The 115343-nt window shown below is 49.8% G+C and carries 98 protein-coding genes, 1 tRNA gene and 1 pseudogene (1 of these 100 running past the window's edge); 54 read left to right on the top strand and 46 right to left on the bottom strand.

The genetic code is table 11. The features are described 5' to 3' along the window. Positions 1-77 (bottom strand): annotated as a pseudogene (locus AC1S52_RS18490) (IS200/IS605 family transposase); the annotation flags it as partial. Positions 78-336: 259 nt separating this feature from the next. Further along, a complete protein-coding gene (locus AC1S52_RS18495) occupies positions 337-1908 on the bottom strand; it encodes a TM0106 family RecB-like putative nuclease (protein ID WP_482030515.1) in 1572 nt (523 codons plus the stop codon). 306 nt (positions 1909-2214) lie between these two features. Here AC1S52_RS18495 and speA point away from each other — a divergent pair, with 306 nt between their 5' ends. Next, on the top strand, positions 2215-4344 hold the full coding sequence (speA, locus tag AC1S52_RS18500) for a biosynthetic arginine decarboxylase (protein WP_482030516.1): 2130 nt from the start codon (positions 2215-2217) through the stop codon (positions 4342-4344). Between the two features lie 69 nt (positions 4345-4413). Here speA and AC1S52_RS18505 read toward each other — a convergent pair whose 3' ends face one another. From AC1S52_RS18505 to AC1S52_RS18520, 4 genes are all read right to left on the bottom strand, one after another. Beyond that, complete coding sequence (locus AC1S52_RS18505) at positions 4414-5508, bottom strand: metallophosphoesterase family protein (RefSeq protein WP_482030517.1); 1095 nt, start codon at positions 5506-5508, stop codon at positions 4414-4416. Continuing rightward, positions 5420-5647 (bottom strand): hypothetical protein, encoded by a 228-nt coding sequence (locus tag AC1S52_RS18510; protein WP_482030518.1) that lies wholly within the window; start codon positions 5645-5647, stop codon positions 5420-5422. Before AC1S52_RS18510 ends, AC1S52_RS18505 begins: the two co-directional genes overlap by 89 nt. A gap of 62 nt (positions 5648-5709) precedes the next feature. Then, the gene (locus AC1S52_RS18515) at positions 5710-7173 is read right to left on the bottom strand and encodes a phosphoglucomutase/phosphomannomutase family protein (protein ID WP_482030519.1); all 1464 of its coding nucleotides are present in this window, start codon (positions 7171-7173) and stop codon (positions 5710-5712) included. A 141-nt stretch (positions 7174-7314) separates the two neighbouring features. Beyond that, complete coding sequence (locus AC1S52_RS18520) at positions 7315-7461, bottom strand: hypothetical protein (protein ID WP_482030520.1); 147 nt, start codon at positions 7459-7461, stop codon at positions 7315-7317. 427 nt (positions 7462-7888) lie between these two features. Between AC1S52_RS18520 and AC1S52_RS18525 the strand changes: the two genes are divergently transcribed. Then, the gene (locus tag AC1S52_RS18525) at positions 7889-9529 is read left to right on the top strand and encodes a RecQ family ATP-dependent DNA helicase (RefSeq protein ID WP_482030521.1); all 1641 of its coding nucleotides are present in this window, start codon (positions 7889-7891) and stop codon (positions 9527-9529) included. 8 nt (positions 9530-9537) lie between these two features. After that, on the top strand, positions 9538-10455 hold the full coding sequence (locus AC1S52_RS18530) for an SMP-30/gluconolactonase/LRE family protein (protein ID WP_482030522.1): 918 nt from the start codon (positions 9538-9540) through the stop codon (positions 10453-10455). A gap of 70 nt (positions 10456-10525) precedes the next feature. On the opposite strand, the gene cydB is transcribed toward AC1S52_RS18530, so the two are convergent. Together cydB and AC1S52_RS18540 are read right to left on the bottom strand one after the other, a co-directional pair. Beyond that, a complete protein-coding gene (cydB, locus tag AC1S52_RS18535) occupies positions 10526-11539 on the bottom strand; it encodes a cytochrome d ubiquinol oxidase subunit II (protein ID WP_482030523.1) in 1014 nt (337 codons plus the stop codon). 154 nt (positions 11540-11693) lie between these two features. Next, positions 11694-13139, bottom strand: coding sequence for a cytochrome ubiquinol oxidase subunit I (locus AC1S52_RS18540; protein ID WP_482030524.1), 1446 nt, complete (start codon positions 13137-13139; stop codon positions 11694-11696). A gap of 389 nt (positions 13140-13528) precedes the next feature. On the opposite strand from AC1S52_RS18540, the gene AC1S52_RS18545 reads away from it, so the two are divergent. The 5 genes from AC1S52_RS18545 to AC1S52_RS18565 all read left to right on the top strand — a co-directional run bounded on the left by AC1S52_RS18545 (position 13529) and on the right by AC1S52_RS18565 (position 20786). Then, on the top strand, positions 13529-14461 hold the full coding sequence (locus AC1S52_RS18545; RefSeq protein ID WP_482030525.1) for a DUF4432 family protein: 933 nt from the start codon (positions 13529-13531) through the stop codon (positions 14459-14461). A 142-nt stretch (positions 14462-14603) separates the two neighbouring features. Then, positions 14604-17909 carry a tetratricopeptide repeat-containing protein gene (locus AC1S52_RS18550; protein ID WP_482030526.1) on the top strand — a complete coding sequence of 1102 codons (3306 nt, stop codon included), beginning with the start codon at positions 14604-14606 and terminating at the stop codon, positions 17907-17909. 107 nt (positions 17910-18016) lie between these two features. Next, entirely contained in the window at positions 18017-18904 is an 888-nt protein-coding gene (locus AC1S52_RS18555) for a type IV pilin-like G/H family protein (RefSeq protein WP_482030527.1), read from the top strand. Positions 18905-19277: 373 nt separating this feature from the next. Further along, positions 19278-19961, top strand: coding sequence for a DNA starvation/stationary phase protection protein Dps (gene dps / locus AC1S52_RS18560; RefSeq protein ID WP_482030528.1), 684 nt, complete (start codon positions 19278-19280; stop codon positions 19959-19961). Positions 19962-19964: 3 nt separating this feature from the next. Then, on the top strand, positions 19965-20786 hold the full coding sequence (locus AC1S52_RS18565; RefSeq protein ID WP_482030529.1) for a tetratricopeptide repeat protein: 822 nt from the start codon (positions 19965-19967) through the stop codon (positions 20784-20786). 118 nt (positions 20787-20904) lie between these two features. On the opposite strand, the gene AC1S52_RS18570 is transcribed toward AC1S52_RS18565, so the two are convergent. The 4 genes from AC1S52_RS18570 to AC1S52_RS18585 all read right to left on the bottom strand — a co-directional run bounded on the left by AC1S52_RS18570 (position 20905) and on the right by AC1S52_RS18585 (position 24570). After that, positions 20905-21246 carry a DUF2442 domain-containing protein gene (locus AC1S52_RS18570; protein WP_482030530.1) on the bottom strand — a complete coding sequence of 114 codons (342 nt, stop codon included), beginning with the start codon at positions 21244-21246 and terminating at the stop codon, positions 20905-20907. After that, a complete protein-coding gene (locus AC1S52_RS18575; RefSeq protein ID WP_482030531.1) occupies positions 21227-21463 on the bottom strand; it encodes a DUF4160 domain-containing protein in 237 nt (78 codons plus the stop codon). Before AC1S52_RS18575 ends, AC1S52_RS18570 begins: the two co-directional genes overlap by 20 nt. A gap of 689 nt (positions 21464-22152) precedes the next feature. Beyond that, positions 22153-23340 carry a S1C family serine protease gene (locus AC1S52_RS18580; protein ID WP_482030532.1) on the bottom strand — a complete coding sequence of 396 codons (1188 nt, stop codon included), beginning with the start codon at positions 23338-23340 and terminating at the stop codon, positions 22153-22155. A gap of 198 nt (positions 23341-23538) precedes the next feature. Next, complete coding sequence (locus tag AC1S52_RS18585) at positions 23539-24570, bottom strand: S1C family serine protease (RefSeq protein WP_482030533.1); 1032 nt, start codon at positions 24568-24570, stop codon at positions 23539-23541. Between the two features lie 188 nt (positions 24571-24758). Between AC1S52_RS18585 and AC1S52_RS18590 the strand changes: the two genes are divergently transcribed. Then, positions 24759-25253: a methylmalonic aciduria and homocystinuria type D protein gene (locus tag AC1S52_RS18590; RefSeq protein WP_482030534.1), complete on the top strand. Its 495-nt coding sequence runs from the start codon at positions 24759-24761 to the stop codon at positions 25251-25253. Here the strand turns inward: AC1S52_RS18590 and AC1S52_RS18595 are convergent. The 5 genes from AC1S52_RS18595 to AC1S52_RS18615 form a co-directional block, all read right to left on the bottom strand. Next, positions 25242-25655: a hypothetical protein gene (locus AC1S52_RS18595; RefSeq protein WP_482030535.1), complete on the bottom strand. Its 414-nt coding sequence runs from the start codon at positions 25653-25655 to the stop codon at positions 25242-25244. The genes AC1S52_RS18590 and AC1S52_RS18595 overlap by 12 nt on opposite strands. Positions 25656-25686: 31 nt before the next feature. After that, positions 25687-26040 (bottom strand): phenylpyruvate tautomerase MIF-related protein, encoded by a 354-nt coding sequence (locus tag AC1S52_RS18600; protein WP_482030536.1) that lies wholly within the window; start codon positions 26038-26040, stop codon positions 25687-25689. Positions 26041-26076: 36 nt separating this feature from the next. Next, positions 26077-26556, bottom strand: coding sequence for a flavin reductase family protein (locus tag AC1S52_RS18605; RefSeq protein ID WP_482030537.1), 480 nt, complete (start codon positions 26554-26556; stop codon positions 26077-26079). 141 nt (positions 26557-26697) lie between these two features. Next, on the bottom strand, positions 26698-27306 hold the full coding sequence (locus AC1S52_RS18610) for a Uma2 family endonuclease (protein ID WP_482030538.1): 609 nt from the start codon (positions 27304-27306) through the stop codon (positions 26698-26700). Between the two features lie 284 nt (positions 27307-27590). Then, positions 27591-29753, bottom strand: a complete 2163-nt coding sequence (locus AC1S52_RS18615; RefSeq protein WP_482030539.1) for a lytic transglycosylase domain-containing protein — start codon at positions 29751-29753, stop codon at positions 27591-27593. 121 nt (positions 29754-29874) lie between these two features. On the opposite strand from AC1S52_RS18615, the gene AC1S52_RS18620 reads away from it, so the two are divergent. Further along, positions 29875-30306, top strand: coding sequence for a hypothetical protein (locus AC1S52_RS18620; RefSeq protein ID WP_482030540.1), 432 nt, complete (start codon positions 29875-29877; stop codon positions 30304-30306). Between the two features lie 153 nt (positions 30307-30459). Here AC1S52_RS18620 and AC1S52_RS18625 read toward each other — a convergent pair whose 3' ends face one another. Further along, positions 30460-30963, bottom strand: coding sequence for a hypothetical protein (locus tag AC1S52_RS18625; RefSeq protein WP_482030541.1), 504 nt, complete (start codon positions 30961-30963; stop codon positions 30460-30462). A gap of 161 nt (positions 30964-31124) precedes the next feature. Here AC1S52_RS18625 and AC1S52_RS18630 point away from each other — a divergent pair, with 161 nt between their 5' ends. From AC1S52_RS18630 to AC1S52_RS18640, 3 genes are all read left to right on the top strand, one after another. After that, positions 31125-32909: an iron uptake porin gene (locus tag AC1S52_RS18630; RefSeq protein ID WP_482030542.1), complete on the top strand. Its 1785-nt coding sequence runs from the start codon at positions 31125-31127 to the stop codon at positions 32907-32909. Between the two features lie 12 nt (positions 32910-32921). After that, positions 32922-34433, top strand: a complete 1512-nt coding sequence (locus AC1S52_RS18635; protein WP_482030543.1) for an ABC transporter substrate-binding protein/permease — start codon at positions 32922-32924, stop codon at positions 34431-34433. 207 nt (positions 34434-34640) lie between these two features. Next, a complete protein-coding gene (locus AC1S52_RS18640; protein WP_482030544.1) occupies positions 34641-35378 on the top strand; it encodes an amino acid ABC transporter ATP-binding protein in 738 nt (245 codons plus the stop codon). A gap of 24 nt (positions 35379-35402) precedes the next feature. Here the strand turns inward: AC1S52_RS18640 and AC1S52_RS18645 are convergent. Beyond that, positions 35403-35475, bottom strand: a tRNA-Arg gene (locus AC1S52_RS18645). 369 nt (positions 35476-35844) lie between these two features. On the opposite strand from AC1S52_RS18645, the gene AC1S52_RS18650 reads away from it, so the two are divergent. From AC1S52_RS18650 to AC1S52_RS18660, 3 genes are all read left to right on the top strand, one after another. Beyond that, on the top strand, positions 35845-36516 hold the full coding sequence (locus AC1S52_RS18650) for an Npun_F0813 family protein (protein WP_482030545.1): 672 nt from the start codon (positions 35845-35847) through the stop codon (positions 36514-36516). Positions 36517-36690: 174 nt separating this feature from the next. Next, on the top strand, positions 36691-37767 hold the full coding sequence (locus AC1S52_RS18655) for a hypothetical protein (protein WP_482030546.1): 1077 nt from the start codon (positions 36691-36693) through the stop codon (positions 37765-37767). 89 nt (positions 37768-37856) lie between these two features. Continuing rightward, positions 37857-38888 carry a helix-turn-helix domain-containing protein gene (locus tag AC1S52_RS18660; RefSeq protein ID WP_482030547.1) on the top strand — a complete coding sequence of 344 codons (1032 nt, stop codon included), beginning with the start codon at positions 37857-37859 and terminating at the stop codon, positions 38886-38888. Between the two features lie 49 nt (positions 38889-38937). On the opposite strand, the gene AC1S52_RS18665 is transcribed toward AC1S52_RS18660, so the two are convergent. Beyond that, a complete protein-coding gene (locus tag AC1S52_RS18665; protein ID WP_482030548.1) occupies positions 38938-39177 on the bottom strand; it encodes a LapA family protein in 240 nt (79 codons plus the stop codon). Positions 39178-39282: 105 nt separating this feature from the next. Then, positions 39283-39438 (bottom strand): hypothetical protein, encoded by a 156-nt coding sequence (locus AC1S52_RS18670; protein WP_482030549.1) that lies wholly within the window; start codon positions 39436-39438, stop codon positions 39283-39285. A gap of 315 nt (positions 39439-39753) precedes the next feature. Between AC1S52_RS18670 and AC1S52_RS18675 the strand changes: the two genes are divergently transcribed. After that, complete coding sequence (locus AC1S52_RS18675; protein ID WP_482030550.1) at positions 39754-40575, top strand: HEAT repeat domain-containing protein; 822 nt, start codon at positions 39754-39756, stop codon at positions 40573-40575. 214 nt (positions 40576-40789) lie between these two features. On the opposite strand, the gene AC1S52_RS18680 is transcribed toward AC1S52_RS18675, so the two are convergent. The 6 genes from AC1S52_RS18680 to glsA all read right to left on the bottom strand — a co-directional run bounded on the left by AC1S52_RS18680 (position 40790) and on the right by glsA (position 46770). Beyond that, positions 40790-41320, bottom strand: a complete 531-nt coding sequence (locus AC1S52_RS18680) for a DUF3124 domain-containing protein (RefSeq protein WP_482030551.1) — start codon at positions 41318-41320, stop codon at positions 40790-40792. An 88-nt stretch (positions 41321-41408) separates the two neighbouring features. Continuing rightward, on the bottom strand, positions 41409-43112 hold the full coding sequence (locus AC1S52_RS18685; RefSeq protein ID WP_482030552.1) for a mechanosensitive ion channel family protein: 1704 nt from the start codon (positions 43110-43112) through the stop codon (positions 41409-41411). Next, on the bottom strand, positions 43113-44180 hold the full coding sequence (locus AC1S52_RS18690) for an AI-2E family transporter (RefSeq protein ID WP_482030553.1): 1068 nt from the start codon (positions 44178-44180) through the stop codon (positions 43113-43115). Positions 44181-44223: 43 nt separating this feature from the next. Beyond that, positions 44224-44826 carry a DUF3611 family protein gene (locus AC1S52_RS18695; protein WP_482030554.1) on the bottom strand — a complete coding sequence of 201 codons (603 nt, stop codon included), beginning with the start codon at positions 44824-44826 and terminating at the stop codon, positions 44224-44226. Positions 44827-45091: 265 nt separating this feature from the next. Beyond that, positions 45092-45691, bottom strand: coding sequence for an HdeD family acid-resistance protein (locus AC1S52_RS18700; protein ID WP_482030555.1), 600 nt, complete (start codon positions 45689-45691; stop codon positions 45092-45094). Positions 45692-45768: 77 nt separating this feature from the next. Next, positions 45769-46770 carry a glutaminase A gene (glsA, locus tag AC1S52_RS18705; protein ID WP_482030556.1) on the bottom strand — a complete coding sequence of 334 codons (1002 nt, stop codon included), beginning with the start codon at positions 46768-46770 and terminating at the stop codon, positions 45769-45771. 661 nt (positions 46771-47431) lie between these two features. Between glsA and AC1S52_RS18710 the strand changes: the two genes are divergently transcribed. The 6 genes from AC1S52_RS18710 to AC1S52_RS18735 all read left to right on the top strand — a co-directional run bounded on the left by AC1S52_RS18710 (position 47432) and on the right by AC1S52_RS18735 (position 52333). Further along, on the top strand, positions 47432-48241 hold the full coding sequence (locus AC1S52_RS18710) for a glucose 1-dehydrogenase (RefSeq protein ID WP_482030557.1): 810 nt from the start codon (positions 47432-47434) through the stop codon (positions 48239-48241). An 85-nt stretch (positions 48242-48326) separates the two neighbouring features. Beyond that, the gene (locus tag AC1S52_RS18715; protein WP_482030558.1) at positions 48327-48872 is read left to right on the top strand and encodes an HdeD family acid-resistance protein; all 546 of its coding nucleotides are present in this window, start codon (positions 48327-48329) and stop codon (positions 48870-48872) included. Between the two features lie 186 nt (positions 48873-49058). Continuing rightward, entirely contained in the window at positions 49059-49571 is a 513-nt protein-coding gene (locus AC1S52_RS18720) for a hypothetical protein (RefSeq protein ID WP_482030559.1), read from the top strand. Positions 49572-50246: 675 nt separating this feature from the next. Continuing rightward, complete coding sequence (locus tag AC1S52_RS18725) at positions 50247-50630, top strand: META domain-containing protein (RefSeq protein ID WP_482028082.1); 384 nt, start codon at positions 50247-50249, stop codon at positions 50628-50630. Between the two features lie 25 nt (positions 50631-50655). Then, the gene (locus tag AC1S52_RS18730; protein ID WP_482030560.1) at positions 50656-51741 is read left to right on the top strand and encodes a M14 family metallopeptidase; all 1086 of its coding nucleotides are present in this window, start codon (positions 50656-50658) and stop codon (positions 51739-51741) included. A 40-nt stretch (positions 51742-51781) separates the two neighbouring features. Beyond that, positions 51782-52333, top strand: a complete 552-nt coding sequence (locus AC1S52_RS18735; RefSeq protein WP_482030561.1) for a hypothetical protein — start codon at positions 51782-51784, stop codon at positions 52331-52333. 101 nt (positions 52334-52434) lie between these two features. On the opposite strand, the gene AC1S52_RS18740 is transcribed toward AC1S52_RS18735, so the two are convergent. Together AC1S52_RS18740 and AC1S52_RS18745 are read right to left on the bottom strand one after the other, a co-directional pair. Then, positions 52435-53883 carry a DUF2252 domain-containing protein gene (locus AC1S52_RS18740; RefSeq protein ID WP_482030562.1) on the bottom strand — a complete coding sequence of 483 codons (1449 nt, stop codon included), beginning with the start codon at positions 53881-53883 and terminating at the stop codon, positions 52435-52437. Positions 53884-54013: 130 nt separating this feature from the next. Continuing rightward, positions 54014-55846 carry a mechanosensitive ion channel family protein gene (locus tag AC1S52_RS18745; protein ID WP_482030563.1) on the bottom strand — a complete coding sequence of 611 codons (1833 nt, stop codon included), beginning with the start codon at positions 55844-55846 and terminating at the stop codon, positions 54014-54016. Positions 55847-56316: 470 nt separating this feature from the next. Between AC1S52_RS18745 and AC1S52_RS18750 the strand changes: the two genes are divergently transcribed. The 20 genes from AC1S52_RS18750 to AC1S52_RS18845 all read left to right on the top strand — a co-directional run bounded on the left by AC1S52_RS18750 (position 56317) and on the right by AC1S52_RS18845 (position 83194). Continuing rightward, on the top strand, positions 56317-59169 hold the full coding sequence (locus tag AC1S52_RS18750) for a cyclic nucleotide-binding domain-containing protein (RefSeq protein ID WP_482030564.1): 2853 nt from the start codon (positions 56317-56319) through the stop codon (positions 59167-59169). Positions 59170-59539: 370 nt separating this feature from the next. Next, the gene (locus AC1S52_RS18755) at positions 59540-60685 is read left to right on the top strand and encodes a response regulator (RefSeq protein ID WP_482030565.1); all 1146 of its coding nucleotides are present in this window, start codon (positions 59540-59542) and stop codon (positions 60683-60685) included. Positions 60686-60728: 43 nt separating this feature from the next. Continuing rightward, complete coding sequence (locus AC1S52_RS18760; RefSeq protein WP_482030566.1) at positions 60729-64934, top strand: PAS domain S-box protein; 4206 nt, start codon at positions 60729-60731, stop codon at positions 64932-64934. Then, positions 64927-65301, top strand: coding sequence for a response regulator (locus AC1S52_RS18765; RefSeq protein ID WP_482030567.1), 375 nt, complete (start codon positions 64927-64929; stop codon positions 65299-65301). Before AC1S52_RS18760 ends, AC1S52_RS18765 begins: the two co-directional genes overlap by 8 nt. A gap of 101 nt (positions 65302-65402) precedes the next feature. Continuing rightward, positions 65403-65618, top strand: coding sequence for a hypothetical protein (locus AC1S52_RS18770; RefSeq protein ID WP_482030568.1), 216 nt, complete (start codon positions 65403-65405; stop codon positions 65616-65618). Between the two features lie 37 nt (positions 65619-65655). Beyond that, positions 65656-66081, top strand: a complete 426-nt coding sequence (locus AC1S52_RS18775; RefSeq protein ID WP_482030569.1) for a response regulator — start codon at positions 65656-65658, stop codon at positions 66079-66081. A 49-nt stretch (positions 66082-66130) separates the two neighbouring features. After that, complete coding sequence (locus AC1S52_RS18780; protein WP_482030570.1) at positions 66131-66625, top strand: DUF1269 domain-containing protein; 495 nt, start codon at positions 66131-66133, stop codon at positions 66623-66625. Between the two features lie 314 nt (positions 66626-66939). Then, a complete protein-coding gene (locus AC1S52_RS18785) occupies positions 66940-67503 on the top strand; it encodes an HdeD family acid-resistance protein (RefSeq protein WP_482030571.1) in 564 nt (187 codons plus the stop codon). 539 nt (positions 67504-68042) lie between these two features. Beyond that, positions 68043-70778, top strand: a complete 2736-nt coding sequence (locus AC1S52_RS18790) for an MGH1-like glycoside hydrolase domain-containing protein (protein ID WP_482030572.1) — start codon at positions 68043-68045, stop codon at positions 70776-70778. A 128-nt stretch (positions 70779-70906) separates the two neighbouring features. Next, the gene (locus tag AC1S52_RS18795) at positions 70907-72385 is read left to right on the top strand and encodes a Na+/H+ antiporter NhaC family protein (RefSeq protein WP_482030573.1); all 1479 of its coding nucleotides are present in this window, start codon (positions 70907-70909) and stop codon (positions 72383-72385) included. Positions 72386-72564: 179 nt separating this feature from the next. Beyond that, the gene (locus AC1S52_RS18800; protein ID WP_482030574.1) at positions 72565-74043 is read left to right on the top strand and encodes a basic amino acid/polyamine antiporter; all 1479 of its coding nucleotides are present in this window, start codon (positions 72565-72567) and stop codon (positions 74041-74043) included. 36 nt (positions 74044-74079) lie between these two features. Continuing rightward, positions 74080-75909, top strand: a complete 1830-nt coding sequence (locus tag AC1S52_RS18805) for an iron uptake porin (protein ID WP_482030575.1) — start codon at positions 74080-74082, stop codon at positions 75907-75909. Positions 75910-76067: 158 nt separating this feature from the next. Beyond that, positions 76068-77348, top strand: coding sequence for an arginine deiminase (gene arcA / locus AC1S52_RS18810; protein ID WP_482030576.1), 1281 nt, complete (start codon positions 76068-76070; stop codon positions 77346-77348). A gap of 135 nt (positions 77349-77483) precedes the next feature. Next, positions 77484-77915, top strand: a complete 432-nt coding sequence (locus AC1S52_RS18815) for a DUF6325 family protein (RefSeq protein WP_482030577.1) — start codon at positions 77484-77486, stop codon at positions 77913-77915. Between the two features lie 78 nt (positions 77916-77993). After that, a complete protein-coding gene (locus tag AC1S52_RS18820; RefSeq protein WP_482030578.1) occupies positions 77994-78377 on the top strand; it encodes an SHOCT domain-containing protein in 384 nt (127 codons plus the stop codon). A gap of 103 nt (positions 78378-78480) precedes the next feature. Beyond that, on the top strand, positions 78481-79284 hold the full coding sequence (locus AC1S52_RS18825; RefSeq protein ID WP_482030579.1) for a cyanophycinase: 804 nt from the start codon (positions 78481-78483) through the stop codon (positions 79282-79284). A gap of 474 nt (positions 79285-79758) precedes the next feature. Then, positions 79759-80835 (top strand): AOC03_06830 family ribosome hibernation factor, encoded by a 1077-nt coding sequence (locus tag AC1S52_RS18830; protein WP_482030580.1) that lies wholly within the window; start codon positions 79759-79761, stop codon positions 80833-80835. A 450-nt stretch (positions 80836-81285) separates the two neighbouring features. Continuing rightward, a complete protein-coding gene (locus AC1S52_RS18835; protein ID WP_482030581.1) occupies positions 81286-81882 on the top strand; it encodes a hypothetical protein in 597 nt (198 codons plus the stop codon). A gap of 53 nt (positions 81883-81935) precedes the next feature. After that, positions 81936-82583, top strand: coding sequence for a hypothetical protein (locus tag AC1S52_RS18840; protein WP_482030582.1), 648 nt, complete (start codon positions 81936-81938; stop codon positions 82581-82583). 227 nt (positions 82584-82810) lie between these two features. Beyond that, positions 82811-83194, top strand: a complete 384-nt coding sequence (locus AC1S52_RS18845) for a hypothetical protein (protein WP_482030583.1) — start codon at positions 82811-82813, stop codon at positions 83192-83194. 230 nt (positions 83195-83424) lie between these two features. On the opposite strand, the gene AC1S52_RS18850 is transcribed toward AC1S52_RS18845, so the two are convergent. The 8 genes from AC1S52_RS18850 to AC1S52_RS18885 form a co-directional block, all read right to left on the bottom strand. Continuing rightward, positions 83425-84837, bottom strand: coding sequence for a serine/threonine protein kinase (locus tag AC1S52_RS18850; protein ID WP_482030584.1), 1413 nt, complete (start codon positions 84835-84837; stop codon positions 83425-83427). Positions 84838-84919: 82 nt separating this feature from the next. Continuing rightward, a complete protein-coding gene (locus AC1S52_RS18855; RefSeq protein WP_482030585.1) occupies positions 84920-85228 on the bottom strand; it encodes a hypothetical protein in 309 nt (102 codons plus the stop codon). Between the two features lie 33 nt (positions 85229-85261). Then, complete coding sequence (locus tag AC1S52_RS18860; RefSeq protein WP_482030586.1) at positions 85262-86500, bottom strand: flotillin family protein; 1239 nt, start codon at positions 86498-86500, stop codon at positions 85262-85264. Positions 86501-86663: 163 nt separating this feature from the next. After that, on the bottom strand, positions 86664-88043 hold the full coding sequence (locus AC1S52_RS18865; protein WP_482030587.1) for a flotillin family protein: 1380 nt from the start codon (positions 88041-88043) through the stop codon (positions 86664-86666). Between the two features lie 109 nt (positions 88044-88152). After that, positions 88153-88485: a hypothetical protein gene (locus AC1S52_RS18870; protein WP_482030588.1), complete on the bottom strand. Its 333-nt coding sequence runs from the start codon at positions 88483-88485 to the stop codon at positions 88153-88155. Next, positions 88482-89168 (bottom strand): hypothetical protein, encoded by a 687-nt coding sequence (locus AC1S52_RS18875; RefSeq protein WP_482030589.1) that lies wholly within the window; start codon positions 89166-89168, stop codon positions 88482-88484. The genes AC1S52_RS18870 and AC1S52_RS18875 overlap by 4 nt, the downstream gene beginning before the upstream one ends. Positions 89169-89215: 47 nt before the next feature. After that, a complete protein-coding gene (locus AC1S52_RS18880; protein WP_482030590.1) occupies positions 89216-89860 on the bottom strand; it encodes a hypothetical protein in 645 nt (214 codons plus the stop codon). Positions 89861-89882: 22 nt separating this feature from the next. After that, positions 89883-90005: a hypothetical protein gene (locus AC1S52_RS18885; RefSeq protein WP_482030591.1), complete on the bottom strand. Its 123-nt coding sequence runs from the start codon at positions 90003-90005 to the stop codon at positions 89883-89885. A 1143-nt stretch (positions 90006-91148) separates the two neighbouring features. On the opposite strand from AC1S52_RS18885, the gene AC1S52_RS18890 reads away from it, so the two are divergent. Then, on the top strand, positions 91149-93542 hold the full coding sequence (locus AC1S52_RS18890) for an NACHT C-terminal helical domain 2-containing protein (protein ID WP_482030592.1): 2394 nt from the start codon (positions 91149-91151) through the stop codon (positions 93540-93542). Then, entirely contained in the window at positions 93502-94212 is a 711-nt protein-coding gene (locus AC1S52_RS18895; RefSeq protein WP_482030593.1) for a cupin domain-containing protein, read from the top strand. Before AC1S52_RS18890 ends, AC1S52_RS18895 begins: the two co-directional genes overlap by 41 nt. A 71-nt stretch (positions 94213-94283) precedes the next feature. On the opposite strand, the gene AC1S52_RS18900 is transcribed toward AC1S52_RS18895, so the two are convergent. From AC1S52_RS18900 to AC1S52_RS18910, 3 genes are all read right to left on the bottom strand, one after another. Then, positions 94284-94775, bottom strand: coding sequence for a peptidoglycan-binding domain-containing protein (locus tag AC1S52_RS18900; RefSeq protein WP_482030594.1), 492 nt, complete (start codon positions 94773-94775; stop codon positions 94284-94286). Between the two features lie 406 nt (positions 94776-95181). Further along, positions 95182-96120: a hypothetical protein gene (locus AC1S52_RS18905; protein ID WP_482030595.1), complete on the bottom strand. Its 939-nt coding sequence runs from the start codon at positions 96118-96120 to the stop codon at positions 95182-95184. Between the two features lie 346 nt (positions 96121-96466). Further along, entirely contained in the window at positions 96467-99115 is a 2649-nt protein-coding gene (locus tag AC1S52_RS18910) for an O-antigen ligase family protein (RefSeq protein ID WP_482030596.1), read from the bottom strand. 246 nt (positions 99116-99361) lie between these two features. Here AC1S52_RS18910 and ureC point away from each other — a divergent pair, with 246 nt between their 5' ends. The 6 genes from ureC to fni all read left to right on the top strand — a co-directional run bounded on the left by ureC (position 99362) and on the right by fni (position 105766). Then, positions 99362-101092 (top strand): urease subunit alpha, encoded by a 1731-nt coding sequence (gene ureC / locus AC1S52_RS18915; protein WP_482030597.1) that lies wholly within the window; start codon positions 99362-99364, stop codon positions 101090-101092. Positions 101093-101490: 398 nt separating this feature from the next. After that, positions 101491-101646 carry a hypothetical protein gene (locus AC1S52_RS18920; protein WP_482030598.1) on the top strand — a complete coding sequence of 52 codons (156 nt, stop codon included), beginning with the start codon at positions 101491-101493 and terminating at the stop codon, positions 101644-101646. 47 nt (positions 101647-101693) lie between these two features. Next, complete coding sequence (kaiB, locus tag AC1S52_RS18925; protein ID WP_482030599.1) at positions 101694-102113, top strand: circadian clock protein KaiB; 420 nt, start codon at positions 101694-101696, stop codon at positions 102111-102113. A gap of 277 nt (positions 102114-102390) precedes the next feature. Continuing rightward, a complete protein-coding gene (kaiC, locus tag AC1S52_RS18930; RefSeq protein ID WP_482030600.1) occupies positions 102391-103944 on the top strand; it encodes a circadian clock protein KaiC in 1554 nt (517 codons plus the stop codon). Between the two features lie 190 nt (positions 103945-104134). Continuing rightward, positions 104135-104671 (top strand): bifunctional pyr operon transcriptional regulator/uracil phosphoribosyltransferase PyrR, encoded by a 537-nt coding sequence (pyrR, locus tag AC1S52_RS18935; RefSeq protein ID WP_482030601.1) that lies wholly within the window; start codon positions 104135-104137, stop codon positions 104669-104671. A gap of 36 nt (positions 104672-104707) precedes the next feature. After that, a complete protein-coding gene (gene fni / locus AC1S52_RS18940; RefSeq protein ID WP_482030602.1) occupies positions 104708-105766 on the top strand; it encodes a type 2 isopentenyl-diphosphate Delta-isomerase in 1059 nt (352 codons plus the stop codon). Positions 105767-105879: 113 nt separating this feature from the next. Here the strand turns inward: fni and AC1S52_RS18945 are convergent, their stop codons facing one another. The 5 genes from AC1S52_RS18945 to AC1S52_RS18965 all read right to left on the bottom strand — a co-directional run bounded on the left by AC1S52_RS18945 (position 105880) and on the right by AC1S52_RS18965 (position 111641). Continuing rightward, on the bottom strand, positions 105880-106899 hold the full coding sequence (locus AC1S52_RS18945) for an HD domain-containing phosphohydrolase (protein WP_482030603.1): 1020 nt from the start codon (positions 106897-106899) through the stop codon (positions 105880-105882). 172 nt (positions 106900-107071) lie between these two features. Continuing rightward, on the bottom strand, positions 107072-108940 hold the full coding sequence (ftsY, locus tag AC1S52_RS18950; protein ID WP_482030604.1) for a signal recognition particle-docking protein FtsY: 1869 nt from the start codon (positions 108938-108940) through the stop codon (positions 107072-107074). Positions 108941-109137: 197 nt separating this feature from the next. Further along, positions 109138-109770 (bottom strand): transcription antitermination factor NusB, encoded by a 633-nt coding sequence (nusB, locus tag AC1S52_RS18955; RefSeq protein WP_482030605.1) that lies wholly within the window; start codon positions 109768-109770, stop codon positions 109138-109140. A 30-nt stretch (positions 109771-109800) separates the two neighbouring features. After that, positions 109801-110523 (bottom strand): DUF502 domain-containing protein, encoded by a 723-nt coding sequence (locus AC1S52_RS18960; RefSeq protein WP_482030606.1) that lies wholly within the window; start codon positions 110521-110523, stop codon positions 109801-109803. A 359-nt stretch (positions 110524-110882) separates the two neighbouring features. Next, positions 110883-111641: an HpsJ family protein gene (locus AC1S52_RS18965; protein WP_482030607.1), complete on the bottom strand. Its 759-nt coding sequence runs from the start codon at positions 111639-111641 to the stop codon at positions 110883-110885. 121 nt (positions 111642-111762) lie between these two features. Between AC1S52_RS18965 and pgl the strand changes: the two genes are divergently transcribed. From pgl to AC1S52_RS18980, 3 genes are all read left to right on the top strand, one after another. Further along, the gene (gene pgl / locus AC1S52_RS18970; RefSeq protein WP_482030608.1) at positions 111763-112479 is read left to right on the top strand and encodes a 6-phosphogluconolactonase; all 717 of its coding nucleotides are present in this window, start codon (positions 111763-111765) and stop codon (positions 112477-112479) included. A 206-nt stretch (positions 112480-112685) separates the two neighbouring features. Beyond that, entirely contained in the window at positions 112686-113459 is a 774-nt protein-coding gene (locus tag AC1S52_RS18975; protein WP_482030609.1) for an FHA domain-containing protein, read from the top strand. Between the two features lie 142 nt (positions 113460-113601). After that, on the top strand, positions 113602-115002 hold the full coding sequence (locus tag AC1S52_RS18980) for a protein kinase domain-containing protein (RefSeq protein ID WP_482030610.1): 1401 nt from the start codon (positions 113602-113604) through the stop codon (positions 115000-115002). Between the two features lie 155 nt (positions 115003-115157). Here the strand turns inward: AC1S52_RS18980 and ribBA are convergent, their stop codons facing one another. Continuing rightward, positions 115158-115343: the 3' portion of a bifunctional 3,4-dihydroxy-2-butanone-4-phosphate synthase/GTP cyclohydrolase II gene (gene ribBA / locus AC1S52_RS18985; protein ID WP_482030611.1), read on the bottom strand. 1494 nt of this gene lie beyond the right edge of the window; 186 of the gene's 1680 nt are visible here — the last part of the coding sequence; its start codon lies beyond the right edge, outside the window; it ends in the stop codon at positions 115158-115160.

Genomic DNA, 115343 nt, shown 5'->3' on the forward strand with positions numbered 1-115343 from the left:
TAGCGATACTTCGTTACCCAGACGATATGGACTGTTAACCGTGTAACCGTGTGACTTCCCCGTCGTTGTTCTGCCATGATGGTTTCTGTCAAAGCTACCATCTTTGCAAATCTGCCTGAAGCCCTGGAAAATGTGTAGCAGCTAAAGCCTCCCACTAAAGTGGGTAGTTTTGACTAGCGTGCTGGGACAATAAAGTACCCGCTAGACAATCTGCTCCACGATGGATTCCCGCCTGCGCGGGAATGACGTTGGGACTTTATTAATTTGCGAGTCCCTAAGTGTTAGGTAGCCTTTCGCTTCTTCTAGAGAGAAGTAACACCTAAAACCTAAAACCTATCAAGCCAATTCTGCCTGGTATACTTCCTGGAGAAAATTAACCAACCAGTCTTTAATCTGGTAAGTGGCACGGCAGTCATCTTCGTTGTAGTCGAGGATGGCATTGAGATAGGTGCGATCGCCGGTAGTCTGCCATTGCGAGTACCAGTAAATGGACTGGGCACCGTTGGCTGTGGGGTCGCGCCAATCAAAACCAAGCCAGCGGGCAATGGGCTTAAGTGCATAGCTTTCAACGGGCAGAGTGACCAAACGAGTAACCCGCTCGTGTAAATCGACGAAGCGGGTCAATAGCGGTCTGATTCGGTTGGAAGGAGTTTTATAAAGTTCGGCGAGTCGCTCAACCGTCTGCACCTCAAAGGGACAGAAATGGAATATGGGAGCCGTGGGATAAGTCCAAACCAGATCTAAAAATTGCTGCCAGACAAGTGGCTCATCCTCAGGACGCTCAGCAACAAAGGAGTGAAATGTCTCCGTCTTGGCATGACGGTCTACCACCAGAACCCCATGCAGGTAAACCAGATTCAACATGGGTTCCGCTTCAATGTCAAAGTAGAGTTCAACTGGGGCAGTGGGCAAATCGCCTTTTGAGAGGTGCGACTGGGGGGGGCTAACTGAGCGTGGCGATCGCCCATTCGCCGAGGTAAGCAGTTCAGTCCTCTCTTCAACCAACAATGCCCGATTTTGCAAGGTAGAGCGAGCCTGTCGCACCAGCTTATAAGCCGTTTCTCTGCCAAATCCCGGTAAGGGTTCAAGTTGTATCGGATTAGCGTCTGCCAGGGATTTGACCGTGGTTAAATTAAGCGCTTGCAACTGAAGGTAGCGGGTTGGGGTAACGCCAGGAAGCAGGGAAAGGTGTTGCTCCGCTTTGGCAAGGGAATAACAATGGCTGAACCAGTGGCAGAGGCTACATCGGTTACGGGCAATAAAAACTTCTGGCTCCTGAGGCTGGGTTAGGGTCAAAATGCAATCTGCCAGAATTTCCTGCATTTTGGGCAGAATTTCCCACAGATCAACGGCATAATGTCCCCGCTCCCGCAGCAGCAGCCACACGGTTTCTGCCCAGGCTCCCTGCACCTGTGCCAGTACATAGGTATGGTAAGCAGCAATAATTTGATATTCCAACTTTGGGCGCTTACCCAACTTAATTTCAGTCGGAACGTAAAGCCAGTCTCCAAAAATGGATTGACCGGGTTGTTTAACTAACAAGTCAGGATTGCTAACCAGCGTAGTACCATCGCTAGTTTCACTCAGCAAGATACCTTTATAAATGCGGTCTGTCCCCTGCTGCATCAGTTCCAGCGTTGATGCTGCACCTGCCTGCCAGTTGCGGTAAGAATAGGCGGGTTGTCTAAACGTCTGTTCTGCTATCACCGACTGGCGATTTGCATGGCTGTCTTGCAAAATTTTCAGCAGGTAGTCATTCGGAGGGTCACGTTGATCTAAGTCGCCATACGCATCCAAAAACGCCCGCCGACTACAGCGTTGATAATTTAGTAGCAGTTCAGCATCAATGAACATGCGTCTTTGACCAGTTACACCGGGATAGGAAATGGTGCCAAATATAGCGCTCAACCAATTGATCAGGACGATTTAATTAGACCAACCTGCCAACGTTGGCAGGTTGCAATCAACAGTTTTCACAACGCCCTAAAATTGGCGATCGCGACACCCATAAACAGAGCCGAAAGCACCCCTCTGAAGTTTAGTCAATAGCTAAATGCTAACAGCTAACGGTGAACTACTGGTCATCAATTGTGAAAAACTGGGCAGGAAGTAGGAGTCAGGAGCCGATTACCCATCGGTATGCTGTCTTACCAGCAACCTGACAATGGATGCGGTACACTGTCATTTCTGTAGCGATCGCGAGGTCTCAGAAAAATGGTCGGAAAATCAGTTCCTCCCAAGGTTGAGGGTGAAAAAGCCCTGGCAGACTTGCGGGATGAAACAGGTACCAGAAAACGTGCCAATGGTAACTCCTCCAGGTCAACCTCCGACTCGACTTCACAGCACACTCTAGAGGCTGCCACCGGGGCAGCCAAACAGTGGTCGATTGAGGACAGTGAGGAGCTGTATCGGATCACAGGCTGGGGAGAGCCTTACTTTTCGATTAATGCGGCAGGACACGTCACCGTCTCACCCCTGGGCGATCGCGGCGGTTCCCTGGATCTCTATGAACTGGTCAATGCCCTTAAACTACGCAACCTTAATCTGCCCCTACTGATCCGCTTCTCGGACATTTTGGAAGACCGGATCGAGCGTTTGAACGCAGCCTTTGCTAAGGCAATCGCTCGCTACAACTACGATGGCGTTTATCGCGGCGTTTTCCCGGTCAAATGTAATCAGCAACGCCATTTAATCGAAGCCCTGGTGAAATTTGGCAAGCCCTACCAGTTTGGCTTGGAAGCCGGTTCTAAACCAGAGTTAATGATTGCCCTGGCAAGTCTGAACACAGCGGGCGCTTTGCTAATCTGCAATGGCTACAAAGACCGGGAATATATTGAAATGGCAATCCTGGCGCAGCAGCTTGGAAAAATCCCGATTATCGTACTGGAGCAAATCGAAGAAGTTTCCCTGGTGATTGAAGCTGGACGCAAGTTAGGGATTCGCCCGATTGTGGGTGTGCGTGCCAAGTTGAGCAGTAAAGGGATTGGACGGTGGGGCACCTCTGCGGGCGATCGCGCCAAGTTCGGGCTGACTATTCCCGAAATTCTCCAGACGGTTGAGCAACTCCGTGCTGCCGATATGCTGGACTCACTCCAACTCCTGCATTACCACATCGGTTCCCAGATCTCTTCTATTGCGGTGATTAAGGATGCCATTCGAGAATCCAGCCAGGTCTATGTGGAACTGGCAAAACTGGGTGCAAACATGAAATATCTGGATGTGGGTGGCGGCTTAGGGGTGGACTATGACGGCTCCAAAACCAACTTCTACGCCTCCAAAAACTACAACATCCAGAACTACGCCAATGATATTGTCGCAGAGGTCAAGGAAGCCTGTGCCGAGCGGAATTTACCCGTTCCAACCCTAATTAGCGAAAGTGGACGGGCGATCGCCTCCCATCAGTCTGTCCTGGTATTCAATGTCCTGGGCACCAGCGATGCTCCCGCCAGTCCCCCCGAACCGCTCCAGGGAAAGGAACACCTGATCATCCGTAATCTTTACGAAACCTACGAATCCATCAGCGAAGAAAACTACCAGGAGGCATACCACGATGCCGCCCAATTTAAGGAAGAGGCTATCAGCCTGTTCAATTTTGGCTACGTTAGTTTGCCCGAACGCGCCCACGCCGAACGGCTCTACTGGGCTTGCTGTGAAAAGATTCTGGGTATTGTCCGTCAGCAAGAATACGTCCCCGACGATCTGGAAGATCTGGAAAAGATCATGGCATCGATTTATTACGTTAATCTATCGGTGTTTCAGTCTGCACCGGATAGTTGGGCGATCGACCAGCTTTTCCCCATCATGCCCATTCATCGTCTGGACGAAGAACCCACCAAACGTGCCACCTTGGCAGATCTGACCTGCGACAGCGACGGCAAAATTGACCAGTTTATTGATCTGCGGGATGTGAAACACGTCCTGGAACTCCACTCATTGATTCCCCTTACACCTCACCCCTCACCCCACCCTTCGGGAACGCCAGAGGCGAACACACCTCACACCTCACCTTCCACCCCTCAAGAACACCAACCCTATTACCTGGGCATGTTTCTCAACGGTGCCTACCAGGAAATCATGGGCAACCTGCACAACCTATTCGGTGACACCAACGCCGTTCACATTACGCTCACGCCCAAGGGCTACCAGATTGACCACGTCGTTAAAGGCGACACCATGACCGAAGTGCTGGGTTACGTCCAGTACGACTCCGAAGATCTGGTTGAAAGTATTCGTCAGCAAACAGAACAGGCAATGCAGGAAAAGCGAATTTCTCTGCAAGACTCCCAATTGCTTTTGCAAAATTATGAACGCAGCCTGAGCCGCTACACCTACCTGTCTCCATGAGTATGGACATACTTTAACGGGGGAGGGTAAGGGGGCGAAATCATACCTGCATTCAGCAATGCCGATCCATCAAGCATTACACCGTTGACTGCCTAACTTACTAACGCAGGTCGCTTTTTCCTGGGCGGTTAGTTCACTCCACGGGACATCTCGCCGCATCACAATTCCATTGTGCCCGGTCAAGAAACGAGGTAATTGCTGGTATTCAATTTGTTGCAGTGTCTGAATATCGTAGGTGGTGTAGGTGGTTAATTCGGGGGAGTCAAATTTAACGTCTACAACCGTCATAGCTTTGCGGGGAGGTGTGCCATCGACCAGTGGGCGGGGTCCCGATCCCAAAATGCCCATGTGCAGGAGTTGGAGATTCCCCCGATGTCCGGGGTAGTAGGCATGATGATGTCCGCTGATATAGGTATGAACCTTGTATTTTTCCAGCATTGCCCGCACTTGATCGGCATTTTCCATCACCTCAGACGGCTCATTTCGACCGATCGCCACCGCGTACAGAGGCAAATGCCCTATTAAAACCCGCATCTTGGCATTCTGTGCCTTTTCACTGGAGAGTGTTTTTTCTACCCAGGCAAGTTTGTCTTTAGGAATCTGGTGGGAGGAACCATCCCAGACCAGGAAAAAAACATTTTGAAACTCAAACGTGTAATAAAAAGGAAACTCAAACCGATCGACAAATTGAATACCGGAATTGTGTGCCGGGTCTTTCCAGTATGCGGCTGCCGCGTTCCGTTCCCGCTGGAACAGGAATTTTCCGGTTACGCCCAAGGCACCCGACGCATCGTGATTACCAATGGTGAAGCCAAAAGGCAGGTTTGCCTGACGCAGGGGAGCCGCTATGTGATCATCAAATGCCTGCCACATTGCCCGCAGGCGTTCATCGGTTAGGGTTGGATCTTGTCCAGCTACCATGTCTCCACTGCACAACACCATATCTGGTTTCCAGAAGGGAATTAGCTTCATCCCCTTATCCACCTCTGGAGGATAGTCGGTAGACCCATAAACATCGTTCAGGTCGCTGATTACCACAAACCGGACATCGCCACGAGGCGGGTCAAATAGACCATTAGGTCCGGCACTGGCAGCGATCGCTGCCGTCTCTGGGGGCAGGGGCGAGGGTGGTGGTGCCGTTGTCTGAGGCGTGGTTACATCCACTGGTTCTGGGGCGACCGGGGCTTGGGAAGTAGTCCCAGACTGGCAGGCGTGTACCCCCAGAGTCAGGAGAAATCCGATAATGCCCATCACCAGCCATTGGCAGAGCGATCGCCAGAAACGCATAGTTTGACAAGTCCAAGATCAGTTTCCAGGGACAACCTTAACCCATATCGCTGACATGGCGATCGCATTTTGGTGAAATTATGCTTTACTTGCCCAGTCTTTTGCCCAATTCAGGGTTTGATGCACCCGATCCAGGGTAGCCGCTTCAGAATAGAGACGCAGAACGGGTTCTGTTCCGCTGAAGCGGATTAGCAGCCAACTGCCATCTTCCAGCCGAAACTTGTAGCCATCAATCGCGAGACAGTCCACCACCTGGTGTCCGTCAATTTCCTGGGGCGGATTGGTTTTCAACTGGTGAAGCAGGCGATCGCGGGCATCCATGCCCGAAAGCGGCAGATCAATTCGGTCGTACTCAGAGGTATAGCCGGTGCGGGTTTGCAGATTTCGGTAGAGGTCGCTTAAGTCCGTACCCGATTGAACAATGGCTTCCAACAGATACAGCGCTGATAGCAACGCATCCCGTTCTGGAATGTGGTTGCCATAGCCGATGCCGCCAGATTCCTCTCCGCCTAGCAAAACCTGGGCTTCTAACATGCGATCGGCAATGTATTTATAACCGATGGGAGTTTCGAATACGGATAATCCATACAGGGCAGCCACTTTAGGCATCAGGTCTGAGCCACTGATGGTTTTGATAAATTCACCCGTTAAACCCCGGCGGGCAACCAGATGCTCCACCAGGATGGGAATCAGAATTTGAGAACTGAGAAAGTTGCCCTGGCTGTCAACCGCTGCAATGCGATCGCTATCTCCATCAAACACCAGCCCTGCAACAAGTTCAGCGGGATTCTCCTGATGATAAGTCTTAACCTGAGTCAGTAACTCTGTCAGGTATCGAGGCAGAGGTTCAGGGGCACCGCCACCAAATAGTGGATCACGGTTGCTATGTAACTCCCGAATGGGAGCATCCAGCAGCCGCCGCAAGCCTCCAGCCGCGGCACCATGCATCACATCGGCAAAGACCGTTATCTTTCCTTGCTGCAAAGCCTCCCGAATCTGGTCAATGTCTACCTTCGTTCGTAGTTCATGACAGTAACCCTGCCAGGGGTCAAAGGTCTGCAAAGTTCCCGGCGTTGCCTGATGATTCGTGATGCCTTCCTTCAGCATCGTTTCGATTTGCTGAGTCACCACCGGGGGCACCGAGCCGCCGAAGGCACCCTTCACCTTAAGTCCTGAATACTTCCCAGGATTGTGGCTTGCGGTAATGACCAAAGCCCCCAGAGCATGATGCTGTTTGGCTGCCCAGCTAAATGCCGGGGTGGGCGCATAACCTTCTGACAACAGCACATCAAATCCGGCTGCAATGACCGCATCGGCAACCGCACGGGCAAAATCTTCTGAGAGAAAGCGGCGATCGTAGCCCACAATGACTGTGCGACTGGCGGCTGCTTTGCCATAGAAATCAGCAAGCACCTGGGCAGCCAGAGGGGCAACTAGAACTAGGCGTTCAAAGGTGAAATCAGCCGCGATAACTCCTCGCCAGCCGTCCGTACCAAATTTAATGGAATTTGTAGTGACCAAAGTGGAAGAGGGGTGATTCATGGAAGAACAAGCAGAAGTCTACGCCTCTGAGTGTATTCCCTGAAAAGGGCATTCATCCAGAGGCAAGACGCTGCTATATCGTAACTTTAACCTGGTATTGGGGTCACGGCTTCCTGGCACTAATCCACTAAACGGAGGATTTTAGTTATCGTCTTCTGCGGAGGACTCTTCCTGCTTTGTTTCTGCTTCCAATTCGCGCTCAAGGTTTTGGAACGCCTTATATAACCAAATTTTGGATAGTTCTAAAGTACTGATCTGATCGGGTACTTCAACGGGAGTATTATACATGTTCCATGATTTCTAGCTGCTCTATCTTTAGAGTAACGAGCCAGACGCATCTCTTCAAGATCAGATCCGCCTAATGGGAGACAAATTTGGAGAAAATCAAAAAATTAGTTATTTGTCCCAAGGCGTAGTAAATCTTTAACCATGTGCAGTCATCATATCTGAAAAATTTCTTTTGGCAATCAGTTTCCGGTGTGATAAGGATTGGTCTCTAAAAGAAAAAATAGATATTACTTTGAAGCTGCATCTGGAAGCCGCATCGCAGCCTTTAGGGAGAGGTGAACTCCTTCAACCATTACTAATAATGGGGAATAGTTCTAAACTGCTCGCCTTAAAGGTATTTGTTTTTATTCTGGCTGCCAGGCTTTTCGGAGTGGGGGATTGGGTGGATAGGTAAACGACCGTAAATCACTTCGAGGTTTTTCCTGTTATGCCTAAAAAGAAAACCCAGCCACCTCTGCAAAAGATTGCACGAGACTGTTTTGGCTATGAACAGCTTCATCCAGGACAGGAGCAGGCGGTTCTGGAGGTTTTAGCTGGGCGCGATACGCTGGTTGTGATGCCAACTGGCGCAGGAAAATCTGCGATTTATCAACTGGCAGCGTATTTAATTGCAGGTCCAACCGTTGTTGTTTCACCCTTGCTGGCTTTGCAGCGTGATCAGGTGCAGGCGATCGCTCAGCAAGATATCGGTGAGGCTGCCGTGGTTAATTCAACGATTGGTACAGCTCAACGTCAGGAAACCTTTGAAGACCTGAAAGAGGGAGATTTGGAGTTTATTTTCCTGGCTCCAGAGCAATTTAGCAATCCGGAAACCCTGGCACATTTACAAGCTGCCCAACCATCCTTATTTGTAGTGGATGAAGCGCATTGCATTAGCGCCTGGGGTCACGATTTTCGTCCCGACTATTTACAATTGAACCCTGTCATAGAAGCGTTGGGACACCCCAGAATCATTGCTCTGACAGCGACAGCCGCCCCGCCGATTCGGGAAGAAATTATTGAACGGTTAGGGATGGAAAATCCTGCTCTGGTGGTTCAGGGGTTTGACCGTCCTAATCTCTGGTTGGCGGTGGAGCGGTATGACGATAATGCTGAAAAGTTAGACGTGTTGTGCGATCGCGTCCTTCACACTGAAAAACCCGGAATCGTTTACGCCGCAACCCGCAAACGAACGGAAGAAATCGCCCAACGGTTAGAAGATTTGGGAATTCAGGCAAGTTATTATCACGCGGGAATGAAAGCGATCGCACGGGAACAGGTGGAAGCAGCCTTTATGCAAGATGAGATCGATGTCCTGGTCGCTACGACGGCGTTTGGTATGGGAATGGATAAGCCAAACGTTCGGTTTGTGTTTCATGCCGATATCAGTAGTTCGCTTGACGCTTACTATCAGGAAATTGGGCGAGCAGGTCGAGATGGAGACCCTGCCAAAGCTTTACTCTTGTATAATCCAGAGGATCTCAACCTGCGCCGGTTTTTTTCTGGTGGTGGGCAGCTTGACCCGGAACAGATTGAACAGGTGGCGGAATTGATGCAACAGCAAACAGAACCTGTGACACCCAAAGAGTTGCATGAACAGATTGAACTTTCCCAGGCTAAACTCAAAACGGTTTTAAACCGGCTAACGGAGGTGGGAGCCGTCGAAACTCTACCGACCGGAGAAGTGGTTGCTACAAAGTCTGAACTTGAAGCCAGTGAAACAGCAGAGGCGATCATTGAGACTCAGGACCGCTGGAAACAGTGGGAGAGATCGCGGCTGGAAATGATGCGTGGTTACGCCGAAGTGCAAGATTGCCGCCGTCAGTATTTACTCAACTATTTTGGGGAAGCGTTTGAATCTCCCTGCGGAACGTGCGACAACTGCAAAGCCGGAATTACCGCCGATGAAAGTGAGGCGCAACACCCGTTTCCTGTTAGCAGTCGGGTTCGCCACAAAACCTGGGGGGAAGGGTTGGTAATGCGCCATGAGAGTGACAAAGTGGTGGTGCTGTTCGACCAGGTCGGCTATAAAACCTTAAGTGTGGATATTGCCCGTCTATATCGACTACTTCAACGAGTTCAGGAGTAATTTTGTCCATGTCATTACATCAGGTGTCTTCCACTCTGCAAACGCAGGCGACAAACCAGCTTTTGCCAAAACCTGTTTTACCTACGCGATCGCGTCTGGCAGAAGGACCCTGCTGGCACCTGGCAACCCAACTGTTGTACTGGGTCGATATTTACAATCACCGGGTTCATCAATTTGACCCCACCACCGGGCAAACTCGCTATTTTGATGTCGGGGATGTGGTTGGCTGCCTTGCCCCAGCAGGGGAGCATCGATTGCTAATGGCGCAGCGTCACAGTCTGGCATTTCTAGATACCCGTGATGGGAGTGTAACTCCCGTTGTGACCGTGGAAGCAGAAGCCAACCAACCGCAGAATCGGTTTAATGATGGCAAATGTGATTCATCAGGGCGTTTCTGGTTTGGCTCCAGGCATCCTGAAGAGCCAGTCGCCAGTCTTTACCGTTATGACCCGGATGGCTCTTTGCATTGCATGGAAACTGGGCTAACGATTTCCAATGGGCTGGGCTGGAGTCCCGATGACCGCACCTTTTATCTGACTGACACCCCTAAAAGAACCATTTATGCCTATGATTTTGAGCCTGAACCTGGTTCTATCAGCAACCGGCGAGTGTTGATTGATTTAAACGAAGCTTCCCTTTTCCCCGATGGACTGACGATTGACCAGGATGGCTGCATCTGGGCTGCTATCTGGGATGGCTGGTGTGTGATTCAATTTGATCCCAGCGGCAAAGAGATCAAACGCATCCCAATGCCTGTTCAGTGTCCAACCGCCTGCACCTTTGGGGGGATTGATCTGACCACGCTTTATATCACCACAGCCTCGGTTGGGCAGAGTCAGGCAGAAATTGAGAAAAGCTTCCACTCTGGCGATTTGTTTTGTCTAGCCACCGATACGGTTGGATTACCTGCCCATTCTTTTGGTTAGGACTAGTGATTTCTAGATTTTTGGCTTATGGATTTGACACCTGACACCTGATACCTCCTAATCCCTTTCCTTATTCCCCATAACCACCACTGGTGACTTTGCCTCGAAACACAATGTACTGGTAGAGGTTGTAAAACAGCATCACGGGTATTAGAAACCCAATAAAAATAATCATGATCACCAGAGAACTAGGGTCGGCAGCAGCCTCGTAAATCGTGATTTGCATTGGAATGATATAGGGAAACACAATCAGACCCAAACCCAGAAACGTGAGGACAAATAAAAGAATTGTCCACAGAAAGGGACCCCGATCTTCCTTGCGATTCAGGCTTCTAAGCAACTGCACAATCAGAAGAACTCCCAGAATGGGAATAATGGCAAAGATGTAAATCAGGGGCTGCTGAAACAGCCGCGATCGTGCACTCTCGTAAAAGATGGGCGTTGAAATCGTAATAAAAATCGCTCCCAGGAGCGTTGTCCAGGCAGCGATTTTGGCAGTTCTGTAATGGGTTTCCTGCAACTCCCCTTCTGTCTTCCACACCAAATAGGTGGAGCCAATCAAAACGTAAGCCTGAATTAGAGTCAGTGCCACCAACACCGACTGCCAGCTTAACCAGTCCCAGGTTCCACCAATGAAATGACCCGTTTTATCGACTGCAATTCCCTTCAGGACTGCACCCAACGCAAACCCCTGCCCTAGCGCTGCTACAAAGCTACCCGCACCAAAGGCAATATTCCAAAAAAACTTGCGGGTTGCCTGCTCCCGAAACTCAAACGCCACACCCCGAAAAATAAAACCAAAAATCATCACAAAAATTGGGATATACAGGGCATTTAGAATCGTGCCATAGGCTAGGGGAAAGGCTCCAAACAGCCCACCCCCCATCAATACCAGCCAGGTTTCATTGGCATCCCAAATGTTACTCAGACTCGTCATCAAAATACCCCGCCGCTCCTCATCATCCGAAGTCAGGGATAAAATGCCCACCCCCAGATCAAACCCATCCAACATCACGTACAGGAACAGAAAAAGCGCCAGAATTACAAACCAGACCTGGGGAAGAAAGTAGGTAAGAGTTTCCATAGGGAAGGAGTTGGGAGTTGGGAGTTGAGAGTTGAAAGTTGGGGGATAGAGTTATTTGTCGTTTGTCCTTTGTAAAGACCAATAATCACTGACCACTGACCACCGACCACTGACCACTGACCAACAACGAACAACTCTTCTCACCCATCACCTATTACTGCTGCGCTTCAACCGGGCGATCGTCTGGTACAAACTCTCCAGGTTTGGTGTCTACGGCGGGTTGGTCGGGTTCAGTACCGGGAACAGGTAGATCCAAGTTGGGACCTTTGCGGATGATGCGGCTACCAAAATACAGAAAAGCCACCAACAGAACGGAGTAAACCGTTGCAAACGCAAGCAGGGATGTCAACACGTTGCTGGGCGGTAGATTGGAAACTGAATCAACCGTGCGGATCTGCCCATAAAGGGTCCAGGGTTGCCGTCCGACGCAGCGCACGATCCAGCCTGATTCCACAGCGATATAACCCAGGGGAGCTGCAAATATCCAGGCAACCATGAGCCAGCGCTGTTGAGCAATTTTTTCGGGAGACAGTTTGCCCAGCAACCACCAGAGCACACTGAGCAGCATCAAACCTGCAAAGAAAAATCCGATCGCAATCATGGTGCGAAAGGCATAGTAAATCAACCCAACCAGATGGGGTCTATCTTCTGGCTTCCACTCCTTTAAACCCTGCACGGGTTCAGATAGATTTTGCTTAAATTCCAGAATCAGCCCCAGGGCATTGGGGATCGTGATTTCCCAATCATTTTTCTCCGCTTTTTCATTGGGAAGGGCGATTAAGCTCCAGTCAGCGGGCTGTCCGGCAGGGGAAGTTTCCCATTGCGCTTCCATCGCGGCAAGTTTGGTGGGTTGGTAATGGTAGACTTGCTCACCGCTTAGATGACCGATATAAAGTTGTAGTGGGGCAACCGCGATCGCGGCAGCTATCACAATTTTGAGCGATCGGGAAAAGAAAGCTTCATGACGACGTTTAAGAATATACCAGGCACTAATGCCGCCAATTACGAACAGAGACGTTTCCAGGGTGGCAAAAAACATATGCAGAACACTGTTCAACATAAACGGGTTGAACATTGCCTGGAAGTAATCATGAACAACGAATTTGCCATCAACTAATTCACCTCCTGCCGGGGATTGCATCCAGGAATTGGCAGTCAAAATCCAGACGGTAGATAGGTTGGCACCGACCGCAACCAGGATCGTCGAAAGAAAGTGAATCGCGGGACTCACCCGCTCCCATCCAAACAGCATGATGCCCAAAAAAGCCGCTTCTAGCATAAATGCCCAGGATGCTTCAAATCCAATCACACTGCCAAAAAAGTTACCGACAGCTTCAGAAAACGGTGCCCAATTGGTACCAAACTGAAATTCCATCGGAATACCAGTTGCCACCCCAACTCCAAAATTTAAGACATAAAACTTTGACCAGAAACGGGCATGGTGGTAATAATCGGGATTTTTGGTTTTTAGCCATAGCCCTTCCACCATCACCAGATAAATTCCCATACCTGTGGTCAGGACGGGAAACAGCATGTGAAAAATAGCAGTCAGCGCAAACTGCATGCGCGACAGCACCAACGTATCGGACCAAAATTCCATCGCACTCTCCTCGAGTAAATTTGAGAGGCTACCGAGGATCAGGATAATGACCCATTTGATAAAGCGTAATATTTCTTAGAAAGTCTAAAGATCAGGATTTAGTTTAGGTAGAGAAGTTTGTCAGGATGGGTGATGGGGATTTCCAAAAATATGACTTTAGGCGCATTTAGCTTCCCAAGATGAAATGTATCCTTCGTTGACAGCTTCTTTTGGGAGTGGCGTTGCTGAGTTAAACCGTAATACCTCATCGGGAGGGAGTGCCTGTGTGCCTACCCGGTCATTGTAGGGGGCAATCCTAAAGCGACTATTCATTCCTTCCCAGATTCAGTAACGTTTATTTTCGTTCCTCCAGGGCTGATTTTGTTTTTGTTCCTTAACGCAGATTTGTGATGAGATTGGATACTGTTGCACAGACGAAACAGATTATTACGCTGGAAAATGCTGATCTTCAATTAACGATTAGACCTGACTGTGGGGGGCGGATTGACCAATTGCACGATCGCAGAACCGGACATGATTGGCTATGGCATCCGGAGACTTATATCCCTTCTCAGGCGCGATCGCTACCCTTGGGAGCATCCTTTGATGACCATTGGACAGGAGGGTGGGCTGAGATATTCCCCAGTCAGGCTGGTGGCGAATTTCGTGGACGTGATCTGGTCGATCATGGTGAGTTGTGGTCCCAGGCATGGGACGTAGTAGAAGCGTCCCAGTTCTATGTAAAACTGACTTACCAGTGCCATACAGTGCCCATATCGGTCGAAAAAAGTATTCTGCTGAGTGAAAGCCAGCCGGAAGCCAAGATCGGGTATCGGTTTCAAAACCACTCTAAGGAAACGATTCCCTTTTTGTTCAAGCAACAGGCAGCGATCGCAATCGCGGAAGGGGATGAAATTCTGTTGCCCGATTGCTTAATTGAACCAGCTTTGCCTGAGTTCAGCAAAATTATTGGACAGGCAAAGAAAACGAAGTTTCCAAAGGCATTGGCGGCAGATGGTCAAGAAATTGAGGTGCATCAAATTCCGCCGCGATCGTCGAAATTGCAGGAATTCTACTACAGTTCCAATTTGGCATTGGGCATGTGCGGCATTCGCCGTCGCGATTCCCAAACTTCTCTGGTGATGCGCTTTGACACCTCCGATTTCCCCTATGTTTGGGTGTTTCAAAGCTATGGCGGATGGCAGGATCACTACGTTGTGGTCCTCGAACCCTGCACCACCATACCCGCGGACTTAGAAACTGCCTACCAAAATGGCACAACCGCCCAACTTAGACCCCAGGAACGGCAATACCGAACGATGACCATCCGCTTGAGCAATTGAGCAATTAGGATAGCTATTGATTGGTGAGAATGGAAGGCTATGGGGCTTTTCTCTCGCCGCATCACAATACTCATACGGTCATGGAATAAAGCTCTCTAAAAAGGTTAAATTGAACTGTAACCATGTCAACGCTTTAGCCATCATGAGTCAAGGTGCATCGGGAATCGCGTCCAATGCGGCTTTAGTTGCCGCCCAACAGTTACACCATCAACTTCAGGTCAATAGCGGAACTGCCCGGCGGCGTTATAACTGGTGGCAGAGAGGAGCGATCGCCCTCATCATCAGTTCGACGTTTCTGGCGGTTCTGCCCTGTCTGACCCAAAATATAGACAACCGGGTACTGCTGATTCAGGTTTGTCGAGCCGGGTTAATCATGGCAGGACTGGTGTTTGCAGGACTGGTGTTCCAATCCAACCCATTCCAGGAAGATCGGGATTGGCTGGCGCTGGCAGCAGGGGCAGCGGCGACCGAACGGGCAATATACTTCTATCGCACGCTTTTACACCAAACATCCAACCGTAGTTTCTGGCTCAATCAACAGATTGCCACGATTCAGCAACAGGTACAGGAGCGGTTTCGAGGTGGCTGGTTGTTACAGCATGCTCCGGGCTGTGGGGATGAACTTGACTGGGAAGATGAAAATTTGCAAGCGGATGGCTATTTGCAAGAACGCCTGGTGCCTCAGTTAGAACAGGCAAGACAGCAGGCAAAACAACTGGCAACTTATCGCGATCGCCACCAGCTAGGGATTCTGATATGCATTGGATTGATCGTGCTGTTACCTGTTGTGAATTTGGATGGATTGGGCTGGGGAGCGATCGCCCCTATGGTTGGATTAGCATTTCTGCTCTGGGTTAGGGTCAGTTCTCTCAACCGCTGGCTGACTATCCAGAACCAGCTAACCATCGGGTTAACTCTGCTGAAGGATTACTGGCAAAGCCTGTCCCCATCAGAGCAAAGCACTCAGGCATACTTCCGTCTTGTCCTCGCCACAGAAACATTAATTGAGAATCCTTACCGCCAAATTGCAGACCAGGTGCAGGACTCACTGGAAATGTTGCAAGCAGACGATGAGTTGCAAATTCAGTCATGGATGGCTCGACCGTTACCGATCGCCCTTGAACGAGAATTGCCTATAACGATTCCAGCCACGGAGCCAGAGGCGTTAATTGAAGCACCAGAGTTTGTGGTAGCCGATGCTTCATCAGAACTTACCACCAATGGAAAGAAAACCCTAGAGCCGATTGAGCCACCACCCACCACCTCTCATCCTGCCCTGCCAGCGGCTGCACCCCCGCTAAGGCGCGATCGCCCCCATGCCTTTGTGGTCATGCCCTTCGGACGCAAGCAAGGACCCGACGGACGCTGGATTGACTTTAACAACATCTACCAAAACCTGATTAAACCTGCGATTGAAGAGGCAGGCTTTGAGTCCTTTCGAGCGGATGAAGAAGCTGCCAGTGGCGATATTCTGGCAGATATGTTTCAGGAATTGCTGCTGGCGGATCTGGTCGTGGCTGACCTCAGTATTGACAATGCCAATGTGTTCTATGAACTGGGCATCCGCCATGCTCTACGGCGACGAGGCTCCGTCCACATTCAAGCGGGGCGTTCCTACATGCCCTTTGATATTTTTAACGTTCGCACCCTGGTTTACCACTGTGATGACAGCGGCTGTCCAGATATGCAGTTTTTGTATAAGGACAAACAAGCCCTGATCAACATGATCCAGGCGACCTGGACTTCTGAACGTAGCCGCACCCATAGCCCTATTTTCAATCTGTTGACGGGACTGCCCGAACCCGATCGCAAAGTGCTGCGCACCCCTCTTGCAGAAGGCTACTGGCGGGAATACAACACGCTGCAATCCTTGATTGCGATCGCCCAACGGCAAAAGCGAATTGGGGATGTGATTCTGTTAGCGGAAGAGGTCAGCAATCCGCTGATTAAGGAAGATATCATTGCAGAAGCAGGGAAGGCACTCAAGAGTATGGGCAATTCTGCCCTTGCCCTCAAGCAATACCATCAGGGTCTCAAGATCAATCCAGAGAGTATCGCTTTTCGCTGTGAAGAGGCCTATCACCTGAGCCACCTGGGGCAAGTTGATGAGGCGATCGTCAAACTGGAAGATCTGATCCGTGAACAACCGGATTGTGTCGATGCCACCACCTATCTGGCTCGGATTTACAAAGACTTATGGAAACAAAACTGGTGTGCCATTACCGACGAGCAACCGCGAATTCAGGTTGCCTATGAAGCCTCATGTCTCCTGCAAAAGTCGATCGAAAACTATCTTCGCGGGTATTCCCTCGATCAAAACAAATACTATCCCGGCATCAATGCACTCACCTTAATTGCACTGCTAAATCACTTAGCAGAGACGGCTGCATTCCCCAGCGGTGACTCCGACGAAACGGCTTACCGAAACAAGTTGTCGGCATTAAAGGGGTCAGTCTATTTTTGTTTGGAAAGCAATTTGCTAAAGTGCCCTAACGACTTTTGGGCTGCCCTTTCCCTCGGAGATCTGGCGGTGTGTGTGGCAGAAACACCCCAGCAGGTGGCAACAGCCTATCGAAAAGCCCTGGCGATTCTTTGGAACAATAAATTTGCCTTGCAAATAACCCTCGATCAGCTCAAGCTCATGGAGTTGTTAGGGTTTCGTCCAGAGCATGTGCAAGCAGGCATTGCCGTGCTGCAATATGGGCTGAGGCGGTTTGAACAGCGAAACCAGCTATTCGTCCGTGCTGAGCCAGATGAAGTCATCCAACCGACCCAGGTATTTCTGTTTACCGGGCACATGGTAGACCACCCCGATCGCACAAAACCCCGGTTTCCGGCAGTCATGGAGGCAGAAGCTGCCCAGCGAATCGAACACTCCCTGGATCGACTGCAAGCGAATAGCAATTGTATTGCGATTGCACCTGGCATTGCCTGCGGGGGAGACGTGCTTTTCCTCGAAGCCTGCCTCAAACGCAATATGCAGGTGGAGGTTTACCTGCCCTCTGAACCATCGGAGTTTATTCAAGATTCGGTCAGCTTTGCCGGAGACCACTGGGTTGAGCGATTCTACAACATCTACAATCATCCCAATGTGATTGTGCATCTTCAAAGCAGTCGCTTAGGTGCAGTGCCCGACGGCGACAATGTCTACCGACGCAATAACCGCTGGGCGCTATATTCCACTCTGGTGTATGACATTAAAGGTGTGCGGTTGATTGCCCTGTGGAACGGGCAGGGGGGAGACGGTCTGGGCGGTACGGCTGATATGGTGAAGCAAGTGCAACAACTGGGTGGCATTGTTGATCACATTGACACCACCAAGTTTGACTACTGGAAACAGCCCAGTGCTTCAATTGAATCAGATCGCGACCTGGAAAGTTCGGATATCAAAAGTTCTGAGATGATGCATGGGTTTTCAGCCGCGAGGAGAGCGTCTCTAAATGGTTGAAGAGGATAGGATAGTAGCGGTTACAGTGGGTGGTGAATGACACCATTTCCTCTGAGTAGCATAGGACTGTCCAGTAGCCCTTGTGACTTCCTCAATCCTTTTTGATCATGAATTTCTCTCGCCTACTACTAACTAAACTGGGTGCGATCGCCCCCCTCCTGCTGCTATTTGCCTGTAGCAGTACAACCCCTCAATCCTCGCTCCCCACCCCGCCCCCGCCCTTACCCGTTGAAACAGCGACCCCTTCACCCAGACCCATCACTGCCCGCTCCTCTCCCAAATCAACAGCCGCTGTCGGTGCCAAACCATCCGAGGCAGTCAATGCTCAGCCAACCCCATCCATTGATACCCTGCCGAGGGGAATCGACATTGCGACCAGTGCCTCCGCCCTTGCCCGCGATGCCCAAACGCCAGAAGACTGGAAACTGGTAATCACCCAATGGCAACGGGCGATCGCCTCCCTCAAAGCCGTCCCCAAAACCAGCCCCGATTACAAAACCGCTCAGAAACTGCTGCCCACCTATCAAAAACAACTGGCAACCGCTCAACAGCGGGCAAAAAATAATCCCCAACAGACCTCAACCGTTGCCAAAGGACAGCCCCAGGAAGGTGGCATCCCGTTATTTGCTTCCTCAAACGGCTCTGAGGCAGTGGAAGGTGCCATTGCCACCCTCAACCAGCAGCAGTCCACATTTTTTAATCAACAAAAACGATTTGCCGCCAGCCTGACAGAACTGGGAAAACCCGTGACTAATGACACCCCCAGCTACACCCTATCCACCAGTGGGGACGCAACCCGAGCCGTGTCAACAGCGATCGCCCAAAGAGACGGATTGCCCAGCTACACCGGAGCCGTCTACATCCTCAAACAAGATGACAAGAACGTGCCCCTATCGATTGTTTGCGCCAGCCAGCAAAACTCCAAAACTGCCCCCGCTACCCCCACTTTGAGTGGCAACCAATTGACCTGTCCCAGTGGCTCTGCACCCGTGTAGAAGGAGTTAAGAGTTAAGAGTTAAGAGTTGAGAGTTAAGAGTTAGGGGGAAAGAGTCATCGGGAATAGGGAATAGGTGAAGGTTGAGAGCTGTACGGCTCTGTTCCAAAGAGTAGGCTAAAGTTTACCTGCCCCCCAACGCCTCCTCTCTCTACCAGCTAACAACCAACAAAAACACTTAACACCTGACACTCTTACCGTCGTCTCAGTGCCACAAGAACCAGTTCTGGTAGTACCTGGAGTCCACGCTACATTCCCTATAGGGGCATGTTGGCATTAGCCATCTCTAAAAACTTTCTGCTAAAACTAATTTTTGAGATAGATTTGAGGTAGCTTTCCTGCATCAGCTACAGACTCAATGAGGGTACAAACCTATGGGCAGTAACGGTAACAAACAAATCCTTCATCCGACTCGGATTGATATTCCTGAGGATCAGCGTTCCGAAATTGTTGGACTGCTCAATCAAACATTGGCTGCTACGTTAGATCTCAAAACCCAGGTCAAGCAGGCTCACTGGAATGTAAAAGGGCTAGATTTTTATCAATTGCATGAGCTGTTTGATGAAATGGCAGGGGAACTGGAAGAGTACGTTGATATGGTTGCCGAACGGGTCACCGCCCTGGGTGGCACTGCCCTGGGCACTGCCCGGATTGCCGCCCAAACTTCAATTCTGCCCGAATACCCCCTCACCATCCTGGACGGGAAAGACCACATCACTGCCCTGGCAGACCGTTACGCTCCCTATGCCAAACATTTGCGGGACGGCATTGACCAGACCGATGACTTAGGGGACGCAGACACCGCCGATCTTTATACAGAAGTTTCCAGAACCATTGATATGCGGTTGTGGTTCCTGGAAGCTCACTTGCAAGGAAGCGAGGCGGTAACCTCTGACAATGGTCATGGTGGGACTGCTGCAACCGCCCCAAAACCTGCCAGAACAACCGCTGCTAAGGCAACGGCGAAACCGGCAACCACCAAAGCAACCACTGCAAAAACTAAAACCACCAAAGCAACCACAAAGTCAGCCAATAAGAAAGGAAAAGCCAAAAGTTAAGGAATGGGATCTTCAATTTCAGTCGATCGCGATCGCTTCGATTCAGAAGTGCTCCAGAAATCCTATGAGAAGCCAGTTCTTGTAGACTTTTTTGCCACCTGGTGCGGACCCTGCCAGATGCTCAAGCCGATGCTAGAAAAGCTGGTGCAGGAGTACGATTTTGTTCTGGCAAAGGTCGATATTGACCAGAATCCAGATCTGGCACATACCTATGAGGTTGAGGGCGTTCCCGATGTGCGGATTGTGCTGGATGGTCAGGTAAATCCGGGGTTTGTTGGTGTCCTTCCAGAACCCCAACTCCGAGAGCTTTTAGCTCAACTCAACCTGACATCTGTATTAGACGAATCCCTGGAAGCGGTCTATAACGATGCGGCAATGGGCAACGTTGAACAGGCACAGGCTCGCCTGGAAGAGTTGTTAAAGCAGTATCCAGGCGATCGCAAACTCATCCTGGAAGCCGCCAATTTCTATCTGGAAGCGGGTCAACTGGAGACTGCCGAAACCCTGCTGTCATCGATTCCCGATCATGACAAGGCGTACTTTCCCCATGTCAAAACCCTCAGGGCACTGGTTGGGTTCAAACGAATGGTCAATCAGCCTACAGGAGACAGTGAACTGGATCAGCAGTTTCAGCAAGCGGTTCAATCCGTTTTAGGAGAGAACTACGAGGCAGGGTTGCAACAATTTCTGGGCATTGTCAGCCGCGATCGGCGTTACCAGAACGATGGTGCCAGAAAAGCGATGCTGGCAGTCTTCGATCTTTTGGGTGACGACCACCCCTTAACGAAAGACTACCGTAAACGGCTCACCCTGTTGCTTTATTAAATTGGATGGTAAGGTAACGTTCTTGATGGCTTTGTTTTTTGCCGCCAGAGCATCTGTAATAGCGCAAAGGTCGTCTCAAATCAGCGGCGGCAAGCAACCTCGAACTCAGCAGCAGCATTCAACCGTCTGCTAAATTTGAATTGTTAGACAACTCTAGCTGTGAAGAGGTGCTTCGTGTCGTTAGCCAATGTTCAAAAGAATGATGGCTCTCACCGCTTTGCCTACCTGCTAGCAGTCCTTCAACGCCAATATGTTCGTCTAAGTCAATCCACTCAATTGCATAACCATCTCCTAAGAGTTGCCAGTTTTGCCGCTCTTCCTGAGATGCGTGCAGCAATCGGGGATACCAGGATAACGGCACTATTAAACTACGTCCATCGATCAAGTCCAAAATCAACTTTTCATCGGTTACTTTGACCTGCGCTGCAAGGGGTTCTGTTTCAAGCGTCAAAGTAGTCATGCCAAGCCTCCAACAATGTTTGTTCGTGTTTCTCCACAAGCTGAGAAATATCGTTTAATTCGTGGTCTTTAAAGCCTCGATTTTTCGCCAAAGAAACAGGACTCAGCCAAAACTTAGCCAACTGCCGATCTCGCTTAACATGAATATGAGCAGGTTCGCCTCTATCAGAACTGAAAAAGATGAAACTGTAAGGACCAACCTGTAGAACCGTAGGCATTAATGAGGACGTTACTCACCTATCTCCTTCAGTTTAATCTACAGCCACACTATCAGAATGAGTAGGGTGAGCCTCAATGCGCCTTACAAGAGCCGCGATCGCACTATACTATCCGCATCATTTAGTTCGCATTACAAGATATATACAAAATCAGAGAACTTTTTAGCCAGATCTAGCAATGCACTTCGTAATTTTCCAGATGATGGGAGTTGGATCAGCATCCTATTCTTCGCACGAGTGAACGGAATCAGAAACCATGAAGGCAAATATCTAAAATCGTCTGAATCTGCGTTCCGGTTAAGAAAGGCAGATTCAAGTAAGTCGATATTTTCTTTCTCGCCTAAAACAGCGCGGTTGCGGTTAATGCAAAACCAAAACCAATGTTGAAGATCGAGCAGCAATGTTGCCCATCCATCCCACGGCAGCTTTCAAGAGAAACGCAACGTACTTGGTTAAGCTCAGGAATTTTTTAGGCTTCTTCCCTTAAAGGTGTTCAAACGCCATAAAAGCAATGCCTTTGATAGATTCTCCCTTGGAGATAACAAGCAGGCAAGTTGCACTACTGTCCCTCTACAGATCGCTCAGTTGGTCTAGCAGCATGTTTAAGAGGTTTCAGAATAGTTCATACACCTTATAGAAAATCACGCATGAGTCTCAACTGAGTTTTCTGCACCATTAAGCAATCAGGACTAAAAGTTGACTCGAAGATTTTGTACTTTTTCTTCCCGATTGACCGTAATCACAACCGAATTTGGGCGCTGACTCAAGAACTCTTGCAGTTGACCAAACCCTTGAATTTGAATGCCATCTAACGCAATCAGGCGATCGCCCACCCTGATGCCAACCGTCTGAGCCGGTGAGCCACTTTCAACCGACTGAACCTCCAGGGTCATTTTGTCAATTACAAGCCCTAAGCGGGAGCCAGAGGACATGCCAGCAGGAGGACGCATCCCCGATTGAAAGGGTTCAGTCGGAACGGGATAGGCATCGGGCGGCATCATGGGCGACCGCTCCCCTGGCATGGGTTCCATTGGGTAGGACGGCACGGGATAGGAATCCCCATAGGAAGGCTGGAAGGACTCTGGTTGAGGGTTGGTCGGACGCGAACCGTAATAATTTCCGCCCGTTGTCCCCCTCTGGGCAATAAAGTTTCTGGCAGTGGCAACATTGGTGGCAAAGCTGATCCCACTATTTTCACCATTGCGCGATTGCCAGATTGCCTTATTTACGCCGATCATCTCCCCCTGTTGGTTCAGGAGAGGTCCGCCCGAATTTCCAGGTTGCAAAACGAGGGCGGATTGCAAATCTCCATTGCGCCGAACCGTCGTTAGCTTACCTCGGGTTAAAACACCAGGACGGGCAAAGGGACTTCCGATCGCACACACCGACTGCCCCATTTGAATGCTGGAGGGGTCGCCAAAACGAATTGCAGGCAATCGCTCTTGCGTGTTCAATTTCACTAGAGCAAGATCATTCATGGGATCAGTGGCAATAATCTGCCCCTGGTATTGTTTGCCTCCAATCAGCTTGACCCCAATCTGCCCACCTCTGGCAGGTCTAACGACGTGGTGATTGGTGATCACTAACCCATCAGGACTAACAATGCTGCCAGACCCAAAGGCTTGACCAGCATGAATTGTAACTACCGAGGGACCGGCTTCCTTACAATCTTTACCTGTTTGCCCCGTGGGCTGATTTGGTTTATATTGTTTGACCGAACCATCTGGCTGCTGGGCAAATTCATCTTGCCATTCAACTCCAATTCGCTTTAGCCCCTCGGTCAGGAGAGGGATATCAGCATTGGAAGGAATGGCGGATGCAATGCCGCGTGCAACGAGAAAAAAAGAACCTGCTAAAAGCCAGGGCAGAAGTTTCATAGGAATCTAAATCTGGATTTGCCAGCAAGGAATGAGACTCCAGCGTTTAGTTGGCGGCGATCGCCCAAAAAACGCTTGCCAGGTGAATTTCGATCAGTAGAACCCTCAGTTGATAGTACGAAAATACCATTCATCTATCTCTGGTCTATTATGCACCAAAACTGAAGGGTCGCGGAATAAGGTTTACAGCCTGCAAAATTAGAAATTGACCTCAAGAGTCGCCTGTTGCCAATTTCGACTAATGGTAAAGACTGCTGATCTGGGTTTTTGGTTCAAAAATGCCTCCAACTCTTCAAATCGGTTTAAGCAGTCCCCGTTGACTGCAACTAGGCGATCGCCTGGTTTGAAGCCACTGAGGGCACTCACGGAACCGGATTGCACCCGTCGCACAATTAAATGGTTGCGATCTACGATCAGCCCTAACAATTCCCTGGAGCCGCCAGAACTTTGCTTCAGCGTCAGGTTAGACTCGATCACAAAGGGTGGACCCGCTAGGGCAGGGCGATCGCGGCGTAGGGATTGGGTTTCCTGCCCTGGTATGGTTGACTTGGAGCCAGGCACTAATGGTTTGGGTGACAGAGTTGCGATTGCCCCTAGATAATTTTGTTCAATCAACCGTCTGGCAACTTCAACACTGGTTGCTAAACTGTTGCCACTGTTTTGTCCGGCAGGAAACTGCAAAATCGCTTTGTTAATTCCAATCAATTCACCGCGTAAATTGAGCAATGGTCCGCCAGAATTTCCGGGCTTCAAAATTACAGTTGACTGCAAATCCCCATTAGGTTTGACCACCGTTAAAATTCCCTCCGTCAGCACTCCTGGGAACCCAAAGGGACTCCCAATTGCCCACACTTTTTGCCCCGGCTGAGTGCTTTTACGGCTTGCCATAGGTACAGTTGGAAACTTTTTGTGGGCAACCAACTGAATTAAAGCCAGGTCATTAGTGCGATCACTGCCAATCACATTTCCGGTGTAACGGGTACCATCAAATGTCTGAATTAAAAGCCATTCACCTCCTGGATGGTTAATTGCGTTCTGGACAACATGATGGTTTGTAATAACTAGCCCATCCGCACGGATAATACTACCAGAGCCAATTTCTTTCCCGGCGTAAACGGTAACAATGGCTGATTTCACTCCCCCCGTGATTTTTGCAGCAAGCGAAGAAAGAGCTTGTGCTTGCGATCGTTTGAACTCAATAAGTTGAGAAGTCGTAATAGTGGTAATCAATGGATCAAACAACAGAATTGAGCAGCCAATTGTAGAAAGAACCTTAGTTTCAATGCCTTCAACGATATGAAGTACATTCAATTTACAGAAACAATTGCTAACTATCCGGATATTTTTTGACGGCTACTTTTCAACCGGTTGAGAATTCCCATTCCCCATCCCTTGTTACCTGTCTCCAGCCTTGACCCATGCAGTACTCTGTCCATTCACCCAGCCCATTTATCTGCACCCACGCAGACAGACTACTGCCGACCTGGTCGCGTCCAGTTTCCTCTGTTCTAGTTATCCTTCAACCTTCTAGCTGCACGCTTTGTGAAAAATCCCCCAGGGCTGAACAGCAGAAACAACTTCTGCGCCAGAGATTTCTTCAGTTTGGTTACCAGATTGCCCACCAGCTCCAGCAACGAGGATACCTGGTAGACGCATTTGACCCCCGCACTGGTTTTCCCCTCCTTTCCCAGCCCGGTCAATTGAGACTGGATGATGTGGCTGTTGCCCATGCCTGTCTGGGCTATCCGACAACAGATAGCGATGGCTGCTCAGTCATTTTGCATCCCGCCTGGGGAAGCGCAGTTTACCCCTCAATCCTGATGTCATCGGCAAGCATAGAGATACTAGAGTCGGTGGTTCAGGATGTACAAAGTGTTGCGGTCTATGCGGGAGTTCCCTTACTAAGGAGCTGACTCCACGATCGCCAGCTCAACTTCAAGCTCAACTCCAAGCTCAATTTCAAGCGGCTGCTTCCGTTTTTCCGAGTGCCACCAATCCCTCACCGGCTGGGGTAGATTGACAGAATAAAGGGTAATCACAATGGGAGCGGACGAACCCTGTCCGACAATTTCAACACTATAGGAAGGGTGGTTGCGAGTTGCCAGATCAACAATAAACCGCCTGCCAATCCGCCGCCAACTGGGTTCCTTGCCGCGCCATTGCAGGCGGCAACAGGGGTAGGGAAGCTGTTCGCGATCGAACAGACGACAGCAGGGACCCACGACCCGATAGCTAAAGTGGCAACCGGGACTAAAAAAAATCTGCCCATGATTCAAAGGATGGGGCAGCGGCATGATTTTCTCAGTCTGGCTCATAACCCTCGTGGGAAAATCAACATTTGCAACCTTAGCCAAAGGTAGACCCATTCCACCCCCACATTGCCCCCTTCGCATCGGAAAACTCAATATAGATGCGGTTCGCTGGCACGCCTAAAGTCTGACTGATCTGGGCACAAAAATCCTGGCTCATCGCCTTCGTCTGGTTTGAACTCATCGTGCCCACATTTTTAACCTCAATGTAGCAAACCGGATCAACCGTCCCCCCAAAGGTCATGGCAACACCCGGTTCCAGGGCAGTCATGACATAGGACTCCGGTTTGCCAACATGTTTAGACAAGCTAGCTGACAGACTTTTTAACAACCCATCCACCTGAGACTTGTCCAACCCATCCACAGAAGTTTGCACTTTAATCAAAGGCATGGCTGCATTCTCACCCTACTGGTTTGTCATTGATTCTCATCCCCCATACTGCCAACCTGTACTCTCCAGTAGCAGGGGATCGCCGTCACGGTGAACTCCAGCGGCAATCACTTCACCCACAAAAACTGTGTGATCGCCTTTTTCAACGGCACCAACCACCTGGCACTCCACATATCCAAGGGTGTCGGAGATAATCGGACAGCCGGTTTCTCCCAGATAAAACTCCACATCCTCAAACTTGTTGCCCACTCGCCGTTGGGGTTTAAAGAATTTTTGTGCCAGTTCCTTCTGCTCGGCTGCCAAAATGCTGAGGGCAAAAACTCCACTGGCTTTAATCATGGCGTGAGACTTGGAATCTTGCTTGACACAATTCACAACCAGGGGAGGGGTAAAAGATGCCTGCATGACCCAGCTTGCCGTAAAGCCGTTCACCTCGTCTCCATCCTTGACCCCACAAACATAAAGACCGTGAGGGATCTTCCGCAGAATGGTTTTCTTTGCCTGTTCGTCTAACAAGGGTAGCTGCCTCTCAGAACTACACTGCTCAGTGTATCGGTTAAGATGAGCCGCCGCAAACAACTTTTAATTCTCCCAGATAACCCTTCCAGGGGGCAGGTGAATTTTTCGCGGAAAATGACAGGGTATATTTAGGACGACCTAGAAAGAAAGTGTTTGAAACAAATCGGCTACGGGAAGGGTAAATCCGGGAATAACGTCTTCGCCATCCAAGGAATCAACCGATTTGAGCAGCCGATCGGGTTCCTGAGCAGAGCGGTAGACCAATACGTAGTGCTGAGTTGGGCTAAGGATCCAAACTAACCGGGCACCATTGTCAAAATACTCCGTAATCTTGTCATCAATTTCTTCAACCGTGTTGCCGGGAGATAGCACTTCAACAGCAAGATCAGGCGCACCGTCTAAAAAACCAGTGGGGAGTTCAGTCATGCCTAGCAATCGTTCTCTAGCAAAAAAAGCAATATTGGGAGAGCGTTTATTACCACTCTTCATCTTGAAAGCGGTACTGGAATCAAACATGGCTCCCAATTTGTGAATGCGGATATAACCACCAAGCAAAATCATCAATGTGCTGCACACATTACCGTGTAATGCGCCTGAATTTCCCATATCGATTAATTCTCCATTCACGACCTCATAATGATGTCCGTCATCTGGAAGTGCCATGAATGTTGCGTCAGTCCAAACCTTTTTCTCAGGAGGGGGATTGGCTGCTGAATTTTCAGTGGTTGATTGAGTCAGGATAGACATGCATCATCTCCTTAGTTTAAGGTTTGACCAACGCTTCCAGTGTCTCCTCAAAGGCAGCTTGACCGGGTTTAAAACTGTCATAAAAGCAAATCACGCCATCGAACCCAGGGGCATCCATAGGCTTACCCGCGCATACAAAACAAGTCCCTGCGATCGCGGCTGCGGGTTGCGGGAACCGTCGGTGGGCTGGATCATCCGGTCGCTCTGAGGATCAACAGTCTGAGCTAAATTATAGCCACTGCCTTAAATGCCACCAAATTGAGGACTCAGGAAAAGGGGGAACTTCATCCTTCACTTTTTCCAGTCGGATGAGCCTGTGAAATCTTAGCAATTTTCTGAGAGATCTCTGGGTTATAGAGTCGCAGATAGTTCCAGTAGTTCTCAAACACCAATTTCACGTATCCTCTGGTTTCACTGTAGGGAATTGCCTCCACAAACTCATCTGGGTCGCCTATTCCCCTTTTCGCTACCCAGCCAGCCACCGCACCGGGTCCAGCATTGTAGCTGGCAACCGCCAACATGGAATTGCCTGCATACTCCCGATGGGTGTAATCCAGGTACCAGGTGCCCAGCTTGATGTTGTCCTCAGGTTCGTTGAGCTTATATTCCTTCAGGTTAATTTGTTTAGCAATCCATGCGCCTGTGTCAGGCATCACCTGCATCAACCCCTTTGCTCCCGCTGACGACTCAATTCCCGGCATAAAGCGCGACTCCTGCCGAATTAAAGCCGTCACTAACAGGGGATTGATTTGCCGTTCCTGAGACCAGGCTTCGATCTGTTCCATGTATGGGAAGGGATAGAGTGCCTGCCAGTAGGGCAACTGTTTTTTGAGTTCTTGGTACTGGGAGAGTTCGCTAGGGTCGTCACGCTCACTCAGGTAGGAGACCATGAAAATTCCATCCAGGTGATCTCCAATACCCAGTCGCAGCACTCCATCGGTAAATTGCTCGGCAACGCTAGGCTGCATAGGAGACTCAAACTCCACCTGCCAGAGCGCCCAGGCATCCCGATCCTGCCCTAACTGGTGCAGTTCCTTCAAGGTTGCCGATCCAGTAGGCAGTTCTGAACGAGCAGCCGGACGTTCAATCCCCGGATTAAGCTGGCGTACCGAGTTGAAATCACCCACCTGCCAGCCCAGCATGGATGCTGATCGCCACGCATAGTAAGACTCTGGATAGCGGCTGACTACTTGCTCAAACACCTTCTGAGCGTCTGCCTGCTTACCCTGCTTGCTTGCCCATTTGCCAGACCAAAAACCTGCTTCCGCGGCATATTCACTGTCAGGGTTTTGATCCAGAATTTGCTTCGCCCACTGTTGAGCCGCCTGAAAATCTTTTGCCTCTGACTGTTCTTTTGCCAACCTCCAGCGGAGTTCTGCCGCCGCTGTCGATTTACTAAAGCGGGTCAACAAAACCTGCCGAATTTGCAGCGCCGATTTAGCGCTATTCATCCCTTCGTAAAGCTTTACCTTCTCCAGCAGGGCATCCCCTGCCTTCACAGGAAACTGGCTGATCAGTTGATCGAGATAAGCCATTGCCATTTTTGGCTCTACCAGTCTCGATAACCGCAGCAATGCCAGGGAAGTCTCTTGCGCTTTAGGAAAGTCATTCACTAAGCGTTGGTAAGCCTGGGTGGCTCCTCCCCGTTCGCCAAGCTGAAGCCCCCGTGCAATTCGATAGGCATTCCGGGGGGTATAGGGAGCGCGGGCATAGGCAGCACCCGCTTTGCCGTATAGCTGCTTTTCCCAATAGCCGAAGGCGATCGCTTCCCAATCTTCGGGGGTCAACTGGTTGGCGTACTGGCTCACCAGCTTATCTAAACCAGCCAGGTAACCTGAGGTGTATAGCCCATGTTTAGCCAGAACCAGCAATAACTGAGGCTGATTGGGACTTTGCTTCAACCGTTGCTGAACCAGCTCAATCGTGCGGGGATGGGCGGGGAAGCGGGCGATCGCCTGATCCCCATATTTGGGATCTGCCTGATTCAGTGCCACTAACGCTTCGGCTGTCACCGGATCATCTGGAAACCGCTTCACCAAGTCTTGCCAGGTTGCGATCGCCTGATCGGAATTACCCGCCAGTGTTTGTGCCTGTGCCTGCTTACGCACCACATGGGCTGCCAGCACTGGATAGCTATTGTCTAAACCCTGTAGCTGCTCCAGTGCTTTTTTTGCTTGCCCCTGTTGCAACAGTTCACTGGCAAGCAAAAACCGAGCACGGTTGCGATCGGGAGATTGCTCAGCCTGAGCCATTTTCTCTAACTTTTCAGTCCGCTGGGGCGAAGGGAGCGCCTTCAGCGATTCAATCTCCTTAATTCGGGAAATGTCTCCCTGCCCCGCTTCATTAAACGATTCACTATCCCGTGAACCATTCAACAGGGAGAGGGAAAAACCGCTGCCCAACAGGAGCGCGACAAATGCCGCCCCTAACATGAGTGAAACTTTCATTCTCCGTCGTTTCAGCATCGTTCCTCGCAGAAACCGGATAGAACTTCTTAGTGACTGTAGCATTTCTAATCAAAATTGAACGGAAAAAAAGTCAGCAGTAGACAGTTGGTAAGCTATTTGTATGGGTGAAGTTCAAGTCAATATTGCTCCCTTTACTTGCCAACTGGCTGATCTGGTCGCTTTTACTGCCAAGCCAGAGGAGCCAGAAACGATTTTGCGTCTGGATAAGTCGTTTGGGTTCCGAGCAACGGTTGAATTTGGCGGTAGCGGGGCGATCGCCCTGATGCCCCTGGAATTGACTATCCGGCTTGACTTTTATGCCAAAGCGGTGGGTTCTGGAGCGGCGATCGATCTGGGCAACACCTCCCTCAAAACTGCTGCTGGGCAATTCATTTACACTCCGACCCTGAAACTTTCAAAAAGTGCCGCTAAGACAAACCTGATTCCCCCAGAACTTTACCGTATCGGCGCAGTCCTGCGTGCGGGGGCTGTAGGAAGTCCCTCCCTGGTGACAGGAGTGATTGAAACTTTGATGATTGAGATGTGTCGTTAATGCCTATCCGAAAGTACATTTTTGGTCGTTCTTGGTCATTGGTCATTGGTCATTGGTCGCCTACACAAGGACTAATGACTAAGTGACTAATGACTTAATGACTAATGACTCATACAAACCACTAGCTTGTACCACGTCAGCATGAGAGCCGCTTTAGGAGAGGGTTAGTCGAAATTGCTGAATCACAATTGGCATGTAATCCCTTGCCGTCCAGCCAATCCATAACCCAACTAGAGAAACAATCAATAGGATCAGAAATGCCTGCCAGTTGGGAAATCCGGCTATTTGAACATCAACTCTGGCTAAGGCTTCTGTAGCAAGAATCGTCAGGATGTGGAGAAAAATATGGAGCCAAAAGAGAATGATGGTGGCGATCGACGCCATCATAAAAATTGAGAGAAAGGCTACCGTATCAGACTTGAACCAGTGGGCAAGAAATCGGCTGAAGTTTGCCAGGGGGCTAATGAAAGCAGAGCAGATGATCCAGATCCAGGCGATCGCTAGAATCAGGGGAATGTGAATTGTGATTCCATGAAACATAAATGCTGGAAACCGGGGGTCAGACAAGAACCAGCCGAAGCTAATGTAAGCGACCAGCAGTAGCAACAACGAGAGGATCGGAAACTTTCTTCTCGGTTTCAAGGAAACATTGCTCACCACTAAAATCCTGGATTGGAGTGAATGCCCAACATTTTATAACAGGTGCCAGGGATCAGGCTTCGATGTGAACGCTCAGCCGAACGGGGTTAGCGAGGAAAATTGTTCTGAAGCTTTGTCCAACTGGCATAATTTCTCTCAATACTTTTTTGGTGTGAGCGATGATGAAACCGTTGTGGGCTGGGCTGGGGTTTGGGCTGACCCTGGTGGGTAGTAGTCTCTGGCTGGAAGCACCTGTTCTGGCGGGAGATGGGTCAATCTTGCTGCCAATCGATGATCAGGTCACTTCTTTCTATCAGGTAGAGGCAGATGGTTGGGATGGGCGATCGCCCGATGCCATCAGTGGGATGGAACAGGTCACCTCCGTTTCCCAGCTAACCGATGTTAGACCCACTGACTGGACGTTTCAGGCTTTGCAATCCCTGGTAGAACGGTACGGTTGCATCGTTGGCTATCCCGATCGCACCTTTCGCGGCAACCGGGCACTCAGCCGCTACGAATTTGCTGCCGGTCTAAACGCCTGTATGGATCGGATCAACGAGCTGATTGCCGCATCCACCGCTGACCTGATCAAACAGAGTGACTTAGACACCTTACAAAGATTGGCAGACACCTTTGCCAAGGACCTGGCGGCACTCAAAACGCGGGTAGGTGATCTGGAATCACGAACTACTGTTTTGGAGGCACAGCAGTTTTCTACGACCACTAAATTGAATGGAGAAGTGATCGGCTATCTGGGGGATGCCTTTGGGCGGGCTGCCAGCGATGCCAACGAAACCACCATTAGCCACCGGGTTCGCCTCAACTTTGATACCAGCTTTAACGGCAAAGACCGCTTGAGAACCCGTCTACAAGCCTCAAATCTCCGCCTGTTTAGTGCAGGCAATCCCAATATTACCAACCAGCCTGGAGGTGGTTTTGGTGCCCCGCAGCGGTTTGCCTCCACCTTCCCCAATGCCTTTTCTGATGAGGCTCGTATTTTGCCATCCTTTGCCTCGGAGGGCAGAAACAATAGTGCTGTTTTTATTCAATACCTGGCTTACGAGTTTCCCGTGGGCGATCGCCTCAACCTCCATATTCATGCCGGTGAAACCGATCCCACGTTCCTGGGCGCAGACCCGATTTCTCCCTTCAGTGACTTTGCCACAGGCTCCATTTCTAACTTCGCCAACTCCAACCCGCTCTACTACCCAATGGGCAACCAGGCAGGGTTTGGATTTGACTTTAAACTAACTGACTGGCTTACCCTGGCAGCGGGCTACGCCGGACAGGGCGCGGGTGGCATCGGTGATCCCAACTTTCCCGGAGTTAGCTCAGGCATCTTCAATGGCGGCTATAGCGCGTTTGGGCAACTGACGACGTATGTGGGCAATTTGACCGCAGGTATGTTTTACATGAATACCTACACGCCCCAGTTTGGCATCGATACACTGGCTGGCAGTAATTCGGCAAAAGTTAGCACTGGTGGCTTCAGTACCCCCTTTGATGACCGGGTGAATGCCGACAACTTTGGCTTCATTGCTAATTATCGGGTCAGCGATAGCTTGCAACTGGGCGGTTGGATTGGCTACGCTAATGCCCGTGTTTTAGGGGTGGATACGCTGGGAGTCGCCACTGGCAACCGGGGGAATGTCAAAGTTTTGAACTATGCCGTCACTCTGGCATTTCCCGATTTGTTACTCAAAGGCAACCTGGGCGGGATTGTGTTTGGCATGCAGCCACGGGTAATCGATACCAGTAATGCCAGGGTCGCGGAGGCGATCGGGCTGCCCGATGGACGCAGAGAAGACCGTAACGTGGGTTTCCACATTGAAGCGTTTTACCGGATTCAGCTAACTGACAACCTTTCCATCACCCCCGGCATTTTCTGGCTGACGGCACCCAACCACGATGCCCGTAATCCAGATGCCTTCGTGGGTATCCTCCGCACTTCATTTGTTTTTTAAGGCATCTATGCAATGAAACGAAAAACCTGGCTGTTTACGGCGATCTTTACGGGAGTCGTGATGATTTGCGCGATCGCCTCCCTGTTTAATCCATCCCATTCGATCGCCCAATCGATTAAGGATCTCACCGGCAAAGACACTTTAACAATGGTCACTTCGCCCGACTATCCTCCCTACGAGTTTTATCAGACGAAAGGGGGCGATCGCAAAATCGTTGGGTTTGATGTGGATGTTGCCAACAAAATTGCTCAAGAACTGAGATTCCAACTCAAGATTCAGGAATCCGATTTCAATGGGCTGATTCCGGCACTCCAGGCGAACCGGGCAGACTTTGTCATGGCAGGCATGACTCCCACCCCAGAGCGTCGGAAGAATGTCGATTTTTCCATCATCTACTACGATGCCAAAGACACCATCATTGCCCCCAAAGGCAGCAATTTCACCAAACCCGAAGATCTGAAAGGGAAAGTGGTGGGGGTGCAATTGGGCACGATTCAGGAGCAGAATGCCCAGGAAATCGCCAAAAAAGTAGCGGGGATGCAAATCAAGCAACTCAACCGCGTTCCCGACATTATTCAAGAAATTAAAGCCGGACGGATTGCCGCCGCCATTGTGGAAGATACCGTTGCCACCGGATTTGTCGCAGCCAACCCCGACCTGGAGTTTAATCCCATTCCCTCAGAGCAAGAGTCGGGTTCTGCGATCGCCTTCCCTAAAGGCTCCAGGTTGGTGGAACCGTTCAACAAAGTCCTTTACCGGATGAAGGGCAGCGGCGAAATGGAGGCCCTGGTGAAAAAGTGGTTCTCCCAAAATCCGGCGGCACTGGATACTCAAGCAACTGAATCTGAACCCAAGGGTGGGTTAAACATTAACTTCGGCAGATTGAGCCGGGATGATTACCTGTTTATCCTCAGAGGGATTCCGGTAACGCTGCTGTTTACCCTGCTATCCGTGCTGTTTGGGCTGGTCTGGGCGACGGTTCTGTCCCTGTTAAAAATCTCAACCTTCAAACCCTTTCAGTGGTTCGCCAACGCCTATACCTCGATCTTTCGCGGCACTCCCCTGCTGTTGCAACTGGCAATCATCTACTACGCGACACCACAGTTAATTGGCTACGACATCACCGCTTTACAGGCTGGGGTTGCCACCTTCACCCTCAACTCTGGGGCATACATGTCTGAGACGATTAGAGCGGGCATTCAAGCCGTAGACAAAGGGCAGAGCGAAGCATCCATGTCCCTCGGTGTGCCCTACCCACTGATGATGAAGGATGTCATTTTGCCCCAGGCTTTGAAAAACATTCTGCCCGCCCTGGTCAACGAAACCGTCTCCCTTTTGAAGGACTCTTCCCTGGTATCCACCGTTGGGGTTGTTGAAATTCTCCGTGCGGCTCAGATCGTGGGTTCTAATAAATACATTTACTTTGAACCGTTGCTGATTGCTGGAGTCATTTACTACGTGCTGGTCATGGCACTGACCTCCGGTGCCTCAACCCTGGAACGGCGGCTCAAGCGTAGCGAATAGATCAATCGTTTCTGTGATTCGTTGCTAATTTTTAGTTAGGGGGGTTAGGTCGTCAGCAACCTCTTCTGTTTGAAGCTGCACAGAAGAAAGCCTGAAAGCATAGGGTTACTTCATTTGTTTGAGATTTGCTATGAGTGCAAACTCATATTGAACTGGTATTAGATAAAAGCCAATGATTCGAAACCGTTTTATGGAGCCTTGAATTTTGTGAATAAAGTCATGATTCGGACAGACTGTCTCTACAAGTCCTACGGTTCATTGGATGTGCTAAAAGGCATTTCTACCGAGATCCGCCAAGGGGAAGTGGTGGCGGTGATTGGACCTTCAGGCTGTGGCAAATCAACCCTGCTGCGCTGCATGAATTTGCTAGAAAAACCAACCCGAGGACGCATCTATTTCAAAGACGAGGAGATTACGGCTCCCAAGGTAGACATTTCAAAAATTCGTCAGGAAGTCGGCATGGTGTTTCAGCACTTTCATCTATTTCCCCATATGACCGTGCTGGAAAACATCACCTACGCTCCCAGAACCGTAGAAAAGATGACGACTGCGGCAGCGAACGAGATTGCAATGGACTTGTTAAATAAGGTTGGTCTGGCAGACAAAGCCAATGTTTACCCCTCCAAACTGTCGGGGGGGCAAAAGCAACGGGTTGCGATCGCCCGCTCCCTGGCAATGCGCCCAGAGGTCATCCTGTTTGATGAACCCACCTCTGCCCTTGACCCAGAAATGGTCCAGGAAGTGCTGGAGGTGATGAAAGATCTGGCAAAAAGTGGCATGACGATGGCGATCGTCACCCATGAAATGGGATTTGCGCGAGATGTGTCTAACCGCATTTGGTTTCTGAACCAGGGGTTGCTGGCAGAAGATACCCCGCCCAACCAGTTCTTTCGGCAGCCCCAATGCGAACGGGCACAGCAGTTTCTAGAACGAATGCTGAAATAGATTCCAGATAGCTTTGGTTGAAAACGGGCTCAACAGGACTCGAACCTGTGACCGACCGCTTAGAAGGCGGTTGCTCTATCCACTGAGCTATGAGCCCAAAGGAAGGAAAATCATGGGGCTATCTACTTCCATCCTTAAAGTAAAGTAGCATGTTGGCTTTCCCCAGGGTATAAGCTTAACAGTAACGGCATTCAATTGGTGTGTCCAGCCACAGGAAACTCTGTCTACCTGCATTGCTTGACAATAGTATTGCCTAACAATCGTTGCAAGATCTCCGGTGAGGTGTACACTGACAGCCAGAAAGTGGGAATTGATTAAGATAATGGGTGAGCTTACATGACTTGAACTGATGATTTCTCTCCCCTGGCAAGGGGGGTTCCAATCCTGGTTTGCCAGGTGAGGCGACTCCTCCATCATCCGCCCTGGCTCCTCCCCCTCCTCCCGATAAAAGATTACCGGCAATGTCATGTTTATTTTAAAACGGCAGGATGTTGAAATATCAAGCGTTCAGCACCCCAAAAAGGATCAGCAAATCCCAATTTTGACCTATCAGGGGCAGACCTTTCGCTTAATCAGCGTATTCAATGCCAGTCAGGAAGAGGAGGCAAAGGCATTCTGGCGCGACCTGACAGACAATCAAGGGAAGGCATGTGTTCTGCTGGAGGAGCCTGAGCGATACAGTGTTTGGGGTAAGATTCGTCTAGAACAACTGGTAGGAGAGGGGGACAACGCAGCCGGTGGAGCCACCCTCGTTCCGACCTATATCAAAGCGTGTTTACTGATGTTGCAGGCAGTTTACATTGATATTGAAGATTTACTGGGCGGCAGACAGGCAGGACTGTTTCAAAAGGACATTGCAGAAGTGTTCAAGCAGTGGCATTTTCCCCAGGCGGAGAGCCAGGATGCGATTAAGTACCTGCTCTCAATGGATCCTTTGAATGCGGCTCAAATTCCACCCTGGCAAGAGCACCATCTTAATACTTTGCTACAAGAGCTACACCGTTTGGGCAAGGCGTATTTCGGAAACACAACCTTTGTCGAACGGGCGGTGGATACCCTGCAAGATCTATCAGGCAGCGATCGCACCCAGTTTCAAGCCTGGTTAACCCAATCCCCTCCAGGGAAGCTCTGGCGTTAGCTTGAAGAAATGTTCTTAATCTGTACCATTCGCTTCGCTTGCGACTAAAATCCCAATCTTGATTTATCTGACACTTGTTTATCTCACCTCTTGATTGCAGGGGTAATCCCAAACCTGAACCGATTACACTTTTCGCTCTTCCCATCTCCCATTAAATTTCCGGTAGGCAGTTCCTTGAACAAGTCATCTGTTTCTAAACCGACTCTTTCAGTGCAGACCATTGTCCTTGCAGAAATCATCTGGGCAGTTCTGGCATTACTGTTCTTTCTGCTTTTCAGCGTAACGGTTCCAGGGGAACCCCGTCCCTACTGGTACTCGGTGGGAACCTCGATTTTTGAAACGGTTGCCTTCATGTCTGCGGCTATTCTTTGTTTTCGGAACTGGCGCAGTCCTCAAATTGTCAGTGGTCGCACAGTCTGGTTATTTATTGGGCTAGGGATGCTGTCCTATTTCCTGGGTAATCTACTGTTTTCTTACTGGGAACTGGGATTGGGCATTGAGCCAGATATATCACCGGGGGATTTCTTTTTTGTTCTTACTTACATCTTTCTGATCATTGGTATGAGTCTGGCAGTGGTTTCTCGACGGCTGAACCTGGAGATCTGGCAATGGGGCATTGTGGGAGTGATTGCAGCATTGGGCATCATCCTTGCCTATCTGGTTTCAGCGCCAGCTTCAAACGCAAATGCTCAATCCTGGTTGACCCAGCCAGCGATCGCCCAAACGGCACCCGCTACCCCTAAGCCGACCTCGACCTTAAAAGCTTCGCCTGCCCCATCCAAGCCTGCGGCACCGGCTACGAACGCTCCACCCGCTGCTACTGGAACCGTTCTGCCGACACCTTCCAATCCAGGGGAGAAGGCTCCAGCAGAGGCACCCGATCTAGAAAATGCCCCTGCATGGGCGAAGGCGATGGATCAAATGCTGGCACCCATGAAGCCTATTCTGGATTGGTTCTATGTGATTAGTGACATTCTGTTGTTGATTATTGCAACAACGTTGCTGCTGGCGTTTTGGGGAGGACGATTTGCTCAGTCGTGGCGGATGATTGCAGCGGCAGCTTTTTCGCTCTATATCGCAGATATCTGGTTTAAGTACGCGACCAATCGTCTTGCAGATTACCAGAGTGGTGGCTTGTTAGAAGTGTTTTGGGTCTTCAGCGGTGTCCTGTTTGGGATTGGGGCGGCACTTGAATACGATGTCTCAAGTCGCACTCGCAGCCGCGCTGGAGGGCGCAGACGAGCCTCATAACTTCTGCCTTTACGCTGGTAATCACACGCTGGTGACTTTCTCAGAATAGAATGGGACAGGTGCGGCACTATTCCTAAACAACTGACAGCATGACCTCTCGCAAGCTTTCCGAGTCCGACAAGCAAACGATTCTCGATCTCTATCGGCAAACCCCTGAGACCAGCTCAACGATCGCCAATCGGTATGGGGTGAGTACGAGTACGATCAGTCGCATTCTCAAAAGCAATATCTCTGAGAAAGAATATGAGGCTTTGATTCAGCAAAAGCGGAGTGGTCGCATGGGTGAGGCGGCTCCGATGGAATCAGACGCTAGGGAGCCAGCCGTCGAACAGTTGGAAGTCGTTTCCGTCCCATCCGAACCCGAACCCACCTCAGTCACCAATGAGCGGAGATCGCGCAAACGCTCCTCAGCCCCAATTGCCCCCCCCCAACCTTCTAAGCCGGAGTCTTCTAGACCGGAGCCGCCTAAGTTAGTTAAATCCAGAGTTGCAGCCGAAAAGAGTGCGGTCACGGAAAGTGAGCCGATTACAGAGATTGCAGACGAGGTCCTCTCTGCCAGCAAAGAGTCTGCCAGCAAACCGTCTCCCAGCAAACGGTCTATTAGCAAAGTAGATGATGAGTTTGCGGCTGAGGCAAATGTTTTGCAGGAGATGTTGGGAGAAGAACTGCTGGATCAGGACGATGACGACGAGGATCTGGATGATGACGATCTGGACGATGACCTGGACGACGAGGACGATCTGGATGATGACGACCTGGATGGCAATTTAGAAGAGGGTGCCCTCCTGGTGAGTACGGGCAAAGCATTGGTTCAGGTGCTTCCCCTGGCTGAGGCGACCATGCCCAAGACCTGTTATCTGGTTGTGGATCGCTCTGCCGAACTCATTGCCCGTCCTTTGAAAGAGTTTGGGGATCTGGGTCACATTCCCGAAGCCGAAATTTTAGAGAAAACCCTACCGGTGTTTGACAATCACCGAGTTGCCAAACGCTACTCCAATCCCCGGACTCAGCGAGTGATTAAGTTGCCGGATGGTAAAGTTTTGCAGAAAACCTCACCCCATCTGCAAGCGAAGGGGATCACCCGATTGCTAATTGATGGGCAGGTTTATTCGCTTAATTAAGGGGCTAATAATTAGGGGGGCTAATCGCTATTCGCGATTGGTTGCCCTTCTAATCCTCAAACTCATCTTCTTCGTAGCTTCCTGCACTCAATAAGGGTTGAAAAATCGCTGTCCCAATCACGCCTAAGGCGATGCTAAACGACAGCACCAGCCCCAGCGGCATGGGAAACGACTCATACTGGAAGAACCTGAGGGTGATAGACGAGTAATTTTGCACCGAAAGAATCGCGATCGCGCCAATCCAGCCAGCGATGATGAGGGCAGTGAAGAAGATAGAAAGTGTTTTCATATCAAAGGCTAGGACAGAGTTTTGAGGTTATAGCCGTAGCCTAACGCATTCATCTTCACCCATTCCAACTTCTTGTTTAGACGCAGGGTGATGCCCGTTGCTTGCTTAATCTTTCTTATCAATTTCTTTGAGCTTGGCTTTACGAATTAACTGGGCGATCGTGCGAGAGAGAGAAAGTCCAGACTCGTCAGCGAGCTTTTCTAACTTCTCCCGCTCAATGTCGTTTAGGGTGATGTTTAACCTGGGTTTCTTCGTTGTCACGGTGTCAAAGAGATGTAACTGTGGTGTACGTTGCCAAGCTTAGAAACCCGACCGCATCTGGATTGTTACTATTTACAAAAATAGCAGGTTCTAGCTGGCAGAGCAGATATGGTTCTCCTTTGCATTGTATAGAGAGATTTTAAAGGGCGAAAGCGACCCGTATGAGTTAGCTCAAAAAAACCTGAGGAGTGATTATTGTCTTACAATTCAATAGGCATAGGAATTGGTAGGAGTTGTTTCAAAGTCTGTTTGATTGCACCTACCGACTGACCAAACCGCAATTCCTCCCTATACGTTTTCACTCCATACTGGCTCATGAGCGACGCACCGAATTCTACACAAAATGATCCGGCTTTAACGGTCGAACAGGCGATCGCCAATCTCCAGGGAGATGATCTGGGATTGCGGATCTATGCTGCCTGGTGGTTGGGTCGGTTTCGGGTACGGGAGCCTGAAGCAATTTCACGCTTAATTCAAGCGCTGGCTGACGAAGCCGACTGCACAAACGATGGGGGCTACCCATTACGACGCAATGCTGCCAGAGCGCTCGGTAAATTGGGCGATCTCCAGGCGGTTCCAGCTCTGATTCAGTGCTTAGACTGTTCCGACTTCTATGTCCGCGAGGCAGCGGCTCAATCCCTGGAGAAATTGGGGGATCCAGTTTGTATTCCTGACTTGATTCGGTTGTTGAAACTGGGTTTGCAGGGTGATGAGTTGATTGGCTCAGAGCAGGCTGATTTTTCCCAACCCTATGATGCCATTATGGAAGCCCTGGGTACGCTTGGGGCAACCGATGCGGTGTCACTGATCCAACCCTTTTTGAACCATCCGATTGAGCGGGTGCAATACGCCGCGACGCGGGCAATGTACCAATTAACCCAGGACTTTACCTATGGGGAACGGTTGGTACAGGCATTATCTGGAACCGACTTACAACTGCGACGGACGGCATTGGCTGATTTAGGTGCGATTGGCTATTTACCCGCCGCAGACGTGATTTTTGATACCCATGCTGAGAACAGCCTCAAGCTAATTGCCCTCAAGGGCATTTTGGAGCATCAAATCCACCACTCACCTTTCGATCGCCTGTCTGAAGGAGCCGTCCATGTAATGGCATTGATGGATGGGTTGCTATAGCAATCCGATGTGGGTTGTGGGAAGGGATTTCCTCTACGGTGTATACAAGATCTCGGCTTTGTTAGAAACTGGCTCTGGGGGACTTCCCCCCTACCAACGTAGTTTCTTCGGCACAGCGACGCAGAAACATACGTTGTCCCCCGCCGCTTGGGGTCCTAACTCCCCCACCCCCCCCGAAAGGGTCTGTGGCAAAAGCGCCTGTTCAAACATCCTCTTACTGGTTATTACTCCGACTTTTGATCACGCGCCCCTGGCTGACAAAAGAGAGTCCTTGATTGCTACTGGTATTAATCATGACTGCTTCGATTACAGGAGTAGAGACTTGCTTTTGAGCCGCCCACTCGACAATAAAAGCAGCGCCCGATCCGCCACTGGTATCCTCTTGACTAACGACAAAACTGGTCGCAGCCAGGGGTCCAAGTTCTACCGCTTGCTCTAAATACTTGCGAACAAGGGTACCGTTTGTATCGTAATAACTGACCCCAGCAATAATAATTGGATGGGTCAGATCGGTATTGCGGACACTCAGCGTTGCGGTCAAATTCATTACCCGGCTCTGCTCCCAGATGTAGATGTGGGAGTAGATCGGAACATACACGGTTTGACCAACCAGGATCTTCACCGTATTGTCGAGGGTAACGCTCTTCAGTGGAGTTGCCACAGGCACTGATGGTGCTTGGGATGATGGACAGGCTGTAAGAGTGATCAGTGCGATCGCACTACAAAAATATAGATAGGGTTTCATTGAGTCGGTGTGAGGTGTGAGGTGTCACCACCTTTTTCTTCTTTAACCTTGAGCCTTCTGCTTTACCCGCTTCCTCAATAACAGCATCTTACTGATCTGAAAAAGGGTGTATGTTAAATCCTGGAGCTTTATAGTCCTTAGGCAGGTATTGAGCCGGTATTGTGTTGTGATTGCCATCGCGAATGGCTGAATAGTGGGGAGAACAAATCTCGATACCAGCCTGATTACATTTGTCCTGAATGTTTTGATGCAGGGCTGAGATAATGATAGGGATATCTTCTGGTTTCCAGATGAACGCCTTGAGTTCATAGCTGATGTAAAAGTCATTCAGGGCGGTTTGCAGCACAAAGGGGGTTGGCTCTGGGAGGATGTCCGGTGTTGCCAGCGCGGCAGCAATAAGAGTCTCATGCACCTTGCGCCAGGGCACTTCATATCCCAGGGAAATGGTGGTGGGCAACATTAAGGGAGCTTGGCTATCGCGCAACAGGGCGCTGTAGTTGATGATATTGCTGTTTAATAGAGAGGCATTGGGGATGGTCACTAGCACATTCTCAAAGGTGCGGATGCGGGTCACTAAGAGCATTTTTTCTTCTACAATTCCGACCTCGTCTGCGACTTTGACGCGATCGCCGACCCGAAAAGCTCTGGTGTAGACCAGAATAAATCCGGCAACAATATTCGATACGGCAGACGTTGCACCAATGGAAACTAACGCCCCCAGAAATAGGGAAACTGCCTGAAAGGAGGGTGAACTGGAACCGGGTAAGTAGGGAAAGATGATAGCGGCTGAAAGGGCAAATATCAGGTAGGTCAGAAGGCGATAGGTTGGCTCTGCCCATTCTGGGTAAAACCCTGGTACTGAGAATACCTGTCTAGTGATGCCTGAAAAGATGAGCTTTAAGAACTTTAAGACGAAATAGGCGATCGCAACAATTAATCCAATCGCAATCAGATTAGGAAAATAGTTTAGAAAGGCTGCCCAACTTGCATAGAGAGCATTTTTCAAATAGCCTGACATCGTGTAACTGAATACACGAGTTTGGGGAAAGAGACCGAAAACAAAGGAAAAATAAACATACACAATCGTCAGGCGGAGGAACAACCGGATGAAGCCCGTCAGCCCCAACAGCAGATCCGACAGTTGATCGGAAGATATTAACTCAAGATTCTGAATTCGCAAACTGGGGATGCGTTGATTTCGTTGTTGGTTCAGCCAGCGATAGAGCCGAGTTACGAGATTATTTAAGATCACCCAACCGACAACCAGTGCAAATGTACCGATGACAACCTTGACAAGCGCCCAGGTCATGGCATACAGCCCTCGCCGTTCGCGGTATTCTCCCACGACGCGCCGAATAGTTTCCAAATAATCGTTTGCTAGAGTCCGCCGATCTTTGCCAGCCAATTTTGCATCCTGATCCGAAACCGTTAGCAGCAAAATGTCTTGCGCATGGATAAGAGTTGTATTTTCGGCTTCAGACGTTTGCAGGGCTTCCAGTTCGATGGAATTATTCTCAGCCAGGTAAGTTAGTTGCTTGGTGATGCGTGCAGCCCGTTGTTCCTTAGAGCCACTCAAAAACGGAGCTTGAATCATTAAAACAGTCTGACCATCTAGCGTGACAGGAACGCCAGACTTTTCCGCCGAGGGAGATTGAGCGATCGCCCATCCAGCAACCAGCAGCACCAGGCAAGTCGTTACCACAACTGCGAACCATTGCTGGAACATACGGATAGGGCTGCTTGAAAACCGAACCAACCATTGACGGGGAACCGGGTACATCACCCTAGGCATTCAAAAATCCTCCTGCTCAACCCCGCTCTCTACGGTGTTTTCCAGCAATAATGTTGGTTTTTCTGGGTCTGGTTGCATCCAGAGGGTAATCATCCCTGCGATCGGAATCGACAGGAAGATGCCTAGCAATCCAGCTACCCGTTCGCCAATGAATAGGGCAAGAAACAACAGCACCGGATTGAGTTCCAGCGCATCTCCCATGACTTTGGGACGGATATAGTTGTCTTGAATTTGGATCAACACAATGCAGACTATCAGCACCCTCAAGGCGATCGCCCCTCCCTGGGAGGCAAAGACTAAAAAGGTAACAACAATCACCCCCAGGGTCGCTCCAATTCCAGGAATTGCATCAATGATGCCAATAATGACTGCCAGCAGCAGGGCATAGTTAACCCCCAAAAATGGAAAGATCACAAGGGTTGTGCTGGAGAGAAACAGCATCAACAATAGTTGCCCCCGGATAAACCCAAGAAAGCTTTGCTGAAAAATCCTGGCAAACCGATCACGAGAATCGTGGGGCAGGCGTCTGAGAAACATCTGCCAGAGTTTGTCACCATCAATCAGCATATACAAACTGATCACTGCCCCAAATATGCCAATAAAGACACTGGAAAAAATGCTTCGCACAATTCCTAAGCCAGAAGCCAAACCTGTTTGCAACTTACCAATCACATCATTAAGGTTCAGTTGAGTGAGCAGTTGTTGGAACGGCAACAGATCTTGCTGCTTCAGACCTTCTTTGAGAGTGATCAACAAGCCTTGCCCCTGGTTCAGAACTTGAAATCCAACCAGGGCAACCAAAATAAACAGCACGGTGACCGCTCCCAGAAAGGTGAGCGTAATCGCCCATCCTCTGGGAATATAACGGGATAACCAAACCACGGGAAAATTTAACAATGCAGCAAAGATTGCGGCAACGGTAAAGAGGGCGAGCGTGGTGTAGAAGTAATTAATCAATAACACGGTAAGCCAGCCACAGCCAACCAGCAAGATGTAATACAGCAGGGTTGAGCGATGCAGCGTTAGCCAGCGTTGGGGAGATGGCTGGGGCAGGGAGGGTGGACGCATGGGGGATGGCAGGAGTGGTGGTGGAATTTAGGAAAGGGGGATATCAATCGTTTGGGTTGCGATGTAGCCCCACCTGGTAGAGCAGCATCAAGGCGACGACGGTTCCAACTAATCCAGCCGCGATCGCATTGACCATTGCCTGGATCGCAATCATGTTGGAGGGCGTGATCAATGCCCCCGATGCTACCGCCGTTCCCATTTGATTAGGCGCAATCAGGGTTGCCCCCTGGGGCAGCATTAACATTTGAAAGGTTAATCCACCTACCCGCGCTAAGGCGACTAATACGGCAGTTGCCATAATCCCAAGATTGGCTAACAGTCCCAGTTTGATATCTCGCACCACCTGTGTCTTTGCTGGTCGTAGTTCTGGAGTCTCCAATTTGGCTGCCAGTCGGGTATAGCGATAACACCAGTAGATACTGAAGATCAGGATCACGAGACAGGCGATCGCTAACCATAACCCAAAGGAAAACCCACCACTTTGCCGCTGCCCAGGATTGAACAGGACCGCCGTCACCACTACAAAAATTGGGATAAACCCCAGGAATGCTTGCAGCCAGAAGCCAATCCACCCTAACCAGCGAAAGGAAGTGGCAATCTTATGGGGCGTCGGATTAGGGGATTCAGGATTGAGAAAATTAAACATAGGAAGGTTGCTTGATAGAGAATGCCAAACACTGGTTGCAGACTGGGTAGTGTTCTAGATCTGTTGTTTACGTTCCGTAGGGGCAATGCATTGCATTGCCCCTACGAGACACCGACCACACCTTTGAAACACCACCGCAGGGTCCTGGTTGCAGAGTCCTGAACAATCAGTCTTCAAAATTGAATGAATAGCAGGTATATTTTCACAGAGCTTCGCTCTATACAAGCTTAAATCAAGCAAACCTGACACGGGTGCTGACGATGCATCACACACTCGCCAATGCCCGCCGAGTCACCAACGCCGCCGCCAACAAAGAGATGCCGCTCATGAGGAGACTAATGCCCACATATAGACCAATCAGCCAGATCGCACTGTAGGGAAACCGATTCAGCACCATGATGCCCAGGATCAGGGTCACGATTCCGTTGAGCGCTACCAGCCAGAACATCTTGTGCCCCGCCCGGTTGGTAAACGCCATGATCAGGGTATAAACGCCTTCAACAATGAACAGAATGCCAAACGTCAAAGTCAATGCCAGCAGTGCAGCTCCTAAATTAAACAAAATGTAAATGCCTGCAATGGCATAGAAAATACCCACAATCAAATTCAGCCAGAAACCGCGCACGGGTCTTGATTGAAATGCTTGAATGATCATCACAACACCACTGGCAAGGACAAGCCAACCAATGATAGAGGTGAAAAATGCTGAGGCGATCCCTGGTAGCAGAATTGCCAACACACCCAGAACGATCAAACAAATGCTTAGGGCAATCACCCAACCAGTTGCTTTTTTAACGGCTATATCAGGCTGAAGATCGGTCATCATAACTGGCACCTCGGTGTTTGTATCAGGTTTATTATTCATCAGATGAGTTTGGGCGGTGGATATTCCTCTTTAACCCTACCTTCGGACTTAAACAGAAACATGGCAGCCTGACTCGATTAATTTGCAGGCTGGGACGCGAACAGGTTCAAGCCTAATTGTTCAGATAGCCACTGAGTCACCAGTTGACCTTTGACACTGTTTCCGGCATCATCAAGCGGGGGGGCAAAGGTACCCAGCCCACCCTTACCGGGAGAAACCGTAACCATACCACCACTGACTCCGCTTTTACCCGGTAAGCCAGTCTCGTACAGCCAGTCGCCAGAATTCTCATAAAGTCCCGCAGTCACCATCACGGCTAGAACATGCTGACAGTGGATAGGGTCAATAATTCGTTCCTTGGTGAGGGGATTGACACCGCCATTGCCCAGGGTCGCTGCCATGGTTGCCAGATCCTTTGCAGTTACATTTAAAGAGCACTGTTTGGTGTAAACATCTGTTGCGGCAATCGGATCAAAGAAAATGCGATCGTATGCCTGGAGAAGTTTAGCGATGCCTTTATTGCGTTGATTGGTTGCCGCTTCAGATTGATAGACCGCTTCATTCAGGGTAAGGGTTCTACCGGCAAAGCGGGATAGCCCGGTGTGAATAAATTGCCATTTTTCGGCTGCGGTCTCGCCCGGTGCCAGACTGGTGGCTGCGATCGCCCCCGCATTCACCATTGGATTGCTGGTTCCTTGCTCAATCCGCTCGATCGCAATTACGGAATTAAATGGCAGCCCGGTGTTATTGACTCCAAGTTTATCCTGCGCCTCATCTTCGCCAATTGCCTGACAAATCAGCGCAAACACGAACGGCTTAGACACGCTTTGAATGGAAAATTCGTAATCAGTATCTCCCACCGCATGAACAGTCCCGTTGGTCTCAACGATACACAAACCAAAAAGCTCAGATGGCACCTGAGCCAATGCCGGAATATAGTTTGCGACTGTTCCGCCATCCACCGACTTGAAGCGATCGTATGCCTTAGCGATCAAGGTTGCGACCCGATCGGCGGGCGGCAAGTGACCTGTTGATACCGGTGAAACGGCGACTGGATCGGGCGCGAGTTGCGAGTCCATCCTCATGGTTCCTATTTAAGCATTCAAACGGTTTGATTAACGGGTTTCCCACGGGGACGAATCGACATTAAGAATCTTAATTAAGAATTTTACAACCCAATCTTGATATTGCTGGAAGATCGGGATATTTCTTAAATTACTCCCTGAATGCATCCGGTTCTATAACTTTCATATATTTCTTTTGTATAATCCTTATCTCTATGCTCACTTTTTAAGGGATTGGTTGGTAGGAACCCAATGTTCAAAAGGTAATACCAGTTCAATATGAGTTTGCACTTAACAAGGGGCTTAAGCCCCTTGTCTACCAGACGTTCTTCTGTGCAGCTTCAAAGAGAATTGGTATAAGCTTTTTTCCTATCACTTTCATATAATTGCCTGGTTTAATTTTAGGCTGATGCGGCAATCAAAGTTCTGGCTTCAATCAACCTCGGTGGTGCTGAATAGCAGGATGAATTGGAACGAAGTTTCAATTCGTACAACTCTCACATACCCAAAATCAGCAATGCCTCAATCAACCTCTGAGTATAGCTATCGCCAGGTTGCTTAGTACATTGGGGGTCAAAGGAGGTCTGGGGGCACTGCCCCCAGCCAGGGGTTCCACCCCTGCACCCCGTCCTAAATCAGGTGGCTATAGCTATAGTGTTTCTTTAGAAGGGCGACCATGAAAGGATTAGCTGGAAAGAATGCCCTGATTACGGGAGCAAGTTCAGGAATTGGGCAGGCGATCGCTATCCGTCTAGCACGGGAAGGCTGCAATATTGCAATCAATTACCGCAAAAGTGTTGAAGAAGCGAAAGACACGGAAGAACAGGCAATGCGGAAAGCCTGTGGTCAGATCGAAGACTGCGGCAGGCGATCGCTCCTAATTCAAGGCGATGTTTCCAGGGAAGACAATATTCTCAACATGGTCAATCAAACGGTTGAGACGTTTGGTAGTCTTGACATTTTGGTGAACAATGCTGGGATTCAAAAAGAATGCCCTTCCCATGAAGTCACAAGTCAAGATTTTGATCAGGTCTTATCAGTCAATCTGCGTGGGGCATTTCTATGTTCCAGGGAAATGATTCACCATTGTCTAGATCAGAACCATCCTGGCATCATTATTAATGTTTCTAGTGTGCATGAGGTCATCCCTCGCCCATTGTATGTCAGTTATTCCATTAGCAAAGGCGGCATGGAAAATCTGACGAAAACACTGGCATTGGAATATGCAGCGCGAGGAATTCGGGTGAATGCGATCGCCCCCGGTGCCACCATTACTCCGATCAATCGAGACTGGGTTGAGGATCCAGACAAGAAAGCCGTCGTCAAAAGTTATATTCCCATGGCACGGGCAGGGATGGCTGAAGAGATGGCAGCCGGTGTCGCCTTCTTAGCCTCAGAGGATGCCTCCTATATCACAGGACAAACCTTATTTATTGATGGAGGGCTGACGCTCTATGCCGACTTTCGAGAAGCGTGGTCAGCATAGGAATCCCGGATCAAACCAATCATCGAATCGTTGATTTTTATACGTCGAAAGCATCTTCTGTGGGGATAACGATATGAGAACTGAAATGATTAATGAAGTTAGACAAAATTCAGGATGGTTCATTGCCCTGGGTATTTTGATGATGATACTGGGCATTGCGGCGATCGTTGAACCACTGATTGCAACCATTGCCGTTGCCCGCGTCCTTTCCTGGGTGTTTCTGTTTGCAGGGATTATCCGCACGATTCATGCCATTCAATCCCGTCGGCAAGCGGGATTTTGGCTCAAGCTCGTGGTTGGCATTCTCTACATCATCACCGGGATTCTATTGCTGGGTAATATTCTTGGGGCGGCGCTTACCCTCACCCTGGCGTTTGGGTGGGTCATTTTGGCTCAAGGGGTGCTTGAGGTGATTACCGCCTTCAAAGTGCGTCCAGAACCAAACTGGATTTGGGTGTTGATCAGTGGCGTTTTGGCGATTATTTTGGGGATTTTGATTTTGTATCAATGGCCCTTTGGTGCCGCCTGGTTGCTGGGAGTTTTCGTCGGGATTAACTTACTATTTACGGGTGTTTGGATGATCTTACTTCCCTGGGGGTTGCGTCACTTTCGATTGGGAGTCGGAATCTGATTCAACAGTCAGGCGAAGTTGGCAGGGCGCTCAGGCGAACGGTGTGGTGAATCCAAATTCAACCGGACTTCCATGCAGAAGATTTATTTCGCTCTTTAAACCATTCTGTAGGGCTGCCGACCCATTCATTTTCGAGTTTGGCAGTCCTGAAAAACCAGTTTATTTCAGTTACTTAATGAGGACACAATGTTGAAACAGATTCGGGTTTTGATTGGTTGCACCGCATTTGTAACCGCCATGTCTATATCTTTACTACCCCGTGTCACCGCTCAAAGCAGTGAACAGGACATTCAAATCGGGCAAGCCCCAGGTCAGAGTCGTCCGCCTACTCAAAGGGGTTTTCAGGGCAGAGGTGTGGCTCAAGGATCTGCTTTTACCCAGGGACGGAACGCAAATGTGTCTCTCACTATAGACCGGGATAACTTTGGTCTGGAACTCGCCGAACCACCAGGAACCAGGGCGCGAGTTCAGTATCGTGGGGCGATCGTTCGGCAGCCAGGATCGGGTTCCAGCAATTCCGGTACATTTACATTGGATGGTCGTGTACGGAGTTTCAACTCTTCTGCCAACTTGCGCGTAGTTAACAATACGACCGGCACCTGTCGGATTGAAATTTTCGACTCGCGGGTGATTTCCAGTTCTTGTAGAACGGCTGCGTCTGACAGTTCAACTCAGTTTTTGGGATTGGAGCAATTTTAAAGCCGATCTGAAAAGCCTTACAGCGGTTCTCATGCTGATGCGGTACAAGCTAGTGGTTTGTTATGAGTCATTAGTCATTAGTCCCTTGTGGGTGACCCATGACCAATGACCAATAACCAATGACGAGTAACCAATAACCAATGACCAATAACAACAAAAAAGTATCTCACAAAGCTGAGAATTGCTATAACTACAAAAAGCCCAAAACTAAGGAATGAGAATTAAATAACATCGGCTTTTGTAGCAGTTTTTGTAGGATGTGTCAGGCATTAGCGGTAACGCATCAATCCTGTGAAAACGATGTGTTAAGTAGATAGGTGAAATCAACTGTAGGATGGGTATAGCCTTCGGCATGGCTACGCTAGAGCGATAGCGTAACCCATGCGGGTGTTGGGTTACCCTGCGGGAAGCAAGCTACGTGCCTCAACCCAACCTACACAGGTCTTATATTTAATTAGTCCCACCTACTTATGTCGCGCCAATATATCCTATACAAGAGTTCGGAGTCATTAATCCATTAATCTAGTCAATCGGGAAAACAAGATGAACCATAATACTTTATTCAATCAACGATTAATCGGTTGTCTGGTTACTCTAATGGTTGGATTCGTTGGAACAACAGCTACAAACTCCGCTAGCGCACAGGAATTCTTGGGAAAAAATTGGACTCTCTATATGGCTCAATCCTCCTCCTCACTTGAAGGGAGTTGGCGGTTGGCAAACATCTCCGAGTCATCTGCTCCAACCCCGATGGTGCCTCCTCAAACTCCTGCCGTGACCGCAGACTTTACCGATGGACGTGTTACTGGTTCTGGCGGCTGCAACCGGTTTATGGGAGGCTTCCAAACCAAGGGCGATCAATTGAGTATTGATCCGCTGGCATCGACGTTTATGGCTTGTGATGAGTCAATCATGGCTCAGGAGTTCAAATATCTGAAGGCATTAGAAGGTGCCCAGCGATATGAAGTGAATGATGAAGGGTTGCAAATTTTCTATACGACTGAACAGGGGTCAGGTGTGTTGCGCTTTACCTCTCAAGCGATTACAGGATTATGGTAGCAAGCGTTTTCTAAGGAGTCATTCTGTGAAGGTTCCTACTCAAGGGGCTACGGTCTATACCGGCGATCAGATTCAGCGCGTGCCTGTCATCAGTGACTTAAACGTTGATGACCTCGAACCTGGAACAAAGCACCGCTTTTTCTTTCAGGGTGTGCAGATGGGGACGGGGCAGCATTGGTATGTTCCCATTGTTGTGGCAAAGGGTACTCAGGGGGGTAAGCGCATTTCGCTGACTGCTGGTGTGCATGGCGATGAGCTAAGTCCGGTGAATGCAGTGCAGCGGATCATGTCTGGTCTTGATCCGACACAGATGTCAGGCACAGTGATTGCCGTCTATGACCTCTCCCGTCCGGCGAAGGAGTACACTCAGCGCAAGTGGCCGATCGCCCAAGGTGGCGGCTCGTTGATTGACCTGAATCGGGTGTGGCCTGGTGACGAAATGGGTAATGATGTGCCAACCCGCCATGCGGGCATTCTCTGGAACCGATTATTTAAGCACAACGTGGATGTCGCGCTCGATTACCACACGGCATCCACGGGCGGCGATTTCACAATGTTCATCTTTGCCGACTTTCATAAGCCAGAGATCCAGCAGATCGCTGAGTTGTTTCCCATTGAACAGATTAAGGATGATCCCGGTGAGAACGGCACCCTGGAAATGGCGTTTGTCGAAGCGGGCATCCCGGTGATGACCATTGAAATCGGCGGACCGCGAATCTTTGATCTACCCAAGATTTCAATGACCGTCGAAGGCAGCATGAATGTGCTGAAGCATTACCAGATCATCGATGGTCCAATCGGACGTACATCCAGGGATGCGGGAACCTTTTTTGGCGACTCGTTTGAGACCATTCGTTCGACGACCGGCGGTTTTCTCGAGTTGCTGGTTGATCTGAGAGACAAAGTCACCCCAGGACAAAAAGTTGCGATCCAGCGCAATTCCTTCGGGGATGTTGTCGCTGAGTACACGGCAACTGTCACTGGAGAAGTGGCGACGATCGCCCGGGATGCTCTCAGTGAACCCGGCTCACGGGTAATGCAGATTCTCTACGATAGCACCCAGTCAAACTTCAATACCGATACCCACCATGAGTCTGGCGATGACTACTAACCGAATCATCAAATTATTGGATAGTAAACCCACTTCCCCTATGTATAAGCGTTTCTCTAATGTTGGATTGCTTGCCCTACTGGCGAGTTTTGGTGTCTTCCTGCAAGCCCAACCCTTGTCGTCTCAGCCACAAGCGCCTGCTAAACCTGAACAGCAAGATGCTCCTTTACCCCCCCTGCCAGCTAATTGTAAGCCACTGCCGTTGGTGGGTGGAGATGGCAGTGCAGTGACTAAAACTGCTTCTGTGCCAGGGCTGAGGGTTCCGTTACCTGGACCCGCACCCAGCGTTGGCCTTCGCAATAATTGGAATACGGATTGGTTTGTTACCAGCGGTCAACCCTTCAGGATCTACAGGGTCACGTTCATGCCCCATAGTGACACGGAATATAGTGTGAACATGACTTTGAAATATCCCGATAATACGCTTGATCAATTCTATCGGGAACAACGCAAGCGATTTCCAGCGAACAAACCTCTGATTGTGGAAGCCTCACCTCGTACAGATTTGCAGCCCTTTCAGGTCAATACCAATATTGGTGGATTACAGTCAGTGGGTGCCCGATACACGGTGGCAGTGGCGGGTTGTCTTTAAAGTTAGGGGATGAGGGGTTTCACATTCCCCTCGTCATTTTGTGGCGGGGTACCAGGGCAAAATTGTCGAGCCGAAGACGGAGAGGCCGATAAAGTTGCAGATCAGAATTCGCTGGCAACCGGAATCCGTCCCCGCTGTGCCGCTGCAACCAGTTGGTCATAGTCGCGATCGGTTTGACGGGCGTAGGCATGGGCAAATTTAACCATTGCGTCATCTAACGCCTCATTTTTGCCGACATACCCTGCCAGCATGGCAGCATCCCCCGACTTTGCATGAGCCAGGGCTAACGCCCAGCCACATAATTCACCGTAGTCTGGCAGGGACGAGAGCCGAAATTTATCGGGTTCAAACTTGACTCCCCCTTTCATGTCCCGCAACTGGCGGATGTAGTAGTGAATTCCATCGACCTCACCCCAACCCAGAAAAATATCTGGTGCCCCCTGAATCAGGCGTTGCCCCACAACCACCCGATGCCCCTGGTGATCATCAGACAACCGATGGTTAGAGAAGCTGTCGGCATAGGGCGCTAGTACGGAGGGTTGGGCTTCTTTGACCTGGAGGAAAAGTGGATCCTGCTGGTCTTTTCCCTCTAAATAAACGACCCAACAACGGGTCCCCACACTGCCCACACCGACGACCTTACGGGTCGCATCCAGAATGTGATAGCGGGACAGTAGAAAGCGGCGATCGCCACTGAGGGAACTGAAATAATCCTGCATCAATTGTTCAAGTGCCTCGACCAGCGGTCGTCCGCTTTCAGTGGTCACTGACCGTGTGATTAGAGGAGGCGATTCGATCATGTGGTGCTGGTCATCCACTAGATCGGTCAACTTATCTAAGACCTGGAGATGGGTACGCCCACGGGCTTTGGTCAGCAAGCGATTTGCCCGCTCCTGTGACTCGACAGGTAGCTTTTGGAGCAACTCGGCTTCGGTAATCGTGCCGTACCACAAATCCAGATAACCCATCTCGGCATACTCGTACAGGTGTTGTCGGTAGGACTGGACAACGGCACGCACAGCCGCTTCGCAGAGCACCCGATCTGCTCCCAGGAATTGCCCTGCCACAACCGCACTAGCCGCCAACCGTTTCAAATCCCATTCCCAGGCTCCGGGATGGGTTTCATCAAAATCGTTAATCCCAAACACCAGGTTCCGTTCGGCGGAGGCAAACACCCCAAAGTTGGACACATGCATATCCCCACAGGCTTGCACCGTGATGCCAGTCGTGGGTGCTGGGGCAAGGTCCCGGATCATCACCGCTGCCGAACCCCGTAGAAACGCAAAGGGAGACGTTAACATGCGAGCATAACGGATGGGAACCAGATCGGGCAGGCGGGTCTTTGCCTGATGTTCCAGAATCGAGATCGGGTCTTCACGGTTATCGGCAGGTTGGTATGCTCCATGCTCAGAGCGCTTGATTTGCTGGCGCAGAGCTTTTCCAGCGGCTAACCGCTCTGCAACGGAAAGAGGCTTTGTTTGACGCTGGCTGGAGGCGCGATCGGGTAACGGGTTTTCGGGCAGCGGATTTTCTCTGGATACGCTAGTCATTGTGATGATGGGACCCAATCAAATTAGTCTTGAAACGGTATCCCCTCGACCTGTCATCTGACCTGCTTTTGATGGAAAGCATCGTAAAGCAATCAAGATTGGGGGCAACACAGGTGGTTAGCATGCAAGATTACTCAGGTTCAGAACTCTCTGTTGTATCAGGCACGTTGGAAAGATTGCCCATTAACACTTGTTGGGGAGTGCCGATCCGAATGTTGTGGCGATCGAAGGCTATTTTGAGCCGACGGCGTAACTCGCGGGCAATCACCCCCTGTTTCAACGGCGCTGTTTTAATCCAGACCCGGATCACAATTCCAGTATGGGAGATTCGATCAACTCCAAAGAGTTCTTGGGTGTCCAGAATTATGGATTGCCACTCTGGCTCCTCTGCCATCTGATCAACTGTTTCACGAACCAGGGCTAAGGCATGATCGACATCTGTATTATAGGCAACCTCAATCCGAAAATCAGCCCGTGCCCAGGTGCGCGACATATTTTCCACTTGCACAATGCAGCTATTGGGCAGGGTAATCAAGTTGCCATCATCGCTCCGAATCTGAGTGATCCGCAAATTTAGATTGACAACCAATCCAGATGCCGGGTAACCAGGATTGGTGCCAAGTTTGATCAGATCACCAATCCGAAACTGATCTTCCAACAAAATCAGGAATCCATTAACCAGGTCTTTGACCAGACTTTGAGCCGCAAACGAAACTGCCAGGGCAACCAGCGCACCCAGGGTCAGGATGGATGCTGGGGCTAAATTTAACCACTGGAGTACCCAGAGGATGCTGATGGCATAAACCAGTACCATTTTCAGCCCTTTGATGACGCGGGCGATCGTAGTAATGCGTTGAATATTGGCTTCGGTTAAGGTCTGCTCTTGTTCGCGCACCTGGAGATAGCGCTCAATCACCAGATCGGTTAAGCGATTGACCAATCCCGTTAAAAACCAGGCAACCAAAATCACAACCGGAATGGTGATTACCTTTCGGGCAAATTGGCGGGTTTGGGGAAAGGTATTGAGGCTATAGGCAATTCCCACGACCCAGAGAAAGGCGATCGCCCAAAACAGTAGCCATCGCAGAAACCGGACGAGCTGAAGTCGTCGCTGTAACCCAAAATGATGCCGTAAATCCTGAAATAGCCCCAACCCATATTCCGAATCTATTGGGGCGGCATCTGTGATCTCAACCCCAGGCAGTCCCTCGGCTTGAGCGGCTAACAGATCGGTCGTCTGGCGACGCTCAAGCTGCTGTTTGCGCCGCCCCAGGAAAGTCCAAATTCCCCCCAATAACGGTGTCAACAGCACCATTACGGCCAAAACCCTGACCACGGTTGAAACCTGCTGCTTGAAGGCTTCAGGCTGCCGCAGTCGCAGTGCTTGGCGCAGTTCAGTCTCCAGAATTCCCTGCCATCGGACTGCCAATCGGTCTTTACTGGTTAAATGATATTGGGCATCGGCATCTGTGACTGTCAGCAATACCCTTGGTTCAGGCAGCGCAGCATCGCTGGCAAATAAGACCGGCTGCCCATTCCGTGTCTCCACCACCACCTGTAATGTGTTGGGATCCAGCTTTCCCTGATCCAAAATCTGGCGATCTTCAATCAACCCTACAAGGTTAGTCTCTACCTGTCTGGCACGGACTTCGACCGGGATTTGCCCGCCCGGCTCATTGCGATTGAGAACCGCAGGAGAGGCGATTCTAAACAGTTCTTGTCCATCAAGCCTGATTCCCGTGGCTTCCAGCGTACCTCGTCGTTCTACACCAGTCGGCAGGGTTGGTATTCCGGCGGGAGCGGTTAAGGAGGGTAGCTGCCCCCAGGCAAGCGGGCTGGTGATTGGTCCATCGATCTCTCTAACGCGGACTGTGGCACCCATGATGATGATGACCAGGGTGAGGGTACAGATCACGAAGCGGCGGAACAACCTGGTTGGATTCCACGGGGCATGTTTCGGCATACATTGGGTGTATCAGCTAACGGAGCAATCTATTGTAATTCTTGTTGACGCTATATCAGTTTCCTATGTTCATAGAGTAGGTTAGGGGGATCTTTTACAACGATTTTTGGATTAATGGCACTGGAAATACAGCAGTTTTTAGATGCGTAGACCACAGCAAAAACGGGGAGTGGGGAGTAGGGAATCGTGTGGCTTAACCAAATGAAAATCGCTGTAAGTCGTAATATTGATTTTTTGGGTAAGTCAACCGTAACGACGTGTGGCTGGCTCAGGCAAGGAGAAATGGCTGTAAGGATGTGTTTGAAAAACCTCCCCCCTTCCGAAACAACGGTTATGAGTAGTCATTCGTCCTTTGTGGGCGACCAATGACCAATGACCAATAATGACCAATAACGACCAAAAACGTACCTCACAAAGCTGAGAATTGCTATAGCATCTATATCCATACCCATTAACGATCCAAAAAATCTATGTTTGCACAACTGCCTGAGCGCCGGATGCATGGGATTCGCTGGATATTGACGATGGGTTGGCTGGTTTTAATTGCTTCCCTATTTTATGATCCCTGGTCAGCCGCACTGACCGAGCCAGATCATCCCTGGAGTCCATTCCGACTTTCGGGAGCGTGCGTGCAGGTGCAGGGGCAATGCCTGCCGGAAGAACCCTACCCCCTGGGAGCGACTCTTTTTTGGGGGGCGATCGTCCCATCGGGAATCTTCATCCTGCTGGTGTTTGGGCATGAATTATGGCGACGGATTTGTCCCTTATCGTTTTTGTCCCAAATTCCCCGTGCTTTAGGCTGGCAACGCCAGTTTAAGCGGGAAAATCCAAAAACTGGGAAAGTGCGTTACGAATTGGCAAAGGTCAAGTCTGATTCGTGGCTCGGCAGAAACTATCTTTACCTCCAATTTAGTTGGCTGTTTGTAGGATTGTGTGGGCGAATTCTGTTTTTCAATGCCGATCGCCTGGTTTTAGGAAGCTGGTTGCTGTTTACGATCGCCGCCGCGATTACAGTTGGTTACTTTTATGGCGGCAAGTCCTGGTGCCAGTATTTCTGCCCAATGGCACCCGTGCAAACCATTTTTAGTGAGCCTACGGGTTTGTTAGGTAGCAAGGCACATATGAGCGATCGCCGCATTACCCAATCCATGTGCCGGACCGTTTTACCGGATGGTAACGAGCAGAGTGCCTGCGTCGCCTGTCAGAGTCCCTGCTTTGATATTGACTCTGAAAGAACCTATTGGGATGGCTTGAATCAGCCCCAAGAATCTTTAGTGCGATACGGTTACGTTGGCTTAGTGATTGGCTATTTTGTTTATTACTATCTCTACGCTGGCAACTGGGACTATTACTTTTCCGGGATCTGGAATCGTGACCCGAATCAACTGGTAGCCCTGATGAATCCTGGACTGTATGTATTTGGGCAGGTGATTCCCATCCCCAAATTGTTTGCAGTACCCCTGGTCTTGGGGGGATTGACCGCGATCGGCATTGGTGCGGGCAGGCTGATTGAAAACCGGGCAAAACGCTACAGTCGCCGCCACCCTGGGGGCATTGCTCCTGACCTGGTGCAGCACCGCATTTTTGCCATTTGCACCTTTGGGGTGTTCAACTTCTTTTTCTTCTTCGCCGGTCGTCCCCTCCTGCAATTACTACCGCTGTGGGTACAATTTGGGTTTGATGTCAGTATTGTCTTCCTCAGTACCCTGTGGTTGCAAAAAGCGTGGCGGCGTAGCCCCGAACTCTATTCCCGTGAAAATCTGGCGAGTCGCTTCCGTAAACAGTTGGAAAAGTTGCAGCCAGAAGTTGCCCGCTTTTTAGACGGTAGATCGCTGGATGACCTCCATGCCAATGAAGTCTATGTGCTGGCAAAAGTGCTGCCGGGCTTCACCCGTGAAAAACGCCACCAGGCTTATAAGGGCGTAGTGCGAGAGGCTTTAGAGGAAGGCTATGTCAACACGTCCAGCAGTCTGGAAGTCTTGCAGCAAATGCGCCAAGAGCTAGGAATTCCCGATGATGAACACCGGGAGGTGCTGGAAGAGTTGGGGATTGAAGACCCAGATCTGCTCAATCCGAGTCGCCAGCGGACGTTAGAAAATCAGATTCGGTTAAGCGGGTATCAAAAATCGCTGGAGCGGTTGATGACTCTCAGACAACAGCAGCCAGACATAGCGGTGTCCAGTGCTGCCATCACGGGTACCGTCTTTGACCAACTGTTCCAGCAAGATGTCCCAGAAATTCGTGCCTTACGGCGTGAGTATTCGATTACGCCGCAGGAAGAAGACTGGATTTTGAGCGGCGTTGCCCCCGATGCTGGCAACGTCCAGAAAGCTGAGTTTTTGTTAGCCCGGTTAGCTGAATGGGTTGACTGCTACCAGGCAATGAACCACCCCAGCCTCCAGGGTCATCAGGCGGTGGTCACGTTCCTCCAGCGCAGCGTCCACCATAAGCAAGAACTGATTGTGCGATCGCTGCTGCAAACTCTCACTACCCTGCCCACCGATCCCAGTGCCGGTCGCATCGCGCAATCTTTGCAGCAACTTGCTCCGCAAATGGTGGCAGATTTGTTACAGCGTCAGGATGGGCGCGATCGCTTGCCGCCAGAAGTGGTGCAGTTAATTCAACCCACAACTCCGCCGGAACCCCTGCCCCAGCCAGAGGTAGCCACCCTTTCCCTGGAATCTTCCACCCAGGCTCTTCTCAGCTATTTAGATATCCTGCTAGACCATTACAATCCCCTGGTTCAGGCAGCGGCACTGTATCTGATCGCCCAACTCGATCCAGACCGCGCCCAGGCGATCGCCCGCCAACTGGATCGGTCCCAGCCATCGCTGCTCCAGGAAACGGCAACCCATTTGCTTTCTTTACCACCCTCGCCCCCACTTAACGAACTTCCCACCCTGGAGAAATTGGTCTACCTATCGAATAGTGATTTCTTCCAGCACCTACAGACCAAAACCCTACTGGCTATTAGCGATCGCGCAGAGGTGAAAGACTACTCAACCGGCGACGCCATCACAGAATCGGGAGATACCTGTCGGGAATTGTTGCTGCTGTTGGCAGGGGATGCCGAAATTCACTATCAGCTTCAGGATGATATTCGTGTTAAAAAGCTTCAACCTGGACAAATACTGGACGAGCTAGAGGTTTTAACCCACAGCAATCTGGAAAATACGATCCTGGCAGGTCGTGAAAAAACCCGCATTTTGGCGATCCCAGTCGATGCTCTGGATGACTTGCTCGACCATGACCCTGATTTTGCCCGGCGGGTTTTAGAGCTTGAAAGTCGCCATCTCCAGCGCCTTGCACGAACTTTACGGTAATTGGGCAAGAAAGTGGTACGCTCCCCTGGTCTGGTGGGGTTTCAGATCCCCGGAATCTTCGAGATTCCGGGGATCTCGGATGACAAACCGAGCCTTGAAACGGGCATTAAAATCATTGGCTCATTCACAAAGAATTGGCAATCTGATTTTCTGGATTGACTGGAAATCCATGCTTACTGATTTACCTGGAATCCGAAAAAAAATGGTAGGCTTTACACAAAGTTACAGTTCGCCATCAGGTAGTCTTTTCAAGGATAAAAATTGTTTAGTGAGGTTTTCGCTCCTTTCAAATTCATGGTAAAGATACAGGCAAAGAATCATTTATAACCTTTTTGCTTTCAAATCAGATTTAACCAGGGTAGTTTTTCTAATGAAAATTCTGTTAGTAGAAGATGATCCCCATACCAGTGAATTGCTTTCAGCGACGCTTTCTGCGCACCACTATGCCGTTGATGCGATCGCTGATGGGGCAGCAGGGTTGGAGTTAGCCAGCCAATGGAGTTATGACCTGATCTTGTTAGATGTGTTGCTGCCAACGCTAAATGGAATTGAGGTTTGCCGTCGTCTCCGTGCCCAGAACTGCCAGACTCCAATTCTCATCCTGACTGTCAAAGATTCCAATGAAGATACCATCGCTGGACTGGATGCCGGTGCTGATGACTATATCGCCAAATCCTGTGACTCCTCCCAGCTCCTTGCCAGGGTCCGGGCACTGTTGCGCCGCAGTGGCAGTGCTTCGTTGTCTCCTGTGTTGATCTGGGGTTTGCTTTGTCTGGATCCGGCTCTGGCTCAAGTGACCTATGATCAGAAGGCGATCGCCCTCCGCCCTAAAGAGTACAACCTGCTAGAACTCTTTCTCCGCTATCCCCAGCGGATCTTTAGCCGCAGCGCCATTATTGATCACCTGTGGTCAATGGATGATACGCCGGTTGAAGGTTCGGTAACGAATTTGATCAAAGACCTGCGCCAACGATTGAAGTCTACCGGAATGGATGCTGATTTGATTGAGACCGTTTATGGGTTGGGTTATCGGTTAAAAGCAGTACCAGCAGAGAGGGGAGAGAGGGGAAAGGGGAGAGAAGTGCCGCGAGAGTTTGCGCCTCCCGTGTCTATTTCGACGGATTGGGTCAATGACCGGGACATTCGAGAACAGCGGGGGATGAAAGCAATTCAACAAATTACAGAGCGCTTTCGAGGATCCATTGATCAACGAATTGCCTTCCTGGAAGCCATCGAGCGATCGCTCCGAGCCGGTAATTTGAGCTTGCAGCAACGGCAAGCGGCACAAACCGAGGCACACAAACTGGCAGGTGGCTTGGGCACATTTGGCTATGCCGAAGCTTCGAAAACTGCCACCGCCATTGAACACCTGTTGGCACCGAAGGTAAATCAGGGAACAGAATTAGCCAATCAGTTCGCCCACTTACTAGAGACATTGAAGCAGGAGTTATTTAAACCCCTCACCCAACCAGTCACTACTGAATCAAATGTAGAGCCGAGCCTTGCTCATAAGTAATCGTCTCCCTTCTGTATGATTCTCTCAGCGTTGAGCATTCTTCATGCTGATTGTCCTGCCCAAAGCCCTCCGCCGGTTTGTTAAGAAGGTCCCTCTGCGTTGGGTACTCATCGTTCTATTGGTGTTACCCGCAATTGGAATGGGGGCGCTGGTCGGGTTGCAGCAATTTAAGCAGGTATCGCCAGTCCTATTTGCCCGTCCGGTAGCCACCTTTACGGTTGTGCGGTTGCCAGGTTTGGATTTGGGTGCAGTTGATACCCGCACAACCGTTTTACTCTGTCTGCTGACTTTTGGGGGTGGGATCGCCCTTGGACTGCTGGCTGCCCATCTACTCATGGTGCGTTTTGTCCGACGCAGGATCAAGGATATGAGTGATTGGGCACGTCTGGAAGCTGAATGCAAACAAACCGAAGCACAACTTCGCAGAAGTGAACAGTGGTTGCATCATTACAGTCAACTCTCGCCTGGGAATATCTATACACTGGTCGAAGCGGCGGATGGCAGCATCAGGTTTGAATACATCAGTTCAGCCGTCGAGGCAATTCATGAAATCCCTGCTGAACAAGCGTTGCAAGATGCCAGCCTGGTCTTGAATTCGATCCACCCCGACGATCGAGCGGGCTATCGGGATAGGGTAATCGAGAGTAGGCAGAGCTTACATCCGTTTAGCCATCAGTGGCGAATTATTACCCCCTCAGGTCGGGTCAAATGGTTACAGGGCAACTCTCAACCTGAACGCCGTGAGCATGGGGCAACTGCCTGGCATGGCGTTGTGGTAGACATCAGCGATCGCAAAGCTGCCGAACTGGGACTGCAACAAAGCGAAATTCTCAATCGAGCTATCTTCAATGCCTTGCCGGATTTAATGATTCGCATGCATCGAGATGGCACCTATCTGGATATCAAACACAGTAAGGCTTTCCCAACCAAGCTGCCGCATTTAGGGATCGGAGAAAACGTTCGCAACAATCTGCCGCCGGAAGCAGCGGAACAACGTTTAGCCGCCACAGCCAGGGCGTTGCAAACGGGCGAAACCCAGGTTTACGAATTTCCCCTCTGGGTGGAAGGGCAGCACCTCTGGCAAGAAGCCAGGATTATTCCCCTTAACACCGATGAAGTGCTAATCGTAATTCGGGATTTGACTCAACGCCACCAGATGGAAGCTGCCTTACAGAAGAGTGAAGCGCGTCTGGCAATGGCTCAGCGAGTGGCGCAGGTGGGCAACTGGGAATGGGATCTGGAGAGCCAGAAAATCGCCTGGTCGGAAACCACATTTCACCACTGGGAGCTGGATCCAACTCAACCGGAACCCAGTTTTGCTGCACTGTTGCAAAAGGTGCATCCTGACGATCTGGCGATGCTGCAACAAACCCTGGAGTCCGCTATTACAACCGGAACTCCCTACACCTTAGATTTACGTGTAGTGCTTCCCGATGGTTCTATTCGCTATCTTGAGTCGCGGGGAGAACCTTTGCGCAACGCGCAAGGGCAGGTATCTAAACTAATTGGTACCTCGCTCGACATCACAGAACGCAAACAAGCAGAAGCGGCTCTGCAAGAAAGCGAGTTCCGCTTTCGTCAATTGGCAGAAACTGTCCGGGAAGGATTTTTCGTTTTTGAAACAGCGTCTTCCCACTACTCCTACGTCAACCCCGCCTGTGAAGCCATTACAGGTAAGCCATCGCAAGCTTTTTACGAAGAAAAAGATTTTTCCAGGGGAATGTCCCACTGGTTAAACAATATTCATCCAGACGATCGAGATCGCATCGAAGCCGCGCTACAGCGGGAACGCCAGGGCGAAAACTTTGATCACGAGTATCGCTTCATTTGCCCGGATGGGGAAATTCGCTGGCTGCGATCGCAGGCATTCCCTATTTACGATGATGCTGGAACCATTGTGCGGATTGTGGGCACAGTCGAGGATGTGAGCGATCGTAAACAGGCTGAACTCGCTTTGCAAGAAAGTGAAGCTCGATTGCAGGAAATTGCTCAAACCCTGAATCAGGTGTCCTATGTGATTTCGGTAGCCACAGGCGAGTATCTCTACATCAGTCCAGCTTACGAAAAACTATGGGGCTACTCCTGCGAAAGTCTCTATCAAGACCCAAAATCCTGGCTCGCTCGAATTTATCCTGAGGATTTAGACTATGTTTTGTGGGGACTCGAGCAGTTATTCTCTGGCAACCAGAAGCGCCTACAATACCGCATCATTTGCGCCAATGGGGAAGTCCGCTGGATTGAGTCAGACTCTTTAATTGTGCATGATGAGGACGGAAACCCTTCACGTGTAGTGGGGCTAGCAGATGATATTACCGATCGCAAACGGCTAGAAAAATCACTGCAACTGAGTGAAGCTCGTTATCGTGGCATTGTAGAGGATCAGATGGAACTCATCTGCCGCTATCAACCGGATGGGACGCTTACGTTTGCAAATGAAGCCTTCTGCCGATATTTTGGGCTAGACCCAAAGGAAGTGCTTGGCAGCCATTATGAACCGCTGATATTTGAAGCAGACCGGGATCAGGTGGTTCAACGCATCAGTTCCATGAGCCAGGATAACCCCACCGCGACGACGGAAAATCGGGTTTACTCCCAGGGAGAGTTACGCTGGACTCAATGGCACAATCGGGCAGTCTTCGACGAACAGGAAAAATTCATTGAATTCCAGGCTGTGGGACGTGATATTACCGAACGTAAACAAGCCGAAGCAGAAATTCAGGAACTGAATCGGCAACTAACGCACCGTGTGAACGAACTCCAAACTCTATTTGAGGTGCTACCCATCGGCGTGATGATCGGGGAAGATCCAGAATGCCGGGTGATTCGCCTCAATCCTTGCTTATCGAAATTGCTGCGGGTTCCACTGGATCAAAATACTTCCCAAAGTGCCCCTGCTGCGGAGCATCCGGCTTATCGAGTCTACAAAGACGGTAAAGAGGTCTCCCCCCAAAACCTCCCTATTCAGTATGCGGCGGCTCATAACACGGAGGTCAGAGATGAAATCGTGGATGTGGTGCATCCGGATGGAACCGTGATCCAAATTCTTTGTTATGCCTCTCCGTTGCGGGATGATCAGGGACAGAGCAGAGGTGCCGTTGGAGGATTTGTAGACCTCACGGATCGCCAACAGATGGAAGAAGCGTTACGTGCTAGTGAAGAGCAATTCCGTAAAGCGTTTAAGAATGCACCGATTGGGATTTCCCTGGTTTCATCGACTGGGCAGTTTCTCAAGGTCAATACTTCCTACTGCGAGATGGTTGGATACACCGAAGCAGAGCTATTGACCCTCAATTTTAAGGAGATTACCCATCCGGCAGACTTGGAGGCAGATCTGGAGGGGTTTCAACAAATGCTGACCGGTGAGGTTCGTTCGTTTCAAATGGAAAAACGCTATGTCACCAAGCAAGGAACCATCGTTCCAGCGTTCATCAATACAGCCCCGATTCGAGATCAGAATGGACAACTCCTCTATGTTGTGGGGCATGTTCAAGACCTGCGCGATCGCCTCAAAGTTGAACGCATAACAGACGAATTTATTTCAGTGGTTAGTCACGAACTTCGCACACCACTAACTTCGATTCAAGGGGCGCTCGGTATTTTAGGCACTGGAGTGTTTGACGACAGACCAGAAAAAGCCAGACACATGTTGCAAATTGCCATGAACAACAGCGATCGACTGGTGCGTCTGGTCAACGACATTCTTACCCTGGAACGATTAAAGTCTGGCAAAGTCCAGCTTGTGATGGAACCGTGCCAGGTTACAGACCTGATGCAACAGGCGGTAGATAGTGTGCAGGCGATCGCCGATCAATCCAACATCATCCTTTCCCTCATTCCCCTGCCTGTCACTCTGTGGGCATCCCCCGATGCCATGATTCAAACCCTCACCAACCTTTTGAGTAATGCCATCAAGTTTTCTTTGCCCGGTGATACGGTTTGGCTCAAGGCTGAAGAGTGGAATCAGGAATCGGCAAGAACCCTCACCCCATCCCTCCATCCCTTCCTCCTGTTCACCATCCAAGATCAGGGGCGTGGCATCCCAGCGGACAAACTTGAGACGATTTTTGAACAGTTTCAACAGGTTGATGTCTCTGATTCCCGCAAAAAAGGGGGAACCGGATTAGGGTTGACTATTTGCAGAAATATTGTTCAACAACACGGTGGGCGCATTTGGGTAGAGAGTACCCCTGGCAAAGGCAGCACATTTTATGTGGCGTTGCCATTGACATTGAAGGATGACCATGACTAAACGAATTCTGATTGTAGATGATGAAGAAGATATTCGCGATGTTGTGCGCATATCGCTAGAAGAATTTGCAGGTTGGTTGACCATTCCTGCCACATCTGGAGTTGAAGGGTTGCAAATCGCTAAAATTGCAGCCCCAGATGCCATTCTCATGGATATATCAATGCCAGATATGGATGGGTTTCAATTGTGTGAAGAGCTTCAGACCGATCCGAAGACTCAAAAGATTCCAGTCATTGTGCTAACGGCTAAGGTGCTGCCGAGCGATCGCCTCCGCTTAGAAGCGCTCGATGTCACTGGTGTGATTACCAAGCCCTTTAACCCAGTCACCATTTGGAGACAGATTGCAGAACTCTTAGGTTGGGTGTAAAACCATCCTTTCCTATCCATTTGCTTTCCTATCAGTTTCATATGTTCTTGCTCTAAGCTGAACAGCAAATCATCTCATTAACTTTATTAAGTTTTTCCAACATGTTTAGCGATGACTTATCTAAAGTTAGCCGTGTTGAAGTTGCGACCAATGTCTTAAATCAAGCCTTAACAAAGTTAAATGAGCATGATTACACTTCGGCACAGGTTATGGTAGCGGTTGCCAGACAGGTGCTAGAAGATCTTCAACTGGACTTCGACCATCATTTTCAAGTCGAAGAAAGGCTTAAACAGCTTCTCAAACAATCGTCTAAGTGACGGCTGTTCCCTTTCTAACAGTAGAGGGGCGTTACTGATGTCCACGAAGTCAACCAAATCAATTTTGTTGATTGAACATGAAGCCAGCATCCGAGAAGTACTACGTACCTGTCTAAGTGAATTTGGCGGTTGGAGGGTCACCTTATCAAGCTCGATTCAAGAGGGGATGAATCTGTGTATGGCAACCTGTCCTGATGTCATTTTGCTAGATGCTTCTACCTCAGAAACCGATGCCTTGATATTTATAGAACAATTGAAGCAATATTCAATGACAGCCTCCATCCCCATTTTGCTGATTACTGCCAGAGCCAGTTGGTTTACTTTAAGACAACTGAATCAAATGGGATTTGCTGGGGCAATTACAAAACCATTTGATCCCTCTACTCTATCCGCTCAAGTTTCCCATTTGCTTGGGTGGAATAATGAGATTGATAGCAATTCCACTTCAGAGCCAAGTCATTAGATAAGCCCATAAAAAAGGCTTGCCCATAAAGATTAACCAGGAGAAAACTATGTCATCATTAACCGTCTGGAAATTCAATACTGCCGATGGTGCAGATAAAGCTTTGTCCAAGCTAGAAGAATTGCAAAAACAGCAGATCATTCAGGTTTTGGATGCGGCGACTGTTTCCTGGCCCGAAGGACGCAAGAGTCCCAAAACCAAACAGGCTGTCGATACGGTTGCCGTAGGAGCACTAGGTGGAGTGTTCTGGGGCATGTTGTTTGGTCTGCTCTTTTTTGCGCCATTGTTAGGCGTATTAGTCGGTGCAACCGCAGGGGCAATTTCAGGTCGTTTTACTGACTATGGAATTAATGACGAGTTCATCAAAAATGTTCAAACCAAAGTAACAGAGGGAACTTCTGCCCTGTTTTTGTTGACAGGACAGGTCACGGTTGACAAGGTGGAAGCCGCTTTTGCCCCCGAAGAACGGGGTGAATTGATTCAATCCAACCTATCAGCCGAGCAAGAAGCAAAACTACGGGAAGATTTTGGCGCAGATGCCTGATTGATATGGTCTCCAGGCTGAGCCTGGGAGACTGATTGAGAGGCTCTGCCCTAACGCTCATAGAGGCAGAGCCTCCAGGGTTGTCATTCCCAGGCAAAGCCTTGGAATGAGATGGATGAATGATGTGAACGTGCGTTCATTCCTTATGTTTCCGCTTATTTCAGTGTTATTGACCTCTAGATATTCCATGCTTAATTGACTTCATCATCATTCATGTCTGTAGCTACCTGTAGCATCGGTCAGCATCACTCATCCTCAAACTCTTTCATGCGTATCTTTGAAACGCCATTGGATTCTATCTTGGAGGAGCCATTATGAACCGTGGTACCAATCGTGGGATACACGATGAAATCAAGCAAAGCCTGAACTGGTTGATGGTGTTGGGTGTGCTGATGATGCTACTTGGCATTGCCGCGATCGCCGAACCCTTTCTTGCCACGCTCATTATCGCCCGTATCCTCTCCTGGATTTTCTTGTTTGTGGGGGTGATTCGCTTGGTTCATGCGATTGAGTCTCGCAGACAACGTGGTTTTTGGCTTATGCTTTTGGCTGCGGTTCTCTACCTGGTGGTTGGCATTCTGCTCGTGGGTAATGTCCTGGGGGCTAAACTCACCCTTTCTCTCGTGTTTGGAGGTGCCATTTTGGCTCAAGGCATTCTGGAAGTTATTGCGGCATTCCAGGTGCGTCCAGAACCAAACTGGGGTTGGATGTTGGTTAGCGCTATCATCGCGATTATTTTAGGGATTTTAATTTTGTATCGCTGGCCCTTCAATGCGGGCTGGTTGTTGGGCTTCTTCTCAGGGATTAGTTTTTTGTTTACGGGCGTTTGGATGATTATGCTACCTCAGTCCATCAGTGATCATCTATCCCGCAATTGACCTACGGTGTATACAGATCTCGGCTTCGTTAGAAACTGGCTCTGGGGGACTTCCCCCCCGTCCCCCGCCTTTTGGGGTCCTAACTCCCCCAAACCCCCCGAAAGTGTCTAGCGTTGAGGCTTCAAGTCTAGCGCGACGAGAATCGGTCAAAAATGCCTCAAACTTCAAAGACAACCGCTCCCCTTGCCACCCGTTTGCCCTTGCTTGAAGACCCAATGAGATGAAGGTTGCCATTCACACCAAGATTACATCGTTTTGGAGGGGGTGCGGGGGACGCAACCGTCCCCTGCAACGGGGGGTTTGGGGGGCTGCCCCCCAAGCAGGATTCTGCTACCCACTGTCAACGCTGCGATCGCCTGTCGATTTAACTTTGGGGACTTATGTATACACGGTAGCCCAAATTTGGGAGACGAGGAGGGGTTGGGTATTCAGTAAGAGGTTTTGGCATTAGTTTGTACCGCACTCGTCTGAGAATCGCTATATAACTGGATCCGAATAGTTTGCATCAATCAAGCATCATTTGACTTCAGGAGACAGCAATGACCGCAGAGGCACAACGGCTTGACCAGAACCGTGACGGTGAAGTTGATTGGTACAAATGGGGACCCTACTTAAGTGAGCGCCAATGGGGCACGGTGCGCGAAGATTATAGTTCCGATGGCAATGCCTGGAATTATTTTCCCCATGACCATGCGCGATCGCGGGCATACCGCTGGGGCGAAGATGGTTTGGGTGGCATTACCGACAGCCATAATTTGCTCTGTTTTGCCCTGGCGCTGTGGAATGGTAAAGACCCGATCCTGAAAGAGCGGTTGTTTGGGTTGACCAACAGTGAAGGCAACCACGGTGAAGATGTCAAAGAGTACTACTTTTACCTGGACAGTACGCCGACTCACTCGTACATGAAGTACCTCTATAAATATCCCCAGGCGGCATTTCCTTACGATGATTTGGTCAGCACCAACCGTAATCGCAGTCGCTATGAACTGGAATATGAGTTACTCGATACGGGCATCTTTGATGACGATCGCTACTTTGATGTGTTTGTGGAATATGCCAAAGCCGATGCTGAGGATGTGTTGATTCGAATCAGCATTGCCAACCGGGGTCCAGAAGCGGCTCCAATTCATTTGCTGCCAACCCTCTGGTTTCGGAACACCTGGTCCTGGGCGGATACGGGATCCAAGCCCGTCCTCACGAAGGTGGAAGGAACCGGCAACAGTGTGGTCCATGCCCACGTTACAAATCCGGTGCTGGATCAATACATCAAGGATTACTACTTTTACTGCGATGGGGTGGTTCCGCTGCTGTTCACAGAGAATGAAACCAACAATCAGCGGTTGTTTAATACCCCCAATGCCAACCCCTTTGTCAAAGATGGAATTAACACCTACGTTTTGCATGGGGAGCAGGATGCAGTCAATTCGGGTGGGATTGGCACCAAAGTTTCGCCCCATTATGAACTGACCCTGGGGGCTGGCGAGACAAAGGTACTCCAATTTCGGCTAACAAAACACGCGCCGGATCAGGTCGGTGAGCCGTTTAGCGCTTACTTCGATCAACAGTTTGCAACACGCATCCAGGAAGCGGATGCGTTTTATGAAACGGTCATTCCACCAGCGGTATTGGCGGATGGCGATCGCACCAATGTCATGCGACAGGCATTGGCGGGGATGATGTGGACAAAACAATACTTCTACTACGACCTGGATCAATGGCTGCGAGAGCGCAGCATCACCCCCTGGACATCTCCCAATGAACGCAAGCATGTACGAAACAGCGAGTGGTTTCACATGTACAACGATGACATTATATCGATGCCAGATAAGTGGGAATATCCCTGGTACGCGGCATGGGATCTGGCATTCCATGTGATTCCCATTAGCTTAGTGGATCCGGACTTTGCTAAAGCTCAACTCATGCTGATGCTGCAAGAAGATTATTTGCATCCCAATGGTCAGATTCCTGCCTATGAGTGGAACTTTGGGGATGTCAACCCACCCGTCCATGCCTTTGCCACCTGGGAAATTTATATCCGCGATCGCGAACGCAACAAAGGGGTAGGGGATATTGAATTCCTTAAATATGCCTTTTCCAAATTGCTGATCAACTTCACCTGGTGGGTCAACCGCAAGGACGAAGGCGGCAACAATTTGTTTCAGGGTGGCTTTTTAGGGTTGGACAACATTGGCGTGTTTGATCGCAGTGCCTCACTACCCACAGGAGGGCACCTGGATCAGGCAGATGGGACCGCCTGGATGGTCTTCTTCAGTCAGCGAATGTTCCAGATTGCCGTTGAACTTGCACTCCACGATTCTCTCTACGAAGACTTTGCGATTAAGTTCTTTGAACACACGATGTGGATTGCGGGTGCCATGGATCGGCTGGGTGTGCATCAGGATGAACTATGGGACGAAGAAGATGGTTTCTTCTACGATGTCCTGCACTTTCCTGACGGTGAATCTACGCGCTTAAAGGTGCGATCGCTCGTGGGTTTACTATCGCTGATGGCAGTTACCGTTTTGCCCAATGAGGCATTTGAAAAGCTGCCCCGGTTCAGAGATCGGGCACAACTGTTTATTCGGCGACATCCCGAACTGACTCAAAATCTTCATCTACCCCATGTACCGGGACAGCGGAATCGACTGATGCTGTCCATCTTGAATCAAGACAAACTGCGCCGGGTTCTCTCCCGCATGCTGGATGAATCCGAGTTCCTCAGTGACTATGGAATTCGCTCCCTGTCTCGCTATCACCTGGAGCATCCCTACTACTTCCATCACGATGGACAGGAGTACAAAGTGGGATACGTTCCGGGGGATTCGACCTCTGGCATGTTTGGGGGCAACTCTAACTGGCGGGGTCCGATCTGGATGCCGGTCAATTTGTTGTTGTTGCGATCGCTGCTGCAACTCTATAGCTACTACGGTGATGCCTTTACGATTGAATATCCTACTGGCTCCGGCAAATCCATGACCCTTTATGAGGTCACCCAATGCATCAGTGAACGCATTCTCAGCATTTTCCTCAAGGATGAATCCGGTCGTCGTCCCCTCTACGGCGCAGCCGAGAAGTTTCAGACCGATCCCCACTGGCGCGATCTAATTTTGTTCTACGAATATTTCAACGGCGACAACGGGGCAGGCATTGGTGCCAGTCACCAGACGGGATGGACGGGTTGCATCGCTCGCATCATCCAGGCTTTGGGCTACTTTACGCCGGAAACCGTGATGGAAACGATCTCCCCTGGGGAGCTGGCACAGTATCGGGTTTAAGTTGAATGGCACTGAAATAGACCGCAATCGAGTCTCCAGATCCCCGGATTCTTCAAGTATCCGGGGATCTTAAAAAAACATGCCACCCCCTGGAATAATCAGCACCGATTCTTTATTGGACTCGCCCCATGAACAATCCTCCCCCACCTCCCCCCCCCCACCCGGTTAAGGAACCCTCCTACCTGGACGTGATCATTCCCCTGGTGGTGCTCATGGTTCTGATTGGTGGGGCTGTGGCGATGTTTGGACTGACTGCGATCGATGGTCCAGTCCAGGTCGCATTAGTGCTCTGTTCCATGGTCGCGGCTCTGATTATTCTCAAAAATGGTCATCCCTGGTCAGAAATCGCGGCATCTGGAGGGCGAGCGGTTTCATCGATTGTCAGTGCAATTTTTATTTTGTTAGCCGTGGGGGCACTGATTGGCACCTGGAATATGTCTGGTACGATTCCAACGATGGTTTATTACGGGATTCAACTGCTGCAACCCGGTTGGTTCTATGCGGCATCAGCCCTCATTTGTGCCGTCGTAGCCCTGAGCATTGGGAGTTCCTGGACGACGGTCGGGACGATTGGGGTCGGGCTGGTTGGAATTGCATCGTTGATCGGTGTCTCCCCGGTGATCACTGCCGGGGCGGTTATTTCAGGTTCCTATCTGGGGGACAAGACCTCCCCCCTTTCCGAAACCACCATTTTGAGTGCCCAACTCGTCGGTGCTGATATCTATACCCATCTCCGAACGCAGGTTTGGACATCCGTTCCAGCGTTTATCCTGGCGTTGATTGTGTTTGTGTTTCTGGGTCTCAGGGCGGATGTGGTGGCTAACATCGAAACGGCGATCGATCTGACTAAGTTAAATGAACTTTTTTGGATCACGCCGCTAAACCTGATTCCTCTGTTTTTTCTGGCATTTCTGTCAATTCGCAAAGTGCCCGCATCCCTGGCGATTATGAGTGCGGCACTGGTGGGAGGCATTGTGGGCGCAATTCTGCAACCGCAGGCGATCCTACGCTTTGTTAATGATCCCAATTTGGGGGTGCCCCTGGTCTATATCAAAGGCATCTGGTTGGCAATGGCGAATGGGTATCAGGAAAATTCTGGCATCGCCGATATTGATCGCCTCCTTTCCCGTGGTGGCATGGACAGCATGTTGTTGACGTTGTGGATCATCATCGGTGCGGTCACCTTTGGCACCCTGATGGAAGAATTTGGGCTACTGGCTAAGCTGATCAACCCGGTGCTGTTACGGGCAAAAACCGTTGGTCTTTTGTTTATCACCGTTGTTCTAACGGCGATCGGCTTGAATATCATTGCGGCGGATCAATACATTGCGTTAGTGCTACCGGCACGAATTTTTCGGGTTGAGTTTCAAAAGCGTGGTTTGCAACCCCAATACCTATCTCGATCTGCCGCTGATGGTGGCACGGTGACATCGGCGCTCATCCCCTGGAATTCCTGTGGTGCATTTATGGCAGCAACCCTGGGTATCCCAACTTTGCTCTATCTGCCCTATGCCATTTTCAATATTGCCAGCCCAATTTTATCCATGGTTTACGGGATTACAGGCTTCAAAATCCAGCGAGTTCCACCCGTCGAAACTCAAATTTGATTGTTTGTAGACAACCCTCGTATAGCGTTTTTGACTCCAGTGAGGTACATGGATAGCCGTAGAACCCTTGAGTCAAACCGATGAGATGCACCTCACCCAGAAAGGAAACGTTATCTACACCATTGGATGAACTTTAACAGTTAAGTATTTTCGTCTAGCAGTATTAAGAGGAGCATCGAATGACATCAAACCAGGACTATAGTGCAGCATCCGATCAGGTGCTGAGTCCGACAACCGAGAAGCAAACCCTCCCTCTAAATGCACTGATTGCCCTCGTCGTGGGTTCGATGGTGGGTGCTGGCATCTTTACGCTGCCTGCTGCCTTTGGTCGTGCAACCGGAGTGGTGGGCGGGTTAATTGCGTGGCTGATTGCGGCGGTGGGGATGCTGATGCTGGCATTCGTGTTTCAGACCCTGGCGCAACGCAAACCCGACCTGGATTCCGGGGTCTTCGCCTATGCCAAAGCGGGATTTGGGAATTATCTGGGCTTCCTGGCGGCACTGGCTTTCTGGGTGAGTACTTGCGTCGGGAATACGTCTTATTTTGTTTTGATCAAATCCACGTTAGGGGAATTCTTTCCCGTATTTGGAGACGGCAACACAATTCAAGCGGTACTGCTTGCCTCCGTTGTTTTGTGGGTCTTTCACTTTATGATTCTGCGGGGTGTGAAGCAGGCGGCGGGGCTAAACACCATTGTGACGATCGCCAAGATTGTGCCCATCGTCATTTTCCTTGTGGTGCTTCTGTTTGCCTTCAAAACCGATGTCTTTGTTGCCAATTTATGGGGCGGGCAAGGGTACGATGCGGAGTCCCTATTTACCCAAGTTCGCAACACAATGCTGGTAACCGTGTTTGTGTTTATCGGGATTGAAGGTGCCAGTGTGTACTCCCGCTATTCCGAGAAACGGTCGGATGTGGGGGTTGCCACCGTAGTGGGGTTTGTTGGCGTTCTTTGTTTGCTGGTTCTGGTTACGGTGTTGCCATTTGGACTGTTGCCCCGATCAGAATTGGCAGCCTTGCGTAATCCGTCAATGGCGGGTGCTTTCGAGTTTGTTGTGGGACGCTGGGGGAACGTATTCATCAGTATTGGTCTGCTCATTTCAGTGCTGGGGGCTTATCTGGCATGGTCCTTATTTGCCGCAGAGGTTCCCTTCCTGGCGGCTAGAGATTATCAGTTAATGCCAGCTTTTTTAAATCGGGAAAACGCCCAAAAGGTGCCATCCACCTCGCTCTGGATGACTAATATTGTGGTTCAACTGTTTTTAATTGCAACCCTATTTAGTCAACAAGCATTTTTCCTGGCGCTGGAGTTGACCAGTGCCCTGGCTCTAATTCCCTACTTACTGGTGGCGGCATTCGCCTTAAAACTGGCTTTAACCCGAGAAACCTACGAAAGAGACTCTCGGAATCGCAATCGTGAACTGATTATCGCGGCGATCGCAACCGCTTATTCGATCTTGATGATTTTTGCAGGCGGACTGGACAAATTACTGCTGTCGGGGTTAATTTTGGCTCCCGGCACGATTTTGTTCTTCCTGGCACGGCGGGAGCAGAATCGAAAAGTATTTAAGCCCTTGGAACTGTTTATTTTCACGCTGACTGTGATTGCCGCCTTGTCCGCCATTTATGGCTTATCAACCGGACTCATTACCATCTAATCCGATTTTCGATTTTGAATGCTGGACATATTTGCGATGCCATGCTTTCTGCGATCGATCGACTCAATCTGCAATTTAGGGTGGTACATCAGTGGAGTAATGATGATGACTGCGAAGCGATTCACAACTAAGTCTTTGGGGCGATCGCTGGGTGTGGCTGTGCTGATCGGTGCTGGCTGGCTAGGGGCAGATTCTGCCTGGGCAGTGGAGGATCTAACCCTGACTTCCATCCGTTCCATTGACGAAAACACAGATGAAGCACATCCCTTGGAACAGGTGACTGCGGTCTCTCAATTAACGGATGTTGATCCGACCCATTGGGCTTTTTCCGCGCTGCAATCCCTGGTGGAACGGTATGGGTGTATTGTCGGATATCCGGATAGAACCTATCGTGGCAACCGTGCCCTTAGCCGTTACGAGTTTGCGGCTGGGGTGAATGCTTGTTTAGATCGAATCAGCGAATTACTGGCGGCTGCCACGGCTGATTTGGTCCGAAAAGAAGACTTACTAGCGCTGCAAAAACTGCAAGAGGAGTTTGCGGCTGAACTGGCAGTCTGGCGCGGTCGAGTGGATGCTTTGGAAGCCCGCACGTCTACTCTTGAGCAGCAGCAGTTTTCCACCACTGCCAAACTCGGCGGCGAAGTGCTGGCTTATCTGGGCAGCGGCTTTGGCAAAGTAGCAACTGATTTCAACGAAGCAACCCTTAACTACCGGATGCGGCTTGACTTTGATGCCAGCTTTTCTGGACGCGATCGCCTTCGCATCCGGCTGCAAGCGGCAAACATGCGGTTGTTTAATGCAGGCAATCCAAATATTGACAATACTACCGGGGGATTCGGGGCACCTCAACGTTTTGCGTCTGCGTTTCCCAATACCTTTTCGGATGAAACCCGGATTTTGCCTTCCCCTGGCTCCGAAGGCGGAAACAATTCATCAGTGGGAATTAACACGCTCAGCTACACATTTCCGATTGGCGAAAAGCTGACGGTTTTTATTGCCGCTGGAGCCACCGATCCAACCAGTTTAGGGGCTGATCCGGTCGTCCCCTTTAGCGACTGGGCAACCACCTCCATTTCTAATTTCTCCAACTCAAATCCGGTCTACTACCCGAATGGCAACCTTTCTGGAGCCGGATTTGCCTATCAGGTAACCGACTGGCTAGCGCTAGCGGGTGGCTATGCGGGGCAAAATGTGAATGGCACTGGTGGTCCAAATATCCCTGCGATCTCCTCTGGCATTTTTAACGGTGGTTATAGTGCCTTTGGGCAAGCAACCTTTTATTTAGGCAACCTGACCGCTGGCTTGGTTTATCTCAACACCTACGCTCCTCAATTTGGAATTGATACCTTTGCGGGTAGCAATGCGGCAAAAGTGAGTACGGGCGGTACTTTTGGCATCGCAGAGGACGATCGCGTTGCTTCCAATAAATATGGGGCATCCCTCACTTACACGCTTAGCAACCAGTTTCAGATTGGCGGCTGGGTGGGATATTCTAAAGCGCGGGTGTTAGGCGTACAGACCTCTGGTGGCTCCACCGGACGCAATGGAGACGTGGATGTACTCAATTATGCGGTGATGCTGGCATTTCCCGATTTGTTGAAAACTGGGAATTTGGGCGGCATTGTGTTTGGGATGCAACCAAAAGTTACCAGTACCAGCAATGCCATTGTCGCAGAAGCGATCGGTTTGCCGGATGGTCGCCGTCAAGATCGCAATACGGGGTTTCATATCGAAGCGTTTTATACGATCCGCATCAATGACCACATTGCCATCACGCCAGGCGTGTTTTGGTTGACGGCACCCAATCACGACGATCGCAATCCAGATGCGGTTGTGGGAGTGATTCGTACCAGCTTTATTTTTTAAATCATGCCTTCAGTGAACAATGTCCATAATCAATCCCAGTAATCAATCCTAGTAATCAGTGCCAAAGACCAGCAGAAATTAACGTCTATGTGATAGGAACGGAAACACCAATCGAACTTTTTTGTCTCTTCTACTGCAATTAACCTAACGGAGTTATTATGACTGTCGCAACCAATGCTACTACTACCAATCAAGGTTCCGTTTCCTACGGCGTACACTCAGAAGTGGGGACGCTACGCAAAGTCATGGTGTGTGCTCCGGGCTTAGCCCACAGTCGTTTGACCCCGACCAACTGTGATGATCTCCTATTTGATGATGTATTGTGGGTGGATAATGCCAAGCGAGACCATTTCGACTTCATGACCAAGATGCGCGATCGCGGGGTTGAGGTCGTCGAAATGCATAATTTATTAGCCGAAACCCTGGATAATCCGGAGGCTAAAAAATGGCTGTTAGATCAGCAAATCACGCCCAATGAGGTGGGGCTGGGTTTGATAGAAGATGTCCGGGGCTTTTTAGAAAGCTTATCTTCCCGACAGTTGGCGGAATTTATGATTGGCGGGCTTTCGGTTGTGGATATTGCCAAAGAATATGACAGCGAACTGCTCAAACTCTCCCGCGAAGAGTTCGGCATGACTGGGTACTTGCTGCCTCCCTTGCCCAACACCCTCTACACCCGCGATACCACCTGCTGGATTTACGGCGGGGTGACCCTGAATCCGCTCTATTGGCCCGCCCGCCACGAAGAAACCCTACTCACCACAGCGATTTACAAATTCCATCCCGATTTTGGCGCGGATAAAGTGAACGTGTGGTGGGGTGACCCCACCCAAAACTGGGGTTCTGCCACGATCGAAGGGGGTGATGTGATGCCGATTGGCAAAGGCAATTTACTGATTGGGATGAGTGAACGCACGTCTCGTCAGGGAATTACCCAACTGGCAGCCGCCCTGTTTGCCAGGGGCGCGGTGGAACGGGTGATCGTTGCCGCAATGCCCAAACTCCGATCGGCAATGCACCTGGATACAGTGTTTACCTTCTGCGATCGCGATCTCGTCACCCTGTTCCCCCAAATCATGGATCAGGTGGTAACATTTTCCCTGCGACCCAGCGATAAAGCACCCGGCTACGAGTTGACCAAAGAGTCTGCCCCCTTTACCGATGTCGTAGCCTCTGCCCTGGGCTTCAAGAAACTGCGCGTGGTTGAAACAGCGGGCAATCCCTATGCCATGGAGCGTCAACAGTGGGATAGTGGCAATAATATGGTGGCACTGTCGCCGGGAGTCGTCTTCGCCTACGATCGCAATACCCTGACAAATACCGCTTTACGCAAAGAAGGAATCGAAGTAATCACCATCGTGGGTGCAGAACTGGGGCGTGGACGAGGTGGCGGTCACTGCATGACCTGTCCAATCATCCGCGACGCAGTTGACTTCTAAAAGGAAAAGGCGAGATAGGGGATGGGTCAATGGATTGATGAGTACATGGGTTGATAGATCTCCCCCACTCCCCCACTCCCTCATTCATCTACTCCCCCACTCCCCCTTCCCCCTACACAACCAGGAGAACTAATCATGTCCTTAGGTCCAGTCGAAATCCTATGCATCAAATTTCCCAACACCCTCGTCAAAGATGAAATTGCATCTGCGTTGAAAGCGTTAGTAGACAGTAATACGATTCGTGTCATTGACATCATCTTCATTCGGAAAAGTGAAAATGGTGAAGTGACCATGAGCGAAATCGATGATCTGGACGATGTTGATTACAGCATCTTTGATCCGATTATTGCCGATATTACTGGGCTGATATCTGAAGAAGATGTGCAAACTATAGCTGAGAGCTTGGATAATAACTCGTTCGCTGCCCTGATGCTGTTTGAAAACATTTGGGCAACAACATTCCGTGATGCGGTACTCAACGCCAAGGGGCAACTGTTGCTCAGTGAACGGATTCCAAAAAGCGTCATTGACGAAGTATTGGCAGCTCAAGTCGAACTAACCGTCTAAACCTCACCCCACCCTACGGGAACGCCAAAGGCGAACACCCCTCATCTATACTTTTACACCGTTTTTAAGGAGTCCTAAATGATAGGAAGATCTTCCAGAAGACAATCAGTAGTCCCCCAACGGCGCGGTCCCAGTTTGTTGGGTACCGTGGCAAGAACCGCCGTGATTAGCAGTACCGCAACAGCGGCAAGTAAAGCGACCAGCAGCGCCATGAACCAGAAGGCTACGCAAGCGCAGCAAGAACAGGCAGCGGCTATGCAAGCTCAAGCCGATATGGAGCAAATGAAAGCTCAACTTGCCGCCATGCAAGCAACCCCAGAGTCCGCCGCCGCTCCAGCGGAACCCTCATCCCCACCCCAAACCGATCTTTTGGCACAACTGAACCAACTGACGCAGTTGAAAGAAGCAGGTGCGTTGACTGAAGAAGAGTTTGGACTTGCTAAAGCCAAACTGCTCAGTTAGTTAAATGAATCGATGTTGAATGAACTGATCAAATCAATCAGATCAAATCAATCTAATCTAATCAAATCAATCTATCGAACAGACAGAGGTAGGAGTAATCGCGATGGCTACTGAACAAACGCGGGGCACTCTGGTGATTATCGGCGGTGCTGAAGATCGGGAGGGTGATTGTATAGTCTTGCGGGAATTTGTCCGGGCCGCGGGAGGGGTGAAGGCACACATTGCCGTGATGACTGCTGCTACCAGCCTGCCCAAAGAAGTGGGGGAGGATTATATTCACATATTTGAGCGGTTGGGGGCGGAGTCGGTGGATGTGGTTGATACCAGAGATCGCAATGATTCCAAAAGGGAAGACTTGATCCAAATCATCGAACAGGCAACTGGCATCTTTTTCACTGGTGGTGATCAGTCGAAAATTGTGGACTTCATCAAAGACACCCCTTTAGATGCTGCCATTCACAAACGCCATGCCAAGGGAGCAGTAATTGGGGGCACCAGTGCCGGTGCTGCCATGATGCCCGATCAAATGATTGTAGGTGGGGCATCGGTATCGAATCCCAGTGTGGATGCGGTCAGTACGGGTCCTGGTATGGGCTTTTTACCCGGTATTGTCATCGATCAGCACTTTGCTCAACGGGGTCGCCTTGGTCGCTTATTGGCAGCGCTGGTGCTGCAACCGGCAGTGCTAGGTCTCGGCATTGATGAAGATACGGCGATTATTGTCAATGGTGATGAGTTTGAGGTGGTAGGGCAGGGAGCCATTACGGTTGTCGATGAAACAACGGCGACCCACAATAATCTGGAAGGGTTGTTGAAAGATGAACCGATCGCACTCTGTGGGGTCAAACTACATATTCTGCCTCACGGTTATCGCTTTAACCTGAAAACGCATCTACCGCTGGTGTAGAGGCAAACCGTTCATGGTGGCGATTTCCGTTGCCTCTTCCCCCACCTGGAAATCGGGTTTTAATTCAGTAGCACTGAAACAAGCGGAAACATAGGAGTGACTGCACGTTCCCATCATTCCATCTCGTTCCCAGGCTGAGCCTGGGAAGGGCAAACCTGGAGGCTCTGCCTCTATCAGCGCTAGAGGCGGAGCCTCTCAACCAATGTTCCCAGGCTGAGCCTGGAGAACAAGGTACGTCAGAGCTTTCAGTCTATAAGTCAGTGCCATTGAATCGTTAATCCCGTTGGTTTAGTAATGCGATGGGCGACTTTGCTGAAATGCCTGCAAGAACTATCCACCCTTCGGGAAACAAGCTACACCCTAGCCCTCTCCTGATGGAAGAGGGGACAAGAAATGCCTGAAAGCCCTTCTCCTTAGAGAAAAGGGTGGCGATGAGGGCAAATTAGTCACACATTCCGTTAGCAGGAACTATTTATGATTACCCGTCACGATCTGATCGAATTACAATCCTTAACCAAGGTGCCTGCCCTTTCCATCTTGCTGCCCACCCACCGCACCGCACCCGATAACAAGCAAGATCCGATTCGGGTCAAAAACCTGGTAGATGAAGCAACCGCACGACTGAGCGCAGAATTTTCGCAGCGCGATTTAGAACCGTTACTGAAACGACTGGAGACTCTGGTTAGCGAAATTGACTACCCCTACGCCCTGGATGGGTTGGCACTGTATGCCAGCCATGATTTTGCCAAGCTCTACTATCTCCCTTTTCCAGTCCCTGCCCGCGTGGTAATTGATCAAACCTTCGCCACGCGAGACTTGGTTTATGGGATGCACCGGGCACTGCGCTATTGGGTTCTGTTGTTAAGCCAGTCCTCTACCCGCCTCCTAGCCGGAACAGCCGAGACCCTTGAAGAAGTTGAGGATGGAAACTTCCCCATGCAAATGACTGGACCTGGAGCCACCGCTCCGCTTCCCTATGCGGCTGACTCTAGCTATCTAGACGATAGGCATCGCAGATTTTTTCAGCAGGTAGATAGTGCATTTACCACCTATGTCAAAGATGAACCATTGCCCTTGATTGTAGGCGGAGTGGATCGGCAAGCGTCCTTCTTTCAAGAGGTTTCGCAACATACTGCCGCGATCGCAGGCACTCTCAGCGGCAATTTTGACAAAGCAACCCTGGCTGAACTCACTCCTCAGGTATGGTCAATCATGCAGTCCGTTCGGGAGCAACAACGAGATAGCGCACTCCAGGAATTAGATAGTGCTATGGGTGCTCAAAAGGTTGTCTCGGCGATCGAGGAAGTATGGCGGTTAGCCCAGGAAGGTCGGGGAAAACTGCTACTGGTTGAAAAGAATTACCATGTACCGGCAATTGTGACTGAAACCGGCGGGTTGGAATTAGTAGAGCAGGTAGGAGGCACAGAGGTGATGGATGATGCTGTAGATGAAATTATGGAAGCTGTATTAGCAAAGGGGGGACGGGTAGCAATTGTGGATGATGGAGCACTATCCGATCATCAACACATTGGATTAATTTTGCGTTACTGAGATAAATTGCACTGAAACCAGCAAAATTCGAGCCTCCAGATCCCCGAATTCTTCGAGAATTCGGGGATCTTAAACTCCTTAAATCAGTGCCATTCGAGACTGAGATCGTTGCTATTGGCTAATTCCTAAGAAACACATCCCGAAACCTGTTTATAGCGTTTTTGATTCCAGTGAGGTACATGGATAAACGTAGAACCCTTGAGTCAAACCGATGAGATGTCCTTCACCCAGAAAGGAAACGCTATATTGCATTCCCCATGCAAGGTACGCCGTTCCTGAATGGCTGAGATCTTGCAACATTCTCAACAAACCCTGAGAACCCGGGTTTTTAAGTGGAAAAGAGGGTTTTCAGGTTGAATCAATGGCAAAAAATCTGGTTTCTGAAACTGTTACAAGACGTGGGTTGGGTTCGGTACTTGCTATATTCAAAGTTATCCAAAGTGCTGCGAAATGAACTCCTTCACTGGATTAAAAAGCAAAAAAGATAAACCTTTCAGAGATATCTATCAAATCGATACATCTACCAATCTCTACATGATTGAGATTGCCCTGGATCGGTACACCGATATTTTCAATGAATGGGATGCGGCTCCGTTTAAGCGTCGAGATCTCGATGCTGATCTGCGCCTCTATTTGGAGGAGTGCTCTAACGAAATTCCATCCAAATATCCGATTGAGTTGTGTTTCACCCTTCCAGCAGGAACACGGGACGAACAGGCTGAAGTGGAAGCGCGGGATGGGTTAAAAAACAGTTTCATTTCTAAACGATACTTTCTTAGAAAGGAGGTGGAGAAAACCAATACTCGGATGCTTCTGTTTGGCGTTGTCGGTCTTGTTTGCCTGTGGGTGGCGAAGACTATTTCTACAGAAGCCAATTTGCAATCAATTCTCTTGGAAGGACTGGCGATCAGCGGATGGGTTTTTATCTGGGAAGCCGTCTCTATGTTCACGTTTACAAACCGTGAGATGTATCAGCGATACAAAACCTTTAAACGATTGCAAGAAGCACCCGTGTTTTTTCGAGAAGCAGAAACCATGCGTGGTTAAGACCACCGCTGTTTAGAATCAGTATGAAAAGATATTGTATGAGGAGAAAAACAATGAAAATGGGGTTGAACTCGCGTTTTGGTGGCTGGGCGATCGGTTGGGTGAGTGGATTGGCTACTATCGGCTTACTTCTGGGAGACGCAACATTTTCCGCCGCCAGTGCCACTCAACAGTTTTTTTGCAACGGGCGCATGAATAATGGTTGGACCTACTCCGCAGAGTTTGTCAATGGGCGGTTCACACTGATTCGCTGGCAGCGATCGGGGCAACCTCCGCAGGTGTCTAACCTCACTTTTAGATCGACCAATGCCCAGGGTCAACCCATTTACACCGGGGCATTTCAGTCAGCCACAACCGTAACCCTGGTGGATCTTTCCCGTGGGAATGTGCGACCCGGTTCCGAGATCTCCGTAGGCGTGGAAGAGTGGGGTTGGTCACGGGGGCGGTGTACCGCTTCATCCAGCGGCTCTAACCCCGGTGGCGGTACTTCCAATTGGTTCACCCAGCTACGGAGAGAAGTGGTTGGCTTAAATGGAAATCAGGCGAGACAAGAAATGAGACGAAACAATTTCTTTTTCACGCAAACGATGTCCCACACCAACACGCGCGTAGTCGAACGCTGGAATCGTAATTCTGATCAGGCAATTGTGGATTTGGTGATCACCAATAATATCGTTTCCGATCTTGTGAGAGTTCGTTAAGGAAGCTAGCAGACTGCGATGTAGTTTAGCAACCTTTGTTGAGGCAGTACGGAGTGCAGAGTACGGGGTGCAAGTAATCGGACCTTCAGTGACCCGTTTTCCTGAGTACCCCCTTGGAAGTGCCAGGCTGTTAAAGTGTTGGTTTAAAAGCCAAATGTACGTAACGCGGGAAAGAGGAAATAGGAATGGAGTTGAACTCGAATATCAAAGGTTTTGAGATCGACCGAGTGACAAGTTGGGCTACAGGGTTGGTGGTAGTAGGCTTACTGGTGGTAGATGCAACATTTTCCTCCGCCAGTGCCACCCAACAGTTTTTTTGCAGCGGGCGCATGAATAACGGTTGGCGCTACTCCGCCACGTTTCTCAATGGGCGCTTCACCCAAATTCGCTGGCTCAGGTCTGGGCAACCTCCCCAGGTGTCTCGCCTTACCTTTACCTCTACCAATGCCCAGGGTCAGCCTGTTTACACCGGGGCATTCCAGGCAGCCACGACCGTTACATTGGTTGATCGCTCACGGGGCAATGTGCGACCGGGTTCACAGATCTCGGTTGGCGTGGAAGATTGGGGCTGGTCGCGGGGGGTTTGTGATTACCCAATCCGGGCGTGGTAGAGGGAATGGGTGGTGCTAAATAGCAGTATGAATTGGAACGAAGTTTTAATTCATACAACTCTCAATTTATACCCAAAATCAGCAACGCCAGGGAATGCGATCGCCAGCATCAGGGTGATTTAACCTTATTCTACGCATAGCTTCGGGCTATGCTCAATCTGTCTGAAAGCGGTGGTTATGAACAGGAGACGGTTTTGGTGTTTGGGGGCGTGTATGCCCGAATGGATAGGTTAAGCACTGGGTGGTTGGTAATCTGCATACTGAATCTCAAGCCCTGTCCATTCATTTAACTCATCACACAACCACTGGATTTCTGCACGATTGCCACGAATATAAAAGGAGTCTGCATCTAGAGAAGTTGTAAGGCAGCTAAGATTCAAACGGTAATGCGGTAGGTTTTCAGATCCGGCATAGAGGACTTTGAGTTTGCTTTGGGTAACTTCGATAAAACCTTTCGAGCCGTCTGAAGTGACTTCAATAACAATTAAGTTACCTTGCCGTTTCAGTGTGATTTTTTGGTTTGGAGAATACAGTTCATAATGGTTGGGAAATAGCTTGCACACTATAGGTCCTATGATCGCGATCCACGCTATCCACAGGAAAAATCCTATCCACCCTAAATAGGCAATGAATAAAAGCAGGCTCAATAAAAAGATACCCCAGCTCAAAAGCGACGGTTCGTTTTTACGTCTGTCAATTTCTTTACTTCCAAATTGATTGGTAGGAACAGATAGGTCAAGCGTTGTTGGGGCTTTCTGAAGTTGTATTTCGGAGCTTGGACGACCCATACCCCCTGAAACCTGTTGAACGGATGGATAAATTAACCGTTCCTGAAAGTCTTGCCTTAAAGGGTGAATGGCTTCGTTGGCTAAAGCAGGTCTTTTAGATGAGTTGGGATAGGTTAACCACCGAAGCCACTGAATAAAAGGATGGCTCAGCGTTACAAATGACTCAAAATCAATCTGTAAGTCTTTTTGAGGCAGATCGGCTGGATCTTGACCCGTTGCCAGAGAAATTAGGGTTGCCCCCACGCTATAGAGATCCGAAGCAGGGAGCGATCGCCCGCCAAATTGCTCTGGTGGCATATAGCCATAGGTACCAACGACGGTTACGGTTCCCCCATGTTGCGCAGTTTGGACCGAGCCAAAATCAACCAGATACACCTGTCCGGGACTATTACCACTGCGGTTTCTGAGCAAAATATTGCTGGGTTTAATGTCTCGGTGAATGACAGGGGGTTGGCGGGTGTGCAAGTATTCCAACACCTCTAACAATTGGATAGCAATTTCCTTCAACTCCGTTTTACTAAAGGTGCAGCCACACTGTATCCACTCCCGTAGCGATCGCGCTTCAATATAACTTTGAACCAGGGCAAACCCTTTGCCCAGTTCCGTCTCTACCTCAAAGAAATCGAGATACTGGGGAATTGCCGGATGGTCGAGCGACTTCAGGGTTTCAGCTTCCCGCTCAAATAGTTTCAGATCCTCCCAGGTAAAGTCAGGACCAAACAAGAGGAGTTTGATAACAACTGGCAACTCAATTTGTAAATCCTTTGCCAGATAGGTTCTCCGCCCCGTTTGACGACCGAGTAGAGAGTCGATTTGATAGCGATCGCCTAATTTTTGCCCAATGAGTTGTTCCATTGACCTAACTCAATAGTTTTTATGGCAGAAAAGCAAAGGTAAACCTAAAGCTATGACAACCATTATGAACAGACGAGGTGCGTCAGATATGCGGAACTTCGCCAAAATCCTTGAAATGACTGGGACTTTGAGCGGAATAGACGAATGTATCAATGTTAATCATCGCACCAGAGCGGTTAAAGCTACATGTGCCAATGTTACTATCTGCAAACGCTCCATCGCCCAGATCTAAAGGTTTGGTAACACGGACATCGACAATGGTTTTATTGAAACCCGATCGCTCACTTGAGACTTCTAACATCAACGCTAGTACACCCGCTAATCTGACAAGCGCGTTTTTGCAAAGACGCTGTGCCTGCTCCGACATTTGAGCCAGGATGGAAGGCATCATGGCTGTAGTCGCTGCTACAACCCAGCCACCCCCTCACCCCTCACTCCTACTCGCCATTTGCCCCATGATCTGTTTCACATCAACCCCAGTAGCCTGAGTGAATTGCTCCAGGAAAGCAGCCATTTTAGTCGCCTGAGTACCATTTTTGGCATCAATTACAGTCACATCTGCCACGGAAATTTTGGGAACACCCGCCGCCATCATCTGCATCAATATGCCGATTTTTTGATATAGAAATACTTCACGGGCATCCTCACCTGCCGATCGCCAAACTTCTCCTAAGCGCTGCAATCCCAGGACCTGTGCTTCTCCATCCTCCATAATTTTGGCAGCGTTGCCTTTCGCCGCAGCAAACGCCCGCTGACACTTTGCCTCAGCCGGTGCCAGCACATCAGCTTGCAGCCGTTGATCGGTTTCAACAATGCGGGCTGTTTCAACCTTAATTTCCGCTTCAATCTCCGCAATCTGTGCCGCTGCGATCGATTCAACTTCTGTGACGAGAGCAGCCCGCTTGGTGAGGGCATCTCTGACTCCCTTCGTTGCCTCTATTTTGGCAATTTCTTCATCGCGCAATAGCTCACGCAGGGCAGTTTCACACTCATTAGCCGAAGCTTTAATCATCGACTCTGCTTTTGCTTGAGCTTCCGCAATGCGGGCATCCCGAATTAGTTCAGCCTGCTGTTTTCGTCCAATACTGTCCAGGTAGCCCACATCATCTGAAATCGTTTGAATTTGTAAACTATCAAGCATCAGACCTAATTGTTGCAAATCTTCTTCTGCCTCTTCCAGCAAGCTTCGCGCAAATGCAATTTGATCTCCATTCGCCTCTTCGGGCGTGAGGCTTGCTAATACCCCCCGTAAGTTTCCTTCCAGGGTCTCTTTGGCTAATTTTTCAATTTGTTTCCGACTTTTACCCAATAGGCGCTCAATCGCGTTATGAATCGTCGGCTCTGTACCTGCAATCTTAATGTTAGCAACTCCAGTTACCGTCAGAGGAATCCCCCCTTTGCTGTAGGCACCTACCACCTTGAGATCGATGATCATGTTGGTCAGATCCATGCGAAAGGTTTTTTCCAGGAGGGGCATCTGAAGGCTACTCCCTCCTTTCACAAGCCGATAGCCAGTCGTGTCACCATCTGGCAAACGAGTTGAAGTACCTGCAAAAATTAATACCTCTGATGGCTGGCAGATGTAGTACAGATTGCGAATCACAAACCAGGCACTACCAGTTCCTAATGCTAATGCACCAAACAAGGCAATTAATACTTCCATAGAATCGACGCTCCTTACATCATTTTGAATTTTTAGATTTCGGATTTTAGATTGTGAAAGCTATACTGCATGGAGATTTCAGAGAACCATCTGGGGCGTGTCTTTCTCTATTTTTTGGACAATGCCTATTCCTCCCTTCCCCCTCTTCCCCCCTCGCATCCTATCACTCACCCCTGGTCACAGGTTTGAGCGCATTCGATACATCAATCCCCAGCGTGTCTTCGGCGGCATCTAGAAACTGTTTAATCACTCGCAAATAAACGCTGACAACGCTGGAAATCGCATCTCCATTACCGTTATCAATAATGCTGATGTGCTGGAGATCTAGCTGCTCTGGTACTTTAATGGCTTCCTGCAATACGGTTTCAAACTGTTGGATGATAAACATCGCGGCGGCGTCCGCACCCATTTCCTGCCACACTCTTGTCAGCAATTCATTGACATAAGCTTCGGCTTGAACATTTTCGGCAAGGCTGGCAGCTTCACCTTTGGCATGGAAGATTTGTGCCTGACGATGGGCTTCGGCAGGTAAAACCTCGTCGGCTTTCAGCCGCAACTTCTCTCGCTCGGTTCGCAGAGTTTGTAGGGTTTGCTCGACCACTGCCTTGCGCTCTTTGGCGGCAGCCTGGGTAATCGCCATCTCCGTCCGAACTTGTTTATCGAGTTTAGCCTTGATTTTGCGCAGATCATTTTCCCGCTCCACAATGGTGATGAGATCGCGGGTTTGCGCCACTCGTCCGCGCTCTTCGCACTCCGCCTCAATGTGCATCGCAGCAGCCAGGGCATCGCTTTCAGCAATTTCGGCATCCCGCAGAATCATGGCGATCCGTTGACGACCCAGGGATTTGAGGTAATCCACATCATCGGAGACATTCTGAATCTTAAGGGTATCCAACTGTAGCCCCAACTTAGCCAGATCGCTACTGATATCTGAAGCGATCCGTTCAGCAAACTTGAGCCGATCTTCATTCACCTGCTCTGGGGTCATAGTAGAAACAACACCCCGTAAATTGCCTTCCAGGGTTTCACGGGCAACCCGCACAATTTCATCAAGCTTGTGATCGAGAAAGCGTTCAATAGCATTGCCGACCAGGTGAGGATCACTGGAGATTTTGATGTTTGCGATCGCTTGCAGATGTAACGGAATACCCCCTTTCGAGTAAGCATTATGAACTTCTACCGGCACGGGCATAGTGGTTACATCCATCCGCTTCACGGTTTCTACAATGGGAATTCTGAGGGCGCGTCCACCAGTTAATATTCGAAAGCCCACTTCTTGCCCGTCTTTATTTCGTGACTTGCGCCCGGAGAGAATCACCACTTCATTTGGATTGGCAATGACTAAAAACGATCGCAAAAACCAGACTCCCAACACAGTAGCCGTTAGCCCCAGAACAAATAAACTACCCCCATTAATTAACTCTTGGCGAGTAGGTAAATTGACTGGTCGATGCTCCAGTGATGGAGAAACGATTTCGACCGGCAATGCCTGTCCATTGAATTGGGGATGGGAAGTTGTGTTTGCATACCAGTAAGCTTGCATAGGTGAGTCCCTTTTTATAGATAGAACACTGATACCGAGGTTGGGTTTTAGATTTTTGGATTTTGGATTAGGTAACCTGGGTTAACGATGCAAAGATGGTGTGGCTTTATTAATCAAAAATGTCTGCTGGAATGACGCAAACATGACTATTTTGGATTTGCACAATTAGTACCTGATTGCCTTGTTGAAAGGAGTGAGGATAATCGGTCAGCGCGATGAACTCTTTTGTGGAATGGTCGATATGGACTCTGATTTTGCCTTTTGAACGGTGATCAAAGGGAATGTGAACTGTGCCGATGCGTCCAATCAGGGAATGGCTATGGGACAGGCTATTTGCCAGAATCTTTTTGCGAACTATAAATATTAGAAAAATAATGAGTCCGCCACAGAACACTCCCACTAGCACTGAGGCAACGGCAAGCCGGAGCAAGGTATTATTCATAGGCTTGGTTGCTCTTTCCTGACACGTTTTCTCCCCAGATTGCCCCCGAAACAATAGGTGCCAATGTCACTTCCGGGTTTTTCCAGGGAAAATTCAAATTTGGCTGTCCTGGAAGAGGATGCTTCAGTTATTTCATACATCTCTTCTGAGCCAAACATTTCATTTTCTCCGTACCATTCAGTGCCTACGGCATATCTCAATTTGTAAGTCCCGAATGGAATCAACATCTCAACCATTTCACCCGATTGAATCAAAGCGGCTGTGATCACCTGGTTAGATTCCCAATCGAGCAATTGAACAAAATAATGATTTTTATTTCCAATTACGCCTGGATTTTTCCCATTGGAGCAGGTTTGGGGTAGAGAAGAGTTTTCCTCTGGCAAGGGCTTCCTCAGAAAAAATCGAACTCGTCCTGGGTATTCGTTAGTTGCAGGTATGTACGGCTTTAATACACCCGTCTGGGGCAATGCAATCGGTGTGCGCTGTGGTTTGGGGCTGACGACCACTTCACTGGATGGAAGATTGACTGGAACTGAACTGCATTGACGGTGGAGCCAGACCACTCCGATCGCCATCCCTGCCAGCAACAAGAACATTTTATGTTTCTGCCCTGTAGTCTTTGTTTTGGTTTGCGATCGCCGTCGGACTTCCTCTTGAAAGCGAATCTCAAGTTTTTTAGACATGGCTGTATAGGGGAGAATTTACATCTGAATTGGGGGCAAAATATTGTTCAATTGGGTTCAAGATAACCGTGGGATTCGCCAAACTGGATCAGGGAGGGGAGACATTTACGCCGATAGAAACTTCTGAGCGTAGAAGACTGAACAGCAAATTCCTGAGACAACTGTTTCCATGTTTTGCGGGAAAGTATGTGGCAGGAAATCACGACGTAGGCATTAATATCTGGGCGATCGCGAAGACAGGTGAGTTGCAAGCAGCCTTTCTCTGATTCCAGCCATGCCAGGACTTCTTCAAAAATAGGTGGAATTTCGGGTCTGGCAGGTAGATGCTCAATCCATTGATAGGGTTTTTCAGATTTAGAATCGGGAAAAGCGTTTTGCAATCTGGTTTCTCTCGCTTTTTGGCAGGCAAGATCCTGAATTCTGTATTGCAGATATTTATTAATCCAGGTCAGCACCTCAGCCCGGTTGGGATCGTAAGTCTCAATCCTGCGGCACAAATAGAACCAGGTCTGTTGCACGGCATCATTGTAATCATCTGTTGAGATCCGAGTTTCTTTCCAAAGTTTGTTTGATAGCTGAATCCTTGCGATCAAACGATGCAAGCGTTTCCGGCGCTCCAGGCTACCTCTGGGATAGAGACAGGCTTCTGCGGCCAGGCATCTTAGTTCCTGATGCAGGTTCCTAATGTTCATTGGCTTAACTTGATGCATAGTTTTACCAGGTAGGTGCTAATAGGATTGAGTTGTAACTACAAATCGGCGGCGATCGCGATCGATCTGCCCCTAACGTCGCTATTGCTTCACTGACCCAGGCACCCAGCCATACTTGCCCTTGCATAACCCAGTTCTTGATAGATGAAAGTTTTTACTTTCTGATACATACATTTGGAAAATCCCAGTTATGCAGTCAGCCAGGGTATAGAGTCAGTAGAAATCCTCAAAGTCAGTAGAGAACAGGCGATGTTACTCAAGTGCTTCTACACAAATGTCCTGCCTCAACAGACAACTTTCCTATCAGGACCAATAGGGGTGGGGGAGCCAGGTGGGTTTAACCCGGATGGGCTTGACCCATGAGCTTAAAGTACTTGTATTGATTGATTAAATCCTATACAAATCCTATATACCGTCTTTTGGAATGTCAAGTAAAGAGATGATTTCTGTCAGGCTTGGTAAAGAAGGTGGGTGGGATATGCTCAAAATCTATTGAAATGAGGGATCTTTCCCTCCGGTATCTTAAATATGTTCAGTTTGTTTTTGTGCCATAAATCCTATATAATTTATGCGTAAATCATTGATACTGACTATCTTGTGCCAATACCAGTAGAATAAATGGATGATACCTACCAGCCACCTTAAAGAAGGCAATTACATGCTTGAAACACCAAAAGACTGACCCTCATCCCCTAGCCCCCTCTCCCGTTTTGGGCTACGGTGTATACACAAGTTGTGAAAGTTGAATCGGTAGGCGATCGCAGCGTTGACGGTGGGTAGCAGAATCCTGCTTGGGGGCTGCCCCCCAACCCCCCATTGCAGAGGACGGTTGCGTCCCCCGCACCCCCTCCAAAACGATGCGATCTCGGCGTGAATGGCAACCTTCATCTCATTGGGTCTTCAAGCAAGGGCAAATGGGTGGCAAGGGGAGCGGTTGTCTTTAAGTTTGAGGCGTTTTTGACCGATTCTCGTCGCGCTAGACTTGAAGCCCCCAACGTCAGACACTTTCGGGGGGTTTGGGGGAGTTAGGACCCCAAGCGGCGGGGGGCTGGGGGGAAGTCCCCCAGAGCCAGTTTCTAACGAAGCCGAGATCTGTATACACCGTAGCCCATTGAGGAGAAGGGGAAATGTTCAAAGTCCCTCTTCCGCTCTGGGAGAGGGATTTAAGGTGAGGGAAAGCTGTGGTGCAGCAAGTATATAAATACCTTAAAGAAGGGCGTTGCTGACTTTGGGTATGAATTGAGAGTTATAGGAATTGAAATCGTTCCCCATGTCAAAGCCATCGTTAAGAGCAACCCCAAAAGGTGTCCAGACTGTAAAACAAGCCCTGACCCGGGCAGGATGGACACAGAAGGATTTGCAAGCCTTGATTGGCTGTAGCCGTCAGCCGATTACTAATTTCTTTAAAGGCGAGGCGATCGCCCAACCTCTATTTCTGCGCCTTTGCGATCGCCTCGGTTTAAGCTGGCAAGAAATTGCTGCCCTACCCAATCATTTCAACGAATCTCTGACTCCAGCCCCAACTCAAAATAGTTTGGATAATGGCAGTGAGTTGGAAGCCCTGGTAGAGAACCTGCGTCAGAAAGTATACGCAAGCATTCGAGAACGGTGTGGCACCATGCGTGTCCTCGACATGTCTCATCCGATTGAAGTGAATGATCTCTATACCAGTGTTAATATTCTGGAACAGATTACCGGACGCCGACATAAGCGAATTGATGAACTCCTGCAAGAGTGTGACTCTGAACAATTTGAGCGGTTTGGTTTGAGTCAAGTGACTGAAGAGCGTGTACCAGCCCTGGAAGCTGTTCAAAAGTTTAAAAAGTTAATTATTTTAGGCAAACCCGGAGCGGGTAAAACTACATTTCTTAAATATCTGGCAATTCAGTGTAATGAAGGTTATTTTGAGCCGGAGCGCTTGCCTATCTTTGTCACCCTCAAAGACTTTGCTGAAGCAGAAGATTATTCCAATCTGCTTGAGTACATTAGTCATAGAGATTTGCATCATTACTTCCCATTCATCTCCGAACCTATTCAAAAAGACCTGGCAATGGACTTTTATCAGGTTTTACATCAGGGAAGGGCGTTAATCTTACTGGATGGGTTGGATGAAGTCAGGGCAGAAGATCATCATCGTGTCATTAAAGAATTGCGAGATTTTTCTGAGCAATTTTGGAATAACCACTTCATCATCACCTGCCGGATTGCTGCCTGGGAATATACCTTTGAAAAATTTACCGAAGTGGAGGTGGCAGATTTTGATGAAAACCAAATAGCAATTTTTGCAGAGAAATGGTTCAAAGATAAGCCCATTAATGCCACTACTTTTCTCAAGCATCTTGATCACAATCCTCGAATTAAGCAGTTAACCGTTAGTCCATTACTGTTAACCCTGGTATGTCTCGCTTTTGAAGAATCGGGTGACTGCCCCAGTAGCCGGTCTGAACTTTACAAAGAAGGGGTGGACGCTTTACTGAAAAAGTGGGACGCGAAACGTGGCATCCAGCGAGATCAGGTTTACAAACAACTCTCCCATCAGCGCAAAGCAGATCTGCTCAGCCATATTGCCTTGACGACCTTCAAACAAAAAGATTATTTTTTTAAGCAATCTATCATCGAACAATATATTGCAGACTATATCCGCAATCTGCCAAAAGCGAATACGGAACCAGAAGATCTGCAATTGGATAGTGAGACAATTTTGCGTGCGATCGAAGCACAACACGGGCTGCTAATTGAACGGGCAAAAGGGATTTACTCCTTTTCGCATTTGACCTTTCATGAGTACTTTGCTGCCAGAGAACTCGTTTTTAATAGTTCCTCTTTGGCAACAACCCTCAAGCAACTGGTGCCTCATATGACTGAAAAACGGTGGCGAGAAGTGTTTTTGCTGACTACTGAAATGCTGCGAGATGCTTCTCTGTTATTGCTACCGATGAAACAGAAAATTGATGATTTGTTAGCAGTATCCCCCAGGTTGCAGAAGTTTTTAGGTTATGTCCGCGATCGCGCCGCTGCCCCGGAATTTTCCTTCTGCAAACCGGCGGCTGTCCGGGCATTCTATTTTGACGTTGATTTTGACATTGATGAAAACCGCTCCGTTGCCCTACAGCTTGACCAGGCGGTGAATTGGCTAGTGTGTGCCAGTTTCCTAACCCGCATGTTAGATGGCGTTCGTTTTATTGATGCAATCAACATCGCTCAAACCTACGATGCCAATGTCTCTGACCCAGCCGCAAAAATCATCACAGCAACCTCTGCCAATGCGGTGATGCTAATTGCCATCAAGCTTGCTTTAGAGTTTAGAGAGTTAGAAACCAATGCCCGCGAAATTCTCAAAACCCTTCTACAACGGCTTAAAGGACAAACCAACAATGATGAAAATGTAAAACAAGTTGCTGATGAAGCGAGAGAGGTTGCCAAGACCCGTTATCACATTGGTCAAGAATGGACATTTAGCTCTCAGGAAAAAGACCTGCTGAAACAGTATTACAATGCGACTCAGCTTTTGGTGGTTTGCTTAAACAGTGATGGCTGCATGATCAATCCCGAACAACGACAACACCTTGAAGAAACCCTGTTTTTACCCTATTTCAAATCAAAGACGGATCGGGAGGAGTGCAATGATATTGAAAACCTATCTATTGAAACCAAACAAGCTTGAAGATATCAGTCAAAATCCTTTTCCTGCCATTCTGAGGACATGGCAGAACCATCCCGTCTCACTTGCTGCAACCGGCACTCATTTTGGTTACGTCTATCAGGGAGATCCCCATCTGTATCGTCATGCCGATCAAGAAGAAACCTATCGTCTCCATCCCGGCATGTATTTCGGTTTGCCAGGGGAAGGAAGAATTGATGGATCTGACTCCGCCGGTTTTGTCATCACTCTGCTTAAATATGAGGGAATGTTTAGCCTGGGTGGACCGATTGAGGCGAAAGGTCGGTTTGCTTATATTGACGGTGGCACCAGTAGTCTGCTGATACCCCCCATCATGCTCGGTGATCCCTGTTTGAATGCAATGTTTTTCCCACCTGGAATTGATCAAACCCTGCATACCCATCCCAGCTACCGGATAGGCATTGTAGTGGCTGGTGCGGGAGAGTTGAAGACTGAACAGGATGTCCGGCACCTGGAACCCGGCATGATTTTTCTGATTCCAGCCGATCATTTGCACAAGTTTTGCACCGTTAGCAGTCATTTAATGGTCGTCGTATTCCATCCTGACAGTGATATAGGATTTACTCATCAAAACAATCCTATGTTAAAGCGCACGATAGTAGATGGCATCAGTGCAACTGAATTGCCCCAGATCCATACGAAATTGGTTTAAACAGTTCTCGTTACCAACGCCAGCGTAGTAACCAGGGATGCTTCAATCGGTACGATTATTAAACACTTGGTTCAACCGCAGCAACGGCTCAACGCCCGCCAGGTAGAAGGACCCACCACACCATCCACTACCAGCCCCTTACGCCGTTGAAAGGCACGCACTGCCTGATCCGTCATTAAACCAAAGGTGCCATCTACCAAATCCAGGTGAATGCCCATAGCCCGGAGCGATCGCTGAAGCTGCTTCACTTCACTGCCAGAGCAGCCTATTTTCAACACCGGCATGTTGATGGGAGATCCGGTATGCAGGGCGTGCCAGGTTAAAGGACCGACTACACCATCCTCTCGGAGGAAAACTCGACGCTGGAAGCTTCTGACCGCATTTTCCAACTGAGCATCAAAAATACCGGAGTCTGTATTGGTATAAATATTCCAGTGAGCCAGTAATTTTCTCAGTTCCAGCACTTCGAGTTTTCTAGCGCCGTTTTTTAGCACTGGCTTATTCGTTTTCAGGTCAGCAGCCACTTTGGTATTGCGTAGGTCAGCATCAATTAGAGGAACCATTTCAATCCCTCCTGGGATCTCATCAGTATTTTCTGATACTCCTAAGCTACTTCACCAGTTCGGTAAACCACCTCCCCAGGCAGGCTCATCCAAATGGGTGATAAAGCTATTTCTCTACGTAGCCTCTGATTGAAAGACTGAAACTCACCAGATTGACGTAAGGGACTCGCAAATTAATAAAGTCCCAACATCATTCCCGCGCAAGCGGGAATCCATCGTGGAGCAGATTGTCTAGCGGGTACTTTAATTTGGGGCACATCCCTAAGCGATCTGCCTGCTCGTTCCAAACCGTCACACCTGGACACCAGAGATCTTGGCTACCAGGTTGCCTATTGCAAAAGGACACAAAGCAAGAAAGCCTCTGTGTCCTTTGAGTTTTGGTGGTTCTGACAATTTATGCTTTCAATCAACCGTCTGTGTTGATTTGAGCGATGATTTGCTTCAAGATTTCATCAGCCTTCGGGTTATCAACCTGGCAGGTACCAGCGTTAACATGTCCACCTCCGCCGTAATTCAGCATCAGTTCACCAATGTTGGTCGTGGATGTGCGATTAAAGATGGATTTACCTGTGGCAAATACAGTGTTTTGCTGCTTCAGCCCCCACATGACGTGGATGGAAATATTGCACTCCGGGTATAGGGCATACACCAGAAAGCGGTTCCCAGCGTAAATCACTTCTTCGTTTCTCAGATCCAGCACCACTAAGTTGCTGTAAACCGTTGCACAGCGCTTGATTTGTTCTTTGAACTTTGGCTCATGCTCAAAGTACAGAGCGACACGCTCCTTGACATCAGGGAGGGCAAGAATTTCGGCGATCGCGTGGTTCTTGCAATAGTCGATCAATTGCATCATCAAGTTGTAGTTGGAAACCCGGAATTCCTTAAAACGTCCCAATCCTGTACGGGCATCCATCAGAAAGTTGAGCAGAGTCCACCCCTCTGGATGGAGGACATCTTCCATGGAAAACTGGGCAGAATCTGCCTGATCAACCGCCTCCATCATTTCTAGAGAGAGCTTAGGAAACCGTTCTTGACCACCGAAGTATTCATAAACAACCCTGGCAGCAGAAGGAGCATTGGGGTCGATAATGTAGTTTTCTTTCTTGTCCTGATTTCGGATGGTTTCGCTGGAGTGATGGTCAAAAGCCAGATGCACGCCTTCCACATAGGGCAGGTTAGTCGTAATGTCGTTGCTGGTCACCTCAACGTTGCCATCTTGCATATCTTTAGGATGAACAAACTTGATCTCTTCAATCATGTCCAGTTCTTTAAGCAGAACGGCGCAGACAAGCCCATCAAAATCACTTCTAGTAACTAACCGATGCCTGGTACTGGTCGCTAACATTAAGCTTTTCCCCCCTAGATGAATGTAGTAGTTAGTGGCTTATCCGGTTGCCTGTCTGTAGTGAGAGAGCAACAACCTCATCCAAGATTGCCCAAAAAATGAGCATTGATAACGACCGATAGCAGGTTTCAGGTGGCAGGTGGCAGGGGAGAGAGGAGAGGGGAAAGGGGGATTCGCCTTTAGCATTCCTGCGGATGGGGACAGGAATCAGAATACAGAATTCAGTTCTTAGGGACTCGCAAATTAATAAAGTCCCAACGTCATTCCCGCGGAGGCGGGAATCCATCGTGGAACAGCTTGTCTAGCGGGTACTTTATTTTGGGGCACATCCCTTATCCCAAACCTATTAGGGAACCTTTTTCAATAGGCTGTCTCGCTCTGGTTGCAGCAGTTGATCTAGTTCAGGAGCGTACTTAAACGATGGTGTGAGAGCCTCGAAGAATACTGTCATCGGGATATTTTCAATCACGGTTAAGAAATCGACAGGCGCAGGACCATCGGCATGACGGCTGAGAACTCCAAACCCGGTTCGTTCGCGGCGGAACTGGCGGCTGGGTGCATTTTGCTTCAACCATTGATCCAGGGTTGAGGAGCGGGTCATGGATTCAACCAATTGTTGCAGGGTCTCTGGTGGGGGAATCGTTCGGGTTGCCCTGATCCAGGCTTGATTGAGCAGGTTTTGCCGTTTGTCGGGGTTTAACCAGGCAGCGATCGCCAACCCGCCTGCTGTCGTTTCAATCTCAGCTAAGGGCGGCTGTAAGGATTGACCTTTCGCCAGATTGAGAACCGCCTGACTTAGGGGAGTTCCATAGGTATCCAGATCAGCATGGGACCCTACCAGGTTTCCGACCCACCAGCGCAACCCACCTCGACTTTGATGGAGTTGGGAGGTCAGCAGTGGCGAGTTTTGAGCCTTCGCTGTCTCCAATAATGTTGTGTATTGAGTCTCCATCCGGCTCACTATGGGGGCATAAAGCGGTTGAAGTTCCGGCAGTTTCCACATTGGACTGGTGATCAGTAGTGGATCGCGGAGGGCTTCTAGAGAGATGGCAGCGATCGCCTCTTCTGTATTTCCCTGCGCCAGTAAACTCAATCCCAGTCCATAAAATGCTCCCCGCTTCGCCGGAACCAGTTGGGCAGCACGGACAAACGCCTGACTGGCGGCTTTAGGATCTCGGCTTAACTGGAGCCATCCCAGGTTTGAGTAGCCAAATTCTTGATCGGGCGCTGCCTGAATACCCCGCTGAAGCCAGGAAACTCCATCCTGAAGCAAAACCTGCTGCTGTTTTGGGTCACTCACCTGTAAACTAGCATTCCCCAGGTTCCAGCCCAACTGGTAGGAGTAGTAAGGCTCCCAGGGAGCCAACTGGTGAGAGCGGGTCAGCCGCTGGGCAAAGGCATTGAGATCATTCCGATTGAGGGAGAGAAACCCCTGATTGGAGAGCATCCAGGCTTGATGGATGGGAACGAGCCAGATCAGGATTGCCAGGAGAAGTCCCAGTCCGGCGAGGGGGAGGAGGGGGGAGGGGGGGAGAGGGGGAGAGAGGGAGGGAGGGGGAGAGGAGGGGACGGAAGGGGAGGTTTCGGTTACTGGATCTTTATCATCCTGGCTTCTAGCTTCTGCCCCCTGACTCCTAACCCCTGACCCCTGGCTTCTATACTCTGTCGCCAGCACTGCCAGGTAAATGGTGATTACGCCACTGATCGAAATGTTGTCGAGTTGATAGTCAGTCAGGCTGAAAACGGCATAGGCAGTCAGCCCACTGAGAATGCACCCGATTAAAGTTGGAGGAATGGACAGGGGTGCAATTGGTTCTAACTTCAGCGATCGCAGCCAGCGAATGGTTAGCAAGCTGAGGAGAGCGATCGCGCCGATTGTGGTCAGAACTGACCATAACCCTAGCTCTGCCCAGAGTTGAGCTGGAGTGCTGTGTAACTGGTATTGGAGTTCGGCTTCCCGCCCTGCCCAGGTGGGGCGATACCGCTGGTAAAGGAGCCGTACATTACCGGGTCCACTCCCAGTTAGAAGATGGCTCAACCCCATGTGCCATCCGGTAGTGACAGTAATCAGGCGGTAGGCAAGTTCTCCTTCCCCCTGTCCGGTGAAAAGCCGTGTGACTAGCGATCGCAGGCGGTTATTCCCCAGTACCAGCAGTACCAGCACTGCACATCCCGCCAGCCCTATCATCCCAACCCAGCGGCGGGGTAGCTGACTGCGCCAGAGTAAAACAGCAACCGCGATCGCCAGCAGCAACGCGATTCCCAGCCATCCTCCCCGTGAACTGGTGGTGTAAAGATTGATCAAACCCAGGCACACACCCGTGAGCCAGATCCAGCGCTGCCATCCTACTTGCACAATTCCCAACCCCAGGAGCAATGGCAGTACCAGTATCAGGTAGCCCGCCACATAGTTCTGATGCCCAATTGGGAACCCATTCCGCAACTCAATATTGGCAAAATCAAAGGGCAGGCTGACCCCTAACTGGTGAAATTCCCGTAGTCGAGCCAGTTCTGGTACCAGCGTTTGGCTGCTCCACAATAGCAAGCTGGCTAGAATAAACGCCAGCGCTAAATAGCCCTGAAAAAGCAGCAGCCTGATCCGGCGATGGGGAACTCCTAACCAGCTATTCAAGGCATACAGTGCCGCCAGAAAGCATAGGACTGCCCAACCATACCAGCGAGCCTGCATCGGAAAAGGGGACAGTATGGTTGAAAGCAGCAGACCCAACAGCAGAAATCCCACAACCCAATCCAACCGATTGCCCAACCAGTAGAAGCGCTGCTGCCACACCATCCCCAACAGCCACAGAACCGGACAGATTAGCCCTACCTGCCAGAACAGCACCCACGACCACTCAACCATTGCCGTGTGGCTATCAGGTAGTAGGGTGAAAAGAATGTAAAAGGCAGCAGTCAAAAACCCCAGAAGGTTTCCCTGGGAAGAGTGTTGAGGGTTGAGGGTTGAGGATTGAGTGTGTGGGGTTGAGTGGGTCATTCGATGGGAGCACTGAGAACGGATGTGAGGTGTCAAAGGTGAGGCAGAGGGGATTGCAGGGGTCAGGGGTCAGGGGTCAGGGCTTTGCCGTGAGCGTCAGCCGAGCGGTCTGTATCCACCCTACGGGAACGCCAAAGACAAACACTCCTCACCCATGCTAAAGAACAAGTTGTCTTGCAGACAAAATGAATTAACTGAATTTTGTACTTTAATGAAACTGCATTGAAACTGCGTGAGGATTGCTCCATGAGTTACCGTATGAATCGTCGTGCCTACGCCGAAACTTTTGGTCCGACTGTCGGCGATCGCGTCCGGCTAGCAGACACCGATCTAATCATCGAAGTCGAGCAAGACTACACCACCTATGGCGACGAGGTGAAGTTTGGTGGTGGCAAGGTCATTCGGGAAGGGATGGGGCAATCACCCATTACTAATGCTGATGGGGCAGTGGATGCGGTGATTACTAATGCACTGATTCTCGACTGGTGGGGCATTGCTAAAGCTGACATTGGGATTAAAGATGGCAAAATCCACGCGATCGGCAAAGCCGGAAATCCCCATATTCAAGACAACGTCACCATCATTATTGGTCCCGGTACAGAGGCGATCGCAGGCGAAGGGATGATCCTCACCGCTGGCGGCATTGACTCTCACATTCACTTTATTTGTCCGCAGCAGATTGAAGTGGCGATCGCGGCGGGAATCACCACCATGCTTGGCGGCGGTACAGGTCCAGCCGCAGGCACCAACGCCACCACCTGCACCCCCGGTCCCTGGAATATTTACCGGATGCTGCAAGCGGCAGATGCCTTTCCCATGAACCTGGGGTTTCTGGGCAAGGGCAATAGTGCCAAACCCGAAGCCCTGCGAGAACAGGTCGAAGCGGGCGCAATGGGGTTAAAACTTCACGAAGATTGGGGGACTACTCCAGCGGCGATCGACACTTGCCTGAGTGTCGCCGATGAATACGATGTGCAGGTTGCCATTCACACGGACACTTTAAACGAAGCGGGATTTGTAGAAGACACGATCGCCGCCTTCAAAAACCGGGTGATCCACACCTACCACACGGAGGGCGCAGGCGGTGGACATGCCCCGGATATCATCAAAGTCTGCGGCGAGATGAATGTATTGCCGTCCTCCACCAACCCCACCCGCCCCTATACGGTGAATACCCTGGATGAACACCTGGATATGCTGATGGTGTGCCATCACCTGGATCCTGCCATCGCTGAGGATGTTGCCTTTGCCGAGTCCCGTATCCGGCGGGAAACCATTGCCGCTGAAGATATCCTGCATGATCTGGGAGCCTTCAGCATGATTTCGTCGGACTCCCAGGCAATGGGACGGATTGGCGAAGTCATCATTCGCACCTGGCAGACGGCTCACAAAATGAAATTCGATCGCGGTTGGCTGGCACCCTCCACCCAGGGAGACGTGGAATCCCACAACCGGAATGACAACTTCCGTGCCAAGCGCTACGTCGCTAAGTACACAATTAATCCCGCGATTACCCACGGCATTGCTGAATACGTCGGTTCGGTCGAAGTAGGTAAACTAGCCGATCTGTGCCTCTGGCGTCCTGCCATGTTTGGCGTTAAGCCCGAATTAGTGATCAAAGGGGGCATGATTGCCTGGGCACAAATGGGCGATGCCAACGCCAGCATTCCCACTCCCCAGCCGATCCATATGCGTCCTATGTTTGGTAGCTTTGGGGGAGCGATCGCGGCAACCTCCCTCACCTTTGTTTCCCAAGCAGCCCTAGATCGGGGAATTCCCGACCAGTTCGGTTTACAAAAGCCAGCCGTTCCCGTGTCTGGGATTCGCCAATTGACCAAGAAACACCTGAAGCTGAATGACGCGACTCCTGAAATAGAAGTAGATTCCGAAACCTACGAAGTCCGTGCCGACGGGCAACTCCTAACTTGCGAACCTGCTACAGAGTTACCAATGGCACAACGATATTTCCTTTTCTAAGAGCACCGAACTAATGTCCATCCCCTCCCGGAATCTTCGAGATTCCAGGGCTGGGTTTGCATAGGCATGATGGCAAACCCCCATGTTGCAAAATTTAGTGTTTGCAACATGGGGGTTTGGGGGCTTCGCCCCCAAGAAGGGGTTCCACCCCTTCACCCCTTACAAAACTTTTGTTTTGCTGTACTAGGAGAGCAATGTAAAAGTTTTGCAATGTAGCGATTGGCTTGAAAGTCAAGAGAAATTGTCAAACTGGCAGAGTTGGCTTCAGCCCAATCCGTTGCTCCTGCAACCCGTCAATAGCAGACGGGATGTTGTCTACCCGCATGGCAGTCCTTTGTTGACCCATCAATGCCGACCCATGTAGTGTCTTGATTCATCGGTTATGCTGAGGATTCGGTTTGTTTTGTTCCATTGACTACTCACCCTTACAAGATGCGGGGTTGCTCCGCAGGCGATGGCTCGAATTAGGTCTTTGGAGTCAACTTCTTTACTTTACGGGCGACCCACGCTACGGAACGGCGGTTTTTTCACCTCGGTTGGAACGGGTTACCTAATCCTCAAGATACAAGGTTGGGTCGAGGTAAGGAAACCCAACACCCGCATGGGTTACGCTAATAGCCTACGGCATGGCTGTGCTAACGCACATCTACGAGCCAATCATTACAATGACCAATTACCTAACACCTATCCCGCTTTATTTATGAGTCTTGCAAAGAAAACCTACGTCCTCAAACTTTATGTCGCGGGAAACACACCCAATTCTGTTCGTGCGCTGAAAACCCTGAACGACATTTTGGAAGAAGATTTTCAAGGGGTTTATGCACTCAAAGTAATTGATGTGTTGAAGAACCCTCAACTGGCTGAAGAGGATAAAATTCTGGCGACTCCAACCCTGGCAAAAATTTTGCCGCCTCCTGTCCGAAAAATTATTGGAGACCTTTCTGATCGAGAAAAGGTACTAATTGGTTTGGATTTACTCTACGAAGAGCTTCGGGATGATGGGTTTGATATGGAAGAATAGATCTTTACTACCTGACACTTGACACCTGAACCTGGCACCTGAAATAGTTGCTAAACTTACGCCGCAGACTACGAGTGCGAAAATGAATTGAGTGGATGGTCAGCTTTTGTGTTAGATGTAGCGAAACAGTTTCTTATGCTTAGAAGTTTGTCGGAATAAAAGATCTGATCCCCCCTTACCTCCTATTTAAAGGGGGTTGTCCGAAAGTCCCTCTTGCTCAGGGGGATTTAGGGAGATCTCCGACAGGCTACTAGGCTCTTTCAAACCACCTCATACTATGACTCAGTTAAATCAAGCAGCCCAAGGGAACGAGTCTGATACAGTCGGAGTCCGGAAAATTCGTACCCTGATTGAAGGATTTGATGATATTAGCCACGGTGGGTTGCCTGTCGGGCGCACCACGCTGGTAAGTGGCACTTCCGGTACGGGTAAAACCCTATTAGCTGTTCAATTTCTCTACAATGGGATTGTTCATTTTGATGAAGCTGGCATTTTTGTCACTTTTGAAGAATCACCCACAGATATCATTAAAAACGCCTTTAGTTTTGGTTGGGATTTACAAAAATTTATCAATGAAGGCAAGCTGTTTATTCTAGATGCCTCTCCTGACCCAGAAGGGCAGGAGATTGCTGGGAGCTTTGACCTGTCGGCTTTGATTGAGCGCATCCAGTATGCCATCCGCAAGTACAAATCCAAGCGGGTTTCCATTGACTCAGTGACCGCCGTATTTCAGCAGTACGATGCCGTATCCGTTGTCCGGCGTGAAATTTTTCGCCTGGTTGCCCGATTGAAACAGGTGGGGGCAACTACCATCATGACCACAGAACGAGTGGACGAGTATGGCCCCGTTGCCCGGTTTGGGGTGGAAGAGTTTGTTTCGGACAACGTGGCAATTATTCGCAACGTCTTGGAAGGGGAACGTCGCCGCCGCACGATTGAAATTCTTAAACTGCGGGGCACAACCCACATGAAAGGGGAGTATCCCTTCACGATTACCAATCAGGGTATTAATATCTTCCCCTTAGGGGCTATGAGGTTGACTCAGAGATCGTCCAATGTACGGGTCTCTTCGGGGGTTAAAACCTTGGATGAGATGTGTGGCGGCGGCTTTTTCAAAGATTCAATCATCCTGGCAACGGGCGCAACAGGGACGGGTAAGACTTTATTGGTCAGTAAGTTTTTGCAGGATGCCTCTACCCGGGATGAACGCGCCATGCTGTTTGCCTATGAAGAGTCCCGCGCCCAGCTTTCCCGTAATGCCTACTCCTGGGGCATTGATTTTGAAGATTTGGAGCAAAAAGGATTACTCAAAATCCTCTGTACGTACCCAGAGTCTTCGGGATTAGAAGATCATCTGCAAATTATCAAGCAAGAGATTGCAGAGTTTCAACCTTCTCGGATTGCGATCGATTCCCTTTCTGCTCTGGCACGGGGAGTTAGCAACAATGCTTTCCGCCAATTTGTGATTGGGGTAACGGGCTTCGCCAAGCAGGAAGAAATTACTGGTTTCTTCACCAATACGACCGATCAATTTATGGGTTCACACTCCATTACCGATTCCCATATTTCTACCATTACTGACACTATCTTAATGCTGCAATATGTAGAGATTCGCGGAGAAATGTCTCGCGCTATCAATGTTTTCAAAATGCGCGGATCCTGGCACGACAAGGGCATTCGTGAATACAACATCACTGAACATGGTCCCGAAATTAAGGATTCGTTCCGTAACTTTGAACGGATTATCAGTGGTTCTCCCACTCGGATTTCGGTTGACGAGAAGAGCGAACTATCTCGGATTGTGAAGGGCGTGCAGCGGGATAAGGAATAGATAGAGTTAGAAGCCAGGAGTTAGGAGTTATAGGTTACAACTTTAAAGAGTTCAACTCCCGCCTCTCGACTTTCGGCGTTGCTGAATTTGGGAATGAAGAAGGTGCTGAATGCCTGAAACTTCGTTTCAATTCATCCCGCTTTTCAGCAACGCCCTCGACTTTTAACGCTTGACTCTCAATTATTCAACCATGTCCACAGAAGTTGTTGAAATTCTTTCACCGGAGGAACTGCGCCGGACGGTGACACGCCTTGCCTCTCAGGTCGTAGAGCGGGGAGGCGATCTCTCTAAGCTTGTCCTGGTAGGGATTTATACTCGTGGAGCCAGTTTGGCATCCCTGCTGGCACGGCAAATTGAAACGCTGGAACAAATTGTGGTGCCTGTCGGTGCTCTGGATATTACGTTTTATCGAGATGATCTGGATACGATAGGTCTGCGGACGCCTGCCAAAACGAACATTCCCTTCGACCTGTCCGGCAAAACAGTGGTGCTAGTTGATGATGTGATCTTTAAAGGGCGGACAATTCGGGCAGCACTGAATGCAGTTAATGACTATGGCAGACCAGAAACTATTCGGCTGGTGGTACTGGTCGATCGCGGACATCGGCAGGTTCCTATCCACCCAGATTTCATCGGCAAGCAGCTACCCACAGCCCAGGAAGAGCAGGTAAAAGTCTATCTTCAGGAAGTTGACGGGCGGGATGGTGTAGAACTGCTAAGAGCGTAAGTCCGGGTGTAGGGTATAGGAGGAGATAAGGTTTCGATGAAACCCCGTACCCTGTCCCTTAACCCCAGTTTTATGGAAACCCAGAGCCGAAAAGCGGATCATTTGCGTATCTGTTTAGATGAAGATGTGCAGTTTCATCAGACCACTAGCGGCTTTGAGGATTACCGCTTTACCCACTGCTGTCTACCAGAGCTTGATCGCCGTGATATCGACCTCAGCACCCAGTTTTTGAATAAACCCCTGGGGGCACCTATTCTCATTTCTTCTATGACAGGGGGAACAGAGCAGGCGAAAACCATTAACTATCGTCTGGCAGCGATCGCCCAGCACTACCAGTTAGCGATGGGAGTGGGTTCTCAACGGGTGGCAGTGGAAAACCCGGAAGTAGGAGCGACCTTTGCGGTGCGATCGCTGGCCCCCACCATTCCCCTATTTGCCAACCTGGGAGCGGTGCAGTTGAACTACCGTTACGGGCTGGATGAATGCCTTAAAGCAGTCGATTTGCTCGAAGCGGATGCCCTGATTCTGCACCTGAACCCACTGCAGGAGTGCGTTCAAACGAGGGGGGATACAAACTTCCGGGGATTGCTGGACAGAATTGCAATGCTCTGTGACAAACTCCCCGTTCCTGTGATTGCCAAGGAAGTAGGGAACGGAATTTCGGCAGCTATGGCAGAAAAACTGATTGCTGCCGGAGTGGCGGCGATCGATGTTGCCGGGGCAGGGGGCACTTCCTGGGCAAAGGTCGAAGGGGAGCGGGCAAAGGATAGTCGCCAGCGTCGGTTGGGTCAAACCTTTGCCGATTGGGGAATTCCAACCGCAGACTGTATTACAACGATTCGGGCAACCACTTCTACGATTCCTCTCATTGCATCGGGGGGGCTACGAAATGGGCTGGATGCCGCTAAAGCGATCTCCCTGGGAGCAGATCTGGCAGGCATGGCACTCCCGTTTCTGCAAGCTGCCAATGAATCAGAAGCCGCCCTACATGAACTGGTTGAAATTTTGCTAGCAGAACTGATAACAGCCCTGTTTTGTACTGGTAGCCAGCAGTTGAAAGATTTGCGATCTCCCGGGGTGTTGAAAAAGATTTGATCCCAGAGGTGTGAGACCAGGCAGACAAGGGTAACGGACACCCTAAACACCCGGTAAAGCTTGAATGAAAATTCACCCCGTAGCCCTACCCTTATTTAAACAACTTCAAATAGTTAAACAGTCTGAGGCAGCTTTTCTGGCTCTACCGAGAGTTCTGAACCCTTCATCTCACAGAGTTGAATAAACTCCTTAAACTGCTGGACTAATTCTGGATTACGCCACCCTTTAGCTGTTTCCTCGACCATAATGGTCAGGGCTTCTTCAGGAGTAAACGCCTTCTTATAGGGACGCTCACTGGTGAGGGCATCATAGATGTCGATAATCTGAAACACCTGAGCCAGATAGGGAATCTGCTCACCAACTAACCCATCGGGATAGCCAGTTCCATCCCAGCGCTCATGGTGGTGACGAATAATGGGAAGGACCCCCCGCATGGTTCGCAGCGGTTGGCAAATCTTTTCACCAATCTGAACATGTTGCTGCATTACCTCCCACTCTTCCGGGGTGAACTTACCAGGCTTGAGTAGAATAGCGTCTGGGATTCCGACTTTACCAATGTCATGCAGGTACCCCCCCCACATCAAGTCTCGAATTTCAGTCCGAGACAGTCCTAAAAACTCGCCAAATGCTTGCCCCTTTTTTACCAGGCGCTCACAGTGGTCACCTGTGTTAGGGTCACGGCTTTCGACCGTGCGGGCGATGGAAAAGAGCACCTGTTCCGCATGGTCTAGATCTTCATTCAGGCGTTTTTGGCGAATCAGAGACTTGACCCGTGCAGACAGTTCAAGCTGGTCAAACGGCTTGGTCAGAAAATCGTCTCCGCCTGCTTCGATGCCTTTTAAGCGGGCGCGGCGATCGTCGAGAGCCGTCACAAATACGACTGGAGTTAACCGTGTTTGCTCATCTTGTTTGAGCCGACGGCAAACCTCAAATCCATCCATTCCCGGCATCATCACATCCAGCAAAATCAGATCGGGATTGCCGGAAATGACTGATTCCAGCGCTGCTGGGCCGCTATCTGCTTCTAAAACCTCATACCCTTCTACTGACAGCAACGCAACTGCCGTCATTCGGCTAGAGGGATGGTCATCAACAACAAGGACTCTGGGACGGTCTGAATCGAGGCGGTTCACTGGAACAGATCTCACGATAGAAGATTGTAGAAGGACCTGATGATGCACAACTGGCAATAACAGTAACAATTTACTGAAGCTTTGATATGTCCAGTATGGGCAATTGCCTTAGACGCGAAATCAGGTTTTCTACGGAGATTGTAGCTTCTTCAGAAATTTGGAGTTGGGTACTTTAGCCACTCAATAACGCTTCAATAAATTCATAGCTAGAGAAGGGTCGCAGGTCTTCAATGCCTTCACCAGCACCAATGAACCGAATGGGAATGCCCAATTGCTGGACAACCGCAAGGGCAATTCCGCCTTTGGCAGTCCCATCCAGTTTCGTTAGCACAACACCGCTGAGTTGGGCAACTTCGGAAAAGACCTCTGCCTGCCGCAGACCGTTTTGTCCCAGGGTGGCATCCAGTACTAGAAGAGATTCAACAACTGCGTTATCTGCCTTCTTATCAATAATTCGGCGAATCTTACTAAGTTCGTCCATCAAATTCTTTTTGTTCTGAAGACGTCCGGCAGTATCTACCAGCAGCAGTTCGGTGCCTCTTGCCTGAGCAGCCGCGATCGCGTCAAACACCACTGCCGCCGGATCGGTATTCTGCCCAGGGTTGGCAATTACCTCAATGCCGCTACGGGCACCCCACACTTTAACCTGCTCAACGGCGGCAGCCCGAAACGTGTCGGCTGCGGCAATTAAGCAGTTGTAGCCTGACTTCTGGGCAATGTGAGCCAATTTGCCAATGGTGGTTGTTTTTCCTGCACCATTCACACCTGTAATCAGCCAGATGTTCAGGGTGTCTTTCTGGGGGGCAAAAAAGTAGTTGGCTTCGCTCAAGGGAGCGTCCAGCATCTCTCGCAGGATTTGTTTCAAGTAGGAGATCGCCGCATCAGGGGGGAGAACTTCATCCCGCAGTTTTTGCTGAAGCTTTTCAATAATGGTATCCGTAGCGGCTACCCCGACATCGGCTTGCAGGAGGGCAGCTTCAATTTCTAAGACAGCATCCTGGTTGAGGGGTCCCTGACCCACGATCGCCCGTAACTGGTTAACCAACCCCCGGCGGGTCTTATCTAGCCCCTGGCGTAGACGATTTAGCCAGGTGATCTCTTCTAAAGAAACCTGATCGGGTCGCCGTCCCTGGGCTGCCAGCACCTCGGCTGACCACAGAAAACCCTCATCCAGGATCAATTCTGGCAGTTCGGGAGTCCGTTCTACAGGTGCCTCAGCAACGGTTGGAGAAACGATTTCAGGTTCGGGTTCCGCGATCGCAGTTTCCTTCAGCCGTTCTAACCGAGCTTGTCGCTCCGCCTCTGACTCTGCCCAAAATGGCAGGGGCGCAGCGGATTCAGCAGAGGGTTCTGGTTCAACTGGCTCCACGACCGTATCGGCAACGGATTCTGGTGGAGTGATTTTTACTTCAGGTACCGTCTCAGGCACACCCACGACTGCCACAGGTTCATCCGCTGTCTCAGTCCCAGGAACAGCCGTCTCTAAACCAACCGATTCCGAGGGCAGTGGCTCTGGCTCAAGTACGATCTCGGTTGCCCCTGCTCTGCCTGGAATCCCGGTAACAGGTTCTTCTAATACAGTGGCAGGTTCGGTGCTGGATCCTTCTAGCGGTTCGATTGCTGGTTCAATCGTTTGAGTTTCCTCTGCTTGAGGAGCGACTTCAGTTTCAATCTCAGCAGCTTTAATCTCAGCCGATTGTTCGGCGGGTTCTGGGGAAATGGTCTCAGGTTGGGCGATCGCCGGTTCAGGTGGAGGCAGTGGAGCTTCAGCAGCAACAGCCAGGGTTTCTGGGGTTTCTACTGCCTCTGAGGTTTCTGCGGGTATAGTTGCGACTTCAGCCTGTTGCCGTTTTTGAATATTCTGGTAAGCCGCCTTTGCCCAGGTCAAATAATCTTCAGACACTCCGGAAGAAGTATCTTCCTGTCGTTCTGACTCTGACTGCTCAGGCTCGACCTGCTCAGGTTTAGCCTCGACAGACTCCGCCGCCGGAACCTCGTCATCCTGCTGATCAAATCGCCGCCGAAACCAATCAAACGCCATAGCCCTTACCCAAACGCTCTGCCAAACGAACTTCCCTTCTTTAACTGTAAAGAATAATGTCTAAAAAGCACAGGAGGAAAAGGGGTTAGGTCGTAGGGAGTCAGGTGCCAGGTGCTTTTAGCCTACCCTTCAGAACAAAGCCTTACAGCCTTTAGCCTTCTTCCATTACCCAGTGTCTAACTCTCAATTCTCAACTTTCAACTACTTGACTGCAATTCCGCCTTAATTTGATCCGCTACTCGTCGCATCACCCCATTAATAAACCGATGTCCATCGTCACCACTGTAGCGTTTTGCCAGTTCCACAGCTTCGTTGATGGCAACCCGATCGGGAACGCCCAAAAACAGAATTTCTGTCACAGAAATTCGGAGGATGTCCCGGTCGATCCAGGCGAGGCGAGAAAGCTGCCAGTCTACCAGTGCCTGGGACAAAACCTGGTCTATCTTTTCCCGATTGGCTTTTAGGGTGCGGATGATTTCCAGGGTGTAGGAACGCACTTCTTTCTGATTGGTCAGTTGAATGAACTCTGGCACTTCCATCGCAACTCCCAAACGATTAATGGCTGTCTGGGTCAGTTCGATCGCTTCCTGCACCATTGCCCGAGCGCTCTGCACATCCGTAGCGCGAGTTTCACTGCTCAACAAGCGGGCGTTGCTCTGCTGAAGTTCAGCCGATGCGGTTTCCAGGGCATCTTGTGCCTCAGTGGTCAGGGTGCGAACGGCAGCAACCAGAACACTTTGCAAGTCCTGAGCTTCCAGACGCTCCTGTTTGGCAGGTAGCTGACTGATACTGAGAAGTGCCAGTTCACGAGCGATTCGACGGGCTTGCATAATAAATTGAAGAAAGGGAACAGTTGAAGGCTAAACTTCCTCTTCGAGGGCGATCGCCGGACGAGTCTTTTCAAGGAAGGAGTCAAGGGGACGCTTACCTGACATCGGCAAAGAGACGGGAGATGTTGCTTCGGGACTAACGATGCCACCGGAAATGATGACTTTAAATGCGTCTTCAATCGACATCGAGAGATTCACTACAGCATCTTCGGGCACTACCGCATACCAGCCAGTTGTAGGATTTGGAGTGGTGGGGATAAACACTCCCAACATAGGACCTGAAAAGTGGGACTGAAGTTCTCCACTAATCACACCAGTAACAAAACCGAGCGACCACACCCCATTACGGGGATATTCAACCAGTACGACCCGGCGAAACCGATTGCCAGAGTCTCTGAGCAGAGTTTCCAATAGTTGCTTCAGGGTCTTGTAGACCGAACCAGCCAGGGGAATGGCTTGTAGGAGGCGTTCACCAAAATCAAGCAGCCAGCGCCCCACAAAGTTCCTTGCCATCAAGCCGATCAATAGAATCAGAGATAGAGGAACTGCCAATCCTACCAATAGGTTAAGCAAGTTCAATAGAACCGGGTGTAAGTTGTCGAATGGATTTAACTGCTGAGGAATGCGAGTTAAAAAGTTAATCACCCAGGTTGAGACCGTGTAGGTTAACCAAATGGTTGTTGCCAGCGGAATAATTACCAGCAACCCTGCAATCAGGTCATTTTTCAGGTCTTGCTTAAAGCGTTGGAGCACAATTAGCCCAATCTCCTCGATATCTGGCTACAAAAATGTCCGACTGTGAAAATGCTGGATTAAAAATTGCCCTATCCACCTCTTATTATTAAGACTTGTCATGGGCAATGTAAAGGTTTGTTACGGCATTCACCTTTTTCCCATGCTTTTGCCCTTCCATCTTAGGCATCTCTTTAGCCGATTGAGTACTTTCCCAGGATTGGGGTTTCAATGAACGGAGAAACCAATTCAGGCGAAGGAAGGGCGCGGGATCATGATGACTCTCCCAAATATCCTACGGCGATCGGTATCCTAACTAACCATAAATTTCGATTAACTACCCCAGAAGATTGAGGTCAGCAGGGCAATGTTAACTGCAATTAATTGGTGTGATCGGGGCTGTAAAACATCTGACGCAGCCCGGTCCAACCGATAAGAGCATAGACGATCGCAAACAACAAGCTGCTCAACCCAACCCGTAAACCAGCTTGCAGTGCTCCCCGGTAGGTTTGTTCTTCTAACTGCTGCTTCTGAGTTTGAATTTCTCTCAGTTTTTTGTCCCGTTCGGGGGCAATTCTGGCATCCAGTGCTTTCGGGTCAGTTTTTAGCTTTTGCAGTTCTTGCTGCTGCTGCTTTGCCTGGGTCAATTGGTCGCCCTGGAGTTGCCCTGCTTGAATTGCCTGATCAAGCACCGCCAGTTGTGGATCAATCTGTGCCCTGAATTGCTGCACCTGAGCGCCAAGCTGGGTTTCAGCCTCGGTTGCCTTTTGCCCAATTTGACTCACCTGGTCTTCGGCAGCAAGGCGGGTGGCATTCACATTCAGCGGCACGATAAGCAAAAACATCAATCCTAAAACGCTGGCAAGCCAGAGTACCGCTAATTTTAGCCCTTGAGAATTGCTTCTGGTAGATTCAACGGTCGCTTCAACCCAAAAACCAGTAAACAAACAGGCTAAACCCACCAGGGGAATAAACCCCCGGTCAACTAGCTGCGTGGTTAGTAGCATGACTGACTGGTTGTTTTGAAAGTTAGCCGCTATCAAAGACATTACCAGGTCAATCAGGTAGGACAGGATGAGGACACTCCCAACCAGCTTAAGGATGAAGGAGGTCAGGGGCGTAAGGGTAGGCGATTTCATTGCTTCTTGGATGATTCGGGTGTGAAGTTAACTGGAATTACTCTGCCAACCACCTATAGTAGTACTGGTTTGAATCTCTCCACACTCAAAATTGACGGTATAGCAAGAGATGGCTGAGACGATGAACAAATTGGTTGAGGTGTTGCCAGATCAGGCAGCGTTAGTTCAAAGAGCGCTAGAAATAGTTCGGGATAGGATTCAGGGGGCGATCGCCGAGCGGGGGCAATGCACGATTGCCCTGGCAGGTGGCAGTACCCCAAAACCTTTGTATGAAAAGCTTGCAACCCAGGATCTTCCCTGGCGTGGTATTCATGTGTTTTGGGGCGATGAACGCTACGTTCCCCCCGACCATCCAGACAGTAACCAGGGTATGGCTAGGCGTGCCTGGCTAGATCAAGTTGCCATCCCCGCAGGCAACATTCACCCCATTCCTACGGATGAATCCGACCCGGCGATCGCCGCCAACAGGTACGAAGCCAAACTGCAAGAGTTTTTCCAGGTGCAACCGGGAGAGTTTCCTACCTTTGATATCATCCTGTTGGGAATTGGGGATGATGGGCATACGGCATCCCTGTTTCCCCATACGGAAGCACTGGAGATCCGCGATCGCCTGATTACCGTTGGTAATAAAGATGGTCAACCCCGGATTACGTTTACCGCTTCCTTAATTAACCATGCCAACACCGTTATTTTTATGGTTGCCGGTGCTGGAAAACGCCACGCCCTAGACCAGATCTTTGCATCTGAAGCTGATGCAGCCACCTATCCAGCTCGCCTGATTCAGCCCCAAGCAGAACTCTGGTGGTTGCTAGATCAGGCGGCAGGGGGTGAGGAGTGAGGAGTGAGGGGTGTTCGCCTTTGGCGTTCCCGCAGGGTGGAGTGAGGAGTTGTTGGTTGTTGGTCGATATCTATATGACTATTGACTGTTAGTTTTCATCCTTGCCCCCTTGCCCCTTCCCCCTATTGCCTGTCCCCTATCGCCTGTTATATTTGGCAAATCAGGCAGTAAAAAAGACACAATAGCTCTCGTGTGTTGAAAGGGAAATGTCCATGATTGTTTGCCCCAATTGCAATCATCCGAATCCAGATGGAGCGATTCAGTGTGAGGCGTGCTATACGCCCCTACCAGCTACCATGAATTGCCCCAACTGTGGTACGACGGTGCAGGTCGATGCAAGCTTCTGTGGGCAATGTGGGTTTAATCTGCGGGTAGCCGAAACTCCGGTGGCGAGCAGTGTGGCAACTTCATCTTTAGGAACCTCTTCCTCTATGTCTGACCTACCTGACTTAATTCCTCCGGATCCCCTACTGCCCCTCGAACCATTGGTGCAGCAACCCCCAGAGAAAAATCCAATTTCACCCAGTCCCAGTCAGATGCCTCCCTCTCCAGTGTCGCCACCGCCTATCCCGGCAACCAGTCAGCCCGTTGCAGCAGAGAAGCCTGCTAAGTCGTCTGCTCCCACCGTAGGAATCAGTACTCAGTTGCAGCAACAGACTGTGCGGCTCTTCCATGTGCAGACGAGTACATCGATTGAGTTACCCCAAAACCTTTCAGTCGTTCACCTGGGCAAACCCAACGATCGCATCCCTCCCGATGTTGACGTTTCGGGCTTCCCCGATTCTGAAATTGTCTCGCGGATTCATGCCGACATCCGGATTGAGGGTGATGCCTTTTATATTGAAGATGTCGGCAGCTCAAATGGAACCTACATCAACAACTCTCCGTTACCGATGGGGAATCGGCACCGTCTTCGATCGGGCGATCGTATTTCTCTGGGTAAGGGCGATAAAGTGACATTCCTGTTTCAGCTTTCCTAAGAAATGGCTCCCTTTGACCATCGTTATCTCGAATGGGAAGTCGTGGGTTCAACTTCGGTGAAAGCAACGTAGGATAGAAACAAGCTTCCGTCAGTATTTCAGTTTCCCCCGCAGTCTACCATTCAGACTTTGCCCCGCTAGTGTGATTACGTTAACACTCCTGCACCCAATTCAGTCAATCCCTGTTCAAAACTGGAGTTTTGAGCACGAACCTGTCATTCGGATTGGACGGTCAACCGACAACCACGTTATTTTGTATAGCGCCGTTGTCTCCCGCCACCATGTAGAACTGCGGCAGGTTAATTCGCAATGGGAAATTGTGAATCTGGGGGCAAATGGCACCTACCTGGAGGGCAAACGGATTACCCAGGTGCCGATTGAGGATGGGGTGATTATCCGTTTGGCGCGGTCAGGTCCCAATATTCAAATTCATATTGGGCAGTCAGCCTCAGAGCTATCCCAAAACTTAGCGGGAGAAAAGACTCTGGCTCAACGAATTAAGAGCCGGTCTGAGGGCAATGGCAGAGAAGCCATACACTCAGATCTAGCCAAAGAGGTTTCCCAGTTGCCTGTGACCAGTCAACCTGTGTTAGACGATGGGGAGTCTCTAATCCCTGGAAAACTGCCTACCACTGCGGTGGATGAAGAAGGTTCTCCTGGATCTGAGGGAAAATTGGCAGCAACCGCAGAGCCAAGCAGGGGATTTTCCCAGGGTAACTCTGAGGAGTTGCTTTTTTGTCAGGAAAGTGGACAACCCCTACGAGTGCTTCAAACCCTGGTAGAGTATCAGGTTGTCAAAACCCTTAAGGACGATGGCATTGGGCTAACTCAGGTCGTCTGGCGAAATGGTCAGAGTTTGTTGCTAAAAACCCTCAGTGCTGCATGGGTGACCCACCCCCAGGCGGTGCAATTGTTTGAGCAGCAGGCAAAGGCACTGTTGCAATTGTCCCATCCGGGCATTCCACGATTTGTTGACTATTTCGCGGTCAATCAGCAGCCATACCTGGTTACGGAGTGGGTTCATGGGCAAGACCTGAGCCAGCGGGTTGCAAAACAAGGTACTCTTTCTCAGGAAGAGGCGATCGCCACCCTGCTGCAAATTTGTGATGTACTGGATTATTTGCACCAACAACCTGTCCCGTTCGTTCATCAGAACATTCATCCTGAACATCTAATCCAGCGTCCTTCTGCCTTCAATCCCTACACGATCGCAGTGGTTGGTTTTGCTTCTCTCAAGGAACTGGCAATCGGGACTCAACTGGCTTCCTCTGGCTACAGCGCCCCTGAACAATCACAAGGGCACCCCACCCCTGCCTCTGATCTTTATGCACTGGGTCCGACGTTAATTTACCTTCTAACTGGCAAGAACCCGGCTGAATTTTATGCCCAACGAGAACAGGGGTTTCGCCTCTATCCAGAGTATGTGCCCAATCTTGCCCCGGAAATCGTGACGATTATCCGCAAGTTAACCAATCCACAGCCGGACGATCGCTACACTAGTGCCGGAGAGGTGGCTGAGGCACTAGGGCAAATGATTGGGTGAAGAGGGGGGATGAAGTTGAGAGTTTTGAGTTGAAAATGTTGGGTTTCGCTGTCGCTCCACCCAATCTACGTTGCTGAACTAACAACTAACAACTAACAACCAACAACTCCTCACTCCTCACCCCACCCTGCGGGAACGCCAAAGGCGAACACCCCTCACTTCTCCTTCCTGAAACTATAAATAATTTGAGTTTGCAGTTGATCGCAGACGGAGGATGGCTGCTGGCTGAGGAGAAAGATCTGCCGGTCGAGTTTCATTTGTAAACCAGTGAGGGGATCAGACCCCGGGGAAACGATGAACTCCAGGGTTTGTAAATCGGGTAGGAGGGCGAGATTGTTAAG

This window comes from Kovacikia sp. CALU 1929, from assembly GCF_056784235.1.

Excerpts from the sequence above, each read along its gene's own strand:
- AC1S52_RS18700 (WP_482030555.1), bottom strand. The coding sequence starts at position 45,691 with ATGAATAATAAACCTGATACAAACACCGAGGTGCCAGTTATGATGACC.
- AC1S52_RS18550 (WP_482030526.1), top strand. The coding sequence starts at position 14,604 with ATGAGTCAAGGTGCATCGGGAATCGCGTCCAATGCGGCTTTAGTTGCC.
- AC1S52_RS18875 (WP_482030589.1), bottom strand. The coding sequence starts at position 89,168 with ATGTCTAAAAAACTTGAGATTCGCTTTCAAGAGGAAGTCCGACGGCGA.
- arcA (WP_482030576.1), top strand. The coding sequence starts at position 76,068 with ATGACTGTCGCAACCAATGCTACTACTACCAATCAAGGTTCCGTTTCC.
- AC1S52_RS18885 (WP_482030591.1), bottom strand. The coding sequence starts at position 90,005 with ATGCAAGGGCAAGTATGGCTGGGTGCCTGGGTCAGTGAAGCAATAGCG.
- AC1S52_RS18720 (WP_482030559.1), top strand. The coding sequence starts at position 49,059 with ATGTTGAAACAGATTCGGGTTTTGATTGGTTGCACCGCATTTGTAACC.
- AC1S52_RS18555 (WP_482030527.1), top strand. The coding sequence starts at position 18,017 with ATGAATTTCTCTCGCCTACTACTAACTAAACTGGGTGCGATCGCCCCC.
- AC1S52_RS18660 (WP_482030547.1), top strand. The coding sequence starts at position 37,857 with ATGACCTCTCGCAAGCTTTCCGAGTCCGACAAGCAAACGATTCTCGAT.
- AC1S52_RS18665 (WP_482030548.1), bottom strand. The coding sequence starts at position 39,177 with ATGAAAACACTTTCTATCTTCTTCACTGCCCTCATCATCGCTGGCTGG.
- AC1S52_RS18895 (WP_482030593.1), top strand. The coding sequence starts at position 93,502 with ATGATATTGAAAACCTATCTATTGAAACCAAACAAGCTTGAAGATATC.
- pgl (WP_482030608.1), top strand. The coding sequence starts at position 111,763 with ATGAACAAATTGGTTGAGGTGTTGCCAGATCAGGCAGCGTTAGTTCAA.
- AC1S52_RS18580 (WP_482030532.1), bottom strand. The coding sequence starts at position 23,340 with ATGAAACTTCTGCCCTGGCTTTTAGCAGGTTCTTTTTTTCTCGTTGCA.
- AC1S52_RS18965 (WP_482030607.1), bottom strand. The coding sequence starts at position 111,641 with ATGAAATCGCCTACCCTTACGCCCCTGACCTCCTTCATCCTTAAGCTG.
- AC1S52_RS18755 (WP_482030565.1), top strand. The coding sequence starts at position 59,540 with ATGAAAATTCTGTTAGTAGAAGATGATCCCCATACCAGTGAATTGCTT.
- AC1S52_RS18905 (WP_482030595.1), bottom strand. The coding sequence starts at position 96,120 with ATGTTAGCGACCAGTACCAGGCATCGGTTAGTTACTAGAAGTGATTTT.
- AC1S52_RS18565 (WP_482030529.1), top strand. The coding sequence starts at position 19,965 with ATGGGATCTTCAATTTCAGTCGATCGCGATCGCTTCGATTCAGAAGTG.
- AC1S52_RS18695 (WP_482030554.1), bottom strand. The coding sequence starts at position 44,826 with ATGTTTAATTTTCTCAATCCTGAATCCCCTAATCCGACGCCCCATAAG.
- AC1S52_RS18865 (WP_482030587.1), bottom strand. The coding sequence starts at position 88,043 with ATGCAAGCTTACTGGTATGCAAACACAACTTCCCATCCCCAATTCAAT.
- AC1S52_RS18830 (WP_482030580.1), top strand. The coding sequence starts at position 79,759 with ATGATTACCCGTCACGATCTGATCGAATTACAATCCTTAACCAAGGTG.
- AC1S52_RS18800 (WP_482030574.1), top strand. The coding sequence starts at position 72,565 with ATGACATCAAACCAGGACTATAGTGCAGCATCCGATCAGGTGCTGAGT.
- AC1S52_RS18620 (WP_482030540.1), top strand. The coding sequence starts at position 29,875 with ATGGGTGAAGTTCAAGTCAATATTGCTCCCTTTACTTGCCAACTGGCT.
- AC1S52_RS18890 (WP_482030592.1), top strand. The coding sequence starts at position 91,149 with ATGTCAAAGCCATCGTTAAGAGCAACCCCAAAAGGTGTCCAGACTGTA.
- AC1S52_RS18820 (WP_482030578.1), top strand. The coding sequence starts at position 77,994 with ATGATAGGAAGATCTTCCAGAAGACAATCAGTAGTCCCCCAACGGCGC.
- AC1S52_RS18780 (WP_482030570.1), top strand. The coding sequence starts at position 66,131 with ATGTCATCATTAACCGTCTGGAAATTCAATACTGCCGATGGTGCAGAT.
- AC1S52_RS18750 (WP_482030564.1), top strand. The coding sequence starts at position 56,317 with ATGTTTGCACAACTGCCTGAGCGCCGGATGCATGGGATTCGCTGGATA.
- AC1S52_RS18740 (WP_482030562.1), bottom strand. The coding sequence starts at position 53,883 with ATGACTAGCGTATCCAGAGAAAATCCGCTGCCCGAAAACCCGTTACCC.
- ftsY (WP_482030604.1), bottom strand. The coding sequence starts at position 108,940 with ATGGCGTTTGATTGGTTTCGGCGGCGATTTGATCAGCAGGATGACGAG.
- AC1S52_RS18795 (WP_482030573.1), top strand. The coding sequence starts at position 70,907 with ATGAACAATCCTCCCCCACCTCCCCCCCCCCACCCGGTTAAGGAACCC.
- AC1S52_RS18675 (WP_482030550.1), top strand. The coding sequence starts at position 39,754 with ATGAGCGACGCACCGAATTCTACACAAAATGATCCGGCTTTAACGGTC.
- AC1S52_RS18520 (WP_482030520.1), bottom strand. The coding sequence starts at position 7,461 with ATGTATAATACTCCCGTTGAAGTACCCGATCAGATCAGTACTTTAGAA.
- AC1S52_RS18735 (WP_482030561.1), top strand. The coding sequence starts at position 51,782 with ATGTATAAGCGTTTCTCTAATGTTGGATTGCTTGCCCTACTGGCGAGT.
- AC1S52_RS18745 (WP_482030563.1), bottom strand. The coding sequence starts at position 55,846 with ATGCCGAAACATGCCCCGTGGAATCCAACCAGGTTGTTCCGCCGCTTC.
- AC1S52_RS18975 (WP_482030609.1), top strand. The coding sequence starts at position 112,686 with ATGTCCATGATTGTTTGCCCCAATTGCAATCATCCGAATCCAGATGGA.
- AC1S52_RS18760 (WP_482030566.1), top strand. The coding sequence starts at position 60,729 with ATGCTGATTGTCCTGCCCAAAGCCCTCCGCCGGTTTGTTAAGAAGGTC.
- nusB (WP_482030605.1), bottom strand. The coding sequence starts at position 109,770 with ATGCAAGCCCGTCGAATCGCTCGTGAACTGGCACTTCTCAGTATCAGT.
- AC1S52_RS18765 (WP_482030567.1), top strand. The coding sequence starts at position 64,927 with ATGACTAAACGAATTCTGATTGTAGATGATGAAGAAGATATTCGCGAT.
- AC1S52_RS18825 (WP_482030579.1), top strand. The coding sequence starts at position 78,481 with ATGGCTACTGAACAAACGCGGGGCACTCTGGTGATTATCGGCGGTGCT.
- AC1S52_RS18860 (WP_482030586.1), bottom strand. The coding sequence starts at position 86,500 with ATGGAAGTATTAATTGCCTTGTTTGGTGCATTAGCATTAGGAACTGGT.
- AC1S52_RS18715 (WP_482030558.1), top strand. The coding sequence starts at position 48,327 with ATGATTAATGAAGTTAGACAAAATTCAGGATGGTTCATTGCCCTGGGT.
- AC1S52_RS18880 (WP_482030590.1), bottom strand. The coding sequence starts at position 89,860 with ATGAACATTAGGAACCTGCATCAGGAACTAAGATGCCTGGCCGCAGAA.
- AC1S52_RS18775 (WP_482030569.1), top strand. The coding sequence starts at position 65,656 with ATGTCCACGAAGTCAACCAAATCAATTTTGTTGATTGAACATGAAGCC.
- AC1S52_RS18910 (WP_482030596.1), bottom strand. The coding sequence starts at position 99,115 with ATGACCCACTCAACCCCACACACTCAATCCTCAACCCTCAACCCTCAA.
- AC1S52_RS18790 (WP_482030572.1), top strand. The coding sequence starts at position 68,043 with ATGACCGCAGAGGCACAACGGCTTGACCAGAACCGTGACGGTGAAGTT.
- AC1S52_RS18590 (WP_482030534.1), top strand. The coding sequence starts at position 24,759 with ATGCAGTACTCTGTCCATTCACCCAGCCCATTTATCTGCACCCACGCA.
- AC1S52_RS18650 (WP_482030545.1), top strand. The coding sequence starts at position 35,845 with ATGTTTATTTTAAAACGGCAGGATGTTGAAATATCAAGCGTTCAGCAC.
- AC1S52_RS18525 (WP_482030521.1), top strand. The coding sequence starts at position 7,889 with ATGCCTAAAAAGAAAACCCAGCCACCTCTGCAAAAGATTGCACGAGAC.
- AC1S52_RS18615 (WP_482030539.1), bottom strand. The coding sequence starts at position 29,753 with ATGAAAGTTTCACTCATGTTAGGGGCGGCATTTGTCGCGCTCCTGTTG.
- AC1S52_RS18690 (WP_482030553.1), bottom strand. The coding sequence starts at position 44,180 with ATGCGTCCACCCTCCCTGCCCCAGCCATCTCCCCAACGCTGGCTAACG.
- AC1S52_RS18610 (WP_482030538.1), bottom strand. The coding sequence starts at position 27,306 with ATGTCTATCCTGACTCAATCAACCACTGAAAATTCAGCAGCCAATCCC.
- AC1S52_RS18540 (WP_482030524.1), bottom strand. The coding sequence starts at position 13,139 with ATGGAATTTTGGTCCGATACGTTGGTGCTGTCGCGCATGCAGTTTGCG.
- AC1S52_RS18855 (WP_482030585.1), bottom strand. The coding sequence starts at position 85,228 with ATGATGCCTTCCATCCTGGCTCAAATGTCGGAGCAGGCACAGCGTCTT.
- AC1S52_RS18770 (WP_482030568.1), top strand. The coding sequence starts at position 65,403 with ATGTTTAGCGATGACTTATCTAAAGTTAGCCGTGTTGAAGTTGCGACC.
- AC1S52_RS18545 (WP_482030525.1), top strand. The coding sequence starts at position 13,529 with ATGAGATTGGATACTGTTGCACAGACGAAACAGATTATTACGCTGGAA.
- glsA (WP_482030556.1), bottom strand. The coding sequence starts at position 46,770 with ATGGACTCGCAACTCGCGCCCGATCCAGTCGCCGTTTCACCGGTATCA.
- fni (WP_482030602.1), top strand. The coding sequence starts at position 104,708 with ATGAAACCCCGTACCCTGTCCCTTAACCCCAGTTTTATGGAAACCCAG.
- dps (WP_482030528.1), top strand. The coding sequence starts at position 19,278 with ATGGGCAGTAACGGTAACAAACAAATCCTTCATCCGACTCGGATTGAT.
- cydB (WP_482030523.1), bottom strand. The coding sequence starts at position 11,539 with ATGGAAACTCTTACCTACTTTCTTCCCCAGGTCTGGTTTGTAATTCTG.
- AC1S52_RS18600 (WP_482030536.1), bottom strand. The coding sequence starts at position 26,040 with ATGCCTTTGATTAAAGTGCAAACTTCTGTGGATGGGTTGGACAAGTCT.
- AC1S52_RS18515 (WP_482030519.1), bottom strand. The coding sequence starts at position 7,173 with ATGAATCACCCCTCTTCCACTTTGGTCACTACAAATTCCATTAAATTT.
- AC1S52_RS18570 (WP_482030530.1), bottom strand. The coding sequence starts at position 21,246 with ATGACTACTTTGACGCTTGAAACAGAACCCCTTGCAGCGCAGGTCAAA.
- AC1S52_RS18680 (WP_482030551.1), bottom strand. The coding sequence starts at position 41,320 with ATGAAACCCTATCTATATTTTTGTAGTGCGATCGCACTGATCACTCTT.
- AC1S52_RS18595 (WP_482030535.1), bottom strand. The coding sequence starts at position 25,655 with ATGAGCCAGACTGAGAAAATCATGCCGCTGCCCCATCCTTTGAATCAT.
- AC1S52_RS18575 (WP_482030531.1), bottom strand. The coding sequence starts at position 21,463 with ATGCCTACGGTTCTACAGGTTGGTCCTTACAGTTTCATCTTTTTCAGT.
- AC1S52_RS18785 (WP_482030571.1), top strand. The coding sequence starts at position 66,940 with ATGAACCGTGGTACCAATCGTGGGATACACGATGAAATCAAGCAAAGC.
- AC1S52_RS18900 (WP_482030594.1), bottom strand. The coding sequence starts at position 94,775 with ATGGTTCCTCTAATTGATGCTGACCTACGCAATACCAAAGTGGCTGCT.
- AC1S52_RS18815 (WP_482030577.1), top strand. The coding sequence starts at position 77,484 with ATGTCCTTAGGTCCAGTCGAAATCCTATGCATCAAATTTCCCAACACC.
- AC1S52_RS18530 (WP_482030522.1), top strand. The coding sequence starts at position 9,538 with ATGTCATTACATCAGGTGTCTTCCACTCTGCAAACGCAGGCGACAAAC.
- AC1S52_RS18835 (WP_482030581.1), top strand. The coding sequence starts at position 81,286 with ATGAACTCCTTCACTGGATTAAAAAGCAAAAAAGATAAACCTTTCAGA.
- kaiC (WP_482030600.1), top strand. The coding sequence starts at position 102,391 with ATGACTCAGTTAAATCAAGCAGCCCAAGGGAACGAGTCTGATACAGTC.
- ureC (WP_482030597.1), top strand. The coding sequence starts at position 99,362 with ATGAGTTACCGTATGAATCGTCGTGCCTACGCCGAAACTTTTGGTCCG.
- kaiB (WP_482030599.1), top strand. The coding sequence starts at position 101,694 with ATGGGTTACGCTAATAGCCTACGGCATGGCTGTGCTAACGCACATCTA.
- AC1S52_RS18725 (WP_482028082.1), top strand. The coding sequence starts at position 50,247 with ATGGCTCAATCCTCCTCCTCACTTGAAGGGAGTTGGCGGTTGGCAAAC.
- AC1S52_RS18870 (WP_482030588.1), bottom strand. The coding sequence starts at position 88,485 with ATGAATAATACCTTGCTCCGGCTTGCCGTTGCCTCAGTGCTAGTGGGA.
- AC1S52_RS18805 (WP_482030575.1), top strand. The coding sequence starts at position 74,080 with ATGCCATGCTTTCTGCGATCGATCGACTCAATCTGCAATTTAGGGTGG.
- AC1S52_RS18840 (WP_482030582.1), top strand. The coding sequence starts at position 81,936 with ATGAAAATGGGGTTGAACTCGCGTTTTGGTGGCTGGGCGATCGGTTGG.
- AC1S52_RS18635 (WP_482030543.1), top strand. The coding sequence starts at position 32,922 with ATGAAACGAAAAACCTGGCTGTTTACGGCGATCTTTACGGGAGTCGTG.
- pyrR (WP_482030601.1), top strand. The coding sequence starts at position 104,135 with ATGTCCACAGAAGTTGTTGAAATTCTTTCACCGGAGGAACTGCGCCGG.
- AC1S52_RS18710 (WP_482030557.1), top strand. The coding sequence starts at position 47,432 with ATGAAAGGATTAGCTGGAAAGAATGCCCTGATTACGGGAGCAAGTTCA.
- AC1S52_RS18630 (WP_482030542.1), top strand. The coding sequence starts at position 31,125 with ATGATGAAACCGTTGTGGGCTGGGCTGGGGTTTGGGCTGACCCTGGTG.
- AC1S52_RS18685 (WP_482030552.1), bottom strand. The coding sequence starts at position 43,112 with ATGCCTAGGGTGATGTACCCGGTTCCCCGTCAATGGTTGGTTCGGTTT.
- AC1S52_RS18850 (WP_482030584.1), bottom strand. The coding sequence starts at position 84,837 with ATGGAACAACTCATTGGGCAAAAATTAGGCGATCGCTATCAAATCGAC.
- speA (WP_482030516.1), top strand. The coding sequence starts at position 2,215 with ATGGTCGGAAAATCAGTTCCTCCCAAGGTTGAGGGTGAAAAAGCCCTG.